Origin of the sequence: Tahibacter harae (assembly GCF_024437735.1) — a bacterium.
Taxonomy (GTDB): Bacteria; Pseudomonadota; Gammaproteobacteria; order Xanthomonadales; family Rhodanobacteraceae; genus Tahibacter; species Tahibacter harae.
The window spans coordinates 1-102,380 of record NZ_JANFQO010000021.1 but is presented as its reverse complement, the minus strand read 5'-3'; the positions used below and the strand labels follow the sequence as shown (position 1 = coordinate 102,380).

Sequence of the window (102,380 nt, the reverse complement as noted above, 5' to 3'; positions counted from 1 at the left end):
CGGGGTGGCGTCGGGGGGGGGGCCGGCCGGGGGGGCCGCCACGCCGCTGCGTCACGGGCTCAGTCGAGCGCAGCCGGACGCATTACGCGCCCTTCGCGCGCGTCGCGGAACACCCGGCGCACCCACATGCGCAGGTCGTCGAGCTGGGCGTAGATCACCGGCAGGGCCAGCAGGGTCACCGCGGTGGAGAACAGCAGGCCGCCGGCGATGGCCCGCGCCATCGGGTAGTACGGCGGACCGTCGCCGCCCATCTCGGTGGTGCTCAGGCACAGCGGCACCATGCCCAGGATGGCCGTGCCCATGGTCATCAGGATGGGCCGCAGGCGGTCGCGCGCGCCGGCGATCAGGGCCTCGCCGCGCAGCATGCCCTCGTGGCGCAGCTGGTTGACGTGGACGATCATGACGATGCCGTTGTTGACCACCACGCCCATCAGGATCAGCACGCCGATCCAGGCCATGATGGAGAACGTGGTGCCGGTGATCCAGAACAGCCAGTACACGCCGAAGATGGAGAAGATGAAGGTCGTGAGTATGGCCGCCGGGAACACCAGCGATTCAAACATCGCGCACATCACCACATACACCAGCACCAGGGCCAGCACGGTATTGAGCAGCATCTGCTTGCCGGCCTCGTCGGCCTCGTCGAAGCTGCGGCCGAAGGTCCAGCGGTAGCCGGCCGGCAGGCTGACCGACTTCATCGCCTTTTCTATCGCCGCGCGCGCATCGTCCTGGGTCGTGCCCGGGGCCAGGTTGGCGGTGATCGGCAGCGAGGTCTGGCGGCCGTCGCGCTGGATCGCCGAGGCGGCTTCCTGGGTACGCACCTCGACCAGGGACATCAGCGGCACCAGGGTGCCGTCGGCGCGGCGCAGCTTGAAGTCGGCCATGCCGGCGACGCTCTGGGTGTCGGCGCCCTGGAAGCGCAGCCAGACCGGGATCTCGGTGTCGCCGTTGCGGAACTCCTTCAGCGGTGCGCCGCGCAGGGCGATGCCGACGTAACTGGCCACTTCGTTGGCGGAGAAGCCATACGACTTGGCGCGCTCGCGGTCCACCCGCACCGCGACCTCGCGGTCGCCGGTACGCTCGGCCGTGCGCACGTCGCGCAGGCCTTCGACCCGGGCCAGCACCGGAATCACCGCCTCGGACAGCTCGTGCAGGCGGTCCATGGAATCGCCGACCAGGGACACGCGCAGCCCTTCGCCGCTGCCGCCGCCGCGGTTCTGGTCGAAGCTGGCCTTGCCGACGGGTATCTGCGGCAGACCCTTGCGGATGTCTTCCATGATCGCGGTGGAGCTGCGCTTCTTGTGCTTGGCATCGACCAGGATCACGTTGGTGATGGCGTTGCCGCGCTCGTCGGCATAGCTGTAGACCGACTTGATATCGAACTTGTCCTTGTTCGACAAAAGATAATCCTCGACCTTGCTGATGGATTTCTTCAGCTCGTCCAGCCGGTAAAGGCCGTTGAGGTCGTACTGCAGGCGCAGGGTGGAACCTTCGCCGGCCGGGAACATGTCGCTGTTCACATGCAGCATGGGCCCGGCCACGCTGACCACGCACATCAGCACCACGCCCAGGGTGGTCAGCTTGCGGTGGCGCAGGGTCCAGCCGACCAGGTTGGCATAGCCGTCCTGCAGGCGCGTGACCAGGGTCTTGCGGCCGACGAACTTGGGCGTGGGCAGGCGCGCCGACAGCATGGGCACCAGGGTCACGGCGACCAGCCACGAGGCCAGATGGGCGATGGACATGGCCACGGCGACCTGGGTCAGGAAAATGCTGATCTGGTTCTTGGCACCGAAGATATTGGGCAGGAACACCACGATGCTGGCGAAGGTGCCGGCGGCAATGGCGATACCCACGGCCTGAGTTCCCTCCACCGCGCAGTACCAGGGCTTGTCCGGATACTTTTCGCGGTACTGGTAAATGCTCTCCACCACCACGACGGCGTTGTCCACCAGCATGCCCACGGCCAGCAGCAGGCCCATCATGGACAGGATGTTCAGGCTGATGCCGAGGAAGTACATGCAGCCCAGGGTCATGACGAAGCAGATCGGGATTGCCAGCGACACCATCAGGGTGGAATTGATGTCGCGCAGGAAATAGAACAGCACCAGCACCGACAGCAGGGTGCCGATCACGCCGGCCTCGGTCAGCTCGTACAGCGAGGACGTGACGGCGCTGGCCTGGTCCTCCAGCGCGTATACATCGATGCCGCGCATTTCCGGCGACTGCTTGATGCGCTCGACCTCTTCCTTCACCAGCCGGCCGACCTCGACCAGGTTGGCATTGCGTTCCTTGTAGATGTCGATGCCGATGGCCGGGCGCTTGTCCAGCCGGCGCATATAGTCCAGGCGCGCGGGCTTGAGCGTGACCGTGGCAATGTCGCCGAGCTTGAGGCCGCGCCCGTTGATGATGAGGTTGCGCACGTCCTCCAGGCTTTTCCATTCGCCCTGGGGCTGTACCCGGTAGCGCGTGCCGCCGTCGAGGATCTGCCCGGCCGAGACCGAGAAATTGGCCTTGCCCAGCTGCGCATACAGTTCGTTCAGGCTGACGCCGCTGGCGGCGATGCGGTCCGACGACAGCTCGATCTGCAGCTCCGGCGGGGACACGCCCTGGATATCCACGCGGGCCACGCCGGGGATCTTCTCCAGCGGACGCTTGGCGCGCCGGTCCAGAAGCTCATAGGAATTGGACATGTCGATGTCGCTGGACACGCGCAACTGCAGCAGCGGCTGGTCCGAGGCGGAGAATTTCAACACCTGGTAGCGCTGCAGGTCCGACGGCAGATCCTTGCGGATGGCGTCGATCTTCTCGCGCGCTTCCACCGCCTTGACCGCGACGCTGTTGCCCCACTTGAACTGAATGAAGATCTGCACGCCGTCGGCGCGCGAGGTCGACTGCATGCGCTGTATGCCGGGCACGGTCGACAGCGCCTCCTCGATCGGCCGCGCCAGTACGCGCTCGACCTCGGCCGGCGTGGAACCCGGATACGGCACGTCCACGAACAGGAACGGGAACTCGATATCCGGGAACTGTTCCAGCGGCAGGCGGAAGGCCGCGATCAGGCCAATCACCATCATCGACAGGAAGAACATCGTGGTGGTGACGGGCCGTTTCAGGCTGAGGTCGGCCAGGTTCATGGCGTGTGCTCCAGCGGCTCCAGCGTGGCCTCGGCCTTGCGCGCGGCCTGGCGCTCGGCGCGGGCGCGGAACCAGGCGTCGCCACGGAAATCCAGGCGGTCGTACACGATGGGAATGACCACCAGGGTCAGCAAGGTGGACACCAGCAGGCCGCCGATCACGGTGATCGCCATGGGCGCGCGCACCTCGGCGCCGTCGCCCAGGCCTATGGCCAGGGGCAGGAAGCCGATCAGGGTGCACAGCGTGGTCATCACGATCGGGCGCAGGCGCGACTCGGCGCCCTGCACGATCGCATCGCGCTTGGCCACGCCATGCTCGCGCAGCTGGTTGACGCGGTCGATCAGCACGATCGCGTTCTTCACCACGATGCCGACCAGCATGATGAGGCCGATGAACACCACCACGCTGATCGCATTGCCGGTGAGCTTGAGCGCCAGTACCGCGCCGACCGCGGCCAGAGGGATGGAGAACATGATCACGAAGGGATGCAGCAGCGATTCAAACTGCGAGGCCATCACCAGGTAGACCAGGAAGATGGCCAGGGCCAGGGCGAACAGCAGCGAGTTGACCGAGGAATCCAGTTCCTCGCTCTGCCCGCCGATATTGACCGAGATGCCGGCGGCGAGCGGATGCTTCGCCATGATCTCGCGCACTTCCTGCACCGCGCTGGAGAGATCGCCGTAGGCCAGGTTGGACGAGACGATGGCGACGCGCTCCTGGCTGACGCGGTGGATCTCGCTGGGACCTTCGGTGGCGCGCACGTCGGCCACCGCGGACAAGCGCACCGGCTTGACCTCGGCCGCGGCGCGGCCCGGGCCGGCGGCGGCCGCAGCGGCGCTGGCCGCCTCGATCTGGGCCGAGTTCACGATCAGGTTGCGGATATCGTCCACGCTGGCGCGGTCGTCCTCGCGCGCCCGCACCAGCACGTCGATCTTGCGGTCGCGGAAGTTGTAGCGCGTGGCCACTTCGCCGCGCACCTTGCGCACAACCTGGTCGGCGATGGCGCGCGTGGTCAGGCCCAGCGCCGCGGCGCGGTCGTGATCGAAGCTGATCTGCACTTCCGGATAGCCGCCTTCGACGGTGGATTTCACATCGGTAAAGCGGCTGGAGTTCTTCATCAGCCCGGTGAGCTTCTGGCCGGCCTTCTTCAGCGTATCCAGGTCATAGCCGCGAATCTCGATTTCCAGCGGCGTGGAGAAGCTGAAAAGTTGCGGACGGGAGAATTTCACTTCCCCGCCGGGATGACCGGCCATGGTCTTGCGCAGCGCATCCATGGCGGCACGCTCGCCCGCCTCGCCGGCCTCGGGTTTGAGTGCGATCAGCAGGCGCGCGATGTTCTCGCCGGACTCGGTCGGGTTGGCGTCCAGCCGCGTGCCCACGCCGGAGACGCCGTAGATGGTGGCGATGTTCGGATCGTTCGCGTGCTTGAGCTGCAGTTCGCGCGCCAGCGCGTCGCTGTTGGCCAGCGGCGTGCCCGGCGGCAGCTTGACCGTCATCTCGAAGCGGCCCTGGGCCAGCTGCGGAATCAGGTCCATGCCCAGGGTCGGCACCAGCGCCAGCGTGCCGAGAAAGGCCAGCACGGAGAAGGCCAGCACAAACCAGGGCCGCGCCAGCACCTTGGGCAGCATGCGTTCGTAGCCCGCGGCGAGGCGGTTGTACGGCAGCAGCACGATCTTGCCCACCGCGCGCAGCGCCGTGCCGACCACGCGGCCGATAACGCGGAACAAGCCGACGAACAGCCAGACCAGGCCGCGCGGCAGGAAGCCCAGGCGGCTGGCGCGCTTGTCGTTGTTGAGTTCCTCCGCATAGGCCAGCGGCGCGCGGCCGCGCAGCGAGGCCAGCATGGGGATCAGGGTCATGGACACGACCAGCGAGATCAGCATGGCGAAGGTGATGGTCAGGGCCTGGTCGCGGAACAGCTGGCCGGCCACGCCCTGCACGAACACCAGCGGGAAGAACACTGCGACCGTGGTCAGCGTGGACGCGGTCACTGCCATGCCCACTTCCTTGGTGCCCTGCACCGCCGCCTCGACGATGCCCAGACCCTTCTCGCGCAGCCGTGCGATGTTCTCCAGCACCACGATGGAATCGTCCACCACCATGCCGGTGGCCAGGGCCAGGCCGCCCAGCGACATCACGTTGAGGCTGAGATCGGCCTGCCCCATGAAGAAGAAGGTCGTGATCAGCGACACCGGCAGCGACAGCGAGATGATGAAGGTGCTCCAGCTGTCGTGCAGGAAGAAGAAGATCACCAGGATGGCCAGCATGCCGCCGAGCAGCGCGTCGAAGCGCACTTCATGCAGGGCTGCGCCGATGAACAGCGATTGGTCGTCGATGACCTTGAGTTCGGCGCTTTCGGGCAGGGTCTTGTTCTCGCGCATGTGTTCCACCGCGTTCTTCACGCCGGTGGCCACGCTGACCGTGTTGGCATCGCCTTCCTTGTACACGGCCAGCTCGATCGCCTCGCGGCCGTCGATGCGCACTATGCCTTCGCGTTCCTTGTAGCTCTGGTGCACATGAGCCACGTCCTTCAGGCGGATGGGCACGCCCTTGTCGATCTTGACCAGCAGCTCGCGCATCTCCTCGACCTTGGCAAACTGGTTGATGGTGCGCACCAGATAGCGCTGCGAGCCTTCCTCGATGCGGCCGCCGGAGATGTTGACGTTCTCGTCCTTGAGGCGCTGCACGACTTCGTCCACGCCGATGCCGAGCTGGGACAGCTTCTGTTGGTCGATCTCCACCGCGACCTCGTCCTCCAGGCCGCCGCCGACCTTGACCGCGGCAACACCGGCGATCGGTTCCAGCTTCTTTTTCAGCTCGTCGTCGGCGAAGCGGCGCAGCTGCTTCAGGCGCGCCTCGTTGAAGCCGCCGTCCTCGCCCTTGGCGATGAGGCCGTAGCGGATGATGGGATCGGTGGACGGATTGAAGCGCAGCAGCAGCGGCTTCTTCGCTTCCAGCGGCAACTGCAGCAGCTCCAGCTTGTCGCGCACTTCCAGGCTGGCCATGTCCATGTCCGTGCCCCAGGTGAATTCCAGGATCACATCGGACTGGCCGGTGCGCGAGACCGAATGCAGCTTGCGCACGTTCTTGACCACGCCCAGCACTTCTTCCACCGGCTGGGTGATGAGGTTCTCGATTTCCAGCGGCGCGGCGCCTTCGTATTCGGTCCGCACCGTGAGCGTGGGATAGGAAAGATCCGGCAGCAGGTTGACCTTGAGGCCGAACAGCGCGATCACGCCGAACAGCACGAAGGTCAGGGTGAACATGGCCACTGTCACGCGGCGGCGGGTGGCGATGTCGACGATGCTCATGGCGTCTTCTCCGTCGTCGCCACGGCGGCCGGCGGCGCGGCCGGCGCAGTGGTGTCCAGCACCTGCACCAGGGTGCCGTCGCGCACCGCGTTGCGGCCTACGGTGATGACGCGGTCGCCGGCCTTCAGGCCGTCGCGCACTTCGATGTAGTCCGCATCGGCGAAGCCGACGTGGACCACGCGGCGCTGCGCCTGCAGCGCGGGCGCGGCCGGCGTGGCGGGCGTGGCATCCTTGGCAGCGTCCTTGCCGCCCTTGCCGTCCTTGCCTGCCTCGGGAGCCGCCGGTGGCGGCGCATCGACGATGAGGAACACGGCGGTCTCGCCGTCTTCCTCGATGAGGGCGCTGCGCGGGATGGTCAGCGCGTCGAGCTTGCGGTCATAGACCACGTCGATGCGCCCGAACATGCCGGGCTTGAGCGCCTGGTTCTGCGCGCTGAAGCGGCAGGTGACGCGGAAGGTGCCGCTGGCCGCCTCGACCACCGGGCTGACGCGCTCGATCACGCCGGGAAAACGCTGGCCCGGCAGCGCATCGACCACCATGCTCACCGGCTGCTCGGGCTTCAGGGTATTGAGTTCGCGCTCGGGCACGTTGAGCACGCCCAGCAGCGGGTCGAAATCCACGATATGGAACAGCGCCTGGTTGAGCTGGATCAGGTTGCCTTCCTTGACCATGCGCTTGCCGATCACGCCGTCGATGGGCGCCTCGACCTGGGTATAGGACAGCTCCAGCCGGGCCAGGTCGTAGGCGGCGCGCTGGTTGTCCAGGTCGAACTTGATCTTGTCGTGCTCTTCCAGCGAGAGCAGCTTCTTGCCGAACATCTCGTCGGCGCGGCGGTAGTCGGCTTCGAGCTTGCGCAGGGTGGCCTCGGCCTTGGCCAGGCTCAGGCGCGGGCTGGCATCGTCCAGGCGGGCCAGCACCTGGCCCTGGCGCACCGTGTCGCCTTCCTCGACCAGCAGCTTGAGCAGCACGCCGCCGGTCTTGGCGACCACGTCGGCTTCGCGGTCGGCTTCCAGCGTGGCAGTGCCGGAATAGCTGGCGTCGATGGCCCGGGTAGCGGCGGTGACGGCCTCTACCGGGACCAGGGCGTTTTCCGCCGCCTTGCCCTTGTCGCCGCCCTTGCCACAGGCCACCAGCAGCAGAGATATGAGAAGAATCAAAAAATTACGAGACATTCCCGATCGTCCTTGCAAGGCGGAATGACGTGGATAGGCGCGCATGGCGATAGGCCCGTGTGCTGGTATTGTGGTGTTATACTAGACTACATCACCAAACGTGACAATAGTCGGCGCCGGTTCAGGGATACGGCGAAAGCGCTGGCAGATGCACCGGGTTTTTCCCCCTCCGCGGTGAGGTACGCAGTCTGCGCAAACGCGGACGCCGGCGTCTTGAGCCGGTAGTCACAAGCAACGGCTGTGACGATCCGGGCGGACGCGGCTGGAGCGCGGACGCGGGCGCAGGCTATACTCGCGGCTTTACCAGCCAGGCAACAGCCCCCGCCGGAACCCCGCCGATGACTCGATCGCAACTGCTTGCTTCCCTGTTAGCCACCGCCGCTCTCGCCGCCAGCACCGCCCATGCCGCGGGCAACAAGGAAGAAGGCCGCCTCAAGACCTACACCTGCCACGGCTGCCATGGCGTTCCGGGCTATACCAATGCCTATCCGAACTACCATGTGCCGCGCATCGGCGGACAGAGCTACGAGTACCTCGTCGCCGCGCTGACCGCCTACAAGACCGGCGAGCGCGCCCACCCGACCATGCAGGCCCAGGGCGAAAGCCTGAGCAAGCAGGACATCGAAGACATCGCCGCGTATCTCGCCGGCCTGGCCCAGTAAGACACGAGGACGCTACGGATGAATCGCACGCTCTCCCTGATCGCGCTGGCCGGCATGCTGGCCGTTTCCTCGGCAGCCCAGGCCGCCGGCAATATCGAGAACGGCAAGAAGCTGGCCCAGACCTGCGCCCAGTGCCACGGCGCGGACGGCAACCCGACCGACCCGCAGTATCCCAAGCTGGCCGGCCAATACCGCAACTATCTCGAACACGCGCTCACCGAGTACAAGGCCGGCCGGCGCAAGAACGCCATCATGGCGCTGTCGGTGGAACCGCTGACCACGCAAGGCATCGCCGATCTGGCGCTGTACTACTCCAGCCTGCCGACCAAGCTGACCGACCTGAGCCACCCGCCGAAGAAGTAATCGCGGCGGCACTCTGTGAAACGAAAAAGCCCGGCATCGCCGGGCTTTTTCGTTGACGCCCTATCGCGCTCAGGCCAGCGCCGACTTGCCTTCGGCCTTGGCGGCGAAATACGGATTGGCGCCGCTGGCATGGTCGGTGGCGTCGCGCACCGCGGTGATTTCCGGCACGCGCTCGCGCAGGGTCTTTTCCACGCCGTTCTTGAGCGTCACATCGGCCATGCCGCAGCCATGGCAGCCGCCGCCGAAACGCAGCAGCACCACGCCCTCGGCGGTGATTTCTTCCAGGCTGATGCGGCCGCCGTGGGCGGCGACGCGGGGATTGATCTCGGTCTCGATCACGTAGCGCACGCGCTCCACCAGGCTGGCGCCCTCGCCCGGCACTTCGCCCTTGATGCGCGGCGCGCGGATGGTGAGCTGGCCGCCGGTGGGCGAGGTTTCGTAGTCGATCTCGGCGGCGTCGAGGAAGGGAACGCTGGCGGCTTCGACATAGAGCGGGAAGCCGCGGCATTCCACCGTCCATTCGTCGCCGGCGAGATCGGCCGCTTCGCAGAATTCGAGCTGGCAGTCCGCCGCGGGTGTGCCGGCCTTGACCGCACGCAGGCGGATGCCCAGGCCGGGAATGCCTTGCTGGTCGATGAGCTTGAGGAAATGTTGCTGGGCGCGCTCGGAAATATTGATCATGACGGCTTCCGTTGAATCTGGACCATTGTAGTCCTGATTCCAGCCTGGACCAAGGCGGGCACCGTTATACTCGCCGCTTTCCCAGCGCCGGAGCCCCGTCATGACCAAGGACGAACTGATCGCCACGCACTGCATCCCGCGCAAAGGCGCCGCCGACGCGCTGCCGGCCGAACGCCAGACCGAGCTGGGCCGGCTGATCCCGCAATGGCAGGTGGATGCGGCCAAGGGCGAGCTGCGCCGCGAATTCAAATTCCGCGATTTCCACCACACCATGGGCTTCGTCAACGCCGTCGCCTGGATGGCCAACCGCGAAGACCATCACCCGGATCTGGAAGTCGGCTACAACTACTGCCGCATGCGCTGGTCCACCCACGACGTGGGCGGGCTGTCGCTGAACGATTTCCTCTGCGCGGCCAAGGTCGACGCCATCATCGACTGAGTCCCGCGCCGGCCCATGCGCGCAAGCGCCGTACAAGCCGCGCTGTGGCTGCTGGCCGTTCTGGCCTGCCTGGCCGGGCTGGACTACCTGGCGCGCTGGCAGCTGGCCCGGCAGCTGCGCGCGGAAGCCGTGGCCAGCCTCGGCGCGCTGGCGCGCGGCGACACGCCGTTGCGCTGGCAGTTGCGCAACAGCGGCGATCTGGTCGGCGGCCGCGTGTTCGGCGACTGTGCGTACGAATTCACACCGGCCGGCCTGCGACTGCGCGCCGGCAGCCAAGTCTGCGAACTCGGACTGCGCCTGCGCGGCGCGCTAGATCTGAGCCGCTTCGGCCGGTTGCAGATCGACAGCGACCGTCCCCTGCCCGCCTTTTTCCTGTTGCTGCGCGAAAGACTGGACCAGCCGCAGCGCCACGCAGAAGTACCCGCCGCAGCCAGCATTGCGCTGGACGCCCTGGCCTGGCGCCAGGACGACGGCAGCCTGGCCACACCGCCGCACCGCGCCGCCATGCTGCGCCTGCGCCTGGCCGCGCTGGAACAGGATCTGCTGCTGGGCGAGGTGGTGCTGCGGCCGTCCGGGGCCTTGCTGCCGCTGCCCCCGGGCGCTGCCGACTGGCAGCCGCTGCAAGCCGCCGCCGCCCTCGCGCCGCCGCGCCTGCCGTTGTTCGCAGCCCAGGACGGGCTGAAGCCGGAACAGCTGCTTGCCGCGCGCGACCGGCTGCGCGAGCGCGAGCCGTTTGCGCTGGTCGTATACCGGCATGACACCGAAGCCGTGGCTGCCGCCGTCAGCGAGACCGCAGAACACACTGCGTCCGCCGCGACTGCCGGCGCAGATCCTGCGCTGGACACCGCCGCCACACACGCGTCCATCCCTGCCTGGCTGGCCCTGGCAGCCACCGCGATTCTGCTCGCCGGCCTGTATCGGCGTCCGCCACGCAATCCGCGCGCAGCGGCCCTGCTGCAGTCCCTGGCCGCCGTCGCCCTGCCGCTGTACCTGGTCGCCGGTCTGCGCGTGAGCGATGACTTTGATACCTGGACCCTGGCCGCGCTGGGCCTGGCCCTGCTCTACGCCGCCGCGCCGACCCCGCGCCAGCCACGCCTGGCCCACGCTTGGCGCGGCACGCCGCGGGCCTGGCTGCTGGCGGCCCTGGGACCGGTCCTGGCCCTGCTGCTGGTGCTGCTGGCCATCCCCGCCGGCGCCCGGCCGGGCCTGCACTGGGCAGGACTGCCGCTGTACGTGCTCTGGGCCGCGCTGCAGCAATGGCTGATCTGCCGCGTATTCGCCGAACGGCTGCGCGGCAGCGGCCTGGCGCCGCGCTGGATCGCCCTGGCCGCCGCCCTGGTCTTCGCCCTGCTGCATGCGCCGAACGCCACGCTGATGCTGGCCACCTTCGCCGGCGGCCTGCTGTGGAGCGCGATCTGGCTGCGCGAACGCGGCCTCTGGCCCATCGCCCTGTCGCATGCGCTGGCGGCCGGGCTGCTGGTGCAGGGGCTGCCGCCGCAGCTGCTGCGCTCGGCCGAGGTCAGCCTGCGCTTTTTCCTCTAGCCGCCCACGTTGGCGCGCCCGCCGTCTTGCCTGCGGAAGCCGCGGCATGTTCGGATGAGCCCGGCGCCCGCGTTTGCCTGGCGCAGAATTCCACAGATTATGGAGCAACCGTCGTGACCGCCACTTCCCCGCGCCGTTCCTGGCTGGCCTATCTCGCTGCCTTCCTCGGCTGCGGCAGCCTGATCGGCGTGCTCTGCTTCCATTTTCCGCAGCTGATGACCAGCAAGGATTTCCGCCAGGTCTACAGCGAGGCCTTCGCCCGCCACCTGCTGCTGGCCGGGCTGATCGCCGCCTTCGTGCTGGGCACCCTGGCGGTACTGCGCGGGCGCAACCGCCGCGTCGCCCTGCTCGGCGTGGCCAGCGCCACCCTGGCCGTGCTGCTGGGCGGCAGCAATGTGCAATTCGATGCGATAGGAAAAACGCCGTATTCGCTAGGACTGGACTGGTTCGTCATTTCGCTGTTCTTCTCCGCCCTGGTGTTCGTGCCGCTGGAACGCTTCCTGGGCCGCGAGCAGTCGCCGCTGCGGCCGCAGTGGCGAACCGACCTCAGCTATTTCTTCATGAGCCATGTGCTGGTGCAGTTCATCCTGATCCTGGTCACGGCCTCGACCAGCGCCCTCGCCGGCCTGGCGGCGTTCCCCGGCCTCAAGGCGCAGATCCAGGCACTGCCGCTGTGGCTGCAGTTCCTGATCGCGGTGTTCTTCGCCGATCTGGCCCAGGCCCTGCTGCACCGCGCGTATCACAACATCCCCTGGCTATGGCGCTTTCATGCGGTGCACCACTCCAGCCGGCACATGGACTGGCTGGCCGGCTCGCGCGTGCATTTCGTCGAGATCGTGCTGACCCGCAGCGCCGTGCTGCTGCCGCTGCTGGTGCTGGGCTTCGCGCCGGCAGCAGTGAATGCCTACGTGGTACTGGTCGGCATACAGGCCGTGCTGGCCCATGCCAATGTGCGCGTGCCGTTCGGCTGGCTGGAATACCTGCTGGTGCTGCCGCGCTATCACCATTGGCACCACGTGCGCGACAGGGCCTGGGTGGACAAGAACTACGCCATCCACCTGCCCGTGGTCGACATGCTCATGGGTACGTTCCAGCTGCCGCCGCGCGGCGAATGGCCGCAGGAATATGGCGTGCTGAAGCTGGAAACCGTGCCCGACGGCATCTGGCAGCAGCACCTGATGCCGTTCCAGCGGCCGCCCGCCAAGACCGGGCACGAAACCGTCTGACGCCGCGGCAGCGTCTTCACGCGCAATTTATGCATCGCCGCGGCAGCGGTGAAGAAAACATCGTGTCATCGTCGCCGGCGCTTGCCCCGGGCCGCCGCAGAGGGGCTACACTGCGCGTTGCAAGCAGGGGGTTGTACGATGTCATCGATCACCGAACTGCTCGATCGCTGGAAACGCGGCGATCGCAGTGTTGAAGACGCGTTGGCGACCGATATCTATCCGGTATTGCGCGAGCTGGCGCGCGCCCAGGTGCGCCGCCACGGCAACGCGCTGACCTTGCGCGCCACCGAACTGGCCAACGAGGCCTACGAACGCCTGCACGTGCAGCAGGGCGTGAACTGGCAGAACCGCGCCCATTTCCATGCCATCGCCGCGACCTTGATGCGCCGCGTCGTGGTCGATTACCTGCGCGAGCGGCAGGCGGAAAAGCGCGGCGGCGACCAGCTCTTCATCGCCCTGGACGACATGAACCAGCGCGAGACGCCGGCCCAGGGCGACCACGTCGACTGGCTCGCCGTCGACCAGGCCCTGACCGAATTCGCCCAGGCCGCGCCGGACGCCGCCCGCGTCGTGGAACTGCGTCTGTTCTCCGGCCTGACCAAGGAAGAAATCGCCGAGGTCTGCGGCTCGTCCCGCGCCACGGTCGGACGTCAGTGGCGCTTCGCCCGCGCCTGGCTGGCCGAGCGGCTGGACGTGGTGCCCGGCGATGAAGACGGCGGCTGAGCGCATACGCCGCCTCGGCGAGCTGTTCGACGAGGCGCTGGACCTGGATCCCGTCGCCCGCGAGCAATTGCTTGCGCGCTGCCGCGCCGAAGATCCCAGCCTGGCCGATGAACTGGCCCGCCTGATCGAGCGCGACCTGAGCCTGCTCGACAGCCAGCCGCGCACGCCGCTGGGCCTGGTCAGCGCCGGCCTGGACGCCCGCGACAGCGACACGCTGCAGCCGGGCAAGCAGTTCGGCGTCTACCGGCTGGAGCAGGAGATCGGCCAGGGCGGCATGGGCCGCGTCTTCCGCGCCACCCGCAGCGGGCCGGATTTCACCCAGGAAGTGGCGATCAAGTTCGTGCGCCGCGACCTGGTCCACCCGGCCCTGCTGCGCCGCTTCTCCACCGAGCGCGCGATTCTCGCCGCGCTGGATCATCCCGGCATCTCGCGCCTGATCGACGCCAGCACCACGCCGGAAGGCACGCCCTACGTGGTGATGGAATTCGTGCGCGGCCAGGCCATAGACGGCTGGGCCGACGCGCGCCTGCTGGGCCTGGACGAACGCCTGGCGTTGTTCCGCAAGGTGCTGGCCGCGGTGGCGCATGCGCACCGCAACCTGGTCGTGCACCGCGACATCAAGGCCAGCAATGTGCTGGTCACCGACGACGGCGAGATCAAGCTGCTGGACTTCGGCATCGCCAAGCCGCTGGGCCGCCTCGGCGATATCAGCGCCACCCAGACCATGGACCGCTTCCTCACGCCGTCCAGCGCCGCGCCGGAGCAGCTCGCCGGCGGGCCGATCACGGTGGCCTGCGACATCCACGCCCTGGGCATGCTGCTGTACGAACTGCTGGCCGGCCGCCTGCCGTTCGGCTTCGCCAACATGACGCCGGGCGAGATCGAGCACGCCATACGCCAGGTGCCGCCACCGCCCATGGCCGGCCGCGTCCTCGACTCCGACCTGGCCCTGGCCCAGGCGCGCGGCTTCCACCACGTGCGCGAACTGCGCGAGGCGCTGCGCGGCGATCTGGAGCACATCGTCCAGCGCTGCCTGCGCAAGCTGCCGACCGAGCGCTACGGCACCATAGACCAGCTCGACCACGACATCGACTGCGTGCTGCGCCAGCAGCCCATACGCGAGCGCCAGAGCGACCGCTGGTACCGCTGGCGCAAGTTCGTCGCGCGCCACCGCGTGGCCTCGGCGCTGAGTGCGGTGCTGCTGCTGACCGTACTCGTCGCGGTCGCCGCGATACTGCGCCAGAACGTCGCCATCACGCACGAGCGCGACCGCGCCCAGCGTGCCGTCGGCCTGCTCAAGAACGCCTTCGCCGCGGCCAATCCCACCCAGGTCGCCGGCGCCAACGTCACCGCCCGCGCCGTGCTCGAAGCGGCGCGGCCGTCATTGGAAACCACGTTCGACACCCAGCCCGACGTCTATGCCGAACTGGCCGGCACCCTGGCGGAAGTGGAACTGGCGGTAGGCCTGAGCCCGCAGGCCGCGGAGCTGGCCGAACGCGCGAGACAGGCCGCTGCCAAGGCAGGATTCGACGCGGCCCGCACGGGTGCGCTGCTGATCCTGGAGGCGCGCGCCCGCATCAGCGCGGGCGACTACGCCGAGGCGGAAGAGCGCCTGACCCGGGCTGCGGCGCTGGGACTGGAACAGACGCCGGAATGGCAACTGGCCATGGGCCAGCTATGCCATCACCGCAGCCTGCGCGAGCAGGCCCTGGCCCATTTGGAACAGGCGGTGCGCGACACGCGCGGACGCCCGCCGTCCGACGATATCGCCAACCTGGCGCGGCTGCAGCTGGCCAACGCCCTGCGCTCGTCCGAACGCTCGCAGGAGGCGCTGGCCTTGTTCGACCAGACCCTCGCATGGCAGAGCGCCGGACTGCAGCCCGACCATCCGCGCCTCACCCTGATCCGCATGTATCGGCTGGACGCGCTGCGCCGGGTGCGCGGCGCCAAGGCCACGGTACCGGAAGCGCGCCAGGTGGTCGAGGAAGCCGACCGCATCTACGGCAAGAACAGCATTGCCGCGGCCACCGCGCGCATGTCGCTGGGTATCTCGCTGCTGGAAGCCGGCGAACGCGGCGAAGGCGCCCAGGTTTTCCGCGAATCGCTGACCGCCTGGCGCAGCGCGGTCGGCAACGATCATCAGAACACGCTGCGCTCGGCCTTCAACCTGGCGCAGATCCTTACCGACCTCGGCGGCAACGATGCCGAAGCCGAGGCGCTGTATCGCGAAATCCTGCAGCGCGGCGAGGCCAAGGCCGAGGAAACCCGCGCACCGCTGGTATTCTGGCGCAGCCACTACGCCCAGTTCCTGCTCAAACGCCAGCGCGCCGGCGATGCGCTGCGCCTGCTGCTGGAGCCCGACAACCTGACGCGCCTGCCGGACTCCCACTCCAGCCATCGCAGCGCCTTCCTCGCCGCGCTCAAAGCGGCCAGCAGCGCGGCGGGCTGCGACGCGCCGGCGCCGCGGGCGGACATCGCCAGCTACTGCACGACGGCCGCGGATTTGGTGAAATCAAGCGCGGTTTCCGCACCTGGCACAGAATCTGACAACTTGCCCTGAGCCCCTGCCCAGGCGTTTTCCGCGTACGGTTGTAGCATCGGCTTCTCCTGGCCGGTGCTACCGTTTTCAACACTATCCCTAGCCTAAGGGGGGCTACCCATGTTCCGTACTCTCGCTTCCTGCCTGTCTTCCATCGCACTTGCCGCCGCGTTCCTGTCCGCCTCGCCGGTGCGGGCGGACATCGAACTTTGCGAAGCCCTTCGCAGCGAGACCTGCCCCAACGGCTGCTATCGCTACCAGGTACCCATCGGCACCGAGCTCAACGGCACGTCCGAGTGCAACAAGTCGGCGATCATCGTCATCCAGGACGACAACAGCTCGCCGCCCATCGCGCCCTCGCTGGAATGCAAGCGCAGCGGCAACGGCTACGCCTGCGAGGCCTGGCCCAAGGGCGAAACGCTGACCTACAGCTGGGCCAGCGAACAGTCCAACGACGTCATCACCGGCGATCCCGAGTCGTCCCAGAACTTCAGCTGCGACGGCGGCGTGGTCGTGGTCTCGGTGTCCAGCCCGCTGGACGCGGCCGCCGACGCCAGCATCATCCTGCCGGCCTGCGACTGATCCGCCCCGTTACGTTTGGTAACAATCCGCTGCAGCCTTGCGTGAGCCCTCAGGGGCTTCCGATCCGAGTAGGAATAATCGGGCTCCGCAACGCCCTGTCGCATCGCAGTCGCCACGCGCCCCCTGAGCGTGGCGACTGCGCTGCGATGTTTAGCCGCTGGCGGAGCCGCAACGATCACTTCTTAGGGGGAAGTGCATGCGCTCCGGCAACGATCTTCTGCGCTGCAGTCTGGTTGGACTCGCACTCATCTTATCGGGCAGCCTCGGCGCTGCCGGGCTCGACTGCATTTCGCTGGAATCCGGCTTCCGCTGCGAAGCCTGGCCGCAAGGCAGCGACTACCGCTATGAATGGCATATCGCCGGCGCCCGCACCGGCCAGCCCTTCTCCACCGGCGCCCTGCACGAGGTTGGCTGCTTCGCCGACCATGCCAGCGCCATAGCCGTCAGCGTGATTACGCCGGCCGGCCATATCGAAACCGCCACCCGGCTGCTGCCGGCCTGCCACGAACTGCACACCGATGCGCTCAGCGCCCGTGGCGGCACATCCCAGTCGTTCTGAGTGACCGCAGCGGCGGCGCTCCGTCGCTGCTGCACATGCGTCGCTACCGCAGACAGGCCCCGGCACTCGATTCAGTGCCGACGTACTGGCGAACCGGGCGCAATACGTAACGCCGCGGCGGAGCCGCTCGCCCACACCGCACGCGGCCTCTGCGCTCGGAGCGTGATCGTCACCAGTGATACGTCCGAGCCTTGCGCCTCGCCGCGCATGCAATACGCCCAGCGCTCAGCGCGGCTCCTTCCAGTCGTTGTCAACCTGCACGGCCGCCGCGGCGGCATTGCACCGCTGCGCACGCCTGCCGCCATTCTCACACCGAACGCTGGCGCAGCACCTCGAACAAGGTGATGCCGGTGGCCACCGACACATTCAGGCTTTCCACCGCGCCGCGCATGGGGATGCGCACGAGGTAGTCGCACTGTTCGCGCGTCAGCCGGCGCAAGCCTTCGCCTTCGCTGCCGATGACCAGGGCAATAGGCCCCTTCAGATCGACGCGGTAGAAATCCTGCTCGCTCTCGCCGACCAGTCCGGTCAGCCACAGGCCCGCATCCTTGAGCGCGCGCAGGGTGCGCGCGAGATTGGTCACGGCGATGAAGGGAACGCGGTCAGCGGCGCCGGCGGAAGCGCGGCGCACGATGGGCGTGATGCCCACGGCCTTGTCCTTGGTCACCACCACCGCGGTGACGCCGGCCGCTTCGGCGCTGCGCAGGCAGGCGCCGAGATTGTGCGGATCGGTCACCCCGTCCAGCACCAGCACCAGCGCCTCGCGCCCGGCGGCTTCGACCAGGCCGGCCAGCTCGCTCTCGCTGCGCGGCGGCGCCGCGCGGTACTGCGCGACCACGCCCTGGTGGCGTCCGCCGCCGGTCATGCGGTCCAGCAGCTCGCGCGTGCGGCCGTGCGGCTTCACGCCCAGGTCGCGCGCGCGTTCGGACAGTTCCTTCAGGCGCGCATTCGTCGTGCCGGTCTCGATGAACAGCTCGACGATGTTCTTCGGATCGTGGCTCAGCGCCGCCTCGACCGAGTTAATTCCAATCAGCAACTCGTGGCTCATCGCCGCTTTTTCTCCGTGTCATCGGCAACCAGGCGGAAATCGATCTTGCGGTCCTCCAGGCTGGCGCGCAGTACCTGTATGCGCACCGCGTCGCCGAGGCGGAATTTCAGCCCGCGCCGCTCGCCGGTGAGCAGGTGGCGTATCGGATCGAAATGGTAGTAATCGTTGGGCAGCTGTGTGATGTGGACCAGCCCGGTGACCTTGGAATCGACCAGTTCCACGAACAGGCCGAACGAAGTGACGCCCGAGACGATGCCGTCGAACTCGCTGCCGACGTGCTTTTCCATCCAGGCACATTTGTAGCGCTCGTCCACGTCGCGCTCGGCTTCCTCGGCACGGCGGCTGCACTGCGAACAATGAACCGCCATCGCCGCCATTGCCGTGGGCGAATAGCGATAGGCGGAGGGCTTGGCCTTGGACAGCGCGTGGCGGATGGCGCGGTGTACCAGCAGGTCCGGATAGCGCCGGATCGGCGAGGTGAAGTGCGCATACGCATCCAGCGCCAGGCCGAAATGCCCGCCGCAGTCGGGCACGTAGGCCGCCAGCGACTGCGAGCGCAGCAGCACCGATTCGATCAGGCTGGCGTCCGGGCGTTTCTGGATCTTCTTGATCAGGTTGGCGAAGTCGCCCGGCTCCACTTCCGCGGCCGGCGGCATCTTGAGGCTGAAATCCTTGAGGAATTCGAGCAGGTCGGAATACTTGCCTTCCGGCGGCGGCTCGTGCACGCGGTACAGCGCCGGCACGCGCGCTTTGCTGAGGAAGTGCGCCGCCTGCACATTGGCGGCGATCATGCATTCCTCAATCAGCTTGTGCGCGTCGTTGCGCGGTTCGGCGCCCAGCTGCACCACCTCGCCCGATGGCGCCAGGCGGAACTTCACCTCGGTGCTTTCGAAGTCGATCGCGCCGCGCTTCTTGCGCGCCTTGGCCAGCACCTTGTACAGCTGGTACAGCTGTTCAATATGCGGCATCAGGCTGCCGATCTGCGCGCGCGCCTCGGCGTCCTTCTCGCCCAGCGCCTTCCACACCTGGTTGTAGGTCAGGCGCGCGTGCGAGCGCATCACCGCCGGATAGAACTTCGACTTGACCACCTCGCCCTCATGGTCGACCTGCATGTCACAGACCATGCACAGCCGCTCCACCTTGGGATTGAGCGAGCAGATGCCGTTGGACAGGGTTTCCGGCAGCATGGGCACGACAAAGCCGGGGAAATACACCGAGGTGGCGCGCTTGTAGGCTTCCTCGTCCAGTGCGGTTTCCGGCTGCACGTAGTGCGACACGTCGGCGATGGCCACGACCAGGCGGAAGCCGCTGGCCACCGGCTCGGCGAACACGGCGTCGTCGAAGTCGCGCGCATCCTCGCCGTCGATGGTCACCAGCGGCAGGCCGCGCAGATCCTTGCGCCCGGCGATCTCGCCGGCGCTGACTTCGGGCTCTACCGTTTCCGCCTCGCGCAGCACGGCCTCGGGCCATTCGTGCGGGATGTCGTGGCTGGCAATGGCCATCTCCACCGTCAGCGACGGCGTCAGGCGCTCGCCCAGCACGGCCAGCACGCGGCCTATGGGACCGCGGTGCAGGCCCGGCGGCTCGGTGATCTCGGCGACGACGATCTGGCCGGAGCGTGCGCCCTGATCCTTGCCCGGCGCGATCAGGATGTCCTGGTGCAGGCGGCGGTCGTCCGGCGCGACCAGGATCACGCCGTCCTGTTCCACGATGCGGCCGACCAGACGCGGCGAACGCCGCTCCAGCACTTCGACGATGGCGCCCTGGCGGCGGCCGCGCCGGTCCATGCCGACGATGCTGCCGAGCACGCGGTCGCCGTGCAGCACCTTGCGCATTTCATACGGCGACAGATACAGATCCTCGCCGCCCGCATCGGGCTTGAGGAAACCGTAGCCGTCCGGATTGGCCAGCACCACCCCGGGCAGCAGGTCCAGTTTCTGCGCCACGCCGTAGCCGCCACGGCGGTTCTGGATCAGCTGGCCGTCGCGCAGCATCGCAGCGAGGCGCTTGGTCAGCGCGGCAAAATCGCGTTCATGGGTGAGCTGCAGACCGCGGGCCACCGCCTCGGCATTCATCAGCTGGCCCTGCGCCGTGAGGAAGGCCAGGATGGCTTCGCGGCTGGGAATCGGATGTTCGTAGCGCTGCTGTTCGCGCTCGGCAAAGGGATCGGTGCTGACGCCGGCTGGCGCGCCCTTGCGCGGCCTGGCGCTTTCCGCGGCTTCCGCGACGGCGCCCTTGCGCGGCTTCATGCTTTCGGCGGCCGGCACGATGGCGCCCTTGCGCGGGCGATTGTCCGGCTCGCCGCGCTCGCGCGCGTAGTCGTTGGCTGCGGCACGCTTGCGCGAGCGCGCTGTGGTTTCCGGCGTTTCGACGGTGCTGCTCTTGCGCGCCTGCGTCTTCGTTGCAGTGATGCTTTCCGCCGCCTTGCGGCGCGCTGCGGGCGCGGCCTGCCGGACGGTGGAAGGAGCTGCCTCGGCCTTGCGCTTGCGCGGCGCGGCCGGCGCGTCCATGGCGGCGGGCTTGCGCGCAGCGGGCGCGGAATTGGCATTGCGCTCGCGGCGCTTTGCCGGCGTCGGCGCGGGCGCCGCGGCGGCGGCGCTCTTGCGCGGCCTGACGTCTTGCGTTTCCTCCGCCTTGCGCGGGCGCTGCGACGAGGCCGCTGCGGCGGCCAGTGCCGCCATCTTGCGCACCGCCGCAGGCTTGGGTGCAGCGGCCGTGGTGGAAGCTTCGCCGCCGCGTCTGCCGGCGCCGGCTTCCGGCATCCAGCCGGGACGTCCGGATTTCTTCTTCGCGCCTTCGCGCGTGGGAGTCGTGGTACGTGATTTCTTCATGTGTTCTCTCAGTATATTCAGTCAGCCTCGCCGACATTCGAATTGATTGCAAGCAAAGCGTTGACAAGCTCGTCCGCGGTCCATATAGTTCGCGGCCTTCGCGGTGACAACACAACGCAACGCGAAGCACCTGCCCAGGTGGCGGAATTGGTAGACGCACTAGTTTCAGGTACTAGCGGGGCGACCCGTGGAGGTTCGAGTCCTCTCCTGGGCACCAATCTGAAGATCAAAAAGCCCGCCTAACAGCGGGCTTTTTGCTGTCTGCCACTGTGGAATCCAGGGACTCGCACCATGGCCATCAACTGCCCGCGCTGCAAAGATCGCAGTCTCAACCATTCGCGCATCGAAGCCGATCTGCCGGCACTGTCCTGCGACGGTTGCGGCGGCAGCCTGCTCTCGCTGCTGGCCTATCGCCACTGGCGCGAGAACCAGCCCGACGCAGACGCCAGCGCCAGCGGCGCACAGGAACTGGCCGAAGTGCAGGACACCTCGGTCGCGCTGTGCTGTCCCAAGTGTCAGCACTTCATGACCAAGTTCCGCGTCAGCGCCGACGCCGGCAACCAGATTGATCTGTGCGTGCATTGCGACGAAGCCTGGCTGGACCGCGGCGAATGGCAGCTGCTGGACCAGCTCGCCCTCTCCGGCCGCCTGACCCAGGTGTTCACCCAGCCCTGGCAGAACCGTGTGCGTTCCACCGAGGCCGAGCGCCGCGCCGAACAGCGCTGGAGCGAACGCCTGGGTGCCGACTACGCGCGGGCGCGCGAACTGCGCGAATGGCTGCGCGACAGCGCCAGCGCGCGCGACATCCTCGCCTACGTGAATCAGGTGCGCGAAGAAATTCCGCGCTGATTTTCGACGCGCGCGGCGCATGCCGGCGGCGTGCACGCCTGGTGCGCCGGCGCATCTGGTTTTCCGCACGCGCGCGCCGCCGCAGCTGCCGTCCGGCGCAGGCAATCCACGGTGACGGTTGGCGTTCTCGTGCACACACGCCGCCGCGACCATCGCGCCGCTCGACATGGGCCGCATCATCGCGGCGATGCGGCAGGAACAGCCATGCGGAGCCGGCCACATTTCCGCCGCGCGACGCAAACGCCGGGAAAAGGTCCGCGTATCTGCCGACAGCGCGGACCCGGCCGCCGCAACCTGATCACACGGCGCCGGGCGGCCCCTTCAGTTCGATCATGTTGCCTTCGCTGTCACTGAAGTACAGCGAAGGTCCCTCGCCTTCGGCGCCGTAGCGCGAGCCGTATTCGCCCGGGGTGACGCCGTGCAGGCGCAGGTGTGCGCGCAGCGCCTCCAGGTCGAAGGGTTCTATGCGCAGGCAGAAGTGATCCAGGTTGCGCCCTTCCGCGCCGGGCGCCGCGCCGCCGAGGCGGCCCAGCTTGCCGTCGATGCTGACAATGTCGATCAGCGAACTGCCCGCGCGCAGCTGCACCAGCCCTATCGCATCCTGGCGCTTCTCCACACTGCAGCCGACCACGTCGAGGTAGAACTGCACCAGCGCGTCCTGGTCGCGGGCGCGCAGCACGATGTGGTCCAGCGCGCGGATGGCGAAGGGCACGCTCATGCCGGCTTGGCTCCGGTCAGGCTGGCCTCGATCGCATCGGCGTACTTCTGCAGGTTCTGCATCTCGTCGGCCAGCTTGTGATCGTTGCTGCGGGTCAGCACCAGCACGATCATGTCCAGCGCCGTCGCCGTGGCGATGACGCGCACGCGCTGCTGCGGCGACAGCGTCTTGTTGTCCAGCAGCTGCAGCAAGCTGTCGTGCGAGGTGTTGCCGCTCATGAGCTTCATCATCCCTGCATCCCGGGTGCGGTGACTGTCGTCCTCAGGCGAACGGATCGCGCAGGATGATGGTGTCGTCGCGGTCCGCGCCGGTGGCGACCAGGGCCAGCGGGCATTCGGCCAGCTCTTCCACCGCACGCAGATAGGCGCGCGCCGCGGGCGGCAGCTTGGAGAATTCGCGCACGCCCGAGGTCGGCTCCTGCCAGCCCGGGAATTCCAGGTAGACCGGCTTGCATTCGTCCCAGCCGGCCGCGTCCAGCGGCGCCAGGGTGCGCTGCTTGCCGCGGTATTCGTAGGCGATGCAGACCTTGATCGTAGGCAGGCCGTCGAGCACGTCGAGCTTGGTGATGGCCAGGCCCGAGATACCGCTGATCTGCACCGCGCGCTTGAGCGCGACCAGATCTATCCAGCCGCAGCGGCGCGGCCGGCCGGTGGTGGCGCCGAATTCATTGCCGCGCTTGCGCAGCAGTTCGCCCATGTCGTCGTTGAGTTCGGTCGGGAACGGGCCGCCGCCGACGCGCGTGGCGTAGGCCTTGCAAATGCCCAGCACGTAGTCGATATCGCGCGCGCCGACGCCGCAGCCGGCATAGGCGCCGCCGACCGTGGTGTTGGACGAGGTCACGTAGGGATAGGTGCCGTGGTCGATGTCCAGCAGCGAGCCCTGGGCGCCCTCGAACAGGATTTTCTTGCCCGACTTGCGCAGGTCGTAAAGGATGGTCGAGACATCGTCGACCATGGGCTTGACGTAGTGGCCGAAGTTCAGCGCCTCGTCCAGCACCTTCTGGTAATCGACCGTGTCGGACTTGAGCCAGTTGGCCAGTACGAAGTTGTGGTAGTCGACCGCGTCGCGCAGCTTGTCGGCGAGCTGGTCGGGATAGAACAGGTCCGCCACGCGGATGCCGCGGCGCGCGACCTTGTCCTCGTAGGCCGGGCCTATGCCGCGGCCGGTGGTGCCGATGGCCTTGGCGCCCGAGGCCTTCTCGCGCGCCTGATCGACGGCGATGTGGTAAGGCATGATCAGCGGCGTGGCCGGCGAGATCTTCAGGCGCGAGCGCACATCCACGCCCTGCTCTTCCAGCTCGGCGATCTCGGTCTGCAGCGCCGCCGGCGACAGCACCACGCCGTTGCCGATCAGGCACAGCGCGTCGTCGCGCAGGATGCCGGAGGGAATCAGGTGCAGCACGGTCTTCTTGCCGCCGATGACCAGGGTATGGCCGGCGTTGTGGCCGCCCTGGAAACGCACAACGGCGCCGACTTCCTCGGTCAGCAGATCGACGATCTTGCCCTTGCCTTCGTCGCCCCACTGGGCTCCGAGGATAACGACTGACTTGCCCATGATTCTCACCTCAAACTAGGAACGAAAAGCGGCCGCGCCGGCGCATTCGCGCCGCCGCGGCCTGCGGATTTCCCGGCCGCGCGCCACGCGCGCGGCCCTGTTTTTCAGCCCAGCCGGCGCACCAGCTGGAGCGCGAGCAGGCCCACCACGATCATTACCGCGCCGGCCACGCGCAGCTCGCGTTCACCCAGCGCCTGCATCCGTTCGATCACCTGCTTCCAGGCTCCCGGCAGCGCGAACAGGAACAGGCCCTCGATCACGAACACCAGGCACAGCGCGGCATTCAGATCCTTCACACGCTATTTGCTGGCATCGAAATAACGGAACAGTTCCGATTTCGGGTCCAGCAGCAATACGCCATTTCCGTTACGGAACGACTCGCGGTAGGCCTCCAGGCTGCGCGTGAACGCATAGAACTCCGGATCCTTGCCGTAGGCCTGGGCATAGACCTCCGCCGCCTTGGCATCGCCCTGGCCGCGGATGGACTGCGCTTCCTTGGTCGCCTCGGCCAGCAGCACCTGGCGCTGGCGGTCGGCGTCGGCCTTGATGGTTTCGCCGGCTTCGGTACCGCGCGCGCGCAGGTCGTTGGCCACCTGCTTGCGCTCGGCGCGCATGCGGTCGTAGACCGATGCCAGCACCGTGCCTTCCTCGGGGAAATTGATGCCCTTGATGCGCACGTCGACGATGCGTATGCCCAGCGAGGAACGCGCCGCGGCGTCGGCCTTGTCGCGCACATGGGTGGTGATGTCGACGCGGCCGTCGGCGATCAGCTCATGCAGCGGGCGCGCATTGAACTCGAAGCGCAGCGCGTCCTTGACGATCGGGGTCAGGCGCAGCGTGGCCTGGCCTTCGTCGCCACCGGAGGCGCCGTAGAACAGCGCGACGTCGTCGATCTTCCACTTGACGTAGAAATCGACCAGCACGCTCTTCTTCTCCGAAGTCAGGTAGCGCTCCGGCTTGGTGTCCAGGCCCAGGATGCGCTTGTCGAAGCGCAGCACCTGCTGCACGAACGGCAGCTTCCACTGCAGGCCCGGGTCGTAGCCGGCGCGCACGATGCGGCCGAACTGCAGCAGCAGTGCGGTCTCGCCTTCGCGCACGACGAAGGTGGAATTGATGCCCAGCAGCACCAGCAGCGCGGCCAGCATGGCGGCAAAAGATTTCATTACTGGCCTCCCCGGTTGCGCGTCGCGTCGTCAGCCTGCAGCAGCACGCCGGCGCCCGGCGCCAGCGTGGTCGACGCCGGCACCAGCCGGTCCAGCGGCAGATTCAGCAGGCTGCGGCCTTCGCTGGAATCGACCACTTTCACGCTGTCCTTGAGCACCTGCTGCATGGTTTCCAGATACAGGCGCTTGCGCGTGACTTCCGGCGCGGCCTTGTACTGCGCCACCAACTGGTTGAAACGGTCCGCATCGCCTTCGGCGCGGGCGACGCGCTCGGCACGGTAGCCTTCGGCCTCGGCCTTGATGCGGGCGGCCTGGCCGCGCGCCTCGGGCACGATCTGGTTGGCATAGGCCTGGGCTTCGTTCTCGGTCTGCTGCTTGTTCTCGCGCGCGTTGGTCACGTCGTCGAAGGCTTCCTTGACTTCGTGCGGCGGCGCCACGGCCTGGAAGTTCACTTCGGTCACGGTGATGCCGGCTTCGTAGGAATCCAGCGTGGCCTGCAGCACTTTCTTGGTTTCCGCGACCAGCTCGGAACCCTGGCCGGAAAGGATGGTGTCCATCGCGCTGCCGCCGATGACCTGGCGCACTGCGCTCTCGGCGGCGTGCTTGAGGGTCGGGTCCTCGACATTCTTCACCTGGAACAGGAATTTCTCTGCGTCGTTGACCTGGTACTGCACATTGAAATCGATCAGGACGATGTTCTCGTCCATGGTCAGCATGCGCACCTGGTCGGCGAGAAGGCGCACGTCCTTGATCTTGACCTTGGTCACGGTCTCGATCGGGCGCGGCCACTTGAGGTTGAAGCCGGGGCTCATCACGCGCGTCTTCTTGCCGAAGCGCTGCACCACGCCGACATCGCGGGCGTTGATCACGCTCCAGCTGTCCAGCGCCACCCAGGCCAGCAGGATGGCGACCACCGCGATCAGCACGCCGCCGCTACCGTTGCCGGAACTGCCGCCGCCACCGCCGCCGCCGAAAAGATTGCCGAATCGCTCACGCAGCTTGCGCAGCGTGTCTTCCATATCCGGGCCTTTCTGATTGCCGCGCCAGGGGTCGCGTTTGCCCGGCTCATTCCATGCCATGAGTTGACCTCGAAATTGTCGTGCCGTCGCCGGCGCGCCGTTTGTAAGGAGTACAGGAACTGAGGGAATTACGGTTGTCCGATCGGCAACCGCGGAGGACGGACGCTGCGCGTCGTCGGGACGGATTGCGGCAGGATTGTACTAGACGGGGATGGAATTCAAACACGTCTGACGCCAAACCTCGGACTGCAGGAGGAAGTCGGGCCGCAACGGGCAGAGTCAAGGGCCGTAGCCGCGATCCGGCGCGCAGACCGCGCGCGGCGGCGGCGGTTTTCACGCATCCTGCACGGGTTCCGCATCCGCCGCAGGCTCTATCGCCGCGCGCAAGTAGCTTCCGTCACCGTCGGGCAGGCCGTACAGCGCCTGCAGCCGCGCGCGCGGCGCATCCAGCGCGAGCTGCCAGCCGCCGTTCTCGTCGCTGCTTTCCTGCAGCACCACGCCGGCCTCGTACAGGCGCGCGCGCAGGCGGCCCTGGCCCGCGGACAGGGGCAATTGCAGGCGCAGCCGGTCCTGGCCGAGTTTTTCCGCGATGGCTGCGCGCAGCAGCTCCAGTCCCAGCCCCTGCGCGGCAGAAAGCCATACCCGCGGCTGCGTGCCGCCGGCGACGTCGTCCCGGCGCGGCTGCGCGCCGTCGACGCGGTCTACCTTGTTGTAGACCAGGATCTGGGGAATGTCGTCGGCGCCGATCTGCGCCAGCACCGCGGCCACGTCGTCCATGCGCTGGGCGCGCTCGGACTCGGCCTCGGAAGCATCGACCACGTGCAACAGCAGGTCGGCGTCGCGGGTCTCGGCCAGGGTGGACTGGAACGCCGCGACCAGGTCGTGCGGCAGGTCGCGGATGAAGCCCACCGTGTCGGCCAGCACGAAGGGGCCGCTCGGCAGGCCTTCGATGCGGCGCAGGGTCGGATCAAGCGTGGCGAACAGCTGGTCGGCGGCATACACCTCCGCCCCACTGAGCCGGTTGAACAGGGTCGACTTGCCGGCGTTGGTGTAGCCGACCAGCGATACCAGCGGCACCGCGTTGCGCAGGCGGCCGCGGCGGGTCTGTTCGCGCTGCTGCGAAACCTTGTCCAGGCGCTCCTGCAATTGCTGGATACGGCCGCGCAGCAGGCGGCGGTCCAGCTCCAGCTTGGTCTCGCCGGGGCCGCGCAGGCCGATGGAGCCGCCGCGCTGGCTGTCCAGGCCGCTCCAGCCGCGCACCGCGCGCGTGGCCATGTGCTTGAGCTGGGCCAGCTCGACCTGCAGCTTGCCTTCGTGCGAGCGCGCGCGCAGGGCGAAGATGTCGAGGATCAGCCCGGTGCGGCCGATCACGCGGCATTCGCAATACTTTTCCAGATTGCGTTCCTGCACCGGGCTCAGGCTGTGGTTGACCAGGATCAGGTCGGCCGCGCTGGCGAGCTTGAGTTCGCGCAGTTCCTCCACCTTGCCCGTGCCCAGCAGGAAGCGCGCATTGGGCTGGTCGACCCGGGCGAATACCTGGCCGACCACGCTGGCGCCGGCGGAGGCCGCCAGTTCGGCGAACTCCTGCAGGCGCGCCTGCGCATCCGGATCGCCTGCGCGCGTGGTCTGGACGAGTACGGCGCGCTCGCCCCGGCGTGCCCTATCGTACAGGGCGCTCAGCCTTCGCCGTGGTCGGCATGCTCGGCGCTTTCGGCGTGCTCGCCGGGGCCGTGGCCGTGATGGCCGTTGTCGCCCAGGCGTACGTTGCGGCTGGGCACGACGGTGGAAATGGCGTGCTTGTACACCATCTGGCTCACGGTATTGCGCAGCAGCACCACGAACTGGTCGAAGGATTCGATCGTGCCCTGCAGCTTGATGCCGTTGACGAGGTAGATCGACACCGGCACGCGCTCGCGGCGCAGGGCGTTGAGAAACGGGTCTTGCAGGGACTGCCCTTTTGACATTGGTATTCTCCTGAACAGCGAACCGGAAAAAAATAGCAGCTGGGGGAAAGCGCCCCGGAAGAAACCCGGCGCCCCGGTCCAAGTCGCCGGATCTTAACCCGTCTTGAATGCGGCGAGAATGTCGAACCGGTTATGAAATCGACACCGGGCCGGCTCCGGACAGAAATAGTTCCAGCGCATCCGCCGCACGCCCGGCGAGGCCGTCCCGCTCCGGGTCCAGCCAGCGCGCGTCGAGTTCGCTGCGCAGCAGGGTGATCTGGCGCTTGGCCAGCTGGCGCGTGGCGAACACGCCGCGGTCGCGCAGCTCGGCCAGCGGAAACTCGCCGTCCAGGTATTGCCAGGCCTGGCGGTAGCCGACGGCGCGCATGGACGGCAGATCCGCATGCAGGCCCGGCCGGGCGCGCAGGCCGCGCACTTCCTCGACCAGGCCCTCGCGCAGCATCTGCTCGAAACGCACGGCGATGCGTGCATGCAGCGGCGCGCGCTCGGCCGGCACCAGGGCCAGCTTGAGGAAACGGTAAGGCGCGCGCGCGCCGCCGCCCTGCTGCAGTTCGCTCAGCGGCCGGCCGCTGAGTTCGATCACTTCCAGTGCGCGCAGCACGCGCTGGGTGTCGCCCGGGCGTATGCGCGCGGCCGCGGCCGGATCCAGCGCCGCCAGACGGCCGTGCAGGGCGGCCAGGCCCTGCGCCTGCAACTGCGCCTGCAGCCGGGCACGCAGCTCGGCATCGGCCGTGGGCAGGTCGGAAAAGCCCCGCGTCAGCGCGCGGAAGTACAGCCCGGTGCCGCCGACCAGCAGCGGCACCTGCCCGGCGGCGCTGATCTGCGCCATCTCGCGCAGGGCGTCGTCGCGGAATTCGCCGGCCGAATAGGCCTGTTCCGGATCGCGAATATCGATCAGCCGGTGCGGATAGCGCGCCAGCGTGGCCGCGTCCGGCTTGGCGCTGCCGATGTCCAGGCCGCGGTAGACCAGGGCCGAGTCCACGCTGACCAGCTGCAGCGGAAAGCGTTCGGACAGCAGGCAGGCCAGCGCCGTCTTGCCCGAGGCGGTAGGCCCCATCAGCAGTACGGCAGGCGGACGTGTATCGAGTGCGGGCATCCGGCGATTGTAGCGGCGCGCTGCGCCGGACTGCGCCGGACTGCGGCAGTTGCGACGCCGGCACACGGCGCGTCCGCTGCCTCGCCGCCGCGCGTCCGTACTGTTCCGCATCGGCGGTGCAGGGCATGACACATCCCGCCGCCGGCGCGCGTTTCCGCCCAGTCCCCGCCCGAGGCCGCGCATGCCGGATGTCCTGTTCCCGCTTTGCCGTATCCCTGCCGCTTCGCTATGTTCGCCGCATGGAGCATTCCGACGGCGACAACGTCACCCAGCTGCTGCAGCGCTGGCAGGCCGGCGAAAGCGCGGCACTGGACCGCCTGCTGCCGCTGGTCTACGCGGACCTGCGCCGCATCGCCGCGGCGCAGCTGCGCCACAAGTCCGGCCATACCACCTTGCAGACCACGGCCCTGGTGCACGACGTACTGCTGCGCCTGCTGGAGCGTCCGGGCCTGCAACTGCACGACTCGGCCCACCTGTTCAACGCGGCCGCACGCATGATGCGCCAGCGCCTGGTCAGCCGCCTGCGCACCAGCATGAGCGGCAAGCATGGCGGCGGCTGGCGCCGCGACGATTTCGCCCAGGCGCTGGACCTGCCGATTCCCGAACACACCGACCTGGCCGAACTCGACCAGGCCCTGGGCGAACTCGAAGCCGCCGAGCCGCGCATGGCCCAGGTGGTGGAACTGCGCTATTTCGTCGGCCTGGAAATGGCCGAGATCGCGGCCTCGCTCGGCGTCACCCGGCGCACGGTGCAGCGCGACTGGGCCACGGCACAGGCATGGCTGCGCAGCCGCCTGGCCGGCTGAACGGTCCGCGCCATGGATGAGCGCACGCGCCGCGCCCTGGCCGTTGTGCGCGAGCTGCTGGATCTGGCGCCGGTGCAGCGCGCGGCGCATCTGGCCGCCGCCTGCGGCGACGACGCGGCGCTGCGGCGCGAAGTGGAAACCCTGTTCGCCCAGGCCGCGGCCATAGAAAGCAGCCTGGAGGCACCAGACGGTGAAGACGCCGGGAACGACGCCGCCGCCGACAGCGATGCCCTGATCGGCAGCCGCCTCGGCGCCTATCACATCCTCGAACGCCTGGGCCGCGGCGGCATGGGCGTGGTCTACAAGGCCGAGCGGCGCGAGGCGGATTTCCGCCAGCGCGTCGCGATCAAGCTGATCCGCCGCGGCCACGATTTCGACGAAGTGCAGGCACGCTTCCTGCGCGAGCGGCGCATCCTCGCGCGCCTGTCGCATCCCAATCTGGCGCGCTTCATCGACGGCGGCATTGCGCCCGATGGCCGGCCCTGGTTCGCGCTGGAATACGTGCAGGGCCGCAGCCTCACCGCCTGGTGCGACGCACGGCGGCTGGACCTGCACGCGCGCATCGCCCTGCTGCAGGACGTCTGCGCCGCGGTCGAATACGCGCATAGCCAGCTGGTCGTGCATCGCGATCTCAAGCCCGGCAACATCCTCGTCGACGACCAGGGCCAGGTGCGCCTGCTGGATTTCGGCATCGCCGGCCTGCTGCAGGGCGACGGCGACGATACCTGCCTCACCGGCGCCGGCGGCCGCCGCGCGCTGACGCCGCAGTACGCCGCGCCGGAGCAGTTCGGCGACGAGCCGGCCGGCGTCGCCGCCGACGTGTATTCGCTGGGCATGATCGGCTACGAACTGGTCACCGGCGTGCTGCCCTACGCGGTGCCGCGCCACGACGCCGTCGCCGCCGGGCGCATCGCCGGCAATGCGCCGTTCCTGCCGCCGGCCAGCGCGATCGCGCGCACCACCCAGGAAACCCCGCGCGACACGGCCCAGGCCGAACGCGCCGCGCGCCTGGCCGCGCGCGCGACCAGTGCGCGCGCGTTCCGCCGCCAGGTGCGCGGCGATCTCAGCCGCATCCTGGCGCGGGCGCTGGAGAAGGAGCCGGCGCGGCGCTATTCCAGCGTGCAGCGCCTGGCCGACGACCTGGCCGCCTGGCGCCAGGGCCGCGCCATCGCCGCACATCCGGGGGCGCGCGGCTATCGTCTCTATATGTTTCTGCGCCGCAACCGCGTCGCGGTCGCGCTGGCGGCCGTGGCGGCGCTGGCCCTGCTCGCCGGCATGGCCGCGGTAGTCGTGCAGGCCCGGCGCGTGGAAGAAGCCTCGCGCCGCGGCGCGGCGGTGCAGGATTTCCTCACCGGCCTGTTCGAGAACGCCGTGCCCGGCGCCGCCGCCGACCAGGTGCCGGATACGCGCGAACTGCTGGCCCGCGGCGCCGGCCGCGCGCGCAGCGAACTGGCGGCGCAGCCGCTGCTGCAGGCCGATCTGCTGCGCGTACTGGGCCGTATCCATGTGCAGCTGGCCCTGCACGACGAGGCCGAGCCGCTGCTGCGCGACGCGATACGCCTGTACGAACAGGCCGGCGCAACCGAAAACGGCGCACTGGCCGACAGCGTGTACGAACTGGCCTATCTGCAGCGCCGCCGCAACCGCTACGAAGAAGCACAGACGCTGCTGCAGCGCGGCCTGTCACTCAACGCCGGCCGCGACCTGGCCCTGGAGGCGCGCCTGCGCAATCTGCTCGGCGTGGTGCTGGCTCAGCGCAAGCGGGTCGACGAGGGCGTGGCCGAACTGCAGCAGGCGCTGCGCCTGCGGCGGCAGCTGGAACAGCCGCCGGGCAAGGAGGTGGCGATCAGTCTCAACGATCTGGGCACCACGCTGGGCGGTGCCGGCCGCGCGGCCGAAGCCCTGCCCTACTTGCGCGAAGCTGTCGCGCTCAACCGGCAATTGTTCGGACCGGCGCACGTAAACCTCAGCAACAGCCTGAGCAACCTGGGCGAGCCGCTGCGCAGCCTGGGCCGCCTGGATGAGGCCGAGGCCGCGCTGCGCGAATCGGTCGCCATCGACGCCAAGGTCTACCGCCAGCCCAATTCGGCCCAGGCGCGCCATCTGGCCAACCTGGCCCTGATCGCTCTGGTACGCGGCGACGGCGCCGCAGCCGAGGCGCCGCTGCGCGAAGCGCTGCGCCTGCGCCAGGCGATCTACCGCGAAGACGATCCGCAGATCGCGCAGATCCGCACCAACCTCGCCACCGCACTGGGCCTGCAACTGCGCTATGCGGAGGCCGCCGACATGGCCGCGCAGGCAATTGCCGCCTTCGACCAGGCCGCAGGCGACTGGCGCGGCGTCACTGCCGCGGCCTTGCAGACCCGCGCCGTCGCGCTGCGCCAGCTGGCGCGCGCCGACGAAGCCATCGCCGACGGCCGCCGCGCGCTGGCGCTGCTGCAGGCGGCGCGCGGCGAGGACTCCGCCGAAACCCAGCGCGCCCGCGGCGCGCTGGGCAAGAGCCTGCTGCTGGCCGGCCGCCGCGGCGAGGCCGCGCCGCTGCTGCGCACCGCGCTGGCGCGCAGCCGTGCACTGCTGCCGGCCGCACATCCCGATCTGATCGAGCGCGAGGCCAACGTGGCCGCGCTGGAAATGGCCAATGGCGACGACGCCGCGGCGCGCGCGCATTTCGAGGCGGCCCTGGCCATCGCCGTCGAGGGCGCCGCGCCCGGGCTGCCGGCCCTGCTCGAAGCCCGCCTGGGCCTGGCCGAATTGCTGGCGCGGCAGGGCGAAAAGGAAGCCAGCCACGCGCTGGCCGAACGGATACGCGAACCCATGCAGCAACGCCCGGCCGGCGATGCGCTGCGGAAGCGCTGGGAGGCTTTGCCCGGCGCGAAGCACGAGTCCTGAGCCGGGCCGGCAGCGCTGTCGCGCGCGCCGGCTTCATGCGATGGCGTTCCTGCGCCACCGCGGAACCGGCCATCTTCTCAGCCCGCTACGGCACGGCCGACACGCCGCCCCGTTGAAAAATCGCGGCTTCCTGCACCGCGCCCGCGTCGGACGCGGTGCAGGAAGCGCCGGCCTCAGCGCGCGACGCCCATTTCCTTGAGCAGGTTCTGCGCGCCGTCGATCTTGTCCATGATCCAGAGCATGTAGCGCACATCGACCTGGATGGAGCGGGTCAAGCCGGTGTCGAAGATCCAGTCTGCGCTGACGCTGTCCCAGTTGCCGTCGAAGGCGAGACCGACCAGGCGGCCCTTGGCGTCCAAGGCCGGCGAGCCGGAATTGCCGCCGGTGATGTCGAGATCGGCGAGGAAATTCACCGGCAGCGCGCCGCGCGCATCGGCGTAGCTGCCGTAATCGCGCGCGACCAGGGCCTGGTATTCCTTCTCCGGCGTGTCGAACGGATCCTCGCCGGTGGTCTTGGCCACGATGCCGTCGCCGGTGGTGAACGGGGTGAATTCCACGCCGTCCTTGCGGAAACCCTGCACCTGGCCGAAGGTCACGCGCAGCGAGCTGTTCGCATCCGGATATACCGGCTGGTTCAGCGACTGGTTGTAGGCAATCATGGCCTGCATGTAGCGCGGACGCAGGCGCAGTTCGTCGCCGGTGCGCTGCTTGCGCGCCTTCTCGATGGCGAGCAGGTCGGGCATCAGCGCGACCATGAACTTCAGGCCGGTGTCCTGCGCCGCCTCGATTTCCGCCTGCTTGGCGCCGAACCACTTCAGGCGCTGCTGCACATCCATCAGCGACGTACCCGCATACAGCGCGGCCACCTTCTGCTGCAGCGCCGCGTCGTCATCCGCCGCTGCGCCCAGCCAGGTATCCAGCGCGGCAATGCGCTGCCCGGCCGGCAGCTTGACGTAGCCGCGCAGGAAATGGGTCAGCAGGCGCTGGTCCACGGCCGGGTCCATGCGCCGTTCCAGCTGGCGCAGGCTGCCTTCGAGCTTGGCCTCGTCGCGGGTCTGGAAGCCGGCTTCGCGCTGCAGTTCCGGCTTGCCGCGTTCCAGCGCGGTGCGATAGATGTTGTAGCTCGCACTGAACAGACCCGTGCGCTGGAAATAGGTCAGCAACAGGTCGCGCTCGCGCACGCTGCGCTGCTGCGCCAGCACGCCGCGCAGCGCGGCGATGTCGCCGGCCAGCGCGGCGGTGGCGGCGTCCTGCCGGCCCAGCCACTGCAGCAGCGCCTCTTCCTTGCCGCGCTTGTAGCTGACCGCCCGGGCCTTGGCCAGGCCTTCGAGCTGGCCGCGGAAATTCTTCAGATAATTGTTGAAACTGGCCACGCTGCTGGCGTACTTCACCGCGACCGCCGGGTCCTTGGCGCCGGCCGCGTTGATCAGTTCGAGGATCTCGGTATACCAGCGGATATTGGTCGGGTACTGCCACTGGATCGCGTCGCCGACTTCCTCGGCCAGACGATAGCGGTTGGTGCGGCCGGGATAGCCGGCCACCATGACGAAATCGCCGGCCTTCAGGCCTTCGGCGTTGACCGGCAGGAAATGCCTGGGCTTGAACGGCACATTGTCCTTGGCATACGGCTTGGAGCTGCCATCCTTGCCCACGTAGGCGCGCAGGAAGCTGAAATCGCCGGTATGGCGCGGCCACATCCAGTTGTCCACATCGCCGCCGAACTTGCCGATGGCGCCGGGCGGCGCATACACCAGGCGCACATCCTTGATCTCGCGCTGGCGCACCAGCTGGAAGCTGTAGCCGCCGTGGAAGGTGTATACCTCGCACTTCACGCCGGGTTTTTCACATTTGGCCACGGCCTGCTTCTGCGCCTTGTCGATGGCTTGGTAGCGTTCCAGCCCACCCAGTTTGGGATCGAGCTTGCCGGTGATCTCGCGGGTGATGTCGCGGATCTCGTCGGTGACATAGACGCGCTGGTTGGGATCGCCGGGCAGTTCCTCGGCCTGGCTGCGGGCGAGGAAGCCGTTCCTGATGAGGTTGTTGTCGGCGGTGGAGTTGTACTGGATCGCGCCGTAGGCGCAGTGGTGATTGGTGACGACCAGGCCTTCGGGCGACACGAACGAGGCAGTGCAGCCGCCGATGCTGACCACCGCGCCCATGGTCGGGCCGGTCAGGTCGGTGAGCTGGGCGGGATCCAGCTGCAGGCCGCGCGCCGTGAGCTGGGCGGCGATGCTGGGCAGCTGGGCAGGCTGCCACATGCCCTCATCGGCCTGGACGGCAGCCGCGAAACCCGCGGCCAGGGCGGTGACGAGCAAGCGTTGCATGTACATGGAGACCCCATAGGCTGGACTTAACGTTTTGTTATGCCGCAGCCCCGCCCACCCGGCCAGCGCCGGAAGTCATGCCGGCCCCGGCGCGTGCCGGGCATGCGAAACTCCGTACCCATGGATCCGCTCTCTGAATTGGCCGCCAGGCTGCGGCAGGCGCGGCACGTGCTGGTGCTGACCGGCGCCGGTGTCTCGGCCGAATCCGGCATCGCCACCTTCCGCGACGCCCAGACCGGCCTGTGGGCGCGCTACCGCGCCGAAGACCTGGCCACGCCCGAAGGCTTCCGCCGCGATCCGGCCCTGGTCTGGCGCTGGTACCAGGCGCGCCGCGCGCAGATCGCCGCCGCGGCGCCGAATCCGGCCCATCACGCCCTGGCCGCCCTCGCCGCGCAGACCAGGCTGAGCCTGGTCACGCAGAACGTGGACGACCTGCACCAGCGCGCCGGCTCGCCGGCCGTTATCTGCCTGCACGGCGCGATCATGCGCAGCATCTGCTCGGTCACGCGCCTGCCCATCAGCGCGCAATGGCTGGCCGCGCATCCGGGCGAACCGCCGCCTTCGCCGCATCACGCGCAGGGCCTGGCCCGGCCGGGCGTGGTCTGGTTCGGCGAGAACCTGCCGCAGGAAGCGCTGGACCTCGCCGAAGCCGCGGCGCGCGACTGCGACCTGGTCCTCGCCGTAGGCACCTCGGCCCTGGTCTATCCGGCCGCCGGCCTGCCGGAACTGGCCAAACGCCAGGGCGCCTGCTTTGCCGAGATCAACCTCGAAGCCACGCCGTTGACCCGGCGCGCCGATATCGTCCTGCGCCAGCCCGCCGGCGTCGCCCTGCCGGCCCTGCTGGCCGCGGCCTGGCCGCCGGAGCACGCCGCATGAAATCCGCAAGATTGTTTCCTTTTTCACTTTGCGCGGCGCTGGCCGGCTGCACCGCCGCGCCGGTGATCGTGGCGCCGGCGGGGCTCAGCCCCGCCCTGCCCTACGAAGTCGCCGCCGAGCCCGGGCGCCACAACGGCGCCGAGGTGATCTGGGGCGGCATGATCCTGGCGCTGGAGAACCGCGAAAACGGCACCGAGGTCACCATCCTGGCTTATCCGCTGGACCGCGCCCAGCGTCCGCTGCCCGAGGCCGGCTCGCTGGGCCGCTTCATCATCCTGCTGCCCGGCTATGTGGAACGCCACGACTATCCCGACGGCCTGTTCGTCAGCCTGTCGGGCCGCATCGCCGGCACCCGCACCGGCCAGGTGGGCGAACACGCCTACGTGTTCCCGCTGGTCGAGGCCGCCCATGTGCACCGCTGGCCCAGCGGCTACCAGTTCGACCGCGTGCAGTGGCACATCGGTGTGGGCGTAGGCATACGTTGAAGCCGGACTCGGGATTGCGGATTCGGGATTCGCAAAGCCGCGTTTCGCTCTTGCGAATCGCGAATCCCGAATAACGAATCTCAGTCCTTCACATCCGGCTCGAAGAAGCACCAGCGCACTTCCGGGAACTGCGCCCGCAGCGCCGCTTCCACGCGGTTGATGTCGTCGATCAGGTCGCGCGGCGACAGGTAGCGCGCCATTTCCGCCTTGACCGCGACCATCACGTCCGGGCCCAGCTGCAGGGTCAGCAGGTTGTAGACCTGCTTGACCTCCTCGCGCTCGTTGAGCAGCTTGAGCATGGCTTCCTTGGTACGCGGCTCCACACCCTGGCCGATCAGCAGCGCCTTGACCTCGATCGCGATGAACACCGCAATCACGATCAGCAGCACGCCGATGCCGATGGAGCCGATGGCGTCGTACATGGGATTGCCGGTGACCATGGTCAGCAGCACCGCGGCCAGCGCGAACACCAGACCGAGCAGCGCGGCCAGATCCTCGCCGAAAATCACGATCAGCTCGCTCTGGCGGCTGTCGCGGAACCAGCGCCACAGGCTCTGGCTGCCGCGCGCCTTGTTCACCTCGACCAGGCAGCCCCACATGGAAAAGGCCTCGGCGATGATGCCGAAGGTCAGCACGCCGACCGCCAGCCAGGCCCATTTCAGCGGCTCGGGATGCTGCAGCTTGTGCATGCCTTCGTAGATGGAAAACATGCCGCCGACGCTGAAGAGCATCAGTGCGACCAGGAAGGACCAGAAATAGATCGCCTTGCCGAAGCCCAGCGGGAAATCCGGCGAAGGCGGCGCCTTGGCGCGCTTGAGGCCCAGCAGCAGCAGGCCCTGGTTGCCGCAGTCGGCCAGCGAGTGCACCGCCTCGGCCAGCATGGAGCCGGATCCGGTAATGATGGCTGCGACCAGCTTGGCGACGAAGATCGCGAAGTTGGCGCCCAGCGCATAGAAAATGGTTTTTACCGAATCCGCTTTACCGGCCATACCCCGACTCCCTGCTGACACCATGTTGGCAGGGGGCGGAGTCTATCATCGCCTCCAGCAGGGCCTGAACACGGTCCCGCGTCCGGGTGCCGCGGCGCAGCGGCCGCCGGCGCAAACCCGCCCGCCTCCCGTCCATCCGTTTTCCGTCCAGACCAGGAGATACCGCATGAGCACACCTGTCATCCGCCGCAGCACGCCGGTGCTGTTCGTCCAGGCCATAGAACCCAGCCTGGATTTCTGGCGCGACCGTCTCGGCTTCCAGCTCACCGTCGAAGTGCCGGAAGGCGATGCGCTGGGTTTCGTGATCCTGCAGAAGGATTCGGTCGAGGTGATGCTGCAGACCGTGGCCTCGGTCGAGAGCGACGCGCCCACCCATGCGCAGCATTTCCACGGCGACAAGACCTGGCTTTTCGTCGAGGTCGAGGACATAGACAAGACCGCCGCCGCGCTCGAAGGCTGCGAGATCGTGCTGCAGCGGCGCACCACGTTCTACGGCGCCGTCGAGATCGGCTACCGCGAACCGGGCGGGCACTTCGTCACCTTCGCCCAGTTCGCGCGCTGACGCCGCTCAGGCCTGGCTCAGCAGGAACCGCGCCTTGGGCGCCAGCGCGCTGCCGGGGCAATGCCGCACGATCAGGTCCAGCCGCGCGCGCCATTCGGCCGAACCTTCGCGCGCGCGCTGGGCCAGCTGCCAGCACAGTTCGGCCAGGCCGGGCTGGTCCGGCGCGCGGGCGGCCAGTTCGCCCAGCAGCTGGTCCGCCTCGGCCTGGGCACCGATACGGAACCAGGCCCGCGCCAGTTGCAGCTGCTGTGCCGGTTCCAGCGCCAGGCCCTGGGGCTCGACCTTGCGGAAATCATCCAGCACGCTCTTGACCTTGTGCACCGTCGCCGCGTCGACCAGCGGCAGTTCGAGCACACGCTTCACCGCCTCGCGCAGTGCCGCGGGCTGGCGCGCATAACGCGCGCAGCGGTACAGCGCGACGCGCACATCCAGCGACGGCGGGCCGGCCTGGTCCAGTTCCTCCAGCAGCTTGCGCGCCTGCACCACTTCCAGCTTGCCCAGGTGGCCGTGGGCGAGCTTGAGCGTGTCGGCATGGGCCTGGGCGGCGTCGGCCTTGACGTCTTCATCCAGGAAGTCGCGCCGCTCCCAGCCCAGCGCGCGCACGCCCCAGGCCAGCAGGGCGCCGCTCATGATGCCGCCGGCATGGGCGTCGAAGCCCACGCCGGCATCGCCGTTGGCGAGCAGGTTGAACAGCTCCCAGCCCAGCCAGAATGGCAGCAGCCACAGCGCGGTGATGCGGGAATAATCGAACACCACGAAGGCCCACCAGAACACGCGCACCTTGCGCAGGCCCCACAGCACGCAATAGGCGCCCATCAGTGCGGCGATGGCGCCGGAAGCGCCGAGCATGGCGCCGCTGTCGCCCCAGCGCCACCACAGCGAAAACAGCGAACCGCCCACGCCGCCGAGCAGATACACCGCCAGGAACAGCCCCGGCCCCAGCGCGCCTTCGACCAGCAACCCCAGCAACACCAGGAACAGCATGTTGCCGAACAGATGACCGAAATCCCCATGCAGGAACATCGCACTGAACAGGCGCGCGGGTTCCAGCTCCGAGTAGTGCAGCACATGCCGGTCCTCGAAGCGCAGGCTCCACAGGCGGTCGAACTCGCTCCGCGCCGGTTTCCACTGCGCGTAGCGCTCATCCGCCGGCGTTATCAGGCGGTCGCCGCGCAGCTCGGCGAGGAAGGCAGCATCGTGCTGGATCAGATAGCCGACCAGGCCGGAGCCCTCGTCCCCCAGTCGCGCGAGCATTTCCTCGCGCCGCTTGTCCGGGTGCTGCTGCAGCCATTGCTGGTACAGCGGCATTTCCACCCGTCCCAACCCGGTCTGGCCGTAGTAGGTCATGGCCTTTTCGGCAAGCGCATCGTCCGGCCCCTGCAGGAACAGGAAGACGAAGACGTTGGCCAGCACCAGGGCGATGGTCGCGAACGGGAAATTCGCCCGGCTGAACGGGCGGTGCAGCGGCAGGATGAGCAAGTGGATTCCCCCGGGAACGGGCGGATTCTACGCGCAACGCCGCCGCGGCGCGGCGTTGCATTCGGCCCCGGCAGGCTCCTACTCTCCGCTCCCCGTTCCGGAGAGAAACGTCATGGGACGCTGGCGCCCGCCGCAAGCCGCCTCCACCGCCCTGATCACGCGCGAAGGCCATGAACGACTCAAGGCCGAGCTGGATCACCTCTGGCGCGAACGCCGCCCGGAAGTGGTGCGCGCCCTGGCCGCCGCCGCGGCCGAGGGCGACCGCTCGGAGAACGCCGAGTACACCTATCGCAAAAAGCAACTCGGCGAGATCGACCGGCGCGTGCGCTACCTGGGCAAGCGCCTGGAATCCCTGCGCATAGCCCCGCCCGCCCCCAGCGACCGCGGCGCGATCTACTTCGGCGCCTGGATCACGCTGGAGGACCAGGCCGGCCGCGAGCAGCGCCTGCGCATCGTAGGTCCGGACGAGACCGACGCGCCCAGGGGCTGGATCAGCATTGACTCCCCGCTCGCCCGCGCCGCGCTGAAGAAGCGCGTCGACGACGAGTTCGGCGCGGAGCTGCCGGGCGGCCGCATGAGCTATGTCGTGCTCGCCATCGACTACGACGAGGCCGGCTGAGCGCATCCACGCCTGACTCCGCAATCACGCCGCGCCAACGCCGCGCGGCGCAGCGTATGCAGCCGACCGGCCGCGCCTGTGCCGTGCGGCCGCGTCTCCCGCCGTCCGCGACGCCAGGAGCACGCTCATGAAAAACTATAAATTGGCAATCCTGCACATGCTGCTCGCACTGCCGGCCGCCGCCGCGCAGGCCCAGGACATGCCGGCCGGCTACGGCCCGGATCCGGAATTGCCCGAGCCCGACCGCTCCCTGATCCCCGTGGTGGACATCGCCCCGGCCACCGGCTGGTCGGGCGAGGCCAAGCCCCGCGCCGCCGCCGGCCTGAGCGTGCAGGCCTTCGCCCGCGGCCTGGACCATCCGCGCTGGCTGTACGTGCTGCCCAACGGCGACGTGCTCGTGGCCGAGACCAACGCGCCGCCCGATTCGCGCGCGACCAAGGGCATCAAGGGCACGGTGATGAAATCCGCCTCGCAGAAGGCCGGCGCCGCCGTGCCCAGCCCCAACCGCATCACCCTGCTGCGCGATGCCGACGGCGACGGCACGGCCGAGCAGCGCAGCGTACTGCTGCAGGGCCTCAGCTCGCCCTTCGGCATGACCCTGGTCGACGGCAGCCTCTACGTCGCCAATGCGGATTCGCTGGTCCGCTACGCCTACCGCGCCGGCGAAACCCAGATCGGCGCGGCAGCGACGAAAGTGGCCGAGCTGCCGCACGGTCCCGGCCCGCTCAACCACCACTGGACCAAGAGCCTGCTCGCGAGCAAGGACGGCAAGTATCTGTACGTCGGCGTCGGTTCCAACAGCAACATCGCCGAAGGCGGCATCGACAAGGAAGGCGATCGCGCGCGCATCCTGCAGATAGACCGCGTCAGCGGCGAAACCCGGCCCTACGCCACCGGCCTGCGCAATCCCGTGGGCCTGGACTGGGAGCCGCACAGCGGCGCGCTCTGGGCCGTGGTCAACGAACGCGACGAGCTGGGCAACGACCTGGTGCCCGACTATCTGACCGCGGTGCGCGACGGTGCCTTCTACGGCTGGCCGTACAGCTATTTCGGCGCCCACGTGGACAAGCGCGTGGAACCGCAGCAGCCCGAACTGGTCGCCAAGACCGTGGTGCCGGACTACGCCCTGGGCGCGCATACCGCCTCGCTGGGCCTGGCCTTCAACGGCGACGGCCTGCTCGCCGCACCGTTCGGCGCCGGCGCCTTCATCGGCCAGCACGGCTCGTGGAACCGCAAGCCGCCCAGCGGCTACAAGGTTATTTTTGTGCCTTTTTCCAATGGAAAGCCCAGCGGCGTGCCGCGCGACGTGCTGGGCGGCTTCCTCGACGACAAAGGCAACGCCCAGGGCCGCCCGGTCGGCGTGGCGCTGGACCGCAAGGGCGCGCTGCTGGTGGCCGACGACGTGGGCAACGTGATCTGGCGGGTGACGCCGGCGGCGAAGTAACGGCGCCGTTCTCGCCTGAAAGAAATCGCCGCCTGCGCCGTTCCTATGCGGCGAACGGCGCGCCGTGCGCGCCCGCGGCAACGTGCCGCCGCCGATCCGGCCCAGACAGCGGGTGCTTGACACCGGATCGCGTGCGGCCCACTAGCCGGCTGCCGGTCGCGGCAACCGGCAGCGCCCGAATTCCGTGCCCCGCCGATCCGAGGATCACGCCATGCCCGAGCCCGATACCGCACCGCCCGCTCCTGCGCCGGATCATCCACGCCCGCCGGCCGCGGCCGGCGGCGGCGGATCCACTCCGCGCCCGCCACTGCTGCCGCTGCTGGGCATAGGCGCCATCGTGCTGAGCCTGGGCGCTGCGCTGGCCTGGGCCGCCGGCTGGACCGGCGGCCGCCTCACGGCGCAGCAGATGACCGACACCATCGAAGCCGGCGGCGGCAATCACCCCGGCTTCCGCCGCGCACACAGCAAAGGGGTCTGCGTCAGCGGCGTTTTCCGCGGCAACGGCGCGGCGCAGAAGCTCTCCACGGCGCGCGTGTTCGCCCAGACGGAAACGCCGGTGCTGGGCCGCCTGTCCATCGGCGGCGGCAGTCCGCAGGCGCCCGAGGCCAAGGCGCGCGTGCGCAGCCTGGCCCTGCTGCTGCGCAGCGACGACGGCCAGGAATGGCGCACGGCCATGAACAGTTTTCCGTTCTTCGTCGTCGCCACGCCCGAAGGTTTCCAGGCCCAGGCCGAAGCCAGCCTGCCCGACCCCGCCACCGGCAAACCCGATCCCGCGCGCCAGGCCGACTTCGCGCGGCGCTTTCCCGAAGCCCGCAAATTCCAGGAGTGGGCCAGGAGCGCGCCCTGGTCCAACAGCTGGGCCAATACGCCGTACAACGGCGTCAACGCCTTCCGCTTCCACGCCGCCGACGGCAGCGAACATTTCGTGCGCTGGTCATTCCGTCCGCAGGCCGCGTTCGAGCCGCTGAGCCCCGAACAGCGCGAACAGGCCGATGCGGATTTCCTGCAGCAGGATCTGGCCGCGCGTCTCGCCCAGGGCCCGCTGCGCTGGGATCTGGTGCTGACCGTCGCCGCGCCCGGCGATCCGGTCAACGATCCGTCCCAGCCCTGGCCCGAAGCGCGCGAGCAGATCGTCGCCGGCACGCTGACGCTGGACGCCAGCCAGCCCCAGGCCGGCGGCCCCTGCCGCGACATCAACTACGATCCGCTGATCCTCCCGCGCGGCATCAGCGCCTCGGACGATCCCGTCCTGGCCGCGCGCTCGGCCGTGTATGCGCATTCGTTCAACCGGCGCGAGCGCGAGATTGCCTTCGGCAGGACACAGGCGACCGCAACGGGAGCGCAGCAATGAGCACCGACGAAAGCACCGCCGCAGCGGCCGTGCACTCCATCCCTGCCGCATCGGCGCCGTCGTCTGCCCCCTCTGCACAGGGCGCCGCCGTTGCGGGCGCGCCGACGCAGCTTCCGGTACCCGCCCATTTCAACGCCGCCGCCCGCCTGCTGCATTGGCTGATGGCGCCGCTGATCCTGGCCATGCTGTTCGTCGGCGTCGCCATGATGGCCTCGGTGCACAACCGCCCCTGGATGGTGGACCTGCACCGGCCGCTGGGCATCGCCATCCTCGCGCTCGCCCTGCTGCGCCTGGGCAACCGCCTGCGCCATCCGCCGCCGCCGCTGCCGGCGGACCTGCCGCGCTGGCAGGCCCGCGCCGCCGTCGCCTCGCACTGGCTGCTGTATGCGCTGTTCATCGCCATGCCGCTGATCGGCTGGGCCATGCTGTCGGCCGGCGGCTATCCGGTGGAAATGATCGGCGGCTTGCATCTGCCGCCGCTGCTGCCGCAGGACGTCACGCTGTACGCCGTACTGCGCACGGCGCATGGCTGGCTGGCGAAACTGCTGTTCGCGACAGTGCTCTTGCACCTGGCCGCGGCGCTGTTCCACGCCTGGGTGCGGCGGGACGGCGTGTTTTCCAGCATGGCCAGGGGAAGGTCCGCGCCGGATTGAACGCAGTCCGCCGCCTTGCCGGAATCGAATCCACCGGAAATACAAAGCTGGAACTCGTCATTGCGCCGCCGACAGGCGCAGTCGCACGACGCTGCCCGACAACGCCACATCCTGATGGGAGATCACCACCAGCGAGGCCCCCGCCAGCCAGCCTTCGATGCCGGCGGCTACCTGCTGCCGGGTGGATTCGTCCAGGCCCTCGAACGGTTCGTCCAGCACGAACAGCGCCGCCGGGCGCAGCAAGGTGCGCGCCAGCGCCAGCCGGCGCGCCTCGCCGCCGGAAAGCCCGGCGCCGTATTCGCCGATCGGCGTATCCAGCCCCTGCGGCAGGCCGGCGAGAAATTCCTCCAGCGCCACCGCGCGCAGCACCGCGCGCAACCGCGCCTCGTCGGCGCCGGGATCGGCCAGGCGCAGGTTCTCTGCCAGCGACGCCGCGAACAGGTGCGGCCGCTGCGGCTGCAACGCCACGCGCTGGCGCAGCGAAGCTTCGTCGTAGTCGCGCAGATCGACGCCGTCCAGTTCGATCGCGCCGCTGTCGGCATCCATCAGCCGCGCCAGCAGCGCCGCCAGCGTGCTCTTGCCCGCGCCGCTGGGACCGCTGACGAGCAGGCGGCCGCCGGCCGGCAGCCGCAGGTCCGGCACGATCACGCCGCTGCGGCGGCCGGGATAGGTATAGCGCACGCCACGCAACTGCACGGCGCCGCAAGCGGCGGGCAGCGTGGCGGAATGCGCCGGTGCTGTGGCGACAGCGCCGGCGTGGGATCCCGACACCGGCGCAGACGCCGGCGAAAAATGCACCGCCGGCTCTTGCTGCAGCAAGGCGTCGATCCGCGCCGCCGCCGCACGCGCCCGGCCCCAGGCCAGCAGCGCGCCGCTGACCGGCGCCAGCGCTTCCAGCGCGGCCACCGCGGCGAGCACGGCCGCGGCCAGCAGCGGCGCCTGCGCGGTGGACTGCGGCCGCGCCACGGCGAGGAAACTCCAGGCGGCCATCCCGGCCAGCAGCACGACCAGGCTGATGCCGAATGATTCGCGCAGACGCTGCGCCAGCTCCGCGCGGATCACCGCGCGATCCTGCCGCTGCCACTGCGCGCGCCGCTGCGGCCAGGCGCCGCAAAGCAGCAGCGTGGTCAGGCCGCGCAGGACATCGACCAGATCCTCGCGCCGCTGCGCATAGCGCGCCACCAGCGCGGCGCCGTCGCGCCGGCTGCGCCGCGCGGCGAAGGCCGGCACCGCGACGGCGGCGGTCAGCAGGCACAGCGCCGCCGCCAGGCCGGCGTGCGCATCGACGAGCAGCAGGAACGCGAGCGTCAGCGACAGCACCAGCACCGCGCCCAGCAGCGGCAGGGCCGCGCGCAGCGGCGCCTGGGTCAGCAGTTCCACATCGGCCACGATGCGCTGCAGCAGGTCGCCGTCGGACCAGCGCCCCAGCGGCTCCGGCGCCAGCCGCGCCAGGCGCGCGTACAGCTCGCCGCGCAACTGCGCCATCAGGCCCAGCACCGCATCGTGCGCGACCAGGCGCTCGCCGTAGCGTCCGGCGGTGCGCGCCAGGGCGAGGAAACGGATGATGGCGCCGGGCCGGAAGATCTCGAACAGCGGCGCGGCGGCCAGTCCGGCCAGGGCCGTGGCGGTGATGAAGTGTCCGGAATAGGCCAGCAGCGCCAGCGCCGCGAGCAGCGCGCCGCTGCCCAGCAGCAGGGCCAGCGCCAGCCGCGGCCACTGCCGCCGCAGCAGACCGGCGAGATTGAAATTCTGCGGCAAAGTTGCTTTTTTCATATCCAACCCTGCCGCGCCGCCGGCACGCCGTCGTGACACAGGCGCCCGCGTTCCAGGCGCAATTCCCGCGCGATCCAGCGGCTTTCCGCCGGCGCATGACTGGCCAGCAGCACGGTGCGGCCGCGGCCGGCGGCCGCCAGTGTGCTGCGCAGTTCCTGCGCGGTTTCCGCATCCAGATGCGCCAGCGGTTCGTCCAGCAGCCACAGCCGCGCATCGCGCGCCAGCGCGCGGGCCAGGGCCAGGCGCTGCAACTGGCCGCCGGAAAGGCTGCCGTCCGCGGTGCCGGCCACGCTGTCCGCGCCCTGCGGCAGCGCGCGCACCACCGCGTCCAGGCCGGCCTGCCGCAGCGCAGCCCACAACCGGTCTTCGTCGCCGCGCTCCAGGCCCAGCAGCACGTTGTCGCGCAGCGCCAGACGGAACCATTCCGGGCGCTGTTCCAGCCAGCCCAGGCGGCGCCACCAGGTGGCGCGGTCCAGCGTGGCCAGGTCCTGGCCGTCGATGAGGATGCGCCCGCTGGTGGGCGCGATAAATCCGGCCAGCAGGGCCAGCACCGAGGTCTTGCCCGAGCCGCTGGGCCCGCGCAGCAGCACGTGCTCGCCGGCGCCGATGCGGAAGCTCACCTCGTACAGGCCGTGGCGGCCGTCGGGATAGCGCAGGCTGACGTGGTCGAATTCGATGCCCGGCGCGGCGGCCGCCGGCGTTGAATCGTAGCGACTGGTTTCAACGCCACCAGCGCGAGCCGGCGCGGAAGGGGCATCCGGTGCCGGCGTCTTGCGCTGCACCTTGCGCTCATCGGGCGCTGCGGGTTCCAGCGTTGCGGCCGATGCATCGGCCGCAGCAGTCCGCGCCCGCTCGGCCGGCATCGCTGCAGTCCGCTCCGATGCCATGGGCATCGGCTTCGCCGCCGAATCGTCCGGCGTCCCTGTGGCACTCGCCGGCGCCGCGTCCCGTTCCGCCGCCCTCGCCTGCAAACCCGCCAGGGCTTCCGCCGCGGCCAAGGCGTCGGCGCGGGCGTGGTAGTCGCTGCCGAGCTGGCGCAGCGGCGCGAAGAATTCCGGCGCCAGCAGCAGCAGAAACAGCGCGGTATCCAGGCGCAACGGCCGGCCGTAATGGCCTATGTCGATGCGTCCCAGCAGGGCCAGGCCCAGATACAGCGCGAGCATGGCGATGCTGACTGCGGCGAACAGCTCCAGTACCGCCGAAGACAGGAACGCCAGCCGCAGCACCGCCAGGCTGCGCTGGCGGAATTCCGCCGCAGTCGCCGCCAGGCGCTGCGCGCCGCGCTCGACCGCGCCGAGCAGGCGCAAGGTCGGCAGGCCGCGCACCAGATCCAGGAACTGGCCGCTGAGCCGCGCCAGCGCCGCGGCCTGGGCCTGGGCCGCCGCGGCCGCGCCCCAGCCGACCAGGGTCATGAACACGGGAATCAGGGGCGCGGTGACCGCGAGCAGCAGCGCCGCGAGCCAGCTCTGCGGCAGGGCCAGCAGCATCAGCAGCAACGGCACCAGCGCGGCGATATGGCGCTGTGGCAGATAGCGCGACACATAGCCGTCCAGCGCATCGACCTGCTCCAGCACCAGCGCCGCCAGCGCGCCGTCGTCACCGGCGCGCCTGCGCAGCGGACCCAGCCGCTGTAGCGCATCCAGCAACTCGCCGCGCACCTGTCCGCGCAACGCCACTGCGGCGCGCGCGCCGGCCCAGTCGCGCAGGGCGAGCAAGGCGCTGCGCAGCAGCAACAATAGCGGTATCAGCAGCAGCAGGCGCCAGTCCGGCGCCGCCGGCGGCCCCAGCCAGGCCGCGACCAGCGCGGCGACGGCGAAGGCGAAACCGGCAAAGGCCAGGCTCGCCGCCACGCCGGCGGCCACAGCCAGCAGGCTCCAGCGGCGCACGCCGGCGCAAACTCGATTCAACCAGGCCAGCGCAAGGGCCTGGCCTTCGGGGGTAGCGCTCATCCCACCTCGTATCGCAGCCGCGCCGCGGCGTCAGCGCGACTCGTCTCCGTCGGCCGGATAGCCTTCGAATTCCAGCCACATCGCGTTGATGATCGCGGCGAAGCAGGCCATGAGCACGCCCAGGATCCAGGCGAAATACCACATCTGCGCGACTCCTCAGTAATGCGCGTCGGAATGCCGCACCTCTTCCACCGTCACCGGCCCGCGCATCACGCGGAACACCCAGCTGGTATAGGCGATGATCAGCGGCAGGAAGAACACGGTCAGCCAGAACATCCAGCGCAGAGTGAGCAGGCTGGAAGTCGAATCCCATACGGTGAGGCTGTGCGAAGGCTGCAGGCTGGACGGCAGCATGAACGGGAACATGCCCACGCCGGCGGTCAGTATGGTGCAGCCCACCGCCGTGGCCGAGGCGATGAAGGCGTAGCCGGGCCGGCGCGGCGCCAGATACCAGGCCAGGCCGGCGCCGGCGAAGGCCAGCAGCGGAATCAGCCACAGCACGGGCGCATCGTAATAGTTGGCGAACCAGGCGCCGGCCTCGACCGCGACGGTCTTGGCCAGCGGATCGGACACACCCGCCTTGCCTGCGAAGCTGAGCAGGCGGTAGCCCTCCACGCCCAGCGCCAGCCATACGCCGGCCGCGGCAAAGGCGATCACGTATACCAGCGCGGCCAGGCCCAGCCAGCGCCGCGCGCGTTCGCGCAGCTCGCCCACGGTCTTCAATTGCAGGAAGGCCGCGCCGTGCATCACCAGCATGGACAGGCTGACCGCGCCACAAAGCAAGCCATACGGATTGAGCAGGCCGAAAAAGCCGCCGTCGTAATGCACGCGCAGGTCCGGATCGAAGCGCAGCGGCACGCCCTGCAGCAGGTTGCCGAAGGCCACGCCGAACACCAGCGCCGGCACGAAGCCGCCGACGAACAGGCACCAGTCCCACAACCCGCGCCAGCGCGGATCGGCCAGTTTGCTGCGGTAGTCGAAGCCGACCGGACGCAGGATCAGCGCGAACAGCACCAGGATCAGCGCGACGAAAAAGCCCGAGAACGCCGCCGCGTAAATCAGCGGAAACGCGGCGAAGATGGCGCCGCCGCCGAGCACGAACCAGACCTGGTTGCCCTCCCAGGTCGGCCCGATCGCATTGAGCAGCACGCGGCGCTCCGCGTCCTCGCGCGCGACCACGGGCAGCAGCACGCCGACGCCGAGATCGAAGCCGTCCATCACCGCGAAGCCGATCAGCAGCACGCCCAGGAACAGCCACCAGACCAGGCGCAGGGTCTCGTAGCTCATGAGGAAGTCCAGCAGTTCGCCCATGGTGTTCTCCTCAGGCCGGCGTGGCGGACGATGCGGAAGAGCCCGGCGCGTCGCCCGGCCCCTTGCGCGCGAACTTGACCATCAGATACAGCTCCACCACCAGCAGCGCCGTATACAGGATCACAAAGCCGCAGAAGCTGAAGATCAGGTCGCCGACGCTCAGGCTGGATACGCTCATCCAGGTCGGCAACACCTCGGCCACGGTCCAGGGCTGGCGGCCCAGCTCGGCCACCAGCCAGCCCGCTTCCGAGGCGATCCACGGCATGGGCAGCGTGACCACGGCCAGCTTGAGCAGCCAGCGCTGGCGCATCAGCTGCCGCCGCGTGGTGGACAGCAGGGCCAGCGCGAAGGTCACCAGCATGAACACACCGGCGCCGACCATGATGCGGAAGGCCCAGAACAGCGGCGCCACCGGCGGGATGGCATCGCGTGCGGTCTGCGCGATCTGCGCGTCGGTCGCGTCGACCACGTTCGGCGCGCGGCGCTTGAGCAGCAGGCCGTAGCCCAGGTCGCCGCCGTGTTCGCGCAGGATTTCCCTGGCCGCCGTATCGCCAGGATTGGCGCGCAGCTGCTGCAGCGCGGCGTAGGCCTGCATGCCGTTGCGTATGCGCGGCTCGTGCCCGGCGATGAGCTCCTTGAGCCCGGTCACCGGCTCGCTCAGCGAACGCGTCGCGATCAGGCCCATCATCCAGGGAATTTCCAGCGCATGGTTGGTGCGCAGGTTCTCCTGGTCGATGAAGCCGACCACGGTGAACGGCGCCGGCGGCGGATGCGTCTCCCACATGCCTTCGATCGCGGCCAGCTTGACCTTCTGCACATGGCCCAGTTCGTAGCCGCTTTCGTCGCCCAGGGTAATCACCGACAGCACCGAGGCCAGACCGAAGGCCGCGGCGATGGCGAAGGAGCGCTGGGCGAAGGCCACATGCCGGTTCTTCAGCAGGTACCAGGCGCTGATGCCCAGCACGAAGCACGATCCGGTGACATAGCCGGCCGAAACCGTGTGCACGAACTTGACCTGGGCCACGGGGCTGAAGAACACCTCGGCAAAGCTGGTCAGCTCCATGCGCAGGGTGTCGGGGTTGAATTCGGCGCCGACCGGATACTGCATCCAGCCGTTGGCGACCAGGATCCACAGCGCGGAAAAATTCGAGCCCAGCGCGACCAGCCAGGTCACCAGCAGATGCTGCACCTTGCTCAGCCGCTCCCAGCCGAAGAAGAACAGGCCGACGAAAGTGGATTCGAGGAAGAAGGCCATCAGGCCCTCGATCGCCAGCGGCGTGCCGAAGATGTCGCCGACGTATTGCGAGTAGTACGACCAGTTCGTGCCGAACTGGAATTCCATGGTGATGCCGGTGGCCACGCCCAGGGCGAAATTGATGCCGAATAGCTTTCCCCAGAACTTGGTCATCTGCCGGTAGATCTCCTTGCCGGTCATGACGTAGACCGACTCCATGATCGCCAGCAGGAAGGACAGCCCCAGGGTCAGCGGCACGAACAGGAAGTGATAGAGCGCAGTGGCGGCGAACTGCAGACGCGAGAGGTCGACCAGGGTGTCCGAGATCATCGACAGGCATCCTTCAACGGCGGTGTCGGGAAAGCGGCGATGGAACCGGCGGCGGTTGCCGCCGCGCACGCGGCCGGCCGCCGCATGCAATGGAGCAATTGGGACAAGGCTACCGCGTTGCGCGGCGCGGTGCGAGACGCCGGCCGCATAAATCGACGGCCGCGGCGCAACGGCCGGCGGCGGCTCGCGCCGCCGGCGGGCACTGCAGATCAGGCGCAAAAATCAAACGGGCCGCGGCTCACGCCGCGGCCCGCACCATCGCTTCCTGGAAACTGCGCTCAGCTCACCAATGCACGCCGCGCATCAGCGCGGCCACGGCGATCTGCTCGTTGGTCGGCTGCTCCAGCTCGGCGCGCCCGGCCATGCCCTTGGCCGCGGCCGAATCCGGGAACAGGCGGAAGGCGCTGTTCATGATGATCTCGTACATGCGCGGCGCCAGCGCATACAGGATGGAGGCGAAGATGCCCAGGCGCGTGGCGATGCGCACCGGCCGCTCGACGATGGCCTCGACCACCAGATCGGCCGCCTCGTCCGGCGACAGCGTGGGCACGTGGTCGTACATCTTGGTCGGCGCGATCATCGGCGTCTTCACCAGCGGCATGTTGATCGTGGTGAAGTGGATGCCCAGGTCGGAATACTCGGCCTGGGCGCAGCGCGAGAACGCATCCAGCGCCGCCTTGGAAGCGACATAGGCCGAGAAGCGCGGCGCATTGGTCAGCACGCCGATGGACGAGATATTGATGATGTGGCCGCGGCGCTTCTCCGACATCACCGGCAGGAAGCCCATGATAAGCCGCAGCGCGCCGAAGTAATTCAGCTGCATGGTGCGCTCGAAATCGTGGAAGCGGTCGAAGCTCAGCGCGATGGAGCGGCGTATCGAGCGGCCGGCGTTGTTGACCAGCACGTCCACGCCGCCATGGTCGGCCACCACCTGCTTGACGAAAGCATCGCAGCTGCCCATGTCGGACAGATCGACGATATACGTGAAGCAGGTGCCGCCGGCGGCCTCGATCTCCTTCTTGGCCACGGCCAGCTCTTCCTCGCCGCGGGCGCAGATCACCACCTTGGCGCCGGCCGCGGCGATCTTCAGCGCGACCGCCTTGCCTATGCCCGAGGAGCCGCCGGTGACCACGACGACGCGGTTCTTGACCTTGCCGCTGAGCGAATGATCGACGAAGAGGTCCGGATCCAGGTGGCGTTCCCAGTAATCCCAGATGCGCCAGGCGTAGTCCTCCAGCTTGGGCAGCTTGATCCTGGACCCCTTCAGCGCGCGCTCGGTCTCGCGGCAGTCGAAGCGGGTGGGATAGTTGATGAACTTCATCACTTCGCGCGGAATGCCGAAATCGCGCAGTACCACATTGGTGAAGCGGCGGATCGGCGGCAGGCTGCTCAGCGCCGCACGTATGCCCTGGGGAATGAAGGCGAACATGCGCGCATCCAGGCGCATGGTCATCTGCGGCGCGTGGCCGGCGCGGGCGAAGATGTTGAGCACTTCGCCGATGCGCCGCGGCGCCGGATCGGTCAGATGGAAACAGTGCCCGTCCAGGCCGGTCTTGTGCGCGATGTGGTCCATGGCCGCGGCGACCCAGTCCACCGGCACCAGGTTCAGGCGGCCGCCCTCCAGGCCGACGGTCGGCACCCAGGGCGGCAGGGCCTGGCGCAGTTTCTTGATCAGGCGGAAGAAGTAGTACGGCCCGTCGATCTTGTCCATCTCGCCATTGGCCGAGTTGCCGATGACGATGCCGGGGCGGTAGATGCGCCAGGGCCGCGGGTATTCCTTGCGCACCAGGCCCTCGGAATCGTGCTTGGTGCGGAAGTATGGGTTGTCCAGTTCCTCGGCCTCGTCGAACATGTCCTCGCGGAACACGCCGGGATACAGGCCGGCCGCGGCGATGGAGCTGGTGTGGTGGAAGCAGCCCGCCTTGACCGCCTCGGCCAGCTCCATGGCGTGGCGGGTGCCGTCCATATTGGCCACGTGCTGGCTCTCGGCATCGGCGGAGAGGTCGTACAAGGCGGCAAGATGGAAAAAGTGCTGCACCTTGCCGCTCAAAGTCTTGAGCATGGCCGGGCTGACGCCCAGCCTGGGCTTGGCCAGATCGCCGCTGACTGCGACCAGACGCTTGTCGTCGGCGCCGAGGCTCTCGCGCAGCTGCTCGAACTTGTCGCTGGAGCCCTTGCGCACCAGGCAATAGATGGTGCCCTTGCGCTTTAGCAGATTGGCGACGAGGTGACGACCGATGAAGCCGGTGGCGCCGGTGACGAAATAGGTCATTCGTTTCCCCTTGCGATGTCGCACCGGCACAGCGGCGCGCCCTGGACTGGTATCCGTTGGGAGTGAGTCAGCCGGAATGGACCGCAGCGCCCTGCGGGCGCCTGCTGCGGATCATTCCGCATCCCCTCACTTCTCTCCTTCCGGGTCATAAGATAGACCTGCCGGCGGGCGCTTTCCAAGCGGGTTTCAAACGCCTAATTGATCGCGTTGACCGTCCCGGAGTCGCGTGATACAAGCTCGCATTCACCGCACGCGCAGATGCGGGATCCGATCACCGAGAGCGAACCATGTCCGACCTGACCAGCAAATTCGAGGAAGCGGCAAAGAAGGCGATGAACCTGCCCGAGCGCCCCGACAACGACACGCTGCTGAAACTGTACGCACTGTACAAGCAGGGCTCCGCAGGCGACGTGTCCGGTCCCAAGCCCGGCTTCTTCGATTTCGTCGGCACGGCCAAGTACGAAGCCTGGGCCAAGCTCAAGGGCACCAAGCAGGAAGAGGCGCAGCAGAAGTACGTCGACCTCGTGAAGAAGCTGGGCGGCTGAGGCCGGCCCCCACGGCTGCGCGGAGATCGCAGATGGCCCGACGCACGCGCGAGCGCATCCTCGAGATCGCCCTGGTGATGTTCAATTCCCAGGGCGAGCCGAACGTCACCACCAACCATATCGCCGACGAGCTGGAGATCAGCCCCGGCAATCTGTACTACCACTTCCGCAACAAGGACGACATCGTCGAACAGCTGTTCGCGGTGTATGAGCAGCGCATGGACCAGGCTCTGCAGGTGCCGCAGGACCGCCTGCCCAACCTGGAAGACATCTGGATGCAGCTGCACAGCGTGTTCGGCTGCATGTGGGACTACCGCTTCCTCTACCGCGACCTGGTCGACATTCTCTCGCGCAACCGCAAGCTCAAGCTGCACTTCGGCCGCATGCTCAACCGCGCCGCGAGCAGCGCCACCGAGGTGCTCAAGGGGCTGGCCCAGGCCGAGATCCTGCGCGCCACCGCCGACGAGATCCGCGCCAGCGCCGAGAACGTGCTGCTGCTGACCACCTTCTGGCTGAACTTCAACGCGGTGCGCAATTCCCGCGCCGATCCCAACGAAGAAGACCTCAACCAGGGCATCTACCAGGTCATGCTGCTGATCGCGCCGTTCCTGCGCGATGCGGAGCGGCTGCATCTGAATACGCTGGCCCAGGCCTACCGGCGCTGAGACCGCGCCGACTGCCGCGGCGGCAAAGCCCGGCCATGCGGGGCCTGTAACCGCCCAGGCGGCACCGCTTGTGCGGATGACGCAGAACCATGGCCTGCGCCAGCGGCGCCGACCCCAGGCTTGCGCCTGTACGGACGACACGGCGCCGCGGACCGCCGCTGCGCGGGCCAGTGCCGCTCACGCGGCAAACGCCACGGCGGCCAGCTGCCGGCTGTGTTCCCGTACATCCGGCGGCCATTCACCGGTGAACTGCTCAAAACGCTGACGGTCGCCGGCAAACAGGGCGCGCAGGGCCTCTTCAAAACCGGGGGCATCGCCGGCCATGGCCGTCATGAAACGGTGCGCTGATTCCTGCGCGCGGCGGCGGGCGCCCTGCCCCTGGGCCTCGTCGGCCTGGCGCGCCTGGTCGATCAGCTTGCGCAGCGTGACCGAGGCACCGCCGGGCTGTTCGCCCAGCCATTCCCAGTGCCGCGGCAGCAAGGTCACCTCACGCGAAACCACCCCCAGGCGCGGGCGTCCGCGGGCAGCCGGTCCGGATTCCGTCGCCGCGGCCGGCTGCAGGCGCGCGGCGACGTCGTCGGCACTGCCGCGCCAGTCGATGTCGATGGGGCGGCTGCTCTGCGCGTCGAACACCTGGGTTTCGGCCACCGCCTGCGGACCGAGCTGGCTATGGGCCAGCCGCGCCGCCTCGGCCAGTTCGCCCGCGGCAATGCGGCGCTGGTGGTGGAAGATGATGCAGTAGATGGGGCTGAGGGGGTGCATGCGTGCTCCTGTCGTTCCAGTGGCCACAATTTACCCGGGTGATATTTACGTCGTCAATATTACCCGGGTAAATAATTCTGCGTGACAACTGTCATGCACCTGCCGATCATTGCCGGCCGCTCCACGCCCGCCGCCCCGGGGCTTTGCATTGCCGTGCCGCGCCTGCTATCCTCGCGCGTCTTTGTGCAAGCTGTTTCGAGGAGCTATCCCATGAAAGTGTTGAATTCGCTGAAGTCCGCGAAGCAGCGCCACCGCGACTGCAAAGTCGTGCGCCGCCGCGGCAAGGTTTTCGTGATCTGCAAGAGCAACCCGCGCTTCAAGGCGCGCCAGCGCTGAGATCACGGCAATCGCCGTATGCTGCTGAAAGGGCCGCCTTGTGCGGCCCTTTGCTTTTCTGGTTCCAGCCGCGCCTTGTGCGGCCCTTTGCTTTTCTGGTTCCAGCCGCCGCCTTGTGCGGCCCTTTGCTTTTCTGGTTCCAGCCGCCGCCTTGTGCGGCCCTTTAGCTTTTCTGGGTCCAGCCGCCGCCTTGTGCGGCCCTTTGCTTTTCTGAGCCCAGTCGCCGCCTTGCGCGTCCTTTTGCGTTTCCGCACTCAGGTCGCCGGCCTGTCCAGCTCTGTATGCTTTGCTTTCTTCGACTCAGCCACCGCCTTGTTGCGGCGCCTTGTCTTCCGGGCCTGATAGCCGCGTGCTTGTCTGCGTCAATGGCTCAGCGGCAGCCTTTCGTTTTCCGGGTTCGACGCCAGGCAGCCGCCCTCCTTCCAGAAACTCCAGCGCCGCCAGCCCGAGCCCGAATCCCCACTCCCGAATCCCAGCTTGCCGACCTGAACCAAAGCGGAGACCGCTTCATGGAAGTTCGCGCAACCTTCTGTTAAAACGCGGGTTGCCGCATCTGGCCCCTGAAGGCCGAGGAGAATTCCCATGTCCAACCGCCTGTTCCCGCTGCTCGCCGCCCTGGGTCTGGCCATGTTCGCCGCCGCGCCCGCAGCGACGGCCGATACCTTGCTCATGCAGCGCACCCAGAAAGAAGCCGGCATGAACCTGCCCAGCCGCGGCATGTCCATGGCCCAGGTCGAAAGCCGCTTCGGCGAACCCCGCGCCAAGCTGGATCCGCGCGGCGGCAACCGCCCGCAGCATCCGGTGATCAACCGCTGGGAATACGACAATTTCATTGTCTATTTCGAGAAAACCCACGTGATCGACGCGGTGGCCAAGCGCGCCGACGCGAACGAGATCGGCCCCAAGCCGGTGCGCTGAACCCCGCCGCGGCCGGCCCGTCCGGCCGCCGCCGCCGCACTCCGGCCGCCTGAGCGCAAGCCCTTGTCACTCAAGGGCTTGGTAGTGGCTTTGCGCTCCGCTATGCTGCGCGATTCCGCGCCGGCGCAGGTCCGCAGCCCGCCGCGCGCCCTGCCCTATTCAGAGGAATGCCGTGGTGACGACCAATGCCTTGCGCCTGCCCGCCGAATGGGAGGCGCAGTCCGCCGTATTGCTGGCCTGGCCGCATGCGGACACCGACTGGGCCGAGCGCCTGGATCAGGTCGAGCAGACCTACGTCGCCCTGGTCGGCGCCATCACCCGTTTCGAGAACGCCATCGTCTGCGTCGCCTCGGCCGCGGTGCGTGAACACGCGGAAACCCTGCTCAAGACCGCGCAGGCGAACCTGGGCCGCGTGCGCTTCATCGAAATCGAATACGACGACACCTGGCTGCGCGACTCCGGTCCCATCACCCTGGCCGACCGCAAGCAGTTCCAGCTCACCGACTTCCGCTTCACCGGCTGGGGCGGCAAGTTCGAGGCCAGCCGCGACGATCTGCTGGTGCAGGGCCTGATCCAGCGCGGCCTGTTCGTGCCGGCGGCGCACCGCCGCGTGGACTGGGCGCTGGAAGGCGGCGGCATCGAATCCGACGGTGCCGGCACCATCCTCACCACCTGGAAATGCCTGCATCAGCGCCATCCGCAGCTCAGCCGCGCGGAGATGGACAAGAAGCTGATCGACAGCCTGGAAGCCCGCCGCGTGCTGTGGCTGGACCACGGCTACCTCGAAGGCGATGACACCGATGCCCACATCGACACCCTGGCGCGCTTCGCACCGGACGACGCCATCGTCTATCAGGCCTGCGACGACGCCTCCGACCCGCATCACGCCGAACTCGCCGCCATGGCGCAGGAACTGGCCGCGCTGCGCACCGCCGACGGCAGGCCCTACCGCTTGTTTCCGCTGCCCTGGCCCCAACCCATACGCGACGGCGAGCGCCGCCTGGCGGCCTCGTACGCGAATTACCTCATCGTCAACGGCGCGGTGCTGATTCCGGCCTATGGCGATGCCGCCGATGCGGAAGCGGCGCGCGTGATCGGCCTGGCCCATCCGGGCCGCGAGATCGTCGCCGTGCCGTGCCGTCCCCTGATCTGGCAGAACGGCAGCCTGCACTGCGTCACCATGCAGCTGCCGCGAGGAGTGGTCGCATGAAACCGAACAATCTGCGCGTGGCACTGCTGCAGGAAACCGACCGCGGCAGCGTCGCCGCCAATCTGGATGCCATCGAGGCCGGCCTGCGCGAAGCCGCCGCCGCCGGCGCGCAGCTGGTGCTGCTGCAGGAACTGCACAACGGCCCATATTTCTGCCAGCACGAGAGCGTGGGCGAATTCGACCGCGCCGAGACCATTCCCGGCCCCAGCACCGAGCGCATCGGCGCGCTGGCCGAGGAACTGAAGCTGGTGGTGGTGGCCTCGCTGTTCGAGCGCCGCGCCGCCGGCCTGTACCACAACACCGCGGTGGTCTTCGACCGTTCGCGCGCCATCGCCGGCCGCTATCGCAAGATGCACATTCCGGACGATCCAGCCTTCTACGAGAAGTTCTATTTCACCCCGGGCGATCTGGGCTTTGAACCGGTGCAGACCTCGGTGGGCAAGCTCGGCGTGCTGGTGTGCTGGGACCAGTGGTATCCGGAAGCCGCGCGCCTGATGGCGCTGGCCGGCGCGGAACTGCTGCTCTACCCCACCGCGATCGGCTGGGACCCGACCGACGAGGACGCCGAGAAGCAGCGCCAGCGCGATGCCTGGGTCACGGTGCAGCGCGGCCATGCCGTCGCCAACGGCCTGCCCCTGCTGGCCTGCAACCGCACCGGCTTCGAGGCCGCGCCCGACGGCGGCCGCGGCCTGCAGTTCTGGGGCACCAGCTTCGTCGCCGGACCGCAGGGCGAATTCCTGGCCCAGGCCGGCACCGAGGCGCGCGAGCTGCTGCTGGCCGACATCGACCTCAGGCGCAGCGAGAACGTGCGCCGCATCTGGCCCTTCCTGCGCGACCGCCGCATTGATGCCTACGACGACCTGCTGCGCCGCTTCCGCGACTGAACCCACTACATGACCACTGAACAACACCGTGCGGAAGAATTCGGCCCGCCCGATCCGCTGCAGGACCAGCCCATCCGCCGTGTCACCCTGGGCGATACCGAATTCGTGCTGCTGGGCACCGCCCACGTTTCCCGCGCCAGCGTCGCGGCGGTGCAGGCGCTGATCGAGCGCGAGCCGTTCGACGCCATCGCGGTGGAGCTGGACACCAACCGCCACGCCTCCATGCGCGATCCGGAACTCCTGCGCAAAATGGATTTGTTCCAGGTGATACGCCAGGGCAAGGCCGGCCTGGTCGCGGCCAACCTGGCGCTGTCGGCGTTCCAGCGCCGCCTGGCCGAGCAGTACGGCATCGAGGCCGGCGCCGAACTCAAGGCCGCGTTCGAGGCGGCCGAGGCGCGCGCCATCCCGGTCTGGCTGATCGACCGCGACATCGGCGTCACGCTCAAGCGCGCTTACCGCAGTGTCGGCTTCTGGGACCGCATGGGCATCATCAGCGGCCTGGGCGCCAGCGTGCTGTCCAGCGACGAGATCGGCGAGCAGGACATAGAAAAGCTCAAGCGCGGTGACATGCTGGAAAGCGCGTTCTCCGAGTTCGCGCGCGAATCCGAGCCGCTGTACCGCAGCCTGATCGCCGAGCGCGACGCCTACATGGCCGCGCGCCTGCGCGAGGAACAGGTCAAGACGCCGGTCAGGCGCGTGCTGGCCGTGGTCGGCGCCGGGCATCTGGCCGGTCTGGAGCGCGAACTCACCGAACAGAAGCAGCCGCCGGTGCCGCTGCGCGCCACGCTCGATGTGGTGCCGCCGGGCTCGCGCTGGCCGAAGTGGCTGGCGCTGGGCATGTTCGTCGCGATCGCGGTGGCCATAGGCCTGCTGTTCAAGCGCGATGCCGGCCTGGGCGCCGGCGCGCTGCGCGACTGGATCCTGTTCACCGGCGGCCTGGCCGGCCTGGGCGCCCTGCTCGGCGGCGGCCATCCGCTGTCGGTGCTGGCGGCGGCCATCGTCGCGCCGCTGAAACCGTTCCGTCCGGGCATACCGCCGGGCGTGGCCAGCGCCGGCGTGGAAGTGTGGCTGCGCAAACCGCGCGTGGCCGACTTCGACAGCCTGCGCCACGATGTCAGCGTTTGGACCGGCTGGTGGAAGAACCGCATTTCGCGCACGCTGCTGGTTTTCCTGCTGACCAATTTCGGCGGCATGATCGGCGTCTGGCTGGCGGGTTTCCGTATCCTCAAGAGCCTGGCCTGAACTCCCCTTCCTCACCGCCGCGCGGCGTGCTGCCGGCGCGGCTCCTCGATGCAATTGCGAGGTTCGCAACGCAATGAAACTTGCCCGCTTCCTGTTCAAACCGCGTTGGCAAAGCAAGGATGTGGCGACGCGCCGCGGCGCCGTGGCCGAACTCAGCGACGCCGAGCTGATCGCCGCCCTGCCCACGATTGCGCGCAACGACGCCGACGCCGGCGTGCGCCTGGCCGCGCTGCGCCGGCTCAACCAGTACGAAGCCTGGCGCGAACGCTCCACCGGCGACGCCGACAGCAATCTGCGCAGCGTCGCGCGCGCGGCCTACCTGGCCATGCTCAGCGGCAACAGCGCCGATCTGCCGCCGCTGGAGCGGCGCATCGCCGAGCTGGATACCTTGTCCGGCGAGGAAATCGAACGCCTGGTCGGCCAGGCCAGCGATCCGGCCCTGCGCAGCGCGGCGCTGGAACGCGCCACGCGCCCCAGCCTGCTGGCCGATGTCGCGGTCAACGACGCCGATCCCAAGCTGCGCCTGGTCGCGCTGTCGCGCATCAACGACCTGGACGCGCTGACCCGCATCGCCGAGCGCACGCGCAAGACCGACAAGATCGTCAGCCGCCTCGCGCGCGAACGCGCCGAAGCCGGCCGCATCGCCGCCGGCGACAGCGCCGCGATCGAAGCGCGCGCGCGCCAGCTGTGCGAGCGCGTGGATGCGCTGCTGCAGCGCCCGCGCAGCGAACGCGCCGAGGAACTGGCCGCGCTGGACCAGGCCTGGGCCACGCTGGCCGGCAAGGCGCCGCGGCAATTCGCCGAACGCTTCGAATCCACGCGCAATTTCCTGCGCATGGACACCGACGAGGCCGCGCAGGAACGCAGCCGCCTGCGCGCCGCGCGCGCGCGCCTGGAACGCAGCCTGGCCGGACCGGACAGCGACACCGCCGAACTGGAGGCCACCGTCGCCGCCGTGCGCACCGAGCTGGCCGCCAACCGCCTGGAACTGCCCGAGCGCGAGCCGGTGGAAGTCCTGCTGGTGCAACTGACGCAGAAACTGGCCCTGCGCGCCGTGCTCGCCGCCCGGGCGGCCGAACAGGCCGCCGCCGCGGAAGCCGCACCCGCACCCGAACCCGAGCGCAGCGAGCCCAATCTGGAAGCCCTGGCCGCCCAGGCGCGTTTCGAGGCCGCGCTGGAACGCGCCCAGGCCGACAAGGAAAAACAGCGCGAACAGCACCAGGCCCTGCGCCGCGATCTGGACGCGCTGGTCATCGCGCTGGAAAGCGAGCTGGAAGCCGGCGACCTAGCCCAGGCCGTGGCCACGCATGCGCGCATCACCAACCTGCTCGAAGGCCTGCCGGCCATCGCCCGCCACGACAAGCGCCTGGCCAACGCCGAAGCGCGCCTGGCCGAACTCAAGCGCTGGCAGCGCTGGTCCAACAACGAGCGGCGCAAGCAGCTGTGCGAAGCGATCGAAGCCCTGCCCGGCCAGGGTCTGCATCCCGACGCCGTGGCCACGCGCGTGCGCGAAGCCCGCGCCGAGTGGCAGCAGCTGGAAGCCCAGGAAGCCGACCGCGACGCCCGCGGCAGCCAGGGCCTGGGCCGCCGTTTCCAGGCCCTGTGCGCACAGGCGCTGAAACCGGCGCAGGGCTATTTCAGCAAGCGCGATGAATTGCGCAAATCCAACCAGCAGGAAATCGAGACCCTGCTCGTCGCCGTGGAAAGCGCGACCGGCGCCGAAGCCACGGCGGGCAGCGACATCGGCGCCCTGGCCAAACAGCGCCGCGAAATCGCCGAGGCGCTGCGCGCGCTGGACGGCGTGGATCCGCGCGAGCGCAAGGCGCTGGCGCAGCGGCTCAAGGACGTGCTGGCACGCATCGACGCGCGCCTGGACGAACAGGCCGCCGGCGTCGAAGCAGCCAAGCGCCGCCTGATCGCCGAAGCCGAACGCCTGGCGGGTGCCGCCGATGCCGCGGCCGCCGCGCGCGAGGTGCGCGACCTGCAAACGCGCTGGAAGGCCGCCGGCAACGGGCGCCGCCGCACCGACGAGGCACAGTGGAAGGAATTCCGCGGCCATTGCGACGCGATCTTCGCCCGCCTCGACGGCGCCCGCCGCGAGCGCGAGGAAGCCGAGACCGCCGCACGCGCCCAGGCCGAAGCCCTGCTCGGCGAGCTGGCCCAGGCCGCGCAGCTGCCGGCGGAAAACCAGCCGGCGCAGCGGCGCGAACTGGAGCAGCGCTGGTCCGGCCTGGACGTGCGCGACCGCGAACAGCAGCGCCGCTGGCAGCAGCAGCTGGAGGCCCTGGACGCGGTGCAGAAAGATGTCCAGCGCCAGCGCCGCGAAGCCGTGTTCCGCGATGCGCTGGCGCGCCTGGCGCTGTGCGAAAGCGTGGAACTGGGCCGCATCGGCGCAGCCGCCGCCAGCCAGGAGTGGCCGGCGGACGGCGCCAACACGCCGCTGGCACAGGCGCTGCAGCAACGCTTCAAGGCGGCGGCGGGTAGCAGCGGCGTCAACGCCAGTGCAACAGGCGACGCCAGCGGCGCCGCTAGCGGAGCCGACGCTGCCGGCGACGCGGACAATACCGCCGCTGCCGATGGTGCCACCGGCGCGGCGCGCGCAAACCCGTCCGCGAACGGCGAAACCGCCGGCAGCGACGACGCGCGGCGCGAACTGCTGGTCACGCTGGAATTCCTGGGCGCGGTGGAAAGCCCCGCCGCCGACAAGGCGCGCCGCATGGATCTGCAAGTGACCCGCCTGTCCCGCCGCCTCAGCGGCAACGCGAATACCTCGCCCCGCGAAGAACTGCTGGCACTGCTGCAGCGCTGGGTGGAACTCGGCCCCCTGCCCAAGTCCGACGCCGCGGAATGGCAGGGCCGCTTCGCCCGCGCGGTGGACGCGGTGCTGGCGCAGGTGCATTGATCGACCGGCCGATGCCTGCGCCGGCGTTGGCCTGTCGAAGCGGATGCTGGCGCGAAAGGACGCGGCAGCGAATGGACATCGCGCAGCCCGCACGTTGCAATGAACGAGTGGCGTGGCGAATGGATGTTGCATGAGACGGACGTTGCAACGAACGGATGCCACAGCGAATGAACGTTGCGGCAAACGGAGGTTGTACAACCGACGGACGCTGCAACGAACGGACGCCACAGCGAATGGGTGTTGCGGCAAACGGAGGTTGCAACAGACGGCCCCTGCAACTGACGGATGCCGCAACGAGTGCGTATTGCCGCGAAACCGGTGATCCGCCAGCGGAAAAGCCCTCTCCCCAAGCGCGTTTACGCGCTTGGGGAGAGGGTTGGGTGAGGGGGCGACGGATCAGCCCGCAGCGAAGCGCGTTTTTCGCCAGCTCTCCGCGCAAAGAAAGATCCAGCGCAAACCTGCGCGTCCACAGCACCGATCACGCTATGGACCCGCTGCTTCGACAGCAGCCAATCGCCGCCATCCCCGCGGCCTCGACAGCAATTGCGTACAACCGCGCTCACCAACCCCACTCACTCCGCCAGCGTCGCATCCACCACCTGCTGCGCCTCGGCCAGTATCCGCTGCAGATGCTCCGGCCCGCGGAAGCTTTCCGCATAGATCTTGTAGATCGCCTCGGTGCCTGAAGGCCGCGCGGCGAACCAGCCGTTGGCGCAGGTGACCTTGATGCCGCCTATGCCGGCACCGTTGCCCGGCGCCTTGTCCAGCACGGCGGTGATCGGCTCGCCCGCCAGTTCCGTCGCGCTGATCTGCGCGGGGCTCAGCTTGGACAGCTTTTTCTTCTGCTCCGCCGTGGCCGGCGCATCGACGCGGTCGCTGTGCGGCTCGCCCAGTTCGCTGCACAGTTCGCGATAGCGCTGGTACGGATCCTTGCCCAGGCGCGCCGTGATTTCCGCCGCGAGCAGCGCGGGCGCGATGCCGTCCTTGTCCGTACTCCAGACACCGCCGTCCCGGCGCAGGAACGAAGCGCCGGCGCTTTCTTCAGCGCCGAAGCCCAGCGTACCGGCGCACAGGCCATCGACAAACCATTTGAAGCCCACCGGGGTCTCGTACAGCGCGCGGCCCAGCCGCGCGGCCACACGGTCGATCAGCGCGCTGGATACCAGGGTCTTGCCCACCGCCGCGGACGGCGACCAGCCGCCGCGCGTGGTGAACAGGTAATCCGCCATCACGGCAAGGTAGTTGTTCGGCAGCATCAGGCCGCCGCTGGGCGTGACCACGCCGTGGCGGTCGTGGTCGGGATCGCAGGCGAAGGCCACGTCGAAACGCTCGCGCAGATCGATCAGCCCGCGCATGGCGTGGCGCGAGGACGGATCCATGCGGATGCGGCCATCCCAGTCCAGCGTCATGAAACCGAAGCGCGGATCGATGCGCGTGTTGACGATCTGGAGCGGCAGACGGTGCTGCTCGGCGATGCGCTGCCAGTACGCCAGGCCAGCGCCGCCCAGCGGATCCACGCCCAGGCGTATGCCGGAAGCGCGGATCGCATCCAGATCCAGCACTTGGTCCAGTTCGCCCACGTAGGCGGCGACGAAATCATGTTCGCGCGTAGTGGACGCACGCCGCGCCTGTTCGTACGGCAGCCGGCGCACGCCGGCCAGGCCGGCGGCGAGCAGCGCATTGGCGCGCTGCTCGATCGCACCGGTGACCGCGGTATCGGCCGGGCCGCCGTTGGGCGGGTTGTATTTGAAGCCGCCGTCTTCCGGCGGATTGTGCGACGGCGTCACCACGATGCCATCGGCAAGGCCGCGCTCGCGGCCGCGGTTGTGTACCAGGATGGCGTGGGAGATCGCCGGTGTCGGCGTGTATTCGTCGCCCGCGGCGATGCGCGTCTCCACGCCGTTGGCGGCCAGTACTTCCAGCGCCGTCCGCAGCGCGGGCCGCGACAGCGCGTGCGTATCCATGCCCAGGAACAGCGGACCGTCGATGCCGCGCTGCGCGCGGTATTCGCAGATGGCCTGGGTGATGGCCAGCACGTGATCTTCGTTGAAGCTGGCGGCGAACGATGTGCCGCGATGTCCCGAGGTGCCGAAGGCGACGCGCTGGGCCGGGTCCTGCGGATCGGGCCGGCGCGTGTAATAGGCCTGCTGCAGCGCGTCCAGATCCACCAGTCGGGCCGCGTCGGCCGGCTGGCCGGCCCGGGCCGGGTTCGCATCGCTCATGGCAACTCCTGTAGCGGCAACGGGCGGCGAGTGTGCCACAGGCCGCCGCGGCGGCAAGCGCGGGCGGACGGCCGCGGCGGGCTACGGTTCAGTTGGTCGCGGCGGATTCGGCGCCGGCATCCAGCGGGGATTCCGGTGCGCCGGCCGGGCCTTCCGGCGCCGGTGCCAGCGCGGCGGCGAACTCGCCCGCGTCGAACTCGTCGCGCACGCGCAGCTTGGCCAGCTCGACGAAGCGCGGATCCAGCGCCGCGCCGGCGCCCTGCGGCAGCAGCGCGGCGGGTTCGTGGCGCAGCGCGGCGACCAGGGCGAGATAGGCGTCCGGCGCAACTTCAGCCGCTTCCAGCAGCAGGCCCGGCAGCATCCACGACCAGGTCTGCTCCAGGCGCTGCTCCTTGCGCTGGTTGTGCACGATCAGATACGGCACCGGCTGGCTGCGTGCGGAATTTCCGTCCACAAATCCCAGTTGCGCAAAACTGGAATGCAGCCCCGGCAGATGATCGCCGTAGAACAGCAGCAGCGTGGGCCGCTCGCGCTGCTGCACGAAAGCGGCCAGACGGCCCAGCTCGTGGTCGGCGGCGGCCAGATGGAACAGGAAATGGCGCAGGGTGCGCGCGCCGTATTCGTCCAGCGCCTCGGGAAGCACGATCTCGGCCAGCGCGGCGGGATCCAGGCCGGGGCTCACCTCGTAGGGGCCGTGCGCTTCCATGCTGATGGCAAACAGGAACTGCGGCGGACCGTCGTCGGACAGCTCCGCCAGCACGCGGTCGGTCAGCGCCGCATCGGCGATGAACAGGCCGGACTTGGGCGCGCCGGCGAATTCCGGCAGCGCGAGAAAGCGCTGCGCACCGAGATGCCGCAGCGCTTCGCGCCGGTTCCAGAACGCCGCGTCGTTGGGGTGCAGCACGCTGGTACGGTAGCCATGCTCGGCCAGGGTGCGCATCAGCCCGGGCATGGGCGCGTCGACCAGCTCGAAATACGGATATTCCACGCCGCGGAAGGCAGCCAGCGGCACGCCGCTGAGTACTTCAAACTCGGTGCGGATGGTGCCGCCGGCAAACGTGGGCACCTGCATCTCGCCGGACCAGGATTCGGCGGCGAGGCGGCGGAAATTCGGCAGGCTGTCGGCCGGCTCCAGGCCGACCAGGCGGGCCGGATCGAAAAAGGATTCGCTCTGCACCACGATGATGTCCGGCGCCTGCGCCGCGGGTTCCAGCGCGGCGCTGCGGCCAAAGGCAGCGGCATGCTCGGCGATGAATTCAAGGACGCGGTCGCGGTCCGGCGCCTGGCGGTCGGCGTGGGTGAGTTCCCAGCGGTACATCAGCAAGGTCGGCACCACGCCGAGGCGGGCCACGGTTTCCGCCGGCGACCAGGGCTCGAAGCCGCGATTCCAGCCGTCGTAGCGTTCGCGCCAGAACGGGGCGCCCGCGAGCAGGCTGCCGAGCCCGGCGAGCGCGACCACAGCAAGACCGGCGCGCAGGCGCAGCGGCAGCCGCTGCGCCGGTTCGGCCCAGGCCGCTGCCAGCAGCAGCAGGACCAGGCCGCCCAGCAGCAGCACCTGGCGGGCTTCGACGTAATGCCAGAACAGGCTGAGGCCGCCGCCGCTGCCGAGAAAACCGAAATCCGCCGGCAATAACGGCAGTCCCAGTTGCTCCAGCTTGACCGCGCTGACCGCGACCAGCACCGCATACAGCGCCGCCGCGGCAACCGCCGAAACCAGCAGGCGCCGGCTCAGTGCCAGCAGCAGCACCAGCAGCAGCGCGCACGGCAGCGCATTGAGCAGCGCCAGCACCAGCCAGCCGCCAAGGCTGTCGCCGCTGTGCGCAAACAGCGGATCCAGCCACAGCGCGGCCGCGGTCGCCAGCAACAGGGCCAGCAGTGGCCAGCCGGCCAGCGGCGCGCAGGCGCGCAGCAGCGCTGCGGCGCGGCGCGAGCGGAACGACGGCATGACTTCCGGCATGGATCGGTTCGCTGTCATGAAAACGCAACTCTAGCAACTCGCGCCGGCCTTGCGGCCGCGCCGCAGCTTGCGCAGCGGACGCGGCAGCGCCGACACTGCGCGTTCGTTCAGCCAGAGCAGCGCCCATGGCCTCATCCGACTACCCGCGCGACCTCGTCGGCTACGGCGCGAATCCGCCCCGGGCCGACTGGCCCGGCGGCGCGCGCATCGCCGTGCAGTTCGTGCTCAATTACGAGGAAGGCGGCGAGAACTGCGTGCTGCACGGCGACGCCGGCAGCGAACAGTTCCTGTCCGAGATCGTCGGCGCGGCCAGCTATCCGGCGCGTCACATGAGCATGGAATCGATCTACGAATACGGCTCGCGCGTCGGCGCCTGGCGCATCCTGCGCGAGTTCGGGCGCCGCGGCCTGCCGCTGACCGTATTCGGCGTGGCCATGGCGCTGCAGCGCAATCCCGAATTCACCCGCGCCTGCGTCGAGGCCGGCCACGAAATCGCCTCGCACGGCTGGCGCTGGATCCATTACCAGCACATGGACGAGGCGCAGGAACGCGAACACCTGCAGCGCGCCGTGGCGATACAGCGCGAACTCACCGGCAGCGCGCCGCTGGGCTGGTATACCGGGCGCGACAGCCCGAACACGCGGCGCCTGGTGGTGGAACACGGCGGCTTCGTCTACGACTCGGACTACTACGGCGACGACCTGCCCTTCTGGACGCAGGTGACGCTCGCCGACGGCAGCCGCAAGCCGCATCTGGTGGTGCCATATACGCTGGACGTGAACGACATGCGCTTCGCCACGCCACAGGGCTTCAACACCGCGACCCAGTTCTACGACTACCTGCGCGACAGCTTCGACGTGCTCTACGCCGAGGGTGAACATACGCCGCGCATGCTGTCGGTAGGCATGCACTGCCGCCTGCTCGGCCGGCCCGGCCGTTTCATCGCGCTGCAGCGCTTCCTCGATCACATCGCGCGGCACGAACACGTGTGGGTCTGCCGCCGCATCGACATCGCTCAGCATTGGATACGCCGTCATCCTTTTGTGGAGGCCGCATGACCCTGGACGAACTCGATCAGCTGGATCTCGCCGCGTTCCGCGCCACGCTGGGCGGCATCTTCGAACATTCGCCCTGGGTAGCCGAGGAAGCCTGGCCGCTGCGTCCCTTTGCCAGCCTCGATGCCTTGCATGCGGCCATGTGCAAGGCCGTGGTCGATGCGGGCGAGGAAGCCCAGCTCGCCCTGCTGCGCGCCCATCCGCAGCTGGCCGGCAAGGCCGCGCTGCGCGGCGAGCTGACGGAATCGTCCACCCGGGAACAGCAGGGCGCCGGCCTGGACCAGTGCAGCCCCGGGGAATATGCGCGCCTGCACGAACTCAACGCACAGTACGAGCAACGCTTCGGCTTTCCCTTCATCCTGGCGGTGCGCGGCCATACCCGCGACAGCATCCTGGCCAACATGGCCGCGCGCGTGGACAACCCGCGCGACGAGGAATTCGCCGAAGCCCTGCATCAGGTCGAACGCATTGCGCGCCTGCGCCTGGAGGCCTTGTTGCAGGCCTGACCGCACCTCGGCAAGCCGCGACGGTTTCCGCGACGCGGTTCCGTCCTTGCCTGCGCAGGCAGCACTTCCGCCCTGCGCGACAGAAAGGCAAGTCCGATGAAAATGCGCCCCCTGCTCTTCGCCGCCCTGTGCGGCGCCGCCGCACCGCTGCTGGCCGCCGACGGCGACCCCGATCCCGGCTTCGCTTCCGGCAATCTGGCGATCAACAGCATCCAGGGACCGCTGTACCAGCTCGGCGAATCCGGCGCGGCACTGGGCGAGGACGGCAGCATCGTCGTAGCCGGCGTGACCGGCGTCACCAACGGCAGCATCGCCGCGCGCTTTGCCGTGGCCCGGTTCCTGCCCAACGGCGCCATCGACAGCGGCTTCGGCAGCGGCGGCTTCGCCCAGGTGGATTTCAGCAACGGCGCCGCGGACTATCCGGCCTACGGCAACCGCATCGTGCGCGCCCCCGGCGGCAAATGGCTGGTCGCCGGCCGCGTCGGCAGCAGCTATGACGTGGGCATCGCGCGGCTGCTGCCCAACGGCGCGCTGGACCAGAGCTACGGCAACCTCGGCCGCAACCAGATCGATCCCGGCACCAGCCAGGACGTACTTGCGGATATGCAGGTCGACGAAAGCGGCCGCGCCTGGCTGCTGATCGACAAGGTGCCCGACGCCATCGTGCGCTTCGATGCCGCCGGCCAGCTCGATACCAGCTGGAACGGCACGGGCCAGCTCAACCTGCCCAACAACGCCGCCATACTCAGCTTCGCGCGCGATGCCCAGGGCCGCATCCTGCTCGGCGGCGCGACATTCACGGCCAACGAATATCCCATGATCGTGCGCCGGCTGCTGCCCGACGGCAGCCTGGACACCAGCTTCGGCACGCAGGGCACGGCCAGCTTCACGCCGGACCAGCGCGGCTACGTGAAAAAGCTCCTGCCGCTGCCCGACGGCCGCATCCTGGCCATAGGCACCAGCAACCTCGCCGCCGGCGCCAGCAACGTAGGCCGCATCACCGTGCTGCGCCTGCTCGCCGACGGCCAGCCCGATACCAGCTACGGCAACGGCGGCGTGCGCATCGTCGATTTCGCCGGCGAGGAACGCTCTGGCGCGGTCTACGACGTCATGGCCGCCCTGGGCGCCGACGGCAAACTGGTGATAGGCCGTCCCGTGGTCGAACCCGAGCGCGCCGTGCGCCTGGTACGCCTGCTCGCCAACGGCCAGCCCGACGAAACCTTCGGCGTGCAGGGAAAGCGCAGCGTGCTGACCGGATCGGGCTATCCGCTGCTGACCCTGGCCGGCGTGATGCTAGCGCCCGGCCGCCTGATCCTGGCCGGCATCTACAACGGCGGCAACGGCCGCACGCACTATGCCGGCGCCTGGCTGGACGGCGACGGGATCTTCCGCAGCGGTTTCTGAGCCGACGCAACAACGCGGGGCAGGCATCCGCGCTCTGCCGCATCTGCGCCGGCGGAACGACCGCCGGTGCAGTGCGTCGTGGCGCACCGGCCCCCGGCGTTCGAGGTGACGCGGCGGGATTTCGACAATCACCGCGCCGCGCCCGGAAAAAGCCAGATTTCCGGCCCGCGCCGGGCCGGCCGCGCAGACAGTTTGGCCGACGTCTCCGCCGACTTCGCACGCGCCATGGCCAGGAAAAAGCAAGCTGCCTCCGAAACCGCCGCGGCCATTCCGCGCCGCCGCTTCCTGGCTGAAATCGGCCTGTTCGCCAGCGCCTGCGCCCTCGCCCCGCTGCTGCGCGCCGACCCGCGCATGGCCGGCGCGCGCGATGCACGCGACTGGCTGCAGCGCGTGGAACACCTGTCGCAGCAGCTCAAGGCCGCCCGCATCGCCAGCGCCGGCTGGCGCCGCGAAATTGATGCGCTCAACGGCGCCACGGCACTGCAAGAATTCCTGCCGCAACTGCAATTCCAGCGCGCGCTCGAAACCCTGACGCGCACTGGCAAAGATCCGGTGAAGAGCTTCGTCACGCTGGCCGACGTCGACGGCAGCCTTCGCCGCGCCGCCTTCGCCGCGGCGTATTTCGTCTTCGCCAAGGGCCAGGTCATCACGCCGCACGGCCATCGCGGCATGGTCTCGGCGCATACCGTGGTCGCCGGCAAGCTGCACGTGCGCACCTATGACAGGCTGGGCCGCGATGCCGGCGCGCTGCGCCTGCGCCCGCGCCTGGACACCCGTGCCGGCCCCGGCTTCAGCGCCGCGATCAGCGCGCGCGAAGGCAATGTGCACTGGTTCGTCGCCGAGCAGGACGCTTCGGCCACACTGGACGTGATCGTGCAGGACATCGACGCCAACGGCCGCGCGTTCGCCCTCGAACTGGTGGACCCGCTCGCGGCGCAGCTCGACAGCGACGGTGTGCTGCATGCACCGCTGCTGAGCTGGGAGCAGTCCTCGCGCAAGTATCAGCAAGGCCAGGCCTAGCAAGGCACGGCGGTACCGCGCCGCCGCGGCCGCGCGCCTCTCGACCTTTTTTCCCGGCCGGTGCAGGATCGCGGCACCATCCGCATTGCCGAGGTTGTCCCGCATGGCCGTCGCCGCCGCCGATCCCGCCGCCCCCGAATTCGTCCGCCGCCATGTGAACCTGGCCGATGCGCGCCTGGGCGCGGTCGCACTGGCGGCCAGCGACGATTTTTTCGCCGACAAGTCGCGCATGCTCAATCCCGAGCCCGCCGTGTTCATTCCCGGCAAGTACGACGACAACGGCAAATGGATGGACGGCTGGGAATCGCGGCGCAAGCGCACAAGCGGCCACGACTGGTGCGTGGTGCGCCTGGCCCGGCCCGGCCGCGTCCACGGCGTGGATCTGGATACCAGCCATTTCACCGGCAATTTTCCGCCGGCGGCTTCGATCGAGGCTTGCTACCTGATCGGCAGCGATCCGGATGCCAGCACCGAATGGACGCCGCTGCTGCCGCCGGTGAACCTCGGCGGCAACAGCCATCATTACTTCGCCATCGGCGACGAGACGCCCTGCACGCACCTGCGCGTGAACCTGTATCCCGATGGCGGCCTGGCGCGGCTGCGCGTCTTCGCCACGCCGCAGTTCGGCGGCGAACCGGAGGAAGACGGCCTGGTCGATCTGGCCAGCGCACTCAACGGCGCGCATGTAGTCGCCGCCAACAACGAACATTTCGGTCTGGCCAGCCGCCTGCTGCTGCCCGGCCGCGGCGTCAACATGGGCGACGGCTGGGAAACCCGGCGCCGGCGCGAGCCCGGCAACGACTGGTGCATCATCGCCCTGGCCCTGCCCGGCAGCATCGAGGCGATTGAAGTGGACACCTGCCATTTCAAAGGCAATTTCCCCGACCGCTGCTCGCTACAGGGCGCCAGCGTCGCCGCCGGCACGCCGCAGTCGCTGGTGACCCAGGCCATGTTCTGGCCGCTGCTGCTGCCCGAGCAGAAACTGCAGATGGATCACCAGCACCATTTCCGCGGCGAGATACTGGCGCATGCGCCGATCACGCATGTGCGCTTCAACATCCACCCGGACGGCGGCGTCTCGCGCCTGCGCCTGCGCGGCAGGCCGGCATGATGCGCGCGGCCTGCGTTTACGCTCCCTGCCGCCGCCAGGACCGCAGCGCATGAATCCCGCTACCGCCACCGCGGCCGACCTTGTCACGCTGCGCGTGGAACCGCTGACCCGCGCCGCCTTCGCCCCGTTCGGCGACGTGATCGAAGCCGCCGCCGCGGCCAGCCACTACGCCATCAACGCCGGCACCACCACGCGCTTCCACGACCTGGCCGCCATCGACACCAGCCGCGAAGGCGGCCGCCCCGTACTCAGCCTGTTCCGCGCCCAGCCGCGCGAACTGCCCTTCACCGTGACCATGCTGGAACGCCATCCGCTGGGCAGCCAGGCCTTTGTGCCGCTGTCGCAGCGACCGTACCTCGTCGTGGTCGCCGAGGATCCGGCGGCTGTACCGCGGGCGTTTCTCGCGCGCGACGGCCAGGGCGTGAATTACCGGCCGGGAACCTGGCATTACCCGCTGCTGGCGCTGGAACAAACCAGCGATTTCCTGGTGATCGACCGGGCCGGGCCGGGGAACAATTGCGATGAAGTGGAGCTTTCCGCGGCCTATCGGATAGTCGCGGCGGCAATCTGACGAGGCTGCCGGATCTAGCGCTGCGGAACCACGCCTTCGACGCCGCATCTACGCACTTCCCTGCAGGCGCTCATCGCCGCGCACGCGCACAGCCATCCGGAGACCGCCGTCATGATCCAGCTCCTGCGCACCGGGGCGTTCTGGCTGGACCAGGATCCGTCCTTGTCCGTGTACAACGACGCAAGCCTCATCGATATCAGTTTCGATCTTGGCGGCTGGCACGAGTCCCAGGAAAGGCGCCTCACGGGATTGCGGGCCATCAGGAAATCCGGGGAAATCGTCAGCCTTGAAATGCGCGGCGGCGTGATTTCAGGCGTCGAGCTGCTGGGGATCTATCCCGGAAACTGGGATGAAACGCGGCGGCATTATTCAAGGGAGATTCCGCGCACCCGGGAAATACCGCTGCTGTCCATGGAACTGGACGGGCCCGATTCAGATACCACGGTCAATCTGACGACAATCCGTCAGTCGCGGCAATTCACCACGCACTGGTACGCGCTGAGCGGATCCCTGGAGATAGCGTTCGACGAGTTTTCGTACTCGTCGGATTTCGTCTGCGGGGAAATCTTCTACAACCAGAAAGGACAGGTTTCCGGTATCCGCCTGAAAATCGGAAAGGCATTGGGCCGCTGAACCGGCACCGGCTTGGCGAGTCCGAATCCCGCTTTGCTGCATGCCCCCTGCCCATGCGGTCCGAGCGCACAAAACACTGCAGCGCGGGGCCGCGGCTTCAGGCACCCAGAACCCCAGCCACCTTCTCCACCAGCCCATCAATCGCCACCCGCGTCCGCGTCGGCAGATAGCGCGACTGCGGCCATACCGCATGCACGTCGGCGGCCACGGTGTTGCGGCTGCCGGTCACCAGCACCAGTTCGCCGCTGGCCAGGTAGCGCGCCATCAGCCAGCACGGCAGCCAGGCCAGGCCGTGTCCGGCCACGGCGGCATCGGCGATGGCCTGTACGTCGTCCAGGCGCAACCGGCTCGCGATCACGGGCTCCTGCAGCGCGCCGCTCTCATCGCGGATGCGCCATTGCGCGGACGAGCCGTTCAACCCGTAGACGATGGCGGTATGTCCCTCGAATTCCGCCGGGGTGCGCGGCGTGCCGCGCCGCGCCAGATACGCCGGCGCCGCGCAGATGCCCATGGCCTGCGAGCCCAGCCGCCGCGCCGCCAGCGTAGCGCTGTCGCGCAGCGGGCCTATGCGCACGGCGAGATCGAAGCCCTCCTCGACCAGGTCGACCACACGGTCGCTGAAGGAAATTTCCACCTGTAGCTTCGGATACTTCTCGGCCAGCCCTGCCAGCACCGGCGCCACGCAATGACGCCCGAACAGCAGCGGCACACTCACGCGCAGGCGGCCGGCCGGTTCGCGCCGGCCGCTGTCGAAGGCGGCCGCAGCGGCATCGAGTTCGGCCAGGGCGCGCACGCAGCGCTCGTAATAGGCCTGGCCGTCCTCGGTCAGGCTCTGCTGGCGCGTGGTGCGCTGGAACAGCCGCGTGCCCAGGCGGCGTTCCAGCCGCGCAACGGCCTTGCCGACGGCAGAACGGGTCAGGCCCAGGCGCTCGGCGGCCAGGGCGAAGCTGCCCGCGTCCACGGCCTGGACGAAGGTGTCTATGCCGGTAAGCCGGTCGTTCATCGCCATAATTGGTTCCCTTATGGATACAGAGATAGTACTGAATATCTCCACTGGAGACATTCAAGAACCTATATCGTGCGCAGCCATTCCGGCGCGGTTTTCCGCCGCGGACCGGTCCATCCCCAGCGGAGCACGACATGAAGGCGTATCACGTACATCCCGGCAAGCATTTCGACGGCATAGTGCCGATCACGCGCGAGCTGCCCGCGCCCGGCCCGCACGAGGTGCGTGTGCGCGTGCGCGCGGTGGCGCTGAACTACCGCGACCTGATGATGATTCGCGGCGACTACAACGGCGGCCCTTCCGGACCGGTGATTCCGGCGTCCGACGGCGCCGGCGAAGTGGTCGAAGTCGGTGCCGGGGTCACGCGCTTCCAGGCCGGCGACCGCGTCGCGACCACTTTCTTCCAGGCCTGGATCGACGGCCGCCAGACGCCGGAAAACTCGCGCCATTCCTTCGGCGGCCTGATCGACGGCACGCTGGCGCAGGAGATCGTGGTTTCGCAGGATTCCCTGTTCAAGGTGCCCGATCACCTGGACTACGCCGAAGCCGCCACGCTGACCTGTGCCGGCGCCACGGCCTGGAATTCGCTCTTTGTCGAAGGCCGCGTGCGGCCCGGCGACAGCGTGCTGCTGCTGGGCACGGGCGGCGTTTCCGTCTGGGGCCTGCAACTGGCCAAGGCGGCCGGGCTGCACACCATCATCACGTCCTCCAGCGACGCCAAGCTGGAGCGCGCACGCCAGCTCGGCGCCGATGTGACGATCAACTACACCGCCACGCCGGAATGGCACGAGCACGTCCTGCGCGCCACCGGCGGCAACGGTGTGGAAGTGGTGATCGAGGTCGGCGGCGCCGGCACCTTCCGCAAGTCGCTGCTGTCCACCCGCATGGGCGGCACGGTCGCCGTCGTCGGCGGCGTTTCCGGCTGGGGCAGCGAAGTCGATCCGTCGCAGATGATCCGCGGCGCACGGCATGTGACCGGCATCTACGTCGGCAGCCGCGCGATGCTGGAGGACCTGGCGCGCTTCGTCGCGCTGCACCGGATCAGGCCCGCCGTCGACCGCGTCTTCCGCTTCGACCAGGCGCGCGCCGCCTATGAATACCTGGCCAGCGGCAGCCATTTCGGCAAGGTCGTGATCGCGGTGGATTGAGCCCCACACACCGGCGCGCGGTCGGCCGGATCGCGCACCGCCGGCGCGGCGGCCTGGCAGCTCGAACTCTCCCGGCAAACCGCCGATACTCGGCACGCCGGCGCTCCCAACCCACGGGCCTCCACGTACTGCGATCAGCGGGAGAGGCCGCATCATGTTCACCTGGCTGAAAAACTGCGGCACGCCGCCGGCGCCGGCGCCGGCGACGGCAACCGCCGCGGCGGCGCGCGATGCCGTACTCAATCAGGGCCTGAATCTGGCCATGGAATGGGGCAGCGACTGGCTCCAGCCCATCCAGGAACGCCTGGCCCAGCGGCAGCCCGCGCTGTCGGCGGCCGAGCGCGACGCGATCAATGCAATCTGCCAGGCGGCGATGCGCTTCGGGCATCAGACGGTCTACGCGCTGGCCGAAGCCGCCGGCCCGAACGCACGGCGCGAGGATTTCGCTGCGGCCCTGCACGCACGCTATCCCTGGGTGGACGCGGACAATCAGGCGCGGCTTTTCAGCCAAGGCATGTACTACGCCTGGAAAGACCTGGGTTTCTGAAAAAAGGCCGGCGCACGGGGCTTGTGCGGACGCACACGCTCTGCCCGGTGAATAATCCCAGCCAGCGCCTTTCGTACCGATACCCCCGGCGCAGCAGATGCCGCACGTGACGACGACCGAGCCGCTATGGACGATGAAAAAACCCGCGCCAGGGAAACTGCCGCAGCCCGCGCCCGCGGCCTGCGCACATTGCTGCTGATGCCCTCCTGCGCGCTGGGAATGGGCTATCTCGGAAAGAAGATGCTGCCCTTTTTCTCGGCAGACCTGGGCTCCCGCCGGCACGGCAAGGCCAGCCTGCCCGCGCCCTGGGAGATTCTCGTCGTGGTGCTCATGGCCCTGCTGGGCGCTTATCTGGGCTACTGGCTGGCGCGCGCCGGGCGCCGGCGCTAGCGGCAGGCTGGCTGCGCTGCTTGTCCGCGCGCCTGTCGATGAGCGCGACTTGCAGCGGTGCGCAAAAACGGTGCCGCAGTCCGCTTCCCGAACCGGGCTGCGGCACCGTCCCGCAGATCAGTGTTCTTCGTGGTCGTGGAAGAAGATCGTGTCCTCGCCCAGATATTCGTAGGCACCGATATCCGGACGGCCGTAGTAGCGGTTGAAGGTCTTGCCCAGCGTGGTGTCCACGCCGCGCTGGTCGGTCCACAGGAACGGCAGGATGTTGTCGCCCGCATCGCGCGCCGGGCTGTCCGCCGCGATCGCATGGGTGGGCGCGTAGCCGCCGTTGTTGGCCAGCGGGGCGACCTGCGGATCCACGCCGACCCGGTTTTCGCTGTCGCCGGCGTTGAGCGTGCCCATGGCCGGTACGGCCTGGATCAGGCTGTGGCGCGCGCGGATGCTGTTGTCCGGGTTCTCCTCGTCGACTTCGCGGGCGACGTCGCTGGCGGCCACCAGCACGCTTTCCAGTTCCAGGTGATTGTCGCCCGCACGCACGAAGATGCCGCCGCCGATGCGCGCAGCACCGCCGGCCGGGGGATTGCCGTAGACGGTGCTGTTGCGCAGCAGCATGCGGCCGCCACTCAGGGTGATACCAGCACCGGCGCCGGAACCCGTGGCATTGGCCGTGCCATTGCCGGAGAACGTGCTGTTGGCGATGTGCAGCGGTGTGCCCGGCGCATCGGTGGGCGCCACCAGGTAAAAGCCCGCGCCCTGCGCCTGTCCCGAGCTGTTGCCGCTGACCGTGGTCCGCGCCATGTCCAGCGAGGCCAGCAGAAGATAGCCGCCGCCGCCGGTGTGCAGCGCCTCGTTGTTGTCGAAGTGAGCGTCCTGGATGGAGACGTAGGTACCGATGTCGATCGTCGCCAGGCCGCCGCCGAACGGCGCGGTATTGCCGTAGAAGCGCACGCGCTGCAGGTTGATCTGGCCGCCGGCGATATGCGCGCCGCCGCCGTGGAAATCGGCGCTGTTGGCGGAAACATGGCTGTCCTGGATCAGCAGGTTGCCCACGTAATGCCACAGCGCGCCGCCATCGTTGGCGGACTGGTTGCTGGCCAGGGTGCACTGGCGCAGGGTGAGGTGTACGTATTCGCTGCGCACCGCGCCGCCGTCGCCGTTGTCGGTGACGATGCCGTTCGCATCGACGGTGCCCCGGGTCAGGCCATTGCTGAGCACCAGGCCCTCCAGCGTGACCGTGATGTTGCGGTCCACCGTGCCGCGCAGCAGGAAGATGCGGCCCGGGTCGTAGGCCGCGACGGACTGAGCGGCGGCGGCGTTGCGCAGGCCGACCTGGGCGCCGCCGCTGCTGCGCACGGTCAGGTCGTCGGTGACCAGCAAGGTGCCGCCGGTCAGTGCAATGGTGCCGACATTGCCCAGGGTGATGGTGTCGGCGCCGGGATGGCTGTTGGCGTCGGCGATGGCCTGGCGCAGGGAACCCGGGCCACTGTCGGCGGCGGTGTTGACGGTGTAGTCGGCAGCCAAAGCCGGAGCGGCCGCGAACGCGGCGATCAGGAGGAAACGGGACAGAAGCATGAACGAGACTCGGAACAGGCGCCTCACGGCGCGGTCCGGCCAGTAGAGCCGGCGCCGGGCGGCGCCGCTTCACGCTCGTTTCAAGAATTTCTTATTCTCACCAACCCTTTGATTTCAAAAGATCAGATTTCCGGACCCGCGGTGTCGTCCAGCACGGCCGCGGCGCCGTCGAGCAGCGCCGCGTCCGGCCGCGGCAGCTGCGCATCGAGTTCATCGCGGCGCCGGAACAGCCTGTCGGCATCGGCCAGCTCGCCGCGCGCGCGGCGCCAGGCCTCGGCCAGGGCCAGGGCATCGCCTTCGGCTTCGCTCTCCGGGCCGAGTTCGGCCAGGGTCGCGCCGGCCGCTTCGGGCTGATCCAGTTCCAGGGCCAGCATCGTGTGTTCCAGGGCCAGGTCCTCGGCGCTGACGCGGTCTTCGGCCTGCAGCGCCGTGCTGCGCGCATCGCGCAAGCGCTGCAGGGCTTCCCCGCCGCGGCCGTCGTGCGCCGCGAGCTGGGCCTGGGCCGCGGCGGCATAAGCGCTCATGTCGGAGGCCTGGGCCGAAGCGGCCAGGCGCTGCACCCAGGCCACCGACGCACGCAGGCCTTCCGCATCGCCGGCGCGGCGCTGCAGCCTGGCCAGCACCGCGATGTGATAGGCCGCGCGCGGCAGCTGGCCGGTAACTACGCAGTCGTCGATGGCCTTGCGGTAGATCTCCAGCGCCCGCGGCTGCTGCAGCGCGACCCCGGCCTGGGCCAGCATCACGCGCGCCATCGCCGCGCCGGTCGCATCCGCGCCCTTCTCCGCCAACGTCAGCGCGCGTGTTGCATAGCCGTAGGCGACGGCGGCCTGGCCCAGCTCCAGCCGCGCATTGGCAATTTCCAGCAACAGCAGGCGCTCGGTGCGGGTATCGCGCGGCGCCGGCGGCTGCAGTTGCCGCAACGCCGGCTCGCCCAGCTGCACCGCCTCGCGGAAACGCCGCTGGTTGACCCACAACTGCACCAGGCGCGCCACGGCCAGCGACTGCTGCCAGGGCACATCGCTGGCGCGGGCTAGGCCCAGGGCGCGCAACAGTGCGGCCTCGGAAGCGCCGGTGCGGCCGCGCATGCGTTCGAGCACGCCCATGCTGATCCAGACCTGGGTTTCGCCGACCGCGTTGCCGGCGGCGCTGAACAGCGCCTGCGCCTGTTGCAGCTGTGCCGCGGCTTCGGCATAGCGTCCGCTGCGTGCGGCGACATGGGCCAGGCTTTCCAGGATTGCGGCACGCTGGGCCGGCGCCGCCGCGGCCGGCAGCAGCGCGCGGGCGCGTTCGAGTGCCGCCTGTGCCGCATCGATGCGGCCGCGCTGCAGCTCGACCTCGCCGAGCATGCGCTGCGCATCGACGGCGAATTGCGGCGGGTGCGCGGCATCGACACGCTGCAGCACTTCCTCGACCAGTTCGGCCGCGCGCTGCACGGCGGCATATTTCAGTTCGACCGCCGCCAGTTGCAGACGCGGCTGCAGCGCCTCCGGGCTGCGCGCGACGCAAAGCGTGAAATAGCGCCGCGCCGCGTCGAGGTCGCCGCGCAGGTAGGCGTCGGTGCCCAGCGCATAGGTCGCGGCGACTTCGCCGTCCAGTTCGCCCGGCGGCGCTTCGCCGCGCGGACGCGGATCCAGCCAGCCGCGCACGACGGCGCTCATGTCCAGCGCCAGGCGGCCGGCTTCTTCGCCGAACAGGCTGCGCTGCTGCGTGCCCTCCGCGCCGTCCAGTGTTGCATCCAGCTGCAGCAGCGGGCCGGCGCGGCTCAGGCGCAGGGTCAGCGAGTAGCCGGCACCGGTGGCCTCGCGCCAGGTGCGGCGCCGCACCGGCGAGCCGGCATCGCCGACGGCCAGACGGCGCACGATGGCCGGATCGACGATGGCCAGGCCCGCCTCGGTCTCCAGCGCGTTGGCGACCAGCCCCATCATGCCCAGCCGCGCCCAGCTCAATTCCTCCAGCCCGCCGGCAACGTCCACCGGCAGCACCAGCAGGCGCGCCGGTGCCGCCGCATCGGCGCGGTGGCGGACCACGGGCCAGCCGGTCAGGATGAGGCCGGCCAGCAGCACGGCGGCCGCGGCGCCGAGCCAGCGGCGGTAGCGGATTCGCGGCGGTGCGGGCGCAGCCGATGTGCGCGGCGGAGCCGGCGTCGGGGTCTCTGGTGCAGTCGGTGTCTGCGCCGCGGCCGGCGTCGGCGCCGCCAACGGAGACGGCATCGGCGCGACGGCCGGCATCGCCGTCGCGAACGCAGCCGGCAACCCTGTTCCAGCGGCCATTTGCACAGCGGGCGAAGCCGGTACACGGAGCGCGCCGCAATCGTCGCCAGCCGCGGCGGCCAGTGCCGCCGCTTGCGCCGCACCAGGCAGCGCGGGCTGTGCAGCCGCCGTGGCAACGGCGGGCTGCGGCGCGGCGGCGGCGGCCGCGGCGGCCGGCGATGCCGCAACCGGCACAACCGCGGCAATCCAGCGGAAGCCATGCCCGTGCACCGTCTGTATGCAGGCGTTGGTATCGCCGCCCAGCACCTTGCGCGCCTTGTAGACCACCTGCGACAGCGACGCATCGCTGACCGGCCGGCCGTTCCAGAGGTGGGCGATCAGCTCGTTCTTGTCGACTGCGCGCTCGCGCTGCCCGATGAGGTAGACGATCAGATCGAACACGCGCGGCTCGCACTCGACCGGCTGGCCCAGGCGCATCAGGCGGCGCTGCGTGACATGGATTGCGAAATCGCCGACGCGATAAACAGAGACCTGCATGATCCGCGCATTATCGGCAAAATGCCGCGGCTGTGAATCGGCGCGATACCGCGGAAGCGAGAGAACAGGGCCGGCCAACGTCTTCAGAACGCTCTGCCGGCAGCAGCGGCGATGGCAGGGCCGCGGCGGCGTTCGTACCGGCGCGCAAGCTCCGGCGCTGCCGCGAAGCCGGCCCTCGCCGGCATACGCCGCCGGGTGCGGCAACCGCGGCACAGCGTGAAAGAAACGCGTCTTTTACAACGCAATCCGCCAGGGACGATCAGCGCGGCCTGTCCGCAGCGGTGCCAGCGAACAGGCCGCAGGCCGTTTCCGCGGTTTCCTGCCGCCACGATGTTCACTGCGCCGGCACAGGTCCCAGCCGGAGCGCGGCCAGCCGGCCGCCCGCTATGTTCCTGGCGCCGGTTTCGTCGATGCGGGCGGTGAATCCGGCCGAAGTGAATTCGATCTCGCGCAGCAGCAGCGTGCCGGCGGCGCCATTGCACAGCGAACGCGCGCGGATCGCCGCCGTGCGGCCGGTCTGCACATACAGCGGGCCGCCGTCGCCGCTGTAGCTGCAGCGCACGACGCCGGCCGCGCCGGCGCTTTCTGAGCTGAGCACGAATTCGCCCTGCGGCGTGGTCGCGGCGGTGAAGAGCACGCTGGCGACATCCGCGGCCGGTTGGACCGATGCCGCGGTATCGGCGGTCGCGACAGTCGCGAGGTAGCGGCCTTCGGGCCGGGTATCGGCAAAGTCCAGCCGCTGCAGCGGCTGTTCGCTGCGCCGGCCGGATACCGTGTAGACCGCGCGTGCCGTGGATACGCTCTCGCCCTCGATGGTGATTTCGCCGACCTGGTCGGCCTCGATCCGCGGCGTGGTGCCGGGGCCGTTGTCGAAGGCACGGAACAGCGCGCCGCTCAGCACCGGCGGCGCATCCGCCGCGGCGCTGCGCACGCTCAGTCCGGGCGCGATGTACCAGACCGGCAGGCCGTTGTCGCGGAAGTCGTAGACGATGGCGTAAGCGCGCGCGCCGCGCTGCTCGATCATGATGCCGCGGCCGGATTCGGCCGGGTTCCACCAGTGGTCGCTGTAGTCCATGGCCAATGCCGGCGCGGCGGCCAGGCCGGCGGAGAACAGGACTGAGGCACGGAGATTCATGGGCTGCCCTTGCAGGATTTCCGGAACGATCCGGGAAAGACGGGAATCGGCGCGGGAAACTGGCACGGCGGGTTGAAGTTCGCGCCGCCGGCACATCCGGCGCCTTGCGCAGAGTTCAGCTATTGCCGCCCTCGCCACGCCGACGGCCCCATTGCCGAACCGCATGGGGCTGGCCGCACTGCTGCAATGAACCGGCCACAAGCGCGACCGCCACGACCCTCGCCGCCGCCCGAACCCGGACCGCGCACGCCTCAACTGCGACCGCCGCCGCGGTCCTGCCGCCGGCAGGCCGGCTATGCTCGGTTTTTCCCATCACCAAGGAAGTGATTCATGCGCCGATTCCATTTGCCGCTCTCCTGCGCCCTGCTCGCCCTGGCTGTGCTGCCGGCCTGGGCCGGCACGCTGACCGATCCGGCCAGCGGCGCCACGTGTACCGACGGTCAGGATGTGCTGATTACGCGCGACGGCTTCAGCACCGTGCTCGAAGGAGCATGCGGCACGATCACCGTGCGTGCCTCCAAGGGATCGGTGAACGTCGACGAGGCCAAGGCCATCCAGGTGATCGGCAGCGGCGTCACCGTGCTGAACCAGAAGACGCAATCGCTGACGGTGGACGGCTCGGACAACACCCTGAACATGACCGAGGTCGGCGCGGCCGTGGTGGCCGGCGACCGCAACCTGCTGCTGGGTACGGACTATGGCCGCGTGCATTTCCGCGGCAAGGACAATACGGTCAACAGCAGCAACAAGCCGGAAACGGTGGACGAAGGCAGCGGCAACAAGGTGATGTAAGCGCCGCGGCACGGCGGCGGGCGGGACGCGAGGATCGCGGCGATCCTTGCAGCCCGCCCGTTTTGTTTCTGCGCGCTGCGTGAGCTGACGCGAGCCGCTGCGCCCGGGGCCGGCCGAAGAATTCGCGTACCGGCGATCCGGCAACCCGCTGCAGCGGAAACCGACACGCCCCGCGGCTCCGCTGCGAATGCGCGTGTGTCGACACAGCAGCGGCGCTGCGTTGCCTACTGCCCCGCCCAGCGCGCGATCAGCGCCCGCTCGTCCTCGGACAACTGGGTGAGATTCCCCGGCGGCATCACGCGCAGCACACCGACCTGGCGGCCTATCGCCGCCCTGTGCGCATCCAGCTGTTCGACGCTGTCCAGCAGCACGCCCTTGGGCGCCGCGCCCATCAGCTGCGGATGCGCGGAATGGCAGACTGCACAGTGCTTCGCCACCAGCGGCAGCACGGCGGCGCTGTCGGGCGCAGGCAGGTTCGCGGGCACTGCCGCCGGCAACGCCGCGGTGTCCGCAGCGGCCGAAGGCGCGGCCGCCGCCGGGACGATAGCCGGCGCCCGCGGCTTGATCCACGCAAAAACGCCGACCAGCACCAGTGCCGCCACGCCCAGCATCCACCAGGCGCGGCCGCCGCTGTGCCACAGCACGAAGAACTGGCGGATCAGCGCGCCGGCAGCCATGAACGCGGCCAGCACCAGCCAGGCATCCGCATGCGCATAGGCCGTGGCGTAGTGCGTGCTCAGCATCGCGAACACCACCGGCAAGGTGAAATAGGTGTTGTGCACCGAACGCTGCTTGCCGCGCTGGCCGGGCCGCGGATCCGGCGCCTCGCCGCGCTGCAGCGCGGCGATGATCTTTTTCTGCCCGGGAATGATCACGAAGAACACATTGGCCGACATGATGCTGCCCAGCACCGCGCCGGCGATGAGGAAGGCCGCACGGCCGGCGAAGATCTGCGTCGCCGCATAGCACAGCAGCAGCACCAGGCCGGCGATGGCGGCGCCGAGCATGTCTTCGCGGTCATGCAGCAGGCGGCACAGGCCGTCGTAGGCCAGCCAGCCCAGCACGGGAAAGGCCACCGCCAGCGCCACGGCCTGGCCCGGCGTCCAGGCCGCGACGGCCGGGTCGATCAGGTAGATCCGCGGTGACAGCAGATAGAGAAACGTGAACAGGGCGAAGCCCGACATCCAGGTCGTATACGATTTCCATTTGGACCAATGCACGTCCTCGGGCAGCTGCAGCGGCGCCGGCAGGTATTTCTGCTTGCGGTAGAAGCCGCCGCCGTGCACCGACCAGGATTCGCCGTAAAGATTGGGCTCGGCCTGGCGCGGCGGCTTGAGGCCGCGGTCCAGCGCGACGAAGTAGAAGGATTCGCCGATCCAGGCGATGGCCGCGACCACATGCAGCCAGCGCAGCAGGAAGGTCAGGCACTCGATCAAGTAGTCGCCCACGCCGCCCGCCTCAGCTGCCGCGATAGGTGCTGTAGCTGTACGGCGACACCAGCAGCGGCACATGGTAGTTGCCGCCGGGATCGCTGATGCCTATGCGCAGGGTGACCACGTCGAGAAAGCGCGGCTGCGGCAACTCCACGCCCAGCGCGGCGAAATAATCGCCGACCTGGAAATCCAGCTCGTAGATGCCGGCCTGCACTTCCACGCCGTAGAGCAGCGGCGATTCGCAGCGCCCGTCGGAATTGGTCACCGCGCGGCGCAGCAGCAGGCGCGCGCCGGCGGCGATGCCGTACAGTTCTATCGCCATGTTCGCGCCGGGACGGCCGTGGGCCGTATCCAGCACATGTGTGGTCAGCTTTCCCATAATCCTCCCCAACCGCCGTGACGGCCGGTGCCCGCCAGACAGGAATCAGCAGCCGCTTTCGCCGCCGCTGGCCAGCGCGAACTCGCCCGGTGCGAGTGTGCGCGCATCCACCTTGTACACACCCAGGCGCCGGGCTTCGACGCCGTAGTTCCATTGCAGCAGATAAGGCTGGCCCTCGGCTTCCAGCCACATCCACGGCTCTTCCCGCGCCCCCGGCTGCCAGCCGTCGGCGCAGTCCTGCACTTCCGACTGGCTGGCCACGCGCTGCGGCCTGCCGTCCCTGCCGATACGGAAAAACGCGCTGTCGACCAGCACCGGCGCGGCACAGCTGTCCTCCGGCGCACCGGCCTGGCGCTGCTGCACCACGGCGACGAGCTGGCGTCCGTCACCCAGCGTGACGCGCGAGGTACGCACGGTCTGCGCGGTGGCCGCGGCCAGCTGTGTCTTCAATGCAGCGGCGTCCGCGGCACCCGGCCGCGGCGCCGCCGTGCTCAGGTAGAAATCGACCGCGGCGCCCTGCTGCTCCGGCGTGGCTGCGCGCCAGGCCGGATCGGCGGCATCGACCGCGGCGATGGCCCCGAACGCGCGCAGTTCCAGCGCGCGATTGGCCAGCAGCACGAAGTCGCCGGCGCCGCCGGCAGGCCGGTCCAGCTGCAAGCCCCAGCTGCGTTCGCAGCTCCATTGCATCTCCCGCGCGGCCACGGCCTTGCGCATCAGCGGCCGGCCCGCGCCGTCGCGGCCCTGCCACTGGCGCAGATCCGCGGCGGCGGCGGACAGAACATGGCCCAGTTGCTGCGGCGTGGCCGCGGCCGGCGCCGCTTTGTTGCTTCTTGCAAAATCCGGCAGGCCGGTGGCGCGGGCGGATTCGCCCAGCTTGTTGTCCAGTCCGGTCCACTGCCCATCCTGCAGGCTCAGCGCGGGGCGCAGCAGCGGCGGATCGTCGCCGCCGCGCAGCACGCCCAGCAGCAGCGGCCCGGCCGCGGCGGCCGGCCCGGCCAGTGCGGCCGCCAGCAGCGGCAGCAACCGCCACCGCGCCTGCGGCATCAGGCGGCGACTCCGTGCGCGCGGCAGCATTCCTCCAGCAGCGCGGCGTAGCGCGCCTTGTCTGCGGCGCTGGCGAAGCTGGCCTCGAAACTGTTGCGCGCCAAGGTCACGGCCTGGCCGGCATCCAGTTCCAGCGCGGCGAAGGTCTCGACGAAATTCTGGTTCATGTAGCCGCCGAAATAAGCCGGATCGTCCGAATTGACCGTGGCCACCAGGCCCTGGGCCAGCAATTCGCCCAGGTTGTGCTGGCGCAGATCCTTGAACACGCAGAGCTTGACGTTGGACAGCGGGCAGACCGTCAACGGCACGCGCTCGCGCACCAGTCGCTGCACCAGGGCGGGATCGCGCAGCGCCTGCACGCCGTGGTCGATGCGCTGCACCTTGAGCTTGTCCAGCGCGCTCCAGATGTATTCCGGCGGACCTTCCTCGCCGGCATGGGCGACAGCGTGCAGGCCCAGCTCGCGCGCGGCGGCGAAGACACGCTCGAATTTTTCCGGCGGATGGCCGACCTCGCTGGAATCCAGCCCCACGCCGATGAATTTGTCGCGGTAGGGGCGCGCCTGCTCCAGCGTGGCAAAGGCGGCCTCCTCGCTCAGGTGGCGCAGGAAGCACAGGATCAGCTCCCCGCGTATGCCCAGCTCCTGCCAGGCCTGCGCGCACGCGCGGCTCAGGCCGTCGATCACGTATTCGAACGGCACGCCGCGGTCGGTGTGGGTCTGCGGATCGAAGAACAATTCCGCGTGCACGACATTGTCCGCCTTGGCGCGCAGGAAATAGGCCCAGGCCATGTCGAAGAAATCCTGCGCCGTGAGCAGCACGCTGGCGCCGGCGTAGTAGATGTCGAGAAAGCTCTGCAGATTGGTGAAGGCATAGGCCGCGCGCAGTTCGTCCACGCTGGCATAGGCCAGCCTGACGCCGTTGCGCTCAGCCAGGGCGAAGATCAGTTCCGGCTCCAGCGAGCCTTCGATATGGATGTGCAGCTCGGCCTTGGGCATGGCGCGCACGAAGCCCAGCAGGGCGGCGCGGTCTGGCGGTGCTGGATTCACGGGCGCTCCGTCTCTCTGGCGTGGCGCCGCAGTCTGCACCATCGCCGCGGCCGCGCAAAGGGCGCGCCGGGCTGCCGCGGGCTACCGTGCCAAGCCCGCCGCGGCGCGCTACTCTTGGGCGATGACGACCGATTGCCAGTTCCAGCTCAACCGCGAAAGCGTCGCCCTGCGCGACACCGATCCCACCGAATCCCTGCTGCGCTGGCTCAAGCGCCGGCGCCTGGCCGGCACCAAGGAAGGCTGTGCCGACGGCGACTGCGGCGCCTGCACCGTCGCCCTGCTGGAGACCGATGCCGCCGGCAAGGCGCACTACCGGGCGGTCAACAGCTGCCTGCTGCCCATGGGCGCCCTGCCCGGCCGCTGCGTGTTCACGGTGGAAGCCCTGGCCGCGGACGAAACCTGCCTGCATCCGGTGCAGCAGGCCCTGGTCGACTGCGCCGGCTCGCAGTGCGGCTATTGCACGCCGGGCTTCGTCATGAGCCTGTTTGCCGGCTACTACGGCGGCGAACTGGACGACACCACCACCGAAGGCAATCTGTGCCGCTGCACCGGCTACCGGCCGATCCGCGCGGCGACGCAGCAGCTCGCCGCGCTGGCGCCCACGGCGGACCGCTTCAGCGCCGAACTGGAACACGCAGCACAGCCGGGCAGCGCCGCACTCGGCAGCTATTTCAGCCCGGCGACGGTAGATGAGGCGCTCGCCCTGCGCGCGCAGCACGCCGACGCGGCCTGGATAGGCGGCGGCACGGACCTGGGGGTGGAACTCAGCCACGGCAAGCGCGTCGCGCCGGTTTTCATCGCGCTGGACCGCATCGCCGAACTCAGGCAGTTGCACATCGGCGACGACGCCGTGCAGATCGGCGCCGGCGTCGCGCTGTCGGTGCTGGAAAGCCGTCTGGCCGGCCTGTTCCCGGCGCTGGACCAGATGCTGCCCTGGTTCGCCGCGCGTCAGGTGCGCAACCGCGCCACGCTGGGCGGCAATCTCGGCACGGCCTCGCCCATCGGCGACCTGCTGCCGGTACTGCTGGCGCTGGATGCGACGGTGCAGGTGCGCAGCCCGCAGGGCGCGCGCGATCTGGCCATCGCCGATTTCTTCCTCGACTACCGCAAGACCGCGCGCCAGCCCGAGGAACTGATCTGCGCCGTCACCCTGCCGCGGCGCGCGCACGTACTCAGCGCCGCGTACAAGGTGGCCAAGCGCCAGACCGACGACATCAGCATCGTCGCCGCCGCGTTCGCGCTGGAACTGGATGCGCAGCGCACGGTGCGGCATGCGCGCCTGGCCTACGGCGGCGTGGCCGCGATCCCACGGCGCGCCCGGCGCGTGGAAGACCTGCTGCTGGGCAAGGTGTTCGATCAGGCCCTGCTCGGCCAAGCCCTCGCCCTGCTGCGCGAGGAATTCCAGCCGCTCAGCGACCACCGCGCCGGCGCGGGCTACCGCCGCGCGCTCTGCGCCAGCCTGTTCGCCAAGTTCGCGGCCGAACACCTGCCCGGAGCCGCGCCATGAGCCGCAAGCACGAAAGCGCCGCCGGCCATGTCAGCGGCCGCGCCGTCTATACCGACGAACAGAATCCGCCCCTGGGCCTGCTCAGCCTGTGGCCGGTGCAGGCGCCGCACGCACATGCGCGCATCCTTGCGCTGGACACGGCCGCCGCCGCGGCCAGCCCCGGCGTGGTGCGCGTGCTGACTGCGGCCGACATCCCGGGCGAGAACGACACCGGCCCCATCCTGCACGACGAACCGCTGATTCCGGCCGACACGGTGCAGTTCCACGGCCAGGCCGTGGCCTGGGTCGTGGCCGAGGACGAAGCCGCCGCGCGCGCCGCCGCCGCTTTGGTAAAAGTGGACTATGAAGCCCTGCCCGCCTGCCTGGACATCGAGCAGGCCATCGCCGCGCAGGCCTTCCACCTGCCGCCGGCGCGGGTGCAGCGCGGCGACGCGGAACAGGCCCTGGCCGCGGCGCCGCTGCGCCTGCACGGCGAGGTGAAGATCGGCGGGCAGGATCATTTCTACCTGGAAACCCAGGCCAGCTGGGTGCAGATCGACGCCGAGGGCCTGGTCCAGGTCACCGCCTCCACCCAGCATCCCAGCGAGACCCAGCACATCGTCGCGCGCGTGCTCGGCCTGCCGGCCAACCGCGTGGTCTGCCGCTGCCTGCGCATGGGCGGCGGCTTCGGCGGCAAGGAGACCCAGGCGAATTCCTTCGCCGCCGTGGCCGCGCTGGCGGCCTGGCGCACCGGCCGGCCGGTGCGCATCAAGCTCAGCCGCCAGCTCGACATGCAGCTGACTGGCAAGCGCCATCCCTTCCTGGCCCGCTTCGAGGTCGGCTACGACAGCGACGGCCTGCTGCACGCGCTGCGCCTGGCGCTTTACGCCGACGGCGGCTGGAGCGCCGACCTGTCGCCGCCGGTGCTGATGCGCGCCATGGTGCATGTGGACAATGCCTACTACTGCCCGCACGTTGCGATCACCGGCCTGATCGCCAAGACCCACCTCGCCTCCAACACCGCCTTCCGCGGCTTCGGCGGCCCACAGGGCATGCTGGTCGGCGAGGAAATCCTCGCCCGCGTCGCCGGCGCGCTGCAGCTGCCGGCCGATCTGGTGCGCGAACGCAATTTCTACCGCGACGACGGCGACGGCGCGCGCAACCAGACGCCCTACGGCCAGCCGGTGGTGGACAACCACCTGCCGCAGCTGTGGCAGCAGCTCAAGCACGACAGCGACTACGCCGCCCGGCGCCTGGCCGTGGCCGCATTCAACGCGCAGCATTCCACGCGCAAGCGCGGCCTGGCCATCACGCCGGTCAAGTTCGGCATTTCCTTCAACAAGACCGAATACAACCAGGCCGGCGCACTGGTCCACATCTATACCGACGGCAGCATCCAGCTCAACCACGGCGGCACCGAGATGGGCCAGGGCCTGCATACCAAGATGCTGGCCGTGGCCGCGCGCGTGCTCGGCGTCAGCGATGCGCGCATCCGCATCATGGCCACCAGCACGGACAAGGTGCCCAATACCTCGGCCACCGCCGCCAGCAGCGGCTCGGATCTGAACGGCCAGGCGGTCAAGGCCGCCTGCGAAACCCTGCGCGCGCGCCTGACACCCGTCGCCGCGGCCATGCTCGGCGGCGAACCCGAGGCGGTGCGCTTCGCCGACGACGCGGTCTTCCTGGATACGCCCGGCAGCCCGCGCCTGGAGTTCGCCGAGGTGGCGCATGCGGCCTACAACGCACGCATCAGCCTCTCGGCCACCGGCTACTACCGCACGCCGGGCCTGAGCTGGGATCCGAAACAGGGCCGCGGCCATCCGTTCTACTACTACGCCTTCGGCGCGGCAGTGGCGGAAGTGGAAGTATGCGGTTTTACCGGAGTACACACCTTGCGCCGGGTCGACCTGCTGCACGACGTCGGCGATTCGCTGGCCGAAGGCATAGACCGCGGCCAGATCGAAGGCGGCTTCGTGCAGGGCCTGGGCTGGCTGACCTGCGAGGAACTGCGCTGGAACGCCGCCGGCCGCCTGCTCACCGACGCGCCCAGCACCTACAAGATCCCCACCCTGGGCGAAGTGCCGCAGGATTTCCGCGTCGGCCTGTTCCGCCGCCGTCGTGAACCCAGCACGTCGGTGATCTTCGGCAGTAAGGGTGTGGGCGAGCCGCCGCTGATGCTGGCGCTGAGCGTGCGCGAGGCATTGCGCGATGCCGTCGCCGCCTTCGCCGCGGTGCCGGCCGCGGTCACGCTGGCATCGCCGGCTACGCCGGAAGCCGTGTTCCTGGCGATAGAAAGCGTGCGCGGCACGGCGGCCGCCGGCGCGCCCGCGGCCGCCACTGCGGAAGCCTGAATCCATGGATGAGGCGCTGTTTTCCTGCCTGGCGCAGTGGCTGGCGGCAGAACCCGTCGTACTGGCCACGGTGACCGCGACCCGCGGCGCCACGCCGCGCAAGGCCGGCAGCCGCATGCTGATCGCGCGGGGCCGCACCGCCTGGAGCGTCGGCGGCGGCCTGGCCGAGGCGCGCGTGACCGCCGCCGCGCGGCAGCTGCTGTCGTCCGACGGCCTTGGCGAGTCGCTGGAAATCGATCTCGGCGGCGGCAGCGGCGCGGCCGGCATCTGCGGCGGCAGCATGCAGCTGGAGCTGCGGCGCTGGCACGGCGCGGCGGATCTGGCGCTGGCGCAGCGGATCGCGGGGCAGCTGCAGGCCGGCCATGCGGCTGCGCTGCCCGCGGAAACAGCCGGCGCCGTGCAATGGCTGCGGCCCAATCCGCGCCTGCTGATCGTCGGCGCCGGCCATTGCGGCGCGGCTTTGTACCAGCTCGCGCGCCAGCTCGATTTCAATATCTGGATCTTCGATTCCCGCGGCGAAGTCGCCGATCCCGCCCTGTTTGCCGGCGCCACCGTGTTCAGCGGCGACTACGCCCGGCTGGCAATGGCGCTGGACACCGGACGCACCGTGGACGCGGTACTGCTCAACCGCGATTTCCACGCCGACATCGCCACACTGGACGTGCTCTGCCACCGCCCGCCGCGCTTCATCGGCATGATGGGCAGCCGCCGGCGCATACGCGAAGTGGTCGAGGCCCTGCCGCACCACGCCGCCGCACTGCAGCGGCTTCAGGCGCCCGTCGGCATCGAGATCCAGGCCGAGACGCCGCAGGAAATCGCGGTCAGCATACTGGCGCAGCTGATCCAGGTGCGGCGGGCGGGCTGAGAACCGCCGCGGATCTGCGTGCGCGACAGAGGCGCTTCCGCCTCAGAGCCGGTGTCGATGCTTCAGAAAAGCAGCTCGCCGCGGACTCATCCCGGCGGCGCTGCAGCGGGCGGTTGCGCCGCCCGGCAGCGGCTGTGCCGGCAGGCCGGTTCCTCACCGCCCCATCGCCACAAAACCCGCACCTCGCCGCACAAGGCCGCAGGGTGGAAAAAGTTGCATCGCCCCTGAGAGATCGCGGTGTCTCAGGACACTAGGAAAGGCACGGGCAGCCGCTCGACAGGGGAGGAAAGGCCATGATCCGGGTCATGCTGGTTGCCGCTGCGCTGGTGCTCACGGGCTGCGCCGGTGTTTTCAATCCGTACGTGAAGCCGGAGCTGGACCAGCGCCGGTTGTTCGAGGTGCCGGCCGATCCGGCCGACAGGAGCGGGGCCAATCTCGGCTGCGCCGAACTGGAGCCGCAGTTGTGCGAGGCGCTGCTGCTGGCGGAAGGCTACCGGCTGGCCTATCTGCGCGCCGCCGCCAACCAGCAGAAGTTCCGCAGCGGCATCGCACTGACCGGACTGGCCGCCGCGACGGCGACGCTCTACTACGGCCTGAGCGGGCGCGAAGTCTTCAAGGACCGCGTGCTGCGGCTGGGCACCCTGGGCGCCGCCAGTTATGCGACCGGCACTTATTTTTCGTCCAGCCCACGCCAGCAGGTCTATCTGCACGGGGCCACGGCGATGAGCTGCGCGGTGATCGCCGCGGCGCCGCTGATGGTGCCCAGGGGCCGCGCCGCCGCGCTGCGCGACGATCTTGCCAGGCTCGCCGGCGCGCTGGCGAGTGACAGTGAGCGAAGCCGCAGTGTCACGGCCTCGGCGAAAATGCTCGACGCAATTGCCGCGGGCGAGAATGCCTACCGGGACGGCACGGTGATGCAGGCCAATTTGCTGCGCTCGGGCTTCGTGCTGCACGCGCGCATCGCGTTACTGGCGAACGAAGTCAACAAGCAGGTGCTGGCGCAGCTGCCCGATCTGGCCAGCCTCTACGCGCTGGCGGGCTCGATGTCCGGCTTCGCGCAAGGGTTCGGCAGCGGCCGGCTCGCGGCGCCCGCGGCGGTGCCGGCACCGGACGGCGCGACACCTGCAGACCTGGCAGCACGGGGCATGAACGTGCGGGGCAGCGACAAAAGCGATCCGTCCCGGGAACTGCTCGACGCCACCGCCGCCGTGCAGCAGCACCTGCAGTTCGCCAGCGTCGCCGCGCAATCGTTCGACGAAGTCGGCGCCTGCAACCCGGACGGCATCGCGGACAATTTCAAGGTCGAACCGGGCGATGCCACGGTCACCGTCGAGGCGGGCAAGACCTTCGATTTCCTGGTCACCGACGAACGCGGCCATCCCAGCGCGAAGCTGAGCGGCGACAGCGTGGGGAATGTCGAGCTGCAGCCGGTGCACAGCATCGAGGACAACAGCAGCAAGTACAAAGTCGTGGTCAAGGGCCGGAAAGCCACCGGCAGCAAGGGCCCGACCTTGCTGATCCGCGAGTCCAACGGCGTCAAGGTGGTCGCGGTCACCGTGATGGTTTCCGCCCCGGCAGCTCCGGCCGACGCCGACGACGCGCCCGCGGCTCCGGCAAAGAACAGCCCTGCCGCGCCCCGCGCCGGCGAGGATGCGGGTTTCCTGCAGAATCCGCTGCACATACTCGCCGTGCAATGCACCGTGGGCGCGGAGAAACCCGATTGCCTCATGGGCCGCAAGACGCGCGCGGCGATCAAGGCATACAAGGAACGGATCAATCCGGGCACGCCGCAGGACGACTCCGCCGACGCGGCGCTGCTCGCCCTCGCGGGCAAGCGCAAGCTGGACATCGCCGCCTGCTCGGCGAAGACGTACGACTGCGGCGAGCCGTGATGCCGCTGCGCGCCCCGCGCTTCACGGCGCGGGGCGCTTGCGGGCGCGAACCGGACCGACCGCGGCGCCCCGCGCCCTGCCGGATCCGGCCCGGTGCCGCCATCGGACGTCTGGCGCCCGACCGCGGCGGCGCGCGTGAACTGTCTCCCGCGTCCACCGCGGCGGATGCCCGCGCTATCCTCGCCCCATGCGCTCACTTACGACGGTCCGGCTGCTGTTGGGCTACGGCGGCCTTGCCGCGCTGGTGCTGGCCTGTCTGTGGCTGGTCAGCCTCGCGCCGTTGCGCCTGGGCTGGGGCCGCGAGCTGGTCGGCGCGGCGATAGCGACGGTCGCGCTGTGCGTGGGGCTGCACCTGGCGCGGAAGCCGCAGGTTCCGGCGCCGGCAGCGCAGCCGCCGGTGGCGATCTCCGCCGCCGAACCGCAAGACAGCGCCGAGCCCGAGGCCGTCCCTGTCGCCCCGCCAGACGCTACCGGCGTCCCGCCACTGTCCGGCTCCGCCGCCGGAGCAGCGGGTACGGCCAGCCAACTCAGCCAGCGCGAGCGCGAAGTGCTGCACTGGCTGGCCCAGGGCCTGAGCAACAAGGAAATCGCGCGCACGCTGTCGCTGTCGGAAAACACCGTCAAGACGCACCTGGCCAATGTCTACGCCAAGCTCGGCGTGGGCCGGCGCACCGAGGCGCTGAAGGTGGCGCGGCAGCAGGGGCTGGCCTGATTGAAGCGGGCGTGGCGCGCCGACCGGACCCGGTCAGCGCCGTCCCGGCCCGGATCGCGCCGGTTTTCACCCGCCACCCGTACGTGAATCACCCGTCCGGGCGATGCCGCCCGCCCCTGCTCCGCGGCTACCCTGCAGCCACTTTCCATCACCGGAGCAAGCCCGATGAACACCTGTCTGCGCTACGGCCTGATCGGCGGCGTGCTGATTGCCGTCCTGCTGTTCGCCCCGTACTTCCTGTTCGGCACGCGGCCGGAGTGGATGAAGGTCGGCGAGATCGTCGGCTACGCCAGCATGTTCCTGTGCATGAGCTGCGCCTACTTCGCCATGCGCCGCGAAGCCGAGCGCCGCGGCGGACTGGGTTTCGGCGCCGCGCTGGCCGTAGGCGCCGGCACCAGCCTGGTCGCCGGCCTGCTGTTCGGCCTGGCGACCTGGCTGTTCTACGCCCTGGCCGGCGACGCCCTGCCCGAGGCCCTGATCGCGTTCTACGCCGCGCAGATCCGCGATTCCGGCGCCGCGCCGGCGGCCATCGCCCGTCAATTGCAGGAACTGGAAGCCATGCGGCCCTTCTTCTACAACTACCCGCTGCAGGCTGCGGTGATGGCGGCGACGGTGTTTCTGATCGGCCTTCTTATCAGTGTGCCGGGTGCGGTGCTGGTCGCGCGGTGGAAGAAGTCGGGGTAAGGGGATTCGGGAGTGGGAAGAACGGGGCCGGCCTGGATCCGGGAGCGGGAGGGCGCTGCGCACACGCGGAATTCACATCGGTGGCGTTTGTGACACAACGCCACCGCGCCGGCTGCCGCACGCCGGGGTAGAACCGCCATACTCCGGCCCTGTTCGCGCTTTCCGGCAGGGAGTCCGCCCGTGTACTTCAATTCGCTCGACTATCCCATCGTCATCATCGACGGCGACTACGATTCGCCGCGCATCAACGGCATCCTGATCCGCGCCCTGGCCGAGGAAATCCGCGCCCACGGCCAGCGCGTGCTGACCGGCCTGACCATGGACGACGCCGAGGCCGGCGCCCGCGCCTACAACGCCGCCTCGGCGGTGATGATCTCCATTGACGGCAGCGAAGACAGTGCGCACCAGTTCGACCGCCTGCACGCCCTGCTGGAAACGCAGCTGGTCGTGCGCGACAACCTGCCCATCTTCCTCTACGGCGAACGCCGCACGGTGGAGCAGATCCCGACCAAGCTGCTGAGCATGGTGCACGGCTTCACCTTCCTGTTCGAGGACACCAAGAGCTTCATCGCGCGCCAGGTGCTGCGCGCCGCCGACGAATACATGAACAACCTGCTGCCGCCGTTCTTCAAGGCGCTGATCACCCATGCGGCGCAGTCGAACTATTCCTGGCACACGCCCGGCCACGGTGGCGGCGTGGCTTTCACCAAGTCGGCGGTGGGCCGCGCCCTGCACCAGTTCTTCGGCGAGAACACTTTGCGCAGCGATCTTTCCGTCTCGGTGCCGGAACTGGGCTCGCTGCTGGACCACACGGGGCCCATCAAGGCCGCCGAGAACGAGGCCGCGCGCAATTTCGGCGCCGACCACACCTTCTTCGTCACCAACGGCACCTCGACCTCGAACAAGATCATCTGGCATGCGACCGTGGCCCGCGGCGACATCGTCTTCGTCGACCGCAACTGCCACAAATCGCTGCTGCATGCGCTGATCATGACCGGCGCGGTGCCGGTCTATTTCCGCCCCAGCCGCAACGCCCACGGCATCATCGGGCCCATCAGCCTGGACCAGTTCAGCCCCGCCGCCATGGCCCGCGCCATTGCCGCCAATCCGCTGGCGCGCAAGGCGGCGAAGAAGGCCGCGCGCGGTGCGCGGCCGCGCATCGCCGTGGTCACCAATTCCACCTACGACGGCCTGTGCTACAACGCCGAGAAGATCGCCGAGGACATCGGCGACGGCGTGGACTACCTGCATTTCGACGAAGCCTGGTACGCCTACGCCGCCTTCCACGAGCTGTATGAAAACCACTACGCCATGGCCAAGGGCAAGCCGCGCGAGCAGGACGCGGTCATCTTCGCCACCCATTCCACTCACAAGCTGCTGGCGGCGTTCTCGCAAGCCTCGATGATCCACGCGCGCAACGGCCGCGGCCGCGCGCTGGACGTGGAGCGCTTCAACGAAGCCTACATGATGCACACCTCCACATCGCCGCATTACGGCCTGATCGCCTCCTGCGACATCGCCTCGCGCATGATGCGCGGCCGTGCCGGGCGCAGCCTGGTCGAGCAGATGCACAAGGAGGCCATCGCCTTCCGCCGCGCCATGCTGCATGTCGGCGGCGAGCTGGAAGATCACGACTGGTGGTTCGAGGTGTGGGAGCCGGAATCGCTGCATACACGTTTTGAACAGGGCGAGCGCGCCGCCGTGCCGGTGTCCACGCGCCAGGACGACTGGAAGCTGGAACCCGGCGCCGCCTGGCACGGCTTCGGCGAGCTGCCGCGGGACTATGTGCTGATCGACCCGATCAAGGTCACCCTGCTCACGCCGGGTCTGTCCATGGACGGGCGCCTGGGCAAGACCGGCATTCCCGCCTGCGTCGTCAGCCGCTTCCTCTGGGGCCGCGGCATCACGGTGGAAAAGACCAATCTGTATTCGTTCCTGGTGCTGTTCTCGCTGGGCATCACCAAGGGCAAATGGAGCACGCTGACCACCGAGCTGCTGGCGTTCAAGGATCTCTACGACGCCAACGCGCCGCTGGCCGATGCGCTGCCGCACCTGGTCGAGGAACACCCGCAGGCCTATGCCGGCATGGGCCTGCACGACCTGTGCAGCGCGCTGCACGCCTTCAACAAGACGCACAAGGTGCCCACGGTGATGCGCGACATGTACGTGGACCTGCCCGAGCCGGCCATGATCCCGGCCGAGGCCTACGACTGCCTGGTGCGCGGCGAAGTCGAGCGGGTGGAGATCGACAAGCTCGAAGGCCGCATCGCCGCAACCATGCTGGTGCCGTATCCGCCGGGCATTCCCACCATCATGCCGGGCGAACGCTTCGGCGCGCGCGACTCGGCCATCCTCGAATCGCTGCGCATCGCACGGGCGCAGAACCGCCAGTTTCCCGGCTTCGAGTCGGATATCCACGGACTGATCGCGGAGCAGACTCCCGCAGGCCCGCGCTATCTGGTCGAAGTGCTCAAGCAGTGAGGCCGGCCCCATGGATACGCTGCAGGAACAGCGCCAGCTGCGCCTTTCCATCGTTGCCACCTTCATCGTCGGCGCGACCTGCGTCGCCGCCGGCCTGATCCTGCGTTCCCAGGCGCTGGCCTTCGACGGCTTCTATTCGCTGATCGACGTGGTGCTGACCACCGCCGCGCTGGCAGTGTCGCGCCTGGTCGCCAGCGGCGGCAGCCGGCGCTTCCAGTTCGGCCACTGGCATCTGGAACCGCTGATCGTGGTATTCAATTCCGCGGTGATGGCGACCACCTGCGCCTATGCCGCGGTCAGCGCCCTGCAGGACCTGATCGACGGCGGCCATGATTTCGCCTTCGGCGCCGGCGCGGCCTGGGCGGGCCTGGTCGGCGTGTTCAGCCTGGCCATGGCCGCCCGCCTGCGCCGCAAGGGGCGCCAGCTCAAGTCCACGCTGCTGGCCCTGGATGCGCGCGGCTGGCTGATCGGCGGCTGCATCAATTTCGCCGTGCTGCTGGGCTTCGCCCTGGCCGCGCTGTTCGCCGGCAGCGGCCTGGCGCACTGGAATCGCTACATCGACTCCGGCGTGCTGCTGGCGTTGACCCTGGGCCTGCTGCCGCTGCCCCTGGCCAGCCTGGGCCGTGCCCTGCGCGAAGTGCTGCAACTGGCACCCGATGCGCTGGACGCCAAGGTGCGCACGGTGATGGACGCCGTGGTCGCCGCGCGCGGCTATCTCGGCTACCAGAGCTATGTGGCCAAGGTCGGGCGCATGCGTTTCATCGACATCGTCATCCTGCTGCCCGCCGACGCGGCGCTGGGGCGCATGGCCGACATCGACAGCGTGCGCGCCGAGATCGCCGCCCAGCTGGGCAGCGATATCCGCGCCGAATGGCTGACCATCGTGTTCACCGCGCGGCGCGAGTGGCTCTGAGCTGCCGCAGCGGCCGGCCCGGCGGTACGCTTCCGGCCGCCCGATGAAAAATTCTTCATCCGCGCGCCGCGGCCGCGAATTGCACGCGGCCGCGGCGCGCGGGAATATGGGCGCCCCGCCCTGCCGCCGCCCGTCCCGTCCATGCCCCGCGTGCTCACCATCGAAGATGACACCGTGACGGCGCGGGAAATCGTGGCGGAACTGACCCGCCGCGGCCTCAGCGTGGACTGGGCCGACAACGGCCGCGCCGGCTTCGAGCGCGCCCGTGACGGCGCCTACGACGCCATCACCCTGGACCGCATGCTGCCGGAGCTGGACGGCTTGGCCCTGGTCACGCGCCTGCGCGAAAGCGGCGTGCAGACGCCGGTGCTGATGATCAGCGCGCTGTCGGACGTGGACGAGCGCGTGCGCGGCTTGCGCGCCGGCGGCGACGACTACCTGACCAAGCCCTTCAGCCCCGACGAGATGGCCGCGCGGGTGGAAGTGCTGCTGCGCCGCCACGGCCAGGCCGCGCGCGAGACCACGCTGCGCGTGGCCGACCTGGAGCTGGACCTGATCGGCCGCGTCGCGCGCCGCGGCGGGGTGGAACTGGAACTGCTGCCGACCGAATTCCGCCTGCTCGAATTCCTGGTGCGGCAGAGCGGCCAGGTGCTGACCCGCACCATGATCTTTGAAGCCGTCTGGGGCTATCACTTCGACCCCGGCACCAATGTCATCGAAGTGCACATAGGCCGCCTGCGCCGCAAGATCGACCCGCCCGGCAGCGCGGCGCTGATCCGCACGGTGCGCGGCTCGGGATATCTGCTTGAAGCTGACTGATCTGTGGCGCTCCAGCAGCAGCCGCCTGCTGCTGGTCTATGGCGGCCTGTTCGCGCTGTGGTGCGCGGCCCTGGTGGGCGTTATCCAGTGGAATACCACGCGCTACCTGTCCAACGTGGTCGACATCAAGCTCGACAACATCACCGGCTATTTCCGCACTATCGACCGCTCGCGCCTGCCCGAGGCCATGGCGGTGACGCAGTCGCTGGATTTGCGCGACGTGATTTCCTACGGCCTGTTCGACGGCGCCGGCAGGTTGCTGGAAGGCAATCTCGCGCGCATTCCGCCGGATCTGCCGCTGGATGAAAAAGTCCACCTGCTGCGCGACGGCGTGCAGCGCGTGCAGGGCCACCATCCGCGCCGCGCCCGCGCCATCGCCGTGCACCTGACCAGCGGCGAGCTGCTGGTGCTGGCGCGCGACACCAGCGTGGTCGACGCGGTCGGCGCCATCATCCAGCGCGCCGCGCTGTGGGGCCTGCCGCTGATCGTGCTGCCGGGCCTCGTCGGCGCGCTGCTGCTGAGCCGCCAGCCGCTGCGCCGCGTGCGCCATATCGAGACCGCGGTACAGCCCATTATGCGCGGCGATCTGCGCCAGCGCCTGCCGGTATCGCCGCGCCGCGACGAACTGGACCTGCTCGCCGGCATCGTCAACACCATGCTGGCCGAGATCGAGCGGCTGATGGGCGAGGTCAAGGGCGTCTGCGACAACATCGCCCACGACCTGCGCACGCCGCTGACCCGGCTGCGCGCCCAGCTGCATGCGCTGCAGCACGAAACCCCGCCCGCAGACGCGCGCCACGCCCTGATCGAACGCACCATCGCCGATGCCGACGCCCTGCTCGACCGTTTCCGCGCCCTGCTGCGCATCTCCGAGCTGGAGGACATGCACCGCCGCGCCGGCTTCGACCAGGTCGACCTGATCGCGACGCTCAAGCATGTGGGCGAGATCTACGCGCCGCTGGCCGAGGACCGCCAGATCAGCTTCAGCCTGGAAACGCCCGCCGCCGTGCCCGGCGTGCGTGGCGATCCGCACCTGGTATTCGAGGCGCTTTCCAACCTGGTGGACAACGCGATCAAGTTCACCCCGCCCCAGGGCAAGGTGCGCGTGCGCACCACCCTGGAGGCGCAGGGACCGCGCATCGACGTGATCGACAACGGCCCGGGCATCCGCGCCTGCGACCGCGGCGCAGTGGTGCAGCGTTTCTACCGCGGCGCCACCGCCCAGGCCGAGGCCGGCCAGGGCCTGGGCCTGGCCATCGTCGCGGCCATCGTGCGGCTGCACAGTTTCCGCCTGGAGATCGGCGAATGCGCCGGCGGCGGCGCCAAGGTGTCGCTGTTGTGCTGGGCGGCGGTGGACTGACAGCACGCGGCGACGTGGGCGATCCGCCAGCGCAGATTGCAATGCCGGCCCCGGCTCGCCGCTACCGCTGCGGCAGCGGCCGGGCGGCGGCATCGCCGCCTGGCAGCGCCGGCGGCAGCGGCGCGCCCGTACCGCCGCGGACTGTCGCTCCGGTACGGCGTTGCCGGCTTCCGTGCCCGCCCCAGGCCCGGCTCTGCGCGGCGGCCAGACGGCCGCGGATGAAGCCGGCCTCAGCCATGCAGACTGGCGACGCCAATCCTTACGGCCCCCCGGCGCCGGCCGCGCCGGCCCGCCCCACGCCCGCCGGCGCCCTGCGCTGCGCAAAATAAGTCAGCACTATCAAACACCTGCAAGAAAAATAAATTTCCTAGAAATTCTTCAATGCCACTCCACGCCGAAGCACCCATGCTCGGGTGATTCCCACCCGGCCAACGGCACCCGCGGTCCGGCGGCGGAGGGGAAGCCGGCCAGGACGCCTGCGCCGGGCCGCGGCGCTGAGCTGCCGCGGCTCCGAAAGCCGAGTGGATAGAACGGCGCGACCTGCCGGGGGGCAGCGACCGCGCGCCGACATGACGGCAGGCGCCGGCGGAACGGCAACACGCGAACAACGACCGAATGACTTTCCCACCGGATGCGCCGGACGCCGGCGCACGGAACACCGGCCGCAGCGGGGCGGCCGGCGCATCCGGTGGGCCCACTCCGGCGGCGGCGCCGCCGCCGCCGGAATCCAACGCCGCTGCACGCCATCACGGGGGTGGTGCATGCATAGGCCGCAGTCGACACCACCGAGGGAATGTCCACATGCGTAAGTCATTGTTTATCGGCATCACGCTCGCCTTGTCATTTTCGGCTCACGCCGCCGACGAGCGATGCCTGGTCAGCTTCGCCGGCGCCGAGCAGGATGTGTGCTCCGGCAAGGTCACCATGATCAACCCGGCGTTGCAGGAACTGGGCAATGTCGATCTGTACAAGAATTCCGATCTGCGCCTGATCAAGTTCAGCGGTCCGATCAGCGACAGCACCCGCCGCTCGGTGGAACAGCTCGGCGCACAGATCATCGGCTATGCACCGCACTACGCCTACATCGTGCGCATGAGTCCGGACGCGAGCACCCGGCTGAACGGCATGCGCGGCGTGATCTGGCACGGCCCGTTCCTGCCGGCCTTCAAGATCGATCCGAACGTGGCGGTGGAACTGCGCGACGGCAACATCGTGCGCGAAGGCGAGATCCAGGAACTGGTCATCAGCCTCAACAGCAACAGCGACCGCAGCAGCGTGCAGGCGCGCCTTGCCAGCACGCCGGGCCTGAGCTTCACCAGCACGGTGGAAGCCGGCAACGAAACCCGCCTGCTCGCGCGCTTCGAGCGCGCCCAGCTGCAGCAGGCCGTGCTGCAGCTGGCGCAGGATCCGGGCGTGTCGGCAATCGGCTTCCGCTGGCCCATGCGCCTGCTGAACTCGCAGGCCGACTGGCTGCACCAGAGCAATGTGAACTCGCCCTCGCCGCTGCTGCCGGTGTTCAACCGCGGCCTGTACGGCTGCGGCCAGATCATCGGCGAGCTGGATACCGGCATCCACATGGCGCACTGCTCGTTCAACGATCCGGCGCAGACCACCCCGGTGGTGAACTGCACCAGCGGCGCCAGCTGCGCGCCGATCGCCAGCCCGAACAACAATGCGCGCAAGGTGATCGCGTACTACAAGTGGTCCGGCCTGACCGGCACCACGCCGACCGACAACCACGGTCACGGTACCCACGTCGCCGGCTCCATCGCCGGCAACAACAGCGCCAATCCGGTGGACTGCAACACCTTCACCACCCCGGGCGGCAACACCGACCTGGACGGCACCGCCCCCGGCGCCAAGCTGGTGATGCAGGAATCCGGCGGCGACCTGGCCTATCTCAACAGCCACGGCGGCAATCCGTACCACGCCGCCAACACGGCCTACAGCAACGGCGCGCGCCTGCACAGCAACTCCTGGGGCGGCGGCTGCGTCAACCAGCTCGGCCAGTACATCTCCGGCTGTACCGTCACCTATGACGCCCAGGCCCGCGACGCCGACAACGTCACCCGCGACCGCAGCGACCTGGTGCTGCTGTTCGCCGCCGGCAATGACGGCAGCATCGCCCCGGCCGGCTACAACGTCGGCAGCCCGGGCAACGCCAAGAACGTGATCACCGTCGGCGCCACCATGCGCGGCACGTCGGCCAGCGCCATGGCCAGCTTCTCCTCGCGCGGCCCGACCAACGACGCCCGCACCAAGCCCGACATCACCGCCCAGGGCAACGGCATCATCTCCGCCGCGCGCAACGCCTGCGGCACGCTGAGCATGAGCGGCACCTCCATGGCCACGCCGACCGCCGCCGGTCTCGCCGCCCTGGTGCGCGAATACCTGCAGCGCGGCTTCTATCCCAGCGGCCAGAAGAACGCCGCCGACGCCATCGCCAATCCGTCCGGCGCGCTGATCAAGGCCATCCTGATCAACGGCGCGATGCCGATGACCGGCAGCGGCGCCGGCACCTCGCCGGGCCAGTCGCAGGGCTGGGGCCGCATCCTGCTCGACGACTCGCTGTACTTCAACGGCGACGGCCTGCGCCTGTACGTGCACGATGCGCCGACCGGCCTGCAGACCAGCGGCGTGGACACCCACACCCTCAACGTCGCCGCCGGCCAGCCGCTGAATGTCACGCTGACCTGGACCGACGTCGCCGCCGCGGTCAACGCCAACCCGGCCCTGGTCAACAGCCTGCGCCTGGAAGTGGTCGCGCCCAACGGCGATGTGTGGACGCAGAAGCTGCCGTCCGGCGTCAGCGTCAGCAACGCCAATCCGAGCCAGAGCACCACGACCACCAACTACGACAACCGCAACAACGTCCACCGCATCAGCTTCGCCAGCCCGGCCGCCGGCACCTACACCGTGCGCGTGCGCGGCATCAACGTGCCGACCGGCCCGCAGAAGTACGCGCTGGCCGCCAGCGGCGCCTTCACCACGGGCACCACCAACGTGCCGCCGGTGGCGAACTTCAGCAGCAGCACCAGCGGCCTGACGGCGAACTTCACCGACAGCTCCACTGATTCCGACGGCAGCATCGTCTCGCGCAGCTGGAACTTCGGC

At 69.1% G+C, this 102,380-nt stretch carries 85 protein-coding genes and 1 tRNA gene; 50 read left to right on the top strand and 36 right to left on the bottom strand.

What is annotated here, in order from left to right; genetic code table 11:
- Positions 1-59 precede the first annotated feature (59 nt).
- Genes NM961_RS19190 through NM961_RS19180 form a run of 3 tightly spaced genes read right to left on the bottom strand, consistent with a single transcriptional unit; the run spans position 60 to position 7,617 of the window.
- Entirely contained in the window at positions 60-3,134 is a 3,075-nt protein-coding gene (locus tag NM961_RS19190; protein ID WP_255916025.1) for an efflux RND transporter permease subunit, read from the bottom strand.
- Positions 3,131-6,445 carry an efflux RND transporter permease subunit gene (locus NM961_RS19185; RefSeq protein WP_255916024.1) on the bottom strand — a complete coding sequence of 1,105 codons (3,315 nt, stop codon included), beginning with the start codon at positions 6,443-6,445 and terminating at the stop codon, positions 3,131-3,133. The genes NM961_RS19190 and NM961_RS19185 overlap by 4 nt, the downstream gene beginning before the upstream one ends.
- Positions 6,442-7,617 (bottom strand): efflux RND transporter periplasmic adaptor subunit, encoded by a 1,176-nt coding sequence (locus NM961_RS19180; protein ID WP_255916023.1) that lies wholly within the window; start codon positions 7,615-7,617, stop codon positions 6,442-6,444. Before NM961_RS19180 ends, NM961_RS19185 begins: the two co-directional genes overlap by 4 nt.
- Positions 7,618-7,955: 338 nt before the next feature.
- Here NM961_RS19180 and NM961_RS19175 point away from each other — a divergent pair, with 338 nt between their 5' ends.
- Together NM961_RS19175 and NM961_RS19170 are read left to right on the top strand one after the other, a co-directional pair.
- Complete coding sequence (locus tag NM961_RS19175; RefSeq protein ID WP_255916022.1) at positions 7,956-8,279, top strand: c-type cytochrome; 324 nt, start codon at positions 7,956-7,958, stop codon at positions 8,277-8,279.
- Positions 8,280-8,297: 18 nt separating this feature from the next.
- Positions 8,298-8,642 carry a c-type cytochrome gene (locus NM961_RS19170; protein WP_255916021.1) on the top strand — a complete coding sequence of 115 codons (345 nt, stop codon included), beginning with the start codon at positions 8,298-8,300 and terminating at the stop codon, positions 8,640-8,642.
- Positions 8,643-8,711: 69 nt separating this feature from the next.
- On the opposite strand, the gene NM961_RS19165 is transcribed toward NM961_RS19170, so the two are convergent.
- Positions 8,712-9,323 (bottom strand): NfuA family Fe-S biogenesis protein, encoded by a 612-nt coding sequence (locus tag NM961_RS19165; RefSeq protein WP_255916020.1) that lies wholly within the window; start codon positions 9,321-9,323, stop codon positions 8,712-8,714.
- A gap of 100 nt (positions 9,324-9,423) precedes the next feature.
- Here NM961_RS19165 and NM961_RS19160 point away from each other — a divergent pair, with 100 nt between their 5' ends.
- The 7 genes from NM961_RS19160 to NM961_RS19130 all read left to right on the top strand — a co-directional run bounded on the left by NM961_RS19160 (position 9,424) and on the right by NM961_RS19130 (position 16,933).
- Complete coding sequence (locus tag NM961_RS19160; protein ID WP_255916019.1) at positions 9,424-9,762, top strand: 4a-hydroxytetrahydrobiopterin dehydratase; 339 nt, start codon at positions 9,424-9,426, stop codon at positions 9,760-9,762.
- A 15-nt stretch (positions 9,763-9,777) separates the two neighbouring features.
- On the top strand, positions 9,778-11,304 hold the full coding sequence (locus tag NM961_RS19155; protein WP_255916018.1) for a CPBP family glutamic-type intramembrane protease: 1,527 nt from the start codon (positions 9,778-9,780) through the stop codon (positions 11,302-11,304).
- A gap of 113 nt (positions 11,305-11,417) precedes the next feature.
- Positions 11,418-12,530 carry a sterol desaturase family protein gene (locus tag NM961_RS19150; RefSeq protein WP_255916017.1) on the top strand — a complete coding sequence of 371 codons (1,113 nt, stop codon included), beginning with the start codon at positions 11,418-11,420 and terminating at the stop codon, positions 12,528-12,530.
- 138 nt (positions 12,531-12,668) lie between these two features.
- Complete coding sequence (locus NM961_RS19145) at positions 12,669-13,253, top strand: ECF-type sigma factor (RefSeq protein ID WP_255916016.1); 585 nt, start codon at positions 12,669-12,671, stop codon at positions 13,251-13,253.
- Complete coding sequence (locus tag NM961_RS19140; RefSeq protein WP_255916015.1) at positions 13,237-15,813, top strand: serine/threonine-protein kinase; 2,577 nt, start codon at positions 13,237-13,239, stop codon at positions 15,811-15,813. Before NM961_RS19145 ends, NM961_RS19140 begins: the two co-directional genes overlap by 17 nt.
- A 99-nt stretch (positions 15,814-15,912) precedes the next feature.
- Complete coding sequence (locus NM961_RS19135; RefSeq protein WP_255916014.1) at positions 15,913-16,374, top strand: hypothetical protein; 462 nt, start codon at positions 15,913-15,915, stop codon at positions 16,372-16,374.
- Positions 16,375-16,570: 196 nt separating this feature from the next.
- Positions 16,571-16,933 (top strand): hypothetical protein, encoded by a 363-nt coding sequence (locus tag NM961_RS19130; RefSeq protein ID WP_255916013.1) that lies wholly within the window; start codon positions 16,571-16,573, stop codon positions 16,931-16,933.
- Between the two features lie 307 nt (positions 16,934-17,240).
- Here the strand turns inward: NM961_RS19130 and rlmB are convergent, their stop codons facing one another.
- Entirely contained in the window at positions 17,241-17,981 is a 741-nt protein-coding gene (gene rlmB / locus NM961_RS19125; protein WP_255916012.1) for a 23S rRNA (guanosine(2251)-2'-O)-methyltransferase RlmB, read from the bottom strand.
- Entirely contained in the window at positions 17,978-20,230 is a 2,253-nt protein-coding gene (rnr, locus tag NM961_RS19120) for a ribonuclease R (protein WP_255916031.1), read from the bottom strand. The genes rlmB and rnr overlap by 4 nt, the downstream gene beginning before the upstream one ends.
- 714 nt (positions 20,231-20,944) lie before the next feature.
- Between rnr and NM961_RS19115 the strand changes: the two genes are divergently transcribed.
- Both NM961_RS19115 and NM961_RS19110 read left to right on the top strand, forming a co-directional pair.
- Positions 20,945-21,029 (top strand) — tRNA-Leu (locus NM961_RS19115).
- A 74-nt stretch (positions 21,030-21,103) separates the two neighbouring features.
- Positions 21,104-21,661 (top strand): TFIIB-type zinc ribbon-containing protein, encoded by a 558-nt coding sequence (locus NM961_RS19110; RefSeq protein WP_255916011.1) that lies wholly within the window; start codon positions 21,104-21,106, stop codon positions 21,659-21,661.
- A 298-nt stretch (positions 21,662-21,959) separates the two neighbouring features.
- Here the strand turns inward: NM961_RS19110 and NM961_RS19105 are convergent, their stop codons facing one another.
- The 9 genes from NM961_RS19105 to miaA all read right to left on the bottom strand — a co-directional run bounded on the left by NM961_RS19105 (position 21,960) and on the right by miaA (position 29,175).
- Positions 21,960-22,379 (bottom strand): VOC family protein, encoded by a 420-nt coding sequence (locus NM961_RS19105; RefSeq protein WP_255916010.1) that lies wholly within the window; start codon positions 22,377-22,379, stop codon positions 21,960-21,962.
- Positions 22,376-22,609: a hypothetical protein gene (locus tag NM961_RS19100; protein ID WP_255916009.1), complete on the bottom strand. Its 234-nt coding sequence runs from the start codon at positions 22,607-22,609 to the stop codon at positions 22,376-22,378. Before NM961_RS19100 ends, NM961_RS19105 begins: the two co-directional genes overlap by 4 nt.
- 31 nt (positions 22,610-22,640) lie before the next feature.
- Positions 22,641-23,933, bottom strand: a complete 1,293-nt coding sequence (locus NM961_RS19095) for an adenylosuccinate synthase (protein ID WP_255916008.1) — start codon at positions 23,931-23,933, stop codon at positions 22,641-22,643.
- Between the two features lie 104 nt (positions 23,934-24,037).
- On the bottom strand, positions 24,038-24,229 hold the full coding sequence (locus NM961_RS19090) for a DUF2065 domain-containing protein (RefSeq protein WP_255916007.1): 192 nt from the start codon (positions 24,227-24,229) through the stop codon (positions 24,038-24,040).
- A gap of 3 nt (positions 24,230-24,232) precedes the next feature.
- A complete protein-coding gene (gene hflC, locus NM961_RS19085; protein ID WP_255916006.1) occupies positions 24,233-25,096 on the bottom strand; it encodes a protease modulator HflC in 864 nt (287 codons plus the stop codon).
- Complete coding sequence (gene hflK / locus NM961_RS19080; RefSeq protein ID WP_255916005.1) at positions 25,096-26,175, bottom strand: FtsH protease activity modulator HflK; 1,080 nt, start codon at positions 26,173-26,175, stop codon at positions 25,096-25,098. Before hflK ends, hflC begins: the two co-directional genes overlap by 1 nt.
- Before the next feature lie 273 nt (positions 26,176-26,448).
- Positions 26,449-27,786, bottom strand: coding sequence for a ribosome rescue GTPase HflX (gene hflX / locus NM961_RS19075; RefSeq protein WP_255916030.1), 1,338 nt, complete (start codon positions 27,784-27,786; stop codon positions 26,449-26,451).
- Positions 27,787-27,791: 5 nt separating this feature from the next.
- A complete protein-coding gene (gene hfq / locus NM961_RS19070; RefSeq protein WP_255916029.1) occupies positions 27,792-28,079 on the bottom strand; it encodes an RNA chaperone Hfq in 288 nt (95 codons plus the stop codon).
- Between the two features lie 130 nt (positions 28,080-28,209).
- On the bottom strand, positions 28,210-29,175 hold the full coding sequence (gene miaA, locus NM961_RS19065) for a tRNA (adenosine(37)-N6)-dimethylallyltransferase MiaA (protein WP_255916004.1): 966 nt from the start codon (positions 29,173-29,175) through the stop codon (positions 28,210-28,212).
- A 239-nt stretch (positions 29,176-29,414) separates the two neighbouring features.
- Here miaA and NM961_RS19060 point away from each other — a divergent pair, with 239 nt between their 5' ends.
- Entirely contained in the window at positions 29,415-29,981 is a 567-nt protein-coding gene (locus NM961_RS19060) for an ECF-type sigma factor (protein ID WP_255916003.1), read from the top strand.
- 12 nt (positions 29,982-29,993) lie between these two features.
- Positions 29,994-32,870, top strand: a complete 2,877-nt coding sequence (locus NM961_RS19055; RefSeq protein WP_255916002.1) for a serine/threonine-protein kinase — start codon at positions 29,994-29,996, stop codon at positions 32,868-32,870.
- Positions 32,871-33,043: 173 nt separating this feature from the next.
- Here NM961_RS19055 and NM961_RS19050 read toward each other — a convergent pair whose 3' ends face one another.
- Positions 33,044-35,200: a S46 family peptidase gene (locus NM961_RS19050; RefSeq protein ID WP_255916001.1), complete on the bottom strand. Its 2,157-nt coding sequence runs from the start codon at positions 35,198-35,200 to the stop codon at positions 33,044-33,046.
- 114 nt (positions 35,201-35,314) lie between these two features.
- Here NM961_RS19050 and NM961_RS19045 point away from each other — a divergent pair, with 114 nt between their 5' ends.
- Together NM961_RS19045 and NM961_RS19040 are read left to right on the top strand one after the other, a co-directional pair.
- A complete protein-coding gene (locus NM961_RS19045; RefSeq protein ID WP_255916000.1) occupies positions 35,315-36,070 on the top strand; it encodes an SIR2 family NAD-dependent protein deacylase in 756 nt (251 codons plus the stop codon).
- Complete coding sequence (locus tag NM961_RS19040) at positions 36,067-36,555, top strand: Slp family lipoprotein (protein ID WP_255915999.1); 489 nt, start codon at positions 36,067-36,069, stop codon at positions 36,553-36,555. Before NM961_RS19045 ends, NM961_RS19040 begins: the two co-directional genes overlap by 4 nt.
- Positions 36,556-36,635: 80 nt before the next feature.
- Here NM961_RS19040 and NM961_RS19035 read toward each other — a convergent pair whose 3' ends face one another.
- Positions 36,636-37,544 (bottom strand): cation diffusion facilitator family transporter, encoded by a 909-nt coding sequence (locus NM961_RS19035; protein WP_255915998.1) that lies wholly within the window; start codon positions 37,542-37,544, stop codon positions 36,636-36,638.
- A 166-nt stretch (positions 37,545-37,710) separates the two neighbouring features.
- On the opposite strand from NM961_RS19035, the gene NM961_RS19030 reads away from it, so the two are divergent.
- Positions 37,711-38,106, top strand: a complete 396-nt coding sequence (locus NM961_RS19030; RefSeq protein ID WP_255915997.1) for a VOC family protein — start codon at positions 37,711-37,713, stop codon at positions 38,104-38,106.
- A gap of 6 nt (positions 38,107-38,112) precedes the next feature.
- Here NM961_RS19030 and NM961_RS19025 read toward each other — a convergent pair whose 3' ends face one another.
- The gene (locus NM961_RS19025) at positions 38,113-39,585 is read right to left on the bottom strand and encodes a rhomboid family intramembrane serine protease (RefSeq protein WP_255915996.1); all 1,473 of its coding nucleotides are present in this window, start codon (positions 39,583-39,585) and stop codon (positions 38,113-38,115) included.
- A 112-nt stretch (positions 39,586-39,697) separates the two neighbouring features.
- On the opposite strand from NM961_RS19025, the gene greB reads away from it, so the two are divergent.
- From greB to NM961_RS19005, 4 genes are all read left to right on the top strand, one after another.
- Positions 39,698-40,204 (top strand): transcription elongation factor GreB, encoded by a 507-nt coding sequence (greB, locus tag NM961_RS19020; protein WP_255915995.1) that lies wholly within the window; start codon positions 39,698-39,700, stop codon positions 40,202-40,204.
- A 127-nt stretch (positions 40,205-40,331) separates the two neighbouring features.
- Entirely contained in the window at positions 40,332-41,648 is a 1,317-nt protein-coding gene (locus NM961_RS19015; protein WP_439334230.1) for a PQQ-dependent sugar dehydrogenase, read from the top strand.
- A 211-nt stretch (positions 41,649-41,859) separates the two neighbouring features.
- On the top strand, positions 41,860-42,999 hold the full coding sequence (locus NM961_RS19010) for a catalase family peroxidase (RefSeq protein ID WP_439334229.1): 1,140 nt from the start codon (positions 41,860-41,862) through the stop codon (positions 42,997-42,999).
- Positions 42,996-43,652, top strand: coding sequence for a cytochrome b (locus NM961_RS19005; protein ID WP_255915994.1), 657 nt, complete (start codon positions 42,996-42,998; stop codon positions 43,650-43,652). Before NM961_RS19010 ends, NM961_RS19005 begins: the two co-directional genes overlap by 4 nt.
- A 57-nt stretch (positions 43,653-43,709) precedes the next feature.
- Here the strand turns inward: NM961_RS19005 and cydC are convergent, their stop codons facing one another.
- The 6 genes from cydC to NM961_RS18975 form a co-directional block, all read right to left on the bottom strand.
- A complete protein-coding gene (gene cydC / locus NM961_RS19000; RefSeq protein ID WP_255915993.1) occupies positions 43,710-45,425 on the bottom strand; it encodes a thiol reductant ABC exporter subunit CydC in 1,716 nt (571 codons plus the stop codon).
- The gene (gene cydD, locus NM961_RS18995; RefSeq protein ID WP_255915992.1) at positions 45,422-47,374 is read right to left on the bottom strand and encodes a thiol reductant ABC exporter subunit CydD; all 1,953 of its coding nucleotides are present in this window, start codon (positions 47,372-47,374) and stop codon (positions 45,422-45,424) included. The genes cydC and cydD overlap by 4 nt, the downstream gene beginning before the upstream one ends.
- Before the next feature lie 30 nt (positions 47,375-47,404).
- On the bottom strand, positions 47,405-47,518 hold the full coding sequence (cydX, locus tag NM961_RS18990; protein WP_255915991.1) for a cytochrome bd-I oxidase subunit CydX: 114 nt from the start codon (positions 47,516-47,518) through the stop codon (positions 47,405-47,407).
- A gap of 12 nt (positions 47,519-47,530) precedes the next feature.
- Positions 47,531-48,673 carry a cytochrome d ubiquinol oxidase subunit II gene (cydB, locus tag NM961_RS18985; protein ID WP_255916026.1) on the bottom strand — a complete coding sequence of 381 codons (1,143 nt, stop codon included), beginning with the start codon at positions 48,671-48,673 and terminating at the stop codon, positions 47,531-47,533.
- Positions 48,674-48,695: 22 nt separating this feature from the next.
- The gene (locus NM961_RS18980; protein WP_255915990.1) at positions 48,696-50,249 is read right to left on the bottom strand and encodes a cytochrome ubiquinol oxidase subunit I; all 1,554 of its coding nucleotides are present in this window, start codon (positions 50,247-50,249) and stop codon (positions 48,696-48,698) included.
- Between the two features lie 283 nt (positions 50,250-50,532).
- Complete coding sequence (locus NM961_RS18975) at positions 50,533-52,521, bottom strand: SDR family oxidoreductase (RefSeq protein ID WP_255915989.1); 1,989 nt, start codon at positions 52,519-52,521, stop codon at positions 50,533-50,535.
- A gap of 287 nt (positions 52,522-52,808) precedes the next feature.
- On the opposite strand from NM961_RS18975, the gene NM961_RS18970 reads away from it, so the two are divergent.
- Positions 52,809-53,066, top strand: coding sequence for an acyl-CoA-binding protein (locus tag NM961_RS18970; RefSeq protein ID WP_255915988.1), 258 nt, complete (start codon positions 52,809-52,811; stop codon positions 53,064-53,066).
- A gap of 32 nt (positions 53,067-53,098) precedes the next feature.
- Positions 53,099-53,731: a TetR/AcrR family transcriptional regulator gene (locus tag NM961_RS18965; protein ID WP_255915987.1), complete on the top strand. Its 633-nt coding sequence runs from the start codon at positions 53,099-53,101 to the stop codon at positions 53,729-53,731.
- A gap of 177 nt (positions 53,732-53,908) precedes the next feature.
- On the opposite strand, the gene NM961_RS18960 is transcribed toward NM961_RS18965, so the two are convergent.
- Positions 53,909-54,493, bottom strand: a complete 585-nt coding sequence (locus NM961_RS18960; RefSeq protein ID WP_255915986.1) for a DUF2239 family protein — start codon at positions 54,491-54,493, stop codon at positions 53,909-53,911.
- Between the two features lie 210 nt (positions 54,494-54,703).
- On the opposite strand from NM961_RS18960, the gene ykgO reads away from it, so the two are divergent.
- Positions 54,704-54,829, top strand: coding sequence for a type B 50S ribosomal protein L36 (gene ykgO, locus NM961_RS18955; RefSeq protein ID WP_133821755.1), 126 nt, complete (start codon positions 54,704-54,706; stop codon positions 54,827-54,829).
- A gap of 362 nt (positions 54,830-55,191) precedes the next feature.
- On the opposite strand, the gene NM961_RS18950 is transcribed toward ykgO, so the two are convergent.
- The gene (locus NM961_RS18950) at positions 55,192-55,413 is read right to left on the bottom strand and encodes a hypothetical protein (RefSeq protein WP_255915985.1); all 222 of its coding nucleotides are present in this window, start codon (positions 55,411-55,413) and stop codon (positions 55,192-55,194) included.
- On the opposite strand from NM961_RS18950, the gene NM961_RS18945 reads away from it, so the two are divergent.
- The 5 genes from NM961_RS18945 to NM961_RS18925 all read left to right on the top strand — a co-directional run bounded on the left by NM961_RS18945 (position 55,412) and on the right by NM961_RS18925 (position 61,985).
- The gene (locus tag NM961_RS18945; RefSeq protein WP_255915984.1) at positions 55,412-55,747 is read left to right on the top strand and encodes a hypothetical protein; all 336 of its coding nucleotides are present in this window, start codon (positions 55,412-55,414) and stop codon (positions 55,745-55,747) included. The two genes, NM961_RS18950 and NM961_RS18945, sit on opposite strands and share 2 nt — an antisense overlap.
- Positions 55,748-55,922: 175 nt before the next feature.
- Positions 55,923-56,957 (top strand): agmatine deiminase family protein, encoded by a 1,035-nt coding sequence (locus tag NM961_RS18940; RefSeq protein WP_255915983.1) that lies wholly within the window; start codon positions 55,923-55,925, stop codon positions 56,955-56,957.
- Entirely contained in the window at positions 56,954-57,841 is an 888-nt protein-coding gene (locus NM961_RS18935) for a carbon-nitrogen hydrolase (RefSeq protein WP_255915982.1), read from the top strand. The genes NM961_RS18940 and NM961_RS18935 overlap by 4 nt, the downstream gene beginning before the upstream one ends.
- Positions 57,842-57,850: 9 nt before the next feature.
- Positions 57,851-59,083, top strand: a complete 1,233-nt coding sequence (locus tag NM961_RS18930) for a TraB/GumN family protein (protein ID WP_255915981.1) — start codon at positions 57,851-57,853, stop codon at positions 59,081-59,083.
- A 73-nt stretch (positions 59,084-59,156) separates the two neighbouring features.
- Positions 59,157-61,985: a DUF349 domain-containing protein gene (locus NM961_RS18925; RefSeq protein ID WP_255915980.1), complete on the top strand. Its 2,829-nt coding sequence runs from the start codon at positions 59,157-59,159 to the stop codon at positions 61,983-61,985.
- 572 nt (positions 61,986-62,557) lie between these two features.
- Here the strand turns inward: NM961_RS18925 and pgm are convergent.
- Both pgm and NM961_RS18915 read right to left on the bottom strand, forming a co-directional pair.
- Positions 62,558-64,207 carry a phosphoglucomutase (alpha-D-glucose-1,6-bisphosphate-dependent) gene (gene pgm, locus NM961_RS18920; protein ID WP_255915979.1) on the bottom strand — a complete coding sequence of 550 codons (1,650 nt, stop codon included), beginning with the start codon at positions 64,205-64,207 and terminating at the stop codon, positions 62,558-62,560.
- Positions 64,208-64,295: 88 nt separating this feature from the next.
- On the bottom strand, positions 64,296-66,164 hold the full coding sequence (locus NM961_RS18915) for an LTA synthase family protein (protein WP_255915978.1): 1,869 nt from the start codon (positions 66,162-66,164) through the stop codon (positions 64,296-64,298).
- Between the two features lie 125 nt (positions 66,165-66,289).
- Here NM961_RS18915 and puuE point away from each other — a divergent pair, with 125 nt between their 5' ends.
- The 7 genes from puuE (at position 66,290) to NM961_RS18880 (ending at position 72,464) form a co-directional block, all read left to right on the top strand.
- Positions 66,290-67,222 carry an allantoinase PuuE gene (gene puuE / locus NM961_RS18910; RefSeq protein WP_255915977.1) on the top strand — a complete coding sequence of 311 codons (933 nt, stop codon included), beginning with the start codon at positions 66,290-66,292 and terminating at the stop codon, positions 67,220-67,222.
- Complete coding sequence (gene uraD, locus NM961_RS18905; protein ID WP_255915976.1) at positions 67,219-67,725, top strand: 2-oxo-4-hydroxy-4-carboxy-5-ureidoimidazoline decarboxylase; 507 nt, start codon at positions 67,219-67,221, stop codon at positions 67,723-67,725. Before puuE ends, uraD begins: the two co-directional genes overlap by 4 nt.
- 96 nt (positions 67,726-67,821) lie before the next feature.
- On the top strand, positions 67,822-69,129 hold the full coding sequence (locus tag NM961_RS18900; RefSeq protein ID WP_255915975.1) for a hypothetical protein: 1,308 nt from the start codon (positions 67,822-67,824) through the stop codon (positions 69,127-69,129).
- Between the two features lie 192 nt (positions 69,130-69,321).
- On the top strand, positions 69,322-70,149 hold the full coding sequence (locus NM961_RS18895) for a cupin domain-containing protein (protein ID WP_255915974.1): 828 nt from the start codon (positions 69,322-69,324) through the stop codon (positions 70,147-70,149).
- A 103-nt stretch (positions 70,150-70,252) separates the two neighbouring features.
- Complete coding sequence (alc, locus tag NM961_RS18890) at positions 70,253-71,260, top strand: allantoicase (RefSeq protein ID WP_255915973.1); 1,008 nt, start codon at positions 70,253-70,255, stop codon at positions 71,258-71,260.
- A gap of 49 nt (positions 71,261-71,309) precedes the next feature.
- Complete coding sequence (locus tag NM961_RS18885) at positions 71,310-71,831, top strand: ureidoglycolate lyase (protein WP_255915972.1); 522 nt, start codon at positions 71,310-71,312, stop codon at positions 71,829-71,831.
- A 111-nt stretch (positions 71,832-71,942) separates the two neighbouring features.
- Positions 71,943-72,464: a hypothetical protein gene (locus NM961_RS18880; protein WP_255915971.1), complete on the top strand. Its 522-nt coding sequence runs from the start codon at positions 71,943-71,945 to the stop codon at positions 72,462-72,464.
- A 97-nt stretch (positions 72,465-72,561) separates the two neighbouring features.
- On the opposite strand, the gene NM961_RS18875 is transcribed toward NM961_RS18880, so the two are convergent.
- Positions 72,562-73,473 carry a LysR family transcriptional regulator gene (locus NM961_RS18875; protein WP_255915970.1) on the bottom strand — a complete coding sequence of 304 codons (912 nt, stop codon included), beginning with the start codon at positions 73,471-73,473 and terminating at the stop codon, positions 72,562-72,564.
- Between the two features lie 131 nt (positions 73,474-73,604).
- On the opposite strand from NM961_RS18875, the gene NM961_RS18870 reads away from it, so the two are divergent.
- The 3 genes from NM961_RS18870 (at position 73,605) to NM961_RS18860 (ending at position 75,555) form a co-directional block, all read left to right on the top strand.
- The gene (locus tag NM961_RS18870; RefSeq protein ID WP_255915969.1) at positions 73,605-74,618 is read left to right on the top strand and encodes a zinc-dependent alcohol dehydrogenase family protein; all 1,014 of its coding nucleotides are present in this window, start codon (positions 73,605-73,607) and stop codon (positions 74,616-74,618) included.
- 154 nt (positions 74,619-74,772) lie between these two features.
- On the top strand, positions 74,773-75,165 hold the full coding sequence (locus tag NM961_RS18865; protein ID WP_255915968.1) for a hypothetical protein: 393 nt from the start codon (positions 74,773-74,775) through the stop codon (positions 75,163-75,165).
- 126 nt (positions 75,166-75,291) lie between these two features.
- Positions 75,292-75,555 carry a hypothetical protein gene (locus NM961_RS18860; RefSeq protein ID WP_255915967.1) on the top strand — a complete coding sequence of 88 codons (264 nt, stop codon included), beginning with the start codon at positions 75,292-75,294 and terminating at the stop codon, positions 75,553-75,555.
- Between the two features lie 117 nt (positions 75,556-75,672).
- Here NM961_RS18860 and NM961_RS18855 read toward each other — a convergent pair whose 3' ends face one another.
- From NM961_RS18855 to NM961_RS18845, 3 genes are all read right to left on the bottom strand, one after another.
- A complete protein-coding gene (locus tag NM961_RS18855) occupies positions 75,673-77,127 on the bottom strand; it encodes a choice-of-anchor Q domain-containing protein (protein WP_255915966.1) in 1,455 nt (484 codons plus the stop codon).
- A gap of 122 nt (positions 77,128-77,249) precedes the next feature.
- The gene (locus NM961_RS18850; protein ID WP_255915965.1) at positions 77,250-79,874 is read right to left on the bottom strand and encodes a winged helix-turn-helix domain-containing protein; all 2,625 of its coding nucleotides are present in this window, start codon (positions 79,872-79,874) and stop codon (positions 77,250-77,252) included.
- Positions 79,875-80,208: 334 nt separating this feature from the next.
- Complete coding sequence (locus NM961_RS18845; protein ID WP_255915964.1) at positions 80,209-81,009, bottom strand: hypothetical protein; 801 nt, start codon at positions 81,007-81,009, stop codon at positions 80,209-80,211.
- 330 nt (positions 81,010-81,339) lie between these two features.
- Between NM961_RS18845 and NM961_RS18840 the strand changes: the two genes are divergently transcribed.
- Positions 81,340-81,801 (top strand): DUF3060 domain-containing protein, encoded by a 462-nt coding sequence (locus NM961_RS18840; protein WP_255915963.1) that lies wholly within the window; start codon positions 81,340-81,342, stop codon positions 81,799-81,801.
- Between the two features lie 224 nt (positions 81,802-82,025).
- Here the strand turns inward: NM961_RS18840 and NM961_RS18835 are convergent, their stop codons facing one another.
- From NM961_RS18835 to NM961_RS18820, 4 genes are read right to left on the bottom strand one after another with little or no spacing between them, the layout of a single operon-like run.
- A complete protein-coding gene (locus tag NM961_RS18835) occupies positions 82,026-83,249 on the bottom strand; it encodes a urate hydroxylase PuuD (RefSeq protein WP_255915962.1) in 1,224 nt (407 codons plus the stop codon).
- A 10-nt stretch (positions 83,250-83,259) separates the two neighbouring features.
- Entirely contained in the window at positions 83,260-83,613 is a 354-nt protein-coding gene (uraH, locus tag NM961_RS18830) for a hydroxyisourate hydrolase (protein ID WP_255915961.1), read from the bottom strand.
- A 45-nt stretch (positions 83,614-83,658) separates the two neighbouring features.
- On the bottom strand, positions 83,659-84,657 hold the full coding sequence (locus NM961_RS18825; protein WP_255915960.1) for a hypothetical protein: 999 nt from the start codon (positions 84,655-84,657) through the stop codon (positions 83,659-83,661).
- Positions 84,657-85,703, bottom strand: coding sequence for an adenosine deaminase (locus tag NM961_RS18820; protein WP_255915959.1), 1,047 nt, complete (start codon positions 85,701-85,703; stop codon positions 84,657-84,659). Before NM961_RS18820 ends, NM961_RS18825 begins: the two co-directional genes overlap by 1 nt.
- Positions 85,704-85,824: 121 nt before the next feature.
- Here NM961_RS18820 and xdhA point away from each other — a divergent pair, with 121 nt between their 5' ends.
- The 11 genes from xdhA to NM961_RS18765 all read left to right on the top strand — a co-directional run.
- A complete protein-coding gene (gene xdhA / locus NM961_RS18815; protein ID WP_255915958.1) occupies positions 85,825-87,210 on the top strand; it encodes a xanthine dehydrogenase small subunit in 1,386 nt (461 codons plus the stop codon).
- Entirely contained in the window at positions 87,207-89,540 is a 2,334-nt protein-coding gene (xdhB, locus tag NM961_RS18810; protein WP_255915957.1) for a xanthine dehydrogenase molybdopterin binding subunit, read from the top strand. The genes xdhA and xdhB overlap by 4 nt, the downstream gene beginning before the upstream one ends.
- 4 nt (positions 89,541-89,544) lie before the next feature.
- Complete coding sequence (locus NM961_RS18805) at positions 89,545-90,405, top strand: XdhC family protein (protein ID WP_255915956.1); 861 nt, start codon at positions 89,545-89,547, stop codon at positions 90,403-90,405.
- 293 nt (positions 90,406-90,698) lie between these two features.
- Positions 90,699-92,297: a hypothetical protein gene (locus NM961_RS18800; RefSeq protein WP_255915955.1), complete on the top strand. Its 1,599-nt coding sequence runs from the start codon at positions 90,699-90,701 to the stop codon at positions 92,295-92,297.
- A gap of 187 nt (positions 92,298-92,484) precedes the next feature.
- Complete coding sequence (locus tag NM961_RS18795; RefSeq protein WP_255915954.1) at positions 92,485-93,009, top strand: helix-turn-helix transcriptional regulator; 525 nt, start codon at positions 92,485-92,487, stop codon at positions 93,007-93,009.
- Between the two features lie 165 nt (positions 93,010-93,174).
- Positions 93,175-93,693, top strand: coding sequence for a DUF4199 domain-containing protein (locus NM961_RS18790; RefSeq protein ID WP_255915953.1), 519 nt, complete (start codon positions 93,175-93,177; stop codon positions 93,691-93,693).
- Between the two features lie 180 nt (positions 93,694-93,873).
- A complete protein-coding gene (locus tag NM961_RS18785) occupies positions 93,874-96,174 on the top strand; it encodes an Orn/Lys/Arg family decarboxylase (protein ID WP_255915952.1) in 2,301 nt (766 codons plus the stop codon).
- A 10-nt stretch (positions 96,175-96,184) separates the two neighbouring features.
- Positions 96,185-97,087 carry a cation diffusion facilitator family transporter gene (locus NM961_RS18780; protein ID WP_255915951.1) on the top strand — a complete coding sequence of 301 codons (903 nt, stop codon included), beginning with the start codon at positions 96,185-96,187 and terminating at the stop codon, positions 97,085-97,087.
- A gap of 141 nt (positions 97,088-97,228) precedes the next feature.
- On the top strand, positions 97,229-97,906 hold the full coding sequence (locus NM961_RS18775; RefSeq protein ID WP_255915950.1) for a response regulator transcription factor: 678 nt from the start codon (positions 97,229-97,231) through the stop codon (positions 97,904-97,906).
- Positions 97,893-99,266 carry a sensor histidine kinase gene (locus tag NM961_RS18770; RefSeq protein ID WP_255915949.1) on the top strand — a complete coding sequence of 458 codons (1,374 nt, stop codon included), beginning with the start codon at positions 97,893-97,895 and terminating at the stop codon, positions 99,264-99,266. The genes NM961_RS18775 and NM961_RS18770 overlap by 14 nt, the downstream gene beginning before the upstream one ends.
- An 801-nt stretch (positions 99,267-100,067) precedes the next feature.
- On the top strand, positions 100,068-102,380 hold a 2,313-nt coding region (locus NM961_RS18765; protein ID WP_255915948.1), incomplete at its 3' end, for a S8 family serine peptidase.

Bases quoted from the DNA above. Each gene is read 5' to 3' on its own strand.
- NM961_RS19105 (WP_255916010.1), bottom strand. From the start codon at position 22,379: ATGAGCGTGCCCTTCGCCATCCGCGCGCTGGACCACATCGTGCTGCGC.
- NM961_RS18870 (WP_255915969.1), top strand. From the start codon at position 73,605: ATGAAGGCGTATCACGTACATCCCGGCAAGCATTTCGACGGCATAGTG.
- NM961_RS18965 (WP_255915987.1), top strand. From the start codon at position 53,099: ATGGCCCGACGCACGCGCGAGCGCATCCTCGAGATCGCCCTGGTGATG.
- NM961_RS19005 (WP_255915994.1), top strand. From the start codon at position 42,996: ATGAGCACCGACGAAAGCACCGCCGCAGCGGCCGTGCACTCCATCCCT.
- NM961_RS18795 (WP_255915954.1), top strand. From the start codon at position 92,485: ATGCGCTCACTTACGACGGTCCGGCTGCTGTTGGGCTACGGCGGCCTT.
- cydX (WP_255915991.1), bottom strand. From the start codon at position 47,518: ATGTGGTATTTCGCCTGGATCCTGGGCGTGCTCATGGCCTGCTTCGCC.
- NM961_RS19030 (WP_255915997.1), top strand. From the start codon at position 37,711: ATGAGCACACCTGTCATCCGCCGCAGCACGCCGGTGCTGTTCGTCCAG.
- NM961_RS19010 (WP_439334229.1), top strand. From the start codon at position 41,860: ATGCCCGAGCCCGATACCGCACCGCCCGCTCCTGCGCCGGATCATCCA.
- NM961_RS18825 (WP_255915960.1), bottom strand. From the start codon at position 84,657: ATGCCGCAGGCGCGGTGGCGGTTGCTGCCGCTGCTGGCGGCCGCACTG.
- NM961_RS19130 (WP_255916013.1), top strand. From the start codon at position 16,571: ATGCGCTCCGGCAACGATCTTCTGCGCTGCAGTCTGGTTGGACTCGCA.
- NM961_RS18950 (WP_255915985.1), bottom strand. From the start codon at position 55,413: ATGGGAATTCTCCTCGGCCTTCAGGGGCCAGATGCGGCAACCCGCGTT.
- NM961_RS19145 (WP_255916016.1), top strand. From the start codon at position 12,669: ATGTCATCGATCACCGAACTGCTCGATCGCTGGAAACGCGGCGATCGC.
- NM961_RS18880 (WP_255915971.1), top strand. From the start codon at position 71,943: ATGATCCAGCTCCTGCGCACCGGGGCGTTCTGGCTGGACCAGGATCCG.
- NM961_RS19035 (WP_255915998.1), bottom strand. From the start codon at position 37,544: ATGGCCGGTAAAGCGGATTCGGTAAAAACCATTTTCTATGCGCTGGGC.
- hflC (WP_255916006.1), bottom strand. From the start codon at position 25,096: ATGAAATCTTTTGCCGCCATGCTGGCCGCGCTGCTGGTGCTGCTGGGC.
- NM961_RS18915 (WP_255915978.1), bottom strand. From the start codon at position 66,164: ATGCCGGAAGTCATGCCGTCGTTCCGCTCGCGCCGCGCCGCAGCGCTG.
- NM961_RS19110 (WP_255916011.1), top strand. From the start codon at position 21,104: ATGGCCATCAACTGCCCGCGCTGCAAAGATCGCAGTCTCAACCATTCG.
- NM961_RS19040 (WP_255915999.1), top strand. From the start codon at position 36,067: ATGAAATCCGCAAGATTGTTTCCTTTTTCACTTTGCGCGGCGCTGGCC.
- NM961_RS18960 (WP_255915986.1), bottom strand. From the start codon at position 54,493: ATGCACCCCCTCAGCCCCATCTACTGCATCATCTTCCACCACCAGCGC.
- NM961_RS18840 (WP_255915963.1), top strand. From the start codon at position 81,340: ATGCGCCGATTCCATTTGCCGCTCTCCTGCGCCCTGCTCGCCCTGGCT.
- NM961_RS19050 (WP_255916001.1), bottom strand. From the start codon at position 35,200: ATGTACATGCAACGCTTGCTCGTCACCGCCCTGGCCGCGGGTTTCGCG.
- NM961_RS19135 (WP_255916014.1), top strand. From the start codon at position 15,913: ATGTTCCGTACTCTCGCTTCCTGCCTGTCTTCCATCGCACTTGCCGCC.
- rlmB (WP_255916012.1), bottom strand. From the start codon at position 17,981: ATGAGCCACGAGTTGCTGATTGGAATTAACTCGGTCGAGGCGGCGCTG.
- hflK (WP_255916005.1), bottom strand. From the start codon at position 26,175: ATGGCATGGAATGAGCCGGGCAAACGCGACCCCTGGCGCGGCAATCAG.
- pgm (WP_255915979.1), bottom strand. From the start codon at position 64,207: ATGAGCGATGCGAACCCGGCCCGGGCCGGCCAGCCGGCCGACGCGGCC.
- NM961_RS18780 (WP_255915951.1), top strand. From the start codon at position 96,185: ATGGATACGCTGCAGGAACAGCGCCAGCTGCGCCTTTCCATCGTTGCC.
- NM961_RS18790 (WP_255915953.1), top strand. From the start codon at position 93,175: ATGAACACCTGTCTGCGCTACGGCCTGATCGGCGGCGTGCTGATTGCC.
- uraH (WP_255915961.1), bottom strand. From the start codon at position 83,613: ATGGGAAAGCTGACCACACATGTGCTGGATACGGCCCACGGCCGTCCC.
- NM961_RS19015 (WP_439334230.1), top strand. From the start codon at position 40,332: ATGAAAAACTATAAATTGGCAATCCTGCACATGCTGCTCGCACTGCCG.
- NM961_RS19055 (WP_255916002.1), top strand. From the start codon at position 29,994: ATGGATGAGCGCACGCGCCGCGCCCTGGCCGTTGTGCGCGAGCTGCTG.
- NM961_RS18885 (WP_255915972.1), top strand. From the start codon at position 71,310: ATGAATCCCGCTACCGCCACCGCGGCCGACCTTGTCACGCTGCGCGTG.
- NM961_RS18945 (WP_255915984.1), top strand. From the start codon at position 55,412: ATGTCCAACCGCCTGTTCCCGCTGCTCGCCGCCCTGGGTCTGGCCATG.
- greB (WP_255915995.1), top strand. From the start codon at position 39,698: ATGGGACGCTGGCGCCCGCCGCAAGCCGCCTCCACCGCCCTGATCACG.
- NM961_RS18930 (WP_255915981.1), top strand. From the start codon at position 57,851: ATGACCACTGAACAACACCGTGCGGAAGAATTCGGCCCGCCCGATCCG.
- NM961_RS18855 (WP_255915966.1), bottom strand. From the start codon at position 77,127: ATGCTTCTGTCCCGTTTCCTCCTGATCGCCGCGTTCGCGGCCGCTCCG.
- NM961_RS18805 (WP_255915956.1), top strand. From the start codon at position 89,545: ATGGATGAGGCGCTGTTTTCCTGCCTGGCGCAGTGGCTGGCGGCAGAA.
- NM961_RS18900 (WP_255915975.1), top strand. From the start codon at position 67,822: ATGAAAATGCGCCCCCTGCTCTTCGCCGCCCTGTGCGGCGCCGCCGCA.
- NM961_RS19100 (WP_255916009.1), bottom strand. From the start codon at position 22,609: ATGATGAAGCTCATGAGCGGCAACACCTCGCACGACAGCTTGCTGCAG.
- NM961_RS18860 (WP_255915967.1), top strand. From the start codon at position 75,292: ATGGACGATGAAAAAACCCGCGCCAGGGAAACTGCCGCAGCCCGCGCC.
- NM961_RS19155 (WP_255916018.1), top strand. From the start codon at position 9,778: ATGCGCGCAAGCGCCGTACAAGCCGCGCTGTGGCTGCTGGCCGTTCTG.
- NM961_RS19190 (WP_255916025.1), bottom strand. From the start codon at position 3,134: ATGAACCTGGCCGACCTCAGCCTGAAACGGCCCGTCACCACCACGATG.
- NM961_RS18845 (WP_255915964.1), bottom strand. From the start codon at position 81,009: ATGAATCTCCGTGCCTCAGTCCTGTTCTCCGCCGGCCTGGCCGCCGCG.
- xdhB (WP_255915957.1), top strand. From the start codon at position 87,207: ATGAGCCGCAAGCACGAAAGCGCCGCCGGCCATGTCAGCGGCCGCGCC.
- NM961_RS18800 (WP_255915955.1), top strand. From the start codon at position 90,699: ATGATCCGGGTCATGCTGGTTGCCGCTGCGCTGGTGCTCACGGGCTGC.
- alc (WP_255915973.1), top strand. From the start codon at position 70,253: ATGGCCGTCGCCGCCGCCGATCCCGCCGCCCCCGAATTCGTCCGCCGC.
- NM961_RS18865 (WP_255915968.1), top strand. From the start codon at position 74,773: ATGTTCACCTGGCTGAAAAACTGCGGCACGCCGCCGGCGCCGGCGCCG.
- NM961_RS19175 (WP_255916022.1), top strand. From the start codon at position 7,956: ATGACTCGATCGCAACTGCTTGCTTCCCTGTTAGCCACCGCCGCTCTC.
- NM961_RS19060 (WP_255916003.1), top strand. From the start codon at position 29,415: ATGGAGCATTCCGACGGCGACAACGTCACCCAGCTGCTGCAGCGCTGG.
- NM961_RS18935 (WP_255915982.1), top strand. From the start codon at position 56,954: ATGAAACCGAACAATCTGCGCGTGGCACTGCTGCAGGAAACCGACCGC.
- NM961_RS19165 (WP_255916020.1), bottom strand. From the start codon at position 9,323: ATGATCAATATTTCCGAGCGCGCCCAGCAACATTTCCTCAAGCTCATC.
- puuE (WP_255915977.1), top strand. From the start codon at position 66,290: ATGGCCTCATCCGACTACCCGCGCGACCTCGTCGGCTACGGCGCGAAT.
- NM961_RS18850 (WP_255915965.1), bottom strand. From the start codon at position 79,874: ATGCAGGTCTCTGTTTATCGCGTCGGCGATTTCGCAATCCATGTCACG.
- NM961_RS19045 (WP_255916000.1), top strand. From the start codon at position 35,315: ATGGATCCGCTCTCTGAATTGGCCGCCAGGCTGCGGCAGGCGCGGCAC.
- miaA (WP_255916004.1), bottom strand. From the start codon at position 29,175: ATGCCCGCACTCGATACACGTCCGCCTGCCGTACTGCTGATGGGGCCT.
- rnr (WP_255916031.1), bottom strand. From the start codon at position 20,230: ATGAAGCCGCGCAAGGGCGCCGTCGCGGAAGCCGCGGAAAGCGCCAGG.
- NM961_RS19185 (WP_255916024.1), bottom strand. From the start codon at position 6,445: ATGAGCATCGTCGACATCGCCACCCGCCGCCGCGTGACAGTGGCCATG.
- NM961_RS19140 (WP_255916015.1), top strand. From the start codon at position 13,237: ATGAAGACGGCGGCTGAGCGCATACGCCGCCTCGGCGAGCTGTTCGAC.
- NM961_RS19180 (WP_255916023.1), bottom strand. From the start codon at position 7,617: ATGTCTCGTAATTTTTTGATTCTTCTCATATCTCTGCTGCTGGTGGCC.
- ykgO (WP_133821755.1), top strand. From the start codon at position 54,704: ATGAAAGTGTTGAATTCGCTGAAGTCCGCGAAGCAGCGCCACCGCGAC.
- xdhA (WP_255915958.1), top strand. From the start codon at position 85,825: ATGACGACCGATTGCCAGTTCCAGCTCAACCGCGAAAGCGTCGCCCTG.
- NM961_RS18925 (WP_255915980.1), top strand. From the start codon at position 59,157: ATGAAACTTGCCCGCTTCCTGTTCAAACCGCGTTGGCAAAGCAAGGAT.
- NM961_RS18980 (WP_255915990.1), bottom strand. From the start codon at position 50,249: ATGATCTCGGACACCCTGGTCGACCTCTCGCGTCTGCAGTTCGCCGCC.
- cydD (WP_255915992.1), bottom strand. From the start codon at position 47,374: ATGAGCGCTACCCCCGAAGGCCAGGCCCTTGCGCTGGCCTGGTTGAAT.
- cydC (WP_255915993.1), bottom strand. From the start codon at position 45,425: ATGAAAAAAGCAACTTTGCCGCAGAATTTCAATCTCGCCGGTCTGCTG.
- NM961_RS18975 (WP_255915989.1), bottom strand. From the start codon at position 52,521: ATGACCTATTTCGTCACCGGCGCCACCGGCTTCATCGGTCGTCACCTC.
- NM961_RS18875 (WP_255915970.1), bottom strand. From the start codon at position 73,473: ATGGCGATGAACGACCGGCTTACCGGCATAGACACCTTCGTCCAGGCC.
- NM961_RS18775 (WP_255915950.1), top strand. From the start codon at position 97,229: ATGCCCCGCGTGCTCACCATCGAAGATGACACCGTGACGGCGCGGGAA.
- uraD (WP_255915976.1), top strand. From the start codon at position 67,219: ATGACCCTGGACGAACTCGATCAGCTGGATCTCGCCGCGTTCCGCGCC.
- NM961_RS19095 (WP_255916008.1), bottom strand. From the start codon at position 23,933: ATGGGCAAGTCAGTCGTTATCCTCGGAGCCCAGTGGGGCGACGAAGGC.
- NM961_RS19170 (WP_255916021.1), top strand. From the start codon at position 8,298: ATGAATCGCACGCTCTCCCTGATCGCGCTGGCCGGCATGCTGGCCGTT.
- NM961_RS18970 (WP_255915988.1), top strand. From the start codon at position 52,809: ATGTCCGACCTGACCAGCAAATTCGAGGAAGCGGCAAAGAAGGCGATG.
- hfq (WP_255916029.1), bottom strand. From the start codon at position 28,079: ATGTCAAAAGGGCAGTCCCTGCAAGACCCGTTTCTCAACGCCCTGCGC.
- NM961_RS19160 (WP_255916019.1), top strand. From the start codon at position 9,424: ATGACCAAGGACGAACTGATCGCCACGCACTGCATCCCGCGCAAAGGC.